This window comes from Candidatus Symbiopectobacterium sp. NZEC135 (assembly GCF_025962695.1).
Genome location: NZ_JAGFPF010000015.1, coordinates 1 through 87,626, shown reverse-complemented (window position 1 = coordinate 87,626; position 87,626 = coordinate 1). Strand labels below are relative to the sequence as shown.

At 54.0% G+C, this 87,626-nt stretch carries 68 protein-coding genes and 1 other annotated feature; of the genes, 20 read left to right on the top strand and 48 right to left on the bottom strand.

What is annotated here, in order from left to right; translation table 11 throughout:
* Window positions 1-217: 217 nt before the first annotated feature.
* From J5224_RS10505 to rlmKL, 12 genes are all read right to left on the bottom strand, one after another.
* Window positions 218-1,174, bottom strand: a complete 957-nt coding sequence (locus tag J5224_RS10505; RefSeq protein ID WP_264625319.1) for an ABC transporter ATP-binding protein — start codon at window positions 1,172-1,174, stop codon at window positions 218-220.
* On the bottom strand, window positions 1,167-2,153 hold the full coding sequence (locus J5224_RS10500; protein ID WP_264625318.1) for an ABC transporter ATP-binding protein: 987 nt from the start codon (window positions 2,151-2,153) through the stop codon (window positions 1,167-1,169). The genes J5224_RS10505 and J5224_RS10500 overlap by 8 nt, the downstream gene beginning before the upstream one ends.
* Entirely contained in the window at window positions 2,153-3,049 is an 897-nt protein-coding gene (gene ddpC / locus J5224_RS10495; RefSeq protein WP_264625317.1) for a D,D-dipeptide ABC transporter permease, read from the bottom strand. The genes J5224_RS10500 and ddpC overlap by 1 nt, the downstream gene beginning before the upstream one ends.
* Entirely contained in the window at window positions 3,049-4,068 is a 1,020-nt protein-coding gene (locus J5224_RS10490; protein WP_264625316.1) for an ABC transporter permease, read from the bottom strand. The genes ddpC and J5224_RS10490 overlap by 1 nt, the downstream gene beginning before the upstream one ends.
* Window positions 4,069-4,167: 99 nt before the next feature.
* Window positions 4,168-5,721, bottom strand: coding sequence for an ABC transporter substrate-binding protein (locus J5224_RS10485; protein WP_413544665.1), 1,554 nt, complete (start codon window positions 5,719-5,721; stop codon window positions 4,168-4,170).
* A gap of 47 nt (window positions 5,722-5,768) precedes the next feature.
* Window positions 5,769-6,347: a D-alanyl-D-alanine dipeptidase gene (ddpX, locus tag J5224_RS10480; protein ID WP_264625315.1), complete on the bottom strand. Its 579-nt coding sequence runs from the start codon at window positions 6,345-6,347 to the stop codon at window positions 5,769-5,771.
* 12 nt (window positions 6,348-6,359) lie between these two features.
* The gene (locus tag J5224_RS10475; RefSeq protein WP_264625314.1) at window positions 6,360-7,262 is read right to left on the bottom strand and encodes a MurR/RpiR family transcriptional regulator; all 903 of its coding nucleotides are present in this window, start codon (window positions 7,260-7,262) and stop codon (window positions 6,360-6,362) included.
* Between the two features lie 235 nt (window positions 7,263-7,497).
* Window positions 7,498-8,061 carry a membrane integrity-associated transporter subunit PqiC gene (gene pqiC, locus J5224_RS10470; RefSeq protein WP_264625313.1) on the bottom strand — a complete coding sequence of 188 codons (564 nt, stop codon included), beginning with the start codon at window positions 8,059-8,061 and terminating at the stop codon, window positions 7,498-7,500.
* Window positions 8,058-9,707: an intermembrane transport protein PqiB gene (gene pqiB / locus J5224_RS10465; RefSeq protein ID WP_264625312.1), complete on the bottom strand. Its 1,650-nt coding sequence runs from the start codon at window positions 9,705-9,707 to the stop codon at window positions 8,058-8,060. The genes pqiC and pqiB overlap by 4 nt, the downstream gene beginning before the upstream one ends.
* The gene (pqiA, locus tag J5224_RS10460; RefSeq protein ID WP_413544664.1) at window positions 9,694-10,932 is read right to left on the bottom strand and encodes a membrane integrity-associated transporter subunit PqiA; all 1,239 of its coding nucleotides are present in this window, start codon (window positions 10,930-10,932) and stop codon (window positions 9,694-9,696) included. Before pqiA ends, pqiB begins: the two co-directional genes overlap by 14 nt.
* Window positions 10,933-11,114: 182 nt before the next feature.
* A complete protein-coding gene (locus J5224_RS10455; protein ID WP_264625310.1) occupies window positions 11,115-13,034 on the bottom strand; it encodes an ABC transporter ATP-binding protein in 1,920 nt (639 codons plus the stop codon).
* 3 nt (window positions 13,035-13,037) lie between these two features.
* Window positions 13,038-15,182 carry a bifunctional 23S rRNA (guanine(2069)-N(7))-methyltransferase RlmK/23S rRNA (guanine(2445)-N(2))-methyltransferase RlmL gene (gene rlmKL / locus J5224_RS10450; protein WP_264625309.1) on the bottom strand — a complete coding sequence of 715 codons (2,145 nt, stop codon included), beginning with the start codon at window positions 15,180-15,182 and terminating at the stop codon, window positions 13,038-13,040.
* A 212-nt stretch (window positions 15,183-15,394) separates the two neighbouring features.
* Between rlmKL and J5224_RS10445 the strand changes: the two genes are divergently transcribed.
* On the top strand, window positions 15,395-16,498 hold the full coding sequence (locus J5224_RS10445) for a YcbX family protein (RefSeq protein WP_264625308.1): 1,104 nt from the start codon (window positions 15,395-15,397) through the stop codon (window positions 16,496-16,498).
* Window positions 16,499-16,512: 14 nt separating this feature from the next.
* On the opposite strand, the gene J5224_RS10440 is transcribed toward J5224_RS10445, so the two are convergent.
* From J5224_RS10440 to pepN, 3 genes are all read right to left on the bottom strand, one after another.
* Window positions 16,513-17,079: a cell division protein ZapC gene (locus J5224_RS10440; protein ID WP_264625307.1), complete on the bottom strand. Its 567-nt coding sequence runs from the start codon at window positions 17,077-17,079 to the stop codon at window positions 16,513-16,515.
* 226 nt (window positions 17,080-17,305) lie between these two features.
* Entirely contained in the window at window positions 17,306-18,316 is a 1,011-nt protein-coding gene (gene pyrD / locus J5224_RS10435) for a quinone-dependent dihydroorotate dehydrogenase (RefSeq protein ID WP_264625306.1), read from the bottom strand.
* A 159-nt stretch (window positions 18,317-18,475) separates the two neighbouring features.
* Window positions 18,476-21,091, bottom strand: coding sequence for an aminopeptidase N (gene pepN, locus J5224_RS10430; RefSeq protein WP_264625305.1), 2,616 nt, complete (start codon window positions 21,089-21,091; stop codon window positions 18,476-18,478).
* A gap of 242 nt (window positions 21,092-21,333) precedes the next feature.
* Between pepN and pncB the strand changes: the two genes are divergently transcribed.
* The 4 genes from pncB (at window position 21,334) to J5224_RS10410 (ending at window position 26,940) form a co-directional block, all read left to right on the top strand.
* Window positions 21,334-22,539, top strand: a complete 1,206-nt coding sequence (pncB, locus tag J5224_RS10425) for a nicotinate phosphoribosyltransferase (protein ID WP_264625304.1) — start codon at window positions 21,334-21,336, stop codon at window positions 22,537-22,539.
* 161 nt (window positions 22,540-22,700) lie between these two features.
* The gene (gene asnS / locus J5224_RS10420; protein WP_264625303.1) at window positions 22,701-24,101 is read left to right on the top strand and encodes an asparagine--tRNA ligase; all 1,401 of its coding nucleotides are present in this window, start codon (window positions 22,701-22,703) and stop codon (window positions 24,099-24,101) included.
* Between the two features lie 314 nt (window positions 24,102-24,415).
* A complete protein-coding gene (locus J5224_RS10415; protein WP_319802429.1) occupies window positions 24,416-25,519 on the top strand; it encodes a porin in 1,104 nt (367 codons plus the stop codon).
* A gap of 230 nt (window positions 25,520-25,749) precedes the next feature.
* Window positions 25,750-26,940 carry an amino acid aminotransferase gene (locus J5224_RS10410; protein WP_264625302.1) on the top strand — a complete coding sequence of 397 codons (1,191 nt, stop codon included), beginning with the start codon at window positions 25,750-25,752 and terminating at the stop codon, window positions 26,938-26,940.
* Between the two features lie 43 nt (window positions 26,941-26,983).
* On the opposite strand, the gene J5224_RS10405 is transcribed toward J5224_RS10410, so the two are convergent.
* The 7 genes from J5224_RS10405 to cmoM form a co-directional block, all read right to left on the bottom strand.
* Window positions 26,984-27,616: an MBL fold metallo-hydrolase gene (locus J5224_RS10405; protein WP_264625329.1), complete on the bottom strand. Its 633-nt coding sequence runs from the start codon at window positions 27,614-27,616 to the stop codon at window positions 26,984-26,986.
* 82 nt (window positions 27,617-27,698) lie between these two features.
* Window positions 27,699-28,247 (bottom strand): YcbK family protein, encoded by a 549-nt coding sequence (locus J5224_RS10400; protein WP_264625301.1) that lies wholly within the window; start codon window positions 28,245-28,247, stop codon window positions 27,699-27,701.
* Window positions 28,248-28,427: 180 nt separating this feature from the next.
* Window positions 28,428-30,152 carry a L,D-transpeptidase gene (gene ldtD, locus J5224_RS10395; RefSeq protein WP_264625300.1) on the bottom strand — a complete coding sequence of 575 codons (1,725 nt, stop codon included), beginning with the start codon at window positions 30,150-30,152 and terminating at the stop codon, window positions 28,428-28,430.
* 330 nt (window positions 30,153-30,482) lie between these two features.
* Complete coding sequence (gene mukB, locus J5224_RS10390; protein ID WP_264625299.1) at window positions 30,483-34,922, bottom strand: chromosome partition protein MukB; 4,440 nt, start codon at window positions 34,920-34,922, stop codon at window positions 30,483-30,485.
* 2 nt (window positions 34,923-34,924) lie between these two features.
* Window positions 34,925-35,647, bottom strand: coding sequence for a chromosome partition protein MukE (gene mukE, locus J5224_RS10385; RefSeq protein WP_264625298.1), 723 nt, complete (start codon window positions 35,645-35,647; stop codon window positions 34,925-34,927).
* A complete protein-coding gene (gene mukF, locus J5224_RS10380) occupies window positions 35,628-36,950 on the bottom strand; it encodes a chromosome partition protein MukF (protein ID WP_264625297.1) in 1,323 nt (440 codons plus the stop codon). Before mukF ends, mukE begins: the two co-directional genes overlap by 20 nt.
* Window positions 36,947-37,732, bottom strand: coding sequence for a tRNA uridine 5-oxyacetic acid(34) methyltransferase CmoM (cmoM, locus tag J5224_RS10375; protein ID WP_264625328.1), 786 nt, complete (start codon window positions 37,730-37,732; stop codon window positions 36,947-36,949). The genes mukF and cmoM overlap by 4 nt, the downstream gene beginning before the upstream one ends.
* 187 nt (window positions 37,733-37,919) lie before the next feature.
* Here cmoM and elyC point away from each other — a divergent pair, with 187 nt between their 5' ends.
* On the top strand, window positions 37,920-38,708 hold the full coding sequence (gene elyC / locus J5224_RS10370) for an envelope biogenesis factor ElyC (protein WP_264625296.1): 789 nt from the start codon (window positions 37,920-37,922) through the stop codon (window positions 38,706-38,708).
* A 5-nt stretch (window positions 38,709-38,713) separates the two neighbouring features.
* Here the strand turns inward: elyC and J5224_RS10365 are convergent, their stop codons facing one another.
* The 11 genes from J5224_RS10365 to J5224_RS10315 all read right to left on the bottom strand — a co-directional run bounded on the left by J5224_RS10365 (window position 38,714) and on the right by J5224_RS10315 (window position 50,398).
* Window positions 38,714-39,607 carry a YcbJ family phosphotransferase gene (locus tag J5224_RS10365; RefSeq protein WP_264625327.1) on the bottom strand — a complete coding sequence of 298 codons (894 nt, stop codon included), beginning with the start codon at window positions 39,605-39,607 and terminating at the stop codon, window positions 38,714-38,716.
* Between the two features lie 352 nt (window positions 39,608-39,959).
* Window positions 39,960-40,706, bottom strand: coding sequence for a 3-deoxy-manno-octulosonate cytidylyltransferase (gene kdsB / locus J5224_RS10360; RefSeq protein WP_264625295.1), 747 nt, complete (start codon window positions 40,704-40,706; stop codon window positions 39,960-39,962).
* Window positions 40,703-40,885, bottom strand: coding sequence for a Trm112 family protein (locus J5224_RS10355; RefSeq protein WP_222157225.1), 183 nt, complete (start codon window positions 40,883-40,885; stop codon window positions 40,703-40,705). Before J5224_RS10355 ends, kdsB begins: the two co-directional genes overlap by 4 nt.
* Before the next feature lie 44 nt (window positions 40,886-40,929).
* Window positions 40,930-41,922: a tetraacyldisaccharide 4'-kinase gene (lpxK, locus tag J5224_RS10350; RefSeq protein ID WP_264625294.1), complete on the bottom strand. Its 993-nt coding sequence runs from the start codon at window positions 41,920-41,922 to the stop codon at window positions 40,930-40,932.
* Window positions 41,919-43,667 (bottom strand): lipid A ABC transporter ATP-binding protein/permease MsbA, encoded by a 1,749-nt coding sequence (gene msbA / locus J5224_RS10345; RefSeq protein ID WP_264625293.1) that lies wholly within the window; start codon window positions 43,665-43,667, stop codon window positions 41,919-41,921. The genes lpxK and msbA overlap by 4 nt, the downstream gene beginning before the upstream one ends.
* Window positions 43,668-43,704: 37 nt before the next feature.
* Window positions 43,705-45,984: a ComEC family protein gene (locus J5224_RS10340; RefSeq protein WP_264625292.1), complete on the bottom strand. Its 2,280-nt coding sequence runs from the start codon at window positions 45,982-45,984 to the stop codon at window positions 43,705-43,707.
* Between the two features lie 248 nt (window positions 45,985-46,232).
* Window positions 46,233-46,574 carry a PTS system regulator TmaR gene (tmaR, locus tag J5224_RS10335; protein WP_264625291.1) on the bottom strand — a complete coding sequence of 114 codons (342 nt, stop codon included), beginning with the start codon at window positions 46,572-46,574 and terminating at the stop codon, window positions 46,233-46,235.
* A 152-nt stretch (window positions 46,575-46,726) separates the two neighbouring features.
* Window positions 46,727-47,485 (bottom strand): ABC transporter ATP-binding protein, encoded by a 759-nt coding sequence (locus J5224_RS10330; RefSeq protein ID WP_264625290.1) that lies wholly within the window; start codon window positions 47,483-47,485, stop codon window positions 46,727-46,729.
* Window positions 47,482-48,486 (bottom strand): iron chelate uptake ABC transporter family permease subunit, encoded by a 1,005-nt coding sequence (locus tag J5224_RS10325; RefSeq protein WP_264625289.1) that lies wholly within the window; start codon window positions 48,484-48,486, stop codon window positions 47,482-47,484. Before J5224_RS10325 ends, J5224_RS10330 begins: the two co-directional genes overlap by 4 nt.
* On the bottom strand, window positions 48,476-49,435 hold the full coding sequence (locus J5224_RS10320; RefSeq protein ID WP_264625288.1) for an ABC transporter permease: 960 nt from the start codon (window positions 49,433-49,435) through the stop codon (window positions 48,476-48,478). Before J5224_RS10320 ends, J5224_RS10325 begins: the two co-directional genes overlap by 11 nt.
* A 21-nt stretch (window positions 49,436-49,456) precedes the next feature.
* Window positions 49,457-50,398, bottom strand: a complete 942-nt coding sequence (locus J5224_RS10315) for a siderophore ABC transporter substrate-binding protein (protein WP_264625326.1) — start codon at window positions 50,396-50,398, stop codon at window positions 49,457-49,459.
* A gap of 233 nt (window positions 50,399-50,631) precedes the next feature.
* Here J5224_RS10315 and sbcB point away from each other — a divergent pair, with 233 nt between their 5' ends.
* Complete coding sequence (sbcB, locus tag J5224_RS10310) at window positions 50,632-52,059, top strand: exodeoxyribonuclease I (RefSeq protein ID WP_264625325.1); 1,428 nt, start codon at window positions 50,632-50,634, stop codon at window positions 52,057-52,059.
* 86 nt (window positions 52,060-52,145) lie between these two features.
* On the opposite strand, the gene J5224_RS10305 is transcribed toward sbcB, so the two are convergent.
* From J5224_RS10305 to J5224_RS10295, 3 genes are all read right to left on the bottom strand, one after another.
* Window positions 52,146-53,510: an APC family permease gene (locus tag J5224_RS10305; RefSeq protein ID WP_264625287.1), complete on the bottom strand. Its 1,365-nt coding sequence runs from the start codon at window positions 53,508-53,510 to the stop codon at window positions 52,146-52,148.
* Window positions 53,511-53,858: 348 nt separating this feature from the next.
* Window positions 53,859-54,617 carry a flagellar brake protein gene (locus J5224_RS10300; RefSeq protein ID WP_413544666.1) on the bottom strand — a complete coding sequence of 253 codons (759 nt, stop codon included), beginning with the start codon at window positions 54,615-54,617 and terminating at the stop codon, window positions 53,859-53,861.
* Between the two features lie 194 nt (window positions 54,618-54,811).
* Window positions 54,812-54,907 carry a hypothetical protein gene (locus J5224_RS10295; RefSeq protein WP_264625323.1) on the bottom strand — a complete coding sequence of 32 codons (96 nt, stop codon included), beginning with the start codon at window positions 54,905-54,907 and terminating at the stop codon, window positions 54,812-54,814.
* 234 nt (window positions 54,908-55,141) lie between these two features.
* Between J5224_RS10295 and J5224_RS10290 the strand changes: the two genes are divergently transcribed.
* Window positions 55,142-57,073 carry a methyl-accepting chemotaxis protein gene (locus J5224_RS10290; RefSeq protein ID WP_264625286.1) on the top strand — a complete coding sequence of 644 codons (1,932 nt, stop codon included), beginning with the start codon at window positions 55,142-55,144 and terminating at the stop codon, window positions 57,071-57,073.
* Window positions 57,074-57,133: 60 nt separating this feature from the next.
* Here the strand turns inward: J5224_RS10290 and J5224_RS10285 are convergent, their stop codons facing one another.
* Window positions 57,134-57,955, bottom strand: coding sequence for an SDR family oxidoreductase (locus J5224_RS10285; RefSeq protein ID WP_264625285.1), 822 nt, complete (start codon window positions 57,953-57,955; stop codon window positions 57,134-57,136).
* A 383-nt stretch (window positions 57,956-58,338) separates the two neighbouring features.
* Window positions 58,339-58,460, top strand: a sequence feature (His leader region).
* A gap of 65 nt (window positions 58,461-58,525) precedes the next feature.
* On the opposite strand from J5224_RS10285, the gene hisG reads away from it, so the two are divergent.
* Genes hisG through hisIE form a run of 8 tightly spaced genes read left to right on the top strand, consistent with a single transcriptional unit; the run spans window position 58,526 to window position 65,599 of the window.
* A complete protein-coding gene (hisG, locus tag J5224_RS10280) occupies window positions 58,526-59,425 on the top strand; it encodes an ATP phosphoribosyltransferase (protein ID WP_264625284.1) in 900 nt (299 codons plus the stop codon).
* Window positions 59,426-59,430: 5 nt separating this feature from the next.
* Window positions 59,431-60,750 (top strand): histidinol dehydrogenase, encoded by a 1,320-nt coding sequence (gene hisD / locus J5224_RS10275; protein ID WP_264625283.1) that lies wholly within the window; start codon window positions 59,431-59,433, stop codon window positions 60,748-60,750.
* The gene (gene hisC, locus J5224_RS10270) at window positions 60,747-61,817 is read left to right on the top strand and encodes a histidinol-phosphate transaminase (protein WP_264625282.1); all 1,071 of its coding nucleotides are present in this window, start codon (window positions 60,747-60,749) and stop codon (window positions 61,815-61,817) included. Before hisD ends, hisC begins: the two co-directional genes overlap by 4 nt.
* 15 nt (window positions 61,818-61,832) lie before the next feature.
* Window positions 61,833-62,900 carry a bifunctional histidinol-phosphatase/imidazoleglycerol-phosphate dehydratase HisB gene (gene hisB / locus J5224_RS10265; protein WP_264625281.1) on the top strand — a complete coding sequence of 356 codons (1,068 nt, stop codon included), beginning with the start codon at window positions 61,833-61,835 and terminating at the stop codon, window positions 62,898-62,900.
* Complete coding sequence (hisH, locus tag J5224_RS10260) at window positions 62,900-63,490, top strand: imidazole glycerol phosphate synthase subunit HisH (protein WP_264625280.1); 591 nt, start codon at window positions 62,900-62,902, stop codon at window positions 63,488-63,490. The genes hisB and hisH overlap by 1 nt, the downstream gene beginning before the upstream one ends.
* Window positions 63,491-63,495: 5 nt before the next feature.
* Window positions 63,496-64,233 carry a 1-(5-phosphoribosyl)-5-[(5-phosphoribosylamino)methylideneamino]imidazole-4-carboxamide isomerase gene (gene hisA, locus J5224_RS10255; protein WP_264625279.1) on the top strand — a complete coding sequence of 246 codons (738 nt, stop codon included), beginning with the start codon at window positions 63,496-63,498 and terminating at the stop codon, window positions 64,231-64,233.
* Complete coding sequence (hisF, locus tag J5224_RS10250) at window positions 64,215-64,991, top strand: imidazole glycerol phosphate synthase subunit HisF (protein WP_264625278.1); 777 nt, start codon at window positions 64,215-64,217, stop codon at window positions 64,989-64,991. Before hisA ends, hisF begins: the two co-directional genes overlap by 19 nt.
* Complete coding sequence (hisIE, locus tag J5224_RS10245; protein WP_264625277.1) at window positions 64,985-65,599, top strand: bifunctional phosphoribosyl-AMP cyclohydrolase/phosphoribosyl-ATP diphosphatase HisIE; 615 nt, start codon at window positions 64,985-64,987, stop codon at window positions 65,597-65,599. The genes hisF and hisIE overlap by 7 nt, the downstream gene beginning before the upstream one ends.
* Window positions 65,600-65,663: 64 nt before the next feature.
* Here the strand turns inward: hisIE and J5224_RS10240 are convergent, their stop codons facing one another.
* The 6 genes from J5224_RS10240 to serC form a co-directional block, all read right to left on the bottom strand.
* The gene (locus J5224_RS10240; protein WP_264625276.1) at window positions 65,664-67,283 is read right to left on the bottom strand and encodes a methyl-accepting chemotaxis protein; all 1,620 of its coding nucleotides are present in this window, start codon (window positions 67,281-67,283) and stop codon (window positions 65,664-65,666) included.
* A gap of 238 nt (window positions 67,284-67,521) precedes the next feature.
* Entirely contained in the window at window positions 67,522-67,806 is a 285-nt protein-coding gene (gene ihfB / locus J5224_RS10235) for an integration host factor subunit beta (RefSeq protein WP_195312909.1), read from the bottom strand.
* A 100-nt stretch (window positions 67,807-67,906) separates the two neighbouring features.
* The gene (gene rpsA, locus J5224_RS10230; protein WP_264625275.1) at window positions 67,907-69,580 is read right to left on the bottom strand and encodes a 30S ribosomal protein S1; all 1,674 of its coding nucleotides are present in this window, start codon (window positions 69,578-69,580) and stop codon (window positions 67,907-67,909) included.
* Window positions 69,581-69,703: 123 nt separating this feature from the next.
* A complete protein-coding gene (gene cmk / locus J5224_RS10225; RefSeq protein ID WP_264625274.1) occupies window positions 69,704-70,393 on the bottom strand; it encodes a (d)CMP kinase in 690 nt (229 codons plus the stop codon).
* Window positions 70,394-70,577: 184 nt separating this feature from the next.
* Window positions 70,578-71,864: a 3-phosphoshikimate 1-carboxyvinyltransferase gene (gene aroA / locus J5224_RS10220; protein ID WP_264625322.1), complete on the bottom strand. Its 1,287-nt coding sequence runs from the start codon at window positions 71,862-71,864 to the stop codon at window positions 70,578-70,580.
* A gap of 153 nt (window positions 71,865-72,017) precedes the next feature.
* Entirely contained in the window at window positions 72,018-73,103 is a 1,086-nt protein-coding gene (gene serC, locus J5224_RS10215; protein WP_264625273.1) for a 3-phosphoserine/phosphohydroxythreonine transaminase, read from the bottom strand.
* A 269-nt stretch (window positions 73,104-73,372) separates the two neighbouring features.
* Here serC and ycaO point away from each other — a divergent pair, with 269 nt between their 5' ends.
* The 4 genes from ycaO to pflA all read left to right on the top strand — a co-directional run bounded on the left by ycaO (window position 73,373) and on the right by pflA (window position 79,804).
* Entirely contained in the window at window positions 73,373-75,130 is a 1,758-nt protein-coding gene (ycaO, locus tag J5224_RS10210) for a 30S ribosomal protein S12 methylthiotransferase accessory factor YcaO (protein ID WP_264625272.1), read from the top strand.
* 477 nt (window positions 75,131-75,607) lie between these two features.
* A complete protein-coding gene (focA, locus tag J5224_RS10205; RefSeq protein ID WP_264625321.1) occupies window positions 75,608-76,465 on the top strand; it encodes a formate transporter FocA in 858 nt (285 codons plus the stop codon).
* 54 nt (window positions 76,466-76,519) lie between these two features.
* Window positions 76,520-78,802, top strand: a complete 2,283-nt coding sequence (gene pflB / locus J5224_RS10200; RefSeq protein ID WP_264625271.1) for a formate C-acetyltransferase — start codon at window positions 76,520-76,522, stop codon at window positions 78,800-78,802.
* A gap of 261 nt (window positions 78,803-79,063) precedes the next feature.
* Window positions 79,064-79,804: a pyruvate formate lyase 1-activating protein gene (gene pflA / locus J5224_RS10195; RefSeq protein ID WP_264625270.1), complete on the top strand. Its 741-nt coding sequence runs from the start codon at window positions 79,064-79,066 to the stop codon at window positions 79,802-79,804.
* Window positions 79,805-79,847: 43 nt separating this feature from the next.
* Here pflA and J5224_RS10190 read toward each other — a convergent pair whose 3' ends face one another.
* From J5224_RS10190 to J5224_RS10170, 5 genes are all read right to left on the bottom strand, one after another.
* Window positions 79,848-80,996 carry an MFS transporter gene (locus J5224_RS10190; protein ID WP_264625269.1) on the bottom strand — a complete coding sequence of 383 codons (1,149 nt, stop codon included), beginning with the start codon at window positions 80,994-80,996 and terminating at the stop codon, window positions 79,848-79,850.
* Window positions 80,997-81,161: 165 nt separating this feature from the next.
* On the bottom strand, window positions 81,162-82,457 hold the full coding sequence (serS, locus tag J5224_RS10185) for a serine--tRNA ligase (protein WP_264625268.1): 1,296 nt from the start codon (window positions 82,455-82,457) through the stop codon (window positions 81,162-81,164).
* Between the two features lie 97 nt (window positions 82,458-82,554).
* On the bottom strand, window positions 82,555-83,898 hold the full coding sequence (locus tag J5224_RS10180; RefSeq protein WP_264625267.1) for a replication-associated recombination protein A: 1,344 nt from the start codon (window positions 83,896-83,898) through the stop codon (window positions 82,555-82,557).
* A 7-nt stretch (window positions 83,899-83,905) separates the two neighbouring features.
* Window positions 83,906-84,517 (bottom strand): outer membrane lipoprotein chaperone LolA, encoded by a 612-nt coding sequence (lolA, locus tag J5224_RS10175; protein ID WP_222157312.1) that lies wholly within the window; start codon window positions 84,515-84,517, stop codon window positions 83,906-83,908.
* Between the two features lie 157 nt (window positions 84,518-84,674).
* Window positions 84,675-87,626, bottom strand: a 2,952-nt coding sequence (locus tag J5224_RS10170; protein WP_319802428.1) for a DNA translocase FtsK, incomplete at its 5' end; no start/stop codon positions are given.

The following is an 87,626-nucleotide window of genomic DNA, read 5'->3' as shown; positions in this document are numbered from 1 at the left end:
TTTCGAGCACCCACAAGGTATCAATAGCGATTCTGGGCACGAAGGTCAAGGCTAAAAATTCACTATCCTGTCACATTAATGCTATAAGCTTCGCAGCGAACGTTGTCTCCTGTAGGCATAACGGTTGATCTTCGGGAAGCTTTTACCCAGGTTTTTACCTCATAGAAAAAAAGGGCTTGCTATTCTTTTCTTGGAAGCCACAAAAATAGGAATATTCTTACAAACCTCCGACCGCACGCCAACAGCGCACACCATCGGTTTCATTCAGTGGCGTCAATAATTGGTGCTGCCCACACTCAGCGCTCGCATAAGGGCAACGTTCTCGAAAAAAACAGCCCTGCGGTAAGCGTCGATTGCTGGGTAATTCGCCTGTTTTTATCGTTTCTCCCGCCTGTTGCAACAACGGTTTGTCAATCCGAGGAACGGAATCCAGCAACAAACGGGTATAGGGATGGCGCGGTTGATTCAGAACATTGTGCGCCGTGCCTAATTCAACGATTTGCCCTAAATACATCACAGCAACGCGATCGCTCATGTGACGAATAACAGAAATATTATGCGATATCAGCACGTAGGTAAGCTTACGCTGTCGCTGTAGCATCACCAGTAAATTCAAGATTTGCGCCTGAACAGAAATATCCAATGCTGACGTGGGTTCGTCCAATAAAATGATATCCGGCTGTGCTGAAAGTGCACGCGCAATGGCAATACGCTGGCGTTGACCGCCGGAAAACGCATGGGGCAAACGGTCAAGATATTCATGGCGAATACCGACCAAGGTCGCCAACTCGTATGCCAGTGCCCTGCGTTCCGTTTCACTGCCATGTCCCTGCAACCAGACCGGTTCGGTGATGGTGCGCCACACAGGCAGTCGAGGATCGAGCGATGACAACGGGTCCTGAAACACCATTTGCATCCCGTTTGCCAGCCACGAGCCCGGTGACCGCGCACGCACGCACTCGCCCTGCGAAGGTGCTAACATCCCCATCAATACCTGTGACAAGGTGCTTTTCCCACAGCCAGACTCACCGACAACGCCTAAGGTTTCACCATCGTTAATCGTCAGATCGAGGCCGTTAAGCGCATGGACATGCTCAACCGCTTTGCCATGCCAGTTACGCTTTGCCGGAAAGCGAACGTGTACATCACGCAGCGTCAACAAGGCGTCATTCATTTTCCACCTCCCTCTGAGGATTCCAGCAGGCAACCTGCTGGGATGACGTTGCCAGCGTATGCAATTCAGGACGTTGATAGCAGCGTTCCGTCGCCGCCGTACAGCGTGGACGAAACGCACAGCCTTCGGGCAACTGCGACAAATTAGGTACCGTGCCGGGGATAGCTGGCAGCACGGCGCGCGGTACGGCATCATCCGGTGCGCAGCGTAGAAGCCCTTGAGAATAGGGGTGGGCGGGACGTTGGATCACCGCCTGTGTGGCTCCGCTCTCAATGACAGTACCGGCATACATGACATACAGCCGATCGCACAGTTGTGATACGACAGCCATGTCATGACTGATAAACAGCACCGCGGTACCACGTTCCTGCGCCTTTTGTTTTAACAGGCGCAGCACTTGACGCTGCACCGTGACATCCAGCGCGGTGGTGGGCTCATCGGCAATGATCAGTTCAGGGTTGCAGGAAAAGGCCAGCGCGATCATCACACGCTGTCGCATGCCTCCTGAGAGTTCAAATGGGTAACGTTTCATCACCTGCTCTGCATCAGAAATTTGCATTTCTGAGAGCAATACCAGCGCATGGGCGTGCGCTTCGCGTTTATTCAACGGTTGATGCTGTTGGATAACTTCGCGCATCAAATCACCGACGCGACGCGTTGGGTTCAGTGCCGTCATCGGTTCTTGAAAGATCATGGCAACCTTGGCACCGCGCATCTGGCGCAGGGTGCGTTCCGACGCAGTGAGCATATCCTGACCCAGCAGGGTAACACTGCCGCTGTTGATGTTATAGCTACCCGGTCGGAGTAACCGCATCACCAGCATCGAGGTGACCGACTTACCGGAACCGGATTCCCCGACAACGCCCACAATTTCACCGCGCTTTACGCTTAACGAGACCTGATTCAGCGCATGCACTTCACCGCGATAAATCGGAAAGCTGAGCGCCAGACTATCAATCGTCAACAGGGTATCGTCCATCAGAGCCCTCCTGAGGTTTTCGGATCCAGCAGGTCACGCACGCCGTCACCGAACAGATTGAAGCCGACCGCCGTGATCAAAATCGCCATACCGGGAAAGGCACAGTACCACCACTGATCGAGCACGTAGCTGCGTCCATTAGCGACCATCGCGCCCCACTCCGCCGTCGGTTGCTGCGCACCCAACCCGATAAAACCGAGCGTGGCCGCCATTAAAATCGCAGCACCAATATCCAGTGATGCTTGCACCACCAACGGCGGCAGCGCGTTACGCAAAATATGCCAGGTAATCAGATGCCAGCGATTGGCACCGAAGGTTTTTGCGGCTTGAACATAGGCAAACTGACGCACCACCAACGCTTGTCCTCGCGCCAACCGGACATAAAACGGGATGCGCACAATAGCGATCGCCAGCATGGCGTTAAACAAGCTGGGACCTAAGGCCGCTGCCAGCGCCATGGTAAGCACCAAAGAGGGGATCGACAGCATAATGTCCATAACCCGCATGATCACAGCATCACCAAAGCCGCCTAACACCCCTGAAAAACAGCCAAGCAGCGAGCCGATAACGGCCGCAATGGCTACAACGGCAAGCCCGGCAGCGACAGATTGTTGACTTCCCATCACCACCCGACTGAACAGATCGCGCCCTACTTCATCGGTGCCAAACCAATGGATGGACGACGGCGGCTGCAAGCGCGCAGAAAAATCGATAGCGTTAGGATCGTAAGGGGCCAGCCAAGGGGCAAATACCATCATCAGCACAATCACCGCTATAATCGCGCCCCCCAGCAGCGTTAACGGGCTACGCTTGACCAGCCACCACTGCTTTTGCCAATAGGCAATACGCGAAGACACTGTGCGTATCGGGGCAGTTTGTTGTTGCGTTATATGCATCACGCCTCTCCTCGTCCAATTCGCGGATCCAGCCACAGATAGAGCAGATCCACCAGCAGGTTAACCCCCACATAGGCCATGGACACCACCACGGCAAAGCCCATCACCGCCGGGAAGTCCAGCGCTTGAATCGATGCCACAACGTAAGCCCCCATACCCGGCCAAGAGAAAACCGTTTCCGTTAACACCGCACCATAGAGCAGATCGCCCAGTGCCAGCCCCAACACGGTCACTGACGGGATCAAGGCATTGGGCAGCGCGTGGCACATGACAATGCGCCACGGGGTTAAGCCACTCGCCCGCGCGGTGCGGATGTAGTCCTCACTCAATTGCTCTAGCATGGCGGATCGAATCTGACGCGCTACAATACCGAGATGAACGAAGGAGAGCGTGAGCGACGGCAATATCAGATGCTGCAAGGCGTTCCAGAAGGCCTCATGGTCACCTGCCAATAGGCTATCGATCAGGTAGAATCCGGTGACATGCGCAGGCGGCTCCAGCCAGTCATCCAACCGACCGCCGCCGGGCAGCAGATCAAGATGCCCGTAAAACAGCACGATAACCCCCAAACCAAGCCAAAACGCGGGCGTGGATATGCCGCCGATCGCCAGTAACCGCACGCCATGATCCAACCAGCGATCGCGATAGACGGCGGAGAGCACGCCAAGGGGAATACCGGCTACCAGCGCCAGTAACAGAGCGCAAAATGCCAGTTCTAACGTTGCCGGAAAAAAGGTCTGAATATCATCCAGCACCGGGCGTCCGGTACGAATCGAGGTGCCTAAGTCACCAGAAAAAAGGGCCGTAACATAGCGCCAAAACTGCACATAGAGCGGCTGATCCAACCCCAACTGCTGGCGAATATGGCGTACGATGTCATCACTGGCGCGATCGCCTGCCAATAAGCGCGCAGGATCGCCAGGGATCAGGTGCGAAATGATGAAGGTGATGACACAAACCCCCATCACTACCAGCACCAATCCCCAGCAACGTTGCCGCAAAATACTCCAGAACGTCATAGTGTTACTCCACGCGATGCGGCACCAAATCGGTTGTCGCATCGGGCTGATTTTTGTGCGGCGATCCCCAGAGCCTCGCCGCCTGCTGCGCGAGTGAACTTATTTCGACATCGTGCCTATGTTAAACACCTGTTCCAGCATCGGGTTAAACACAAAACCTGTGACCGCATTGTTCATCGCCACCTGATAGTTTTTCTGGAACAGATAAACGTAGGCGGCTTCATCAATCACAATGCGCTGCGCCTGCTGGTAATCCGCGGTGCGCACAGCCTGATCAGTGGTCGCCATCGCTTTTTTCAGCAACCCATCAACCGCCGGGTTTTCATAGTAGGAACGATTGCCCGGCAACCCTTTCTTATTGGATTCAAACCAGTAATTCATGAACATGTACGGGTCGGCGAAATCCGGGCTCCAGTTACCAATGGCGATATCAAAGTCCCCCTTGCCAACCCGTTCGCGCAGGGTGGCGTTAGCCAGTTTTTCCAGACTGACATTAACCCCCAGCGATTTCAGCGTTGCCTGCGTGGAGATGGCAATAGGTTCCCAGGAAGGATCGTTATCCGAATAGAGGAAGGTGAGTTGCTGCGGCTTTTGCGCTACCTTGCTCATTGCCGCCTGCGCTTTGTCGTTGTCCAAGCTGTACTGCATGGCATCTTTGTCATAGCCCCACATGCCTTCCGGGATCGGGCCACGCATCTGCTTGCCGTTACCGCCCAGAATCCCCTTCACCATGCCCTGATAGTCCGTGGCCCAGGAGACAGCGCGACGCAGATCAACTTGGCTCAACGGCCCCTTTCCATTGTTAAGATAGAGATAGGTCACGCGCAGCGACGGGTGTTCCTGCACTGACACGCTGTTTTTTGCCTTCAATGTGGCAAGCTGATCGACCGGCAACGACTCGGCAATATCAATATCACCGCGCTCCAGTTGCAGGCGGCGCGTGGCACTTTCACCAATGATTTTGACTGAAACGCGTTTAAATGCAGGCGTGCTGCCGCTGTAATGGGGGTTTGGTACCAGCACCACCTGCTGGCCCTTCTGCCAACGCTGCACCTGATAAGGCCCAGAGCCGGCGGTATTTTCCGCTAACCAGCCCTTACCTTCATCAGCGCTATTTTTGCTCAATATCGCCGGGTTAATGATAGAGGCACCGTCATTAGCCAAGGTATACAGGAACGGCGCAAAGGGGGCGCTCAGGGTAAAACGCACGGTATGCGCATCAACTGCTTCAACCTTTAAATCGCTGGGATAGGCTTCAGCAGGACCCTGACCGATCTTGAGCAGACGCTCAAACGACAGTTTGACCGCTTCGGCGGTGACAGCACTGCCATCGGCAAATTTTGCTTTGGGATCGAGCGTGAAGGTCCAGGTTTTTTGGTCTGGAGACGCTTCCCAACTCAAGGCCAAATCCCCCGTCACATCGGTAGCGCCTTTGCCATTTTCCGTTTTGTACTGCACCAAACGTTGATAGCAGGGATAGGTGATGGTCCAGTCGTTATTATCGATAGTGACCGCAGGATCTAACGTTTGTGGATCGGCGGCTTTGCCGATCACCAGCATATCTTTCGGCACCGCAGCCCAGGCAGGCAATACGGCAGCCATCGCGGTAGCTAACAGCAGAGGTCGTAACAATGCAGTGTGATGCGTCTTCATGATTCAGCTCCTGGTGATAGTCAAACGGTTCGCGCAGCGCGCAACAATCAAACAGCCGTCCTACAGTGAGGCAAGGTACAACCAAACCGATCGGGCAATAGCGGGTAACGGTCAGCATCCGGCAGTTCAAAATGCCACCATTCCGTTTCAATCCCGACGAACCCCCCCGCTGCCATCACGGCATAGAGTTGCAGTCGGTTACGTTGCACGGCGACGGGCAACGCCGCACACCACGCATAGGATTTCTCATTCATTTCGTCAAAGCCGGTGCCCATGTCCAGCGTTTTGCCCTGTTCATCCAGCAGCGTAACATCCACCGCCACGCCGCGACTGTGGTGCGAACCCACCGCCAATGAGGCGACAAAGCGCGGATCGGGGCAGGCATCCCAAAGATGTATTTGCGCCGCGTGGGGACGATAGGCATCGTACAGTTGCAGCCGATAGCCACTCTGTTCGGCAACGGCGACACTGCGCGCCAGTCCCCGTGCCGCATCCGGGTGCAGCAGGCAAAGCGCTTCGGCGTAAATGGGGTGACCGGTCAGGTTATCTGCCGTGGCATATTTCATATCGATAATCAGTTGGGGTAGCGTCTGCGCCAGATCCACCAAGTCGATAACATCCTTCATGTGTTGTCCTGTTTACGGTTCAAATTGACCAAATTCCGTTTGCAACGCGCGATTGAGCGCCAGTCTCGCCGACAGTTTGTCGCCCAACTGTTCCACCACCGCAGAGAGCAGTAGGTTAAACAAGCAGGTGATAGGTGCCAGCGAATCCCAGAAATGGCCGGTATCGGTTTTGACTTGCAGCAAATCCATCGGGTAATCACGCGCCCAGGGGCACCAGAGATCGGTAATCAGCGCCAACGGGATCTGCCGGTCGCTGGCGGCGCGACAATACTGTCGGGCCACCGTGGAATAGGCGCGCGTGTCGGTCACCACCACATAAGGGCGTTGGTATTCTGAATTGAGCGACTCCACCCAGGTGCCAGACAGTCCATCGACATAGCTCACACGCGGGCGCAAATACTCAAGATGGCTAAAAAACGCGTTGGCAATACCGCGCGTGGACTGGATACCGAGAATAAATACCGCCTCTGCCTCAGCCAGTTGCTGACTGATACGCGCAAAAGTCTCCGTTTGCGCCAGACGATAGACGTCTTGAATGGCATCAAGCTCCAACCGCAGAGAGGGGCTGAGGCGATCCGAGAGAGTACGTTGCTGCTGCCAGGCATCCAGTCGGTCAGTCACGCCCCAGGGACGATAAGGGGCCAGCGCATCGGCGCGCAGGCTTGCTTTGACATCCTCCAGATTGCGATAGCCCAGCTTGCGCAGATAACGCCCTACTGTGATCCCCGTCGTGCCGGTATAGCCAGCGATGCTGTCCGCCGATTCAAACGGTATCTGTGCCAGATTGTTCAGCAGCCAGCCGGCGATACGTTTACCGCTGGGGGTCTGCTGACTGAATGACGCTTCAATGCGTACGATGAGATCAATGCGCACGTTGGCGTCGGGGATAGCGGAAGAGGCGTCATCTTGCTGCATGTTAGTGCCCTGTCATTCGCAGTCATAATGTTATGCGATTAACATTGCAGTATCTGTGCCAAAAAATAACCGATTGATATTTATAGAGAAGATAGTGATGGGGGATTTTTCAGAAAGGTGCAGTGCGCCATCATGGCGCACTGCAAGCACGCAAATGCATAAAAACAGTGCTATACAACAAACGATAAATCGTTAAATTACATAGTGTTAAATAAGTATATCCTATTACTAAAAACTATTCGCTGCGTTGAATCTGTGCGGCAATGGATTGAGCAACCTGCTGCCAACCTTGCGCCAGCGTTGCCACCAACGCATCATAACCATCGTCGCTGACCGGCAGTACCAGATTAAACGGCTGGCGCAGCAACCGATCGCCGCGCTGCAAGGTCCACACCCCTTGCACCACCGCTTTTCCATCGTAGCGACCGTGGAAGGCTTTGACGGTAACAGCCAGTTCTGAGGGAGCGGCCCCCAACGGCTGCGAACTTACCGTCCAGCCCGGTAGCCCGGCATTCAGACTGCTTTGCAGTGTCTGTTGCAACTGTTGCTCCAATGGGCTGGCCCACAGGTTATTGCTGGCAATGACATAACGCACATCATTGGTCTGGTAAACCAGGCCCGACGTACTGAGATAATCCGCCAACGAAACGTGGGAAAGCCACAGCGTGCGGGCCGCGGTGAGATCCGTTTTTCCCGCAGCCGCCACGGACGGCTGCGGCAGTTGGTAATAGGTTTTTGGCGTTGTACTGCTGCATGCACTCAACAACAACGCCATTGCCACCAGCAATCCTTTCCTCATGGTTTCGCCCTCTTCGGTTGCGGATCTTCGCTCTCAGGTGCCTGGAAGATCAGTGCGTTGCTTTTATCATTCAGCGTGCGTAATACCGGCTGCAACTCCCTTAATACCTGATCCAGGCGCTGCATATTCGCCACCAATCGGTTATAGGCCGGTGAGCCAGGCTGCAAGCCTTGCATACTGCGGTTCAGTTCCTGAAGCGTTTGCTGCATATCCTGCGGCAACGATTGCATCGCTTTGCTGGAGGTTATCTGGTTTAACGAGGCAAGCGTTTTCTTCAACTCCCGCAACGTTGACTGGCTCTCCGCCAGCGTTTTGGTCGCTTCACTCACCATTGGCGTTAATGGCAGGTCGTTGACCTTATCCAACACCGCCATCAGTTTTTGCTGGATTTGCGACAAACCGCCACCCACGGTTGGCAACACCGGATACCCATCAACCACTCGCAGCGGTCCTGTACTGTTGTCGCGCGCTTTCGGGTAAAAGTCGAGATCGATAAACAAGGCGCCGGTCAACAGGTTGGCCGTTTTCAATGAGGCACGCAGCCCCATGGACTGTGCGTCAGCGAGCTGTTTCTGATAATCAAACTGCTTGCCGATGATCTTTTCAAAACGTGCAGGTTCAACGCGGATCAGCACCGGAATGCGATAATCCATGTTTATATCCTGCTTGAAATTGGTCGTCACCAACGGTGCTTGTGCTACGGTTCCCAAACGAATACCACGGAATTCTACCGGTGCCCCTACCTGCAACCCGCGAATAGACTCATCAAAGAACATTACATATTCTTTGTACTCGGTGTAGAGCGAGTCCTGAATACTGCGCTCATTATCAAACAGCTGATAGTGCGCACGATCTTGCACACGTTCACCCAGATCCCAACCGGTCGGCACGTCAAAGCTAACACCGCCGCTAAACAAGGTGGTTAACGATCCCATTTCCACCCGCATCCCCTGCGCTGACATATCCAGCGTCACGCCACTGTCTTTCCAGAAACGGACATTGCTGGTCACCAGGCTGTCGTAAGGCGCGGTAATAAACAGCTGATAGCGCATTTGGCGCGCCTTGGTATCGAACTCGCTGGTTTCAACTGAACCGACGCGATAACCACGAAACAGCACCGGATCGCCAGCGTTCAACTGCCCCGAACGCTCGCTGTCGAGCAAAATACGGATCCCTTTGGCGTGCGGGGGTGCCAGCGGCGGTGAATCCAGCAACGCAAATTCACTGCGTGTTTCACCGCTCACTCCCGGCTGAAGCTCGATGAACGCACCGGACAGCAGCGTGCCTAATCCAGAAACCCCCTCGCGGCCAATCTGAGGTTTTACTACCCAGAACACGGAATCATGACGCAGTAATTTGCCCATACCAGAATGCAAGCGGGCCACAATCTCCACCTGGCGCAGGTCTTCACTCAACACCACGCTTTCCACCACGCCCACATCCACACTGCGGCTTTTGATGGTGGTTTTGCCAGCCACAATCCCTTCGGCACTCTGCGTCGTTAGCGTGATCTGCGGCCCCAGATGACTGAAATGATAGAATAAAATCCAGGCTCCGATCAGCACCGTTACAATGGGCACAATCCACACGGGCGACCAGCGTTTAATCGCTTCTACGTTCGCGACAGAATAGTTATTTTTCGCCAATGGCTGATCCCTCTTGGTCATTATCACGCTGGCGATCCCACAACAAACGGGGATCAAACGTCATGGCGGCAAACATGGTCAAAATGACCACCAGCGCAAACAGCACCGCGCCGATTGCCGGATAAACACTCATTAACTGGCCGATGCGTACCATGGCAGACAGCACCGCAATGACAAAGACGTCGATCATCGACCAGCGACCGACAAATTCCACCATCTCATACACCACGTGCAGCCGCTCGTTATCCTGACGTCCGTTGCCTGCCGCACTCCAGCACAACCACGCCAGTGCCAGCATTTTCAACGACGGCACCATAATACTGGCAATGAAGATCACCAGTGCCACGGGGTAGGACCCCATACCCCACAGCAAAATGACCCCCGACATAATGGTGGAGGTTTCACTACTCCCCAACGCCTCGGTGATCATGATAGGCAGCAGGTTAGACGGAACATACAACAATACGGAGGTTAACAGCAGCGCTAGCGTCCATTGCAGGCTGTTTTTGCGTCGCGCATGGCCGTGGCGATGACAACGCAAGCATTCCCACTGTTCGGCAGGCAATATCGCCGTACAACAGGTGCAGGAACGCAGCCCTTGTGCCAACCCCGAGCGTCCGGTCTGCGGTGCAAAGGGGAGTTGCGGCGCAGGCGCTACGTCATTCCACACGCTGCGCCGATCCAGACTTTGATAGGCCAGCAGTTGCAGCAAACAAAACAGTACATAGGGAACAAAACCGGTGCCGACACCAATGTCGCCATAAGACATCAGCTTCACGAAACTCACCAGTACGCCAGCGAGAAAAATTTCGGCCATTCCCCAGCTCTTTAACCAGAAGAGCCAGATAGCCATCAGCCGTTTCATCCGTGATGGCATTGCAGAACGCAGCGACAGCAAAATAACCATCACCATAGAAAGCGCCGGGATCACCTGAACAAACAGCATAAACAGAAAGGCGACGCTGGCATAATCATCCGACACCATGACCTGTGGGATCTCAAACAGTGATATCTCACTGGTGATGCCCGCCACGCGCATATAAACAAAAGGAAAAGCGTTCGCCAATGCCAGCATCAGCAAGGCGCTGAAGGCAAAACCGATGGAGCGCTGGCGCGCCTGATTCTGGCGGTTGGCCAAGGTTGATTTACAGCGCGGACACACCGCCTTTTGCCCATGCTTTAGGGGAGGCAATTCCACCAGCATGTCGCACTGGGGGCATAACATGTAGTCGTCATGCCTCGCATTATGATTGCACACGCTCCGCCTCCATTATATTTCGCCGTGCGGCACTCCGGTCAGGAGCGCCGCCGCCGTTACCTGTAGAAGGCTCGTGTTTCCCACGGCACGGTATATCATGCGTAGGGTTACCGTCAGAAGGCATCTACCCGTGGGTAGTATACGCAACGTTAGCCGTTTTTCTGCGTTTCCAACGCCTCCCAGCGCGCAAAACTCGCTTCCAGCTCCTGCTCCGCTTCCGCCAAGGCGTTCAATACCTTTTGCGTTTCATCACGCGGACGCGTAAAGAAATCAGCATCGCTCATTTGTGCCTGTAACGACGCTATGGACTGCTCCAACTGTTCGAGTTTCTGAGGTAGTTGCTCCAGTTCGCGCTGCTGGTTATAACTGAGTTTACCGGTTTGACGTTTAGCGCTGGATGCGCTTTGAACGGTCTCTTTACTCTCTGCGGATTTTTCCGTCGCCGCAGGCTGAGATTTACGCAGCGGCACGGCTTCAGCACGCTGTTGCTGCGCATCATAATAACCGCCAACATAGCGGTTAATACGTCCATCCCCTTCGAAAATCCAGCACTCGGTGACTGAGTTATCGACAAACTGACGGTCGTGACTCACCAACAGCACGGTACCTTGATAGCTGTCGATCAGTTCTTCGAGCAACTCCAGCGTTTCCACATCAAGATCGTTGGTCGGTTCGTCAAGGATCAGCAGGTTGCTGGGTTTGAGGAACAAACGCGCCAGCAGCAGTCGGTTACGTTCACCGCCTGACAGGGCTTTTACCGGCGTCATTGCCCGTTTGGGATGGAACAGGAAATCTTGCAGGTAGCCCAGCACATGGCGAGAACGGCCATTCACCATCACTTCCTGTTTGCCTTCGGCCAGGTTATCCATCACGGTACGCTCAGGATCAAGCTCCGCGCGGTGTTGATCGAAATAGGCAACTTCCAACTTGGTGCCGCAATGAACACGACCGTGCGACGCTTGCAAATCGCCCAACAGCAGTTTCAACAGCGTGGTTTTACCACAGCCATTTGGCCCAACCAACGCTATCTTGTCGCTGCGCAACACTTGAGCAGTAAGCCCCTGCACCAGGTTTTTATCCCCGATACGATAATCGACGTTTTCCAGTTCAAACACGATTTTGCCAGAGCGGGCCGCTTCTTCCACCTGCATTTTGGCAGAGCCCATCACTTCGCGGCGCTGTGAGCGCTCTTTACGCAGCTCTTTCAGCGCACGCACCCGGCCTTCATTGCGCGTACGGCGCGCCTTGATACCTTGACGGATCCACACCTCTTCCTGCGCCAGTTTGCGATCGAATTCGGCATTTTGCAGTTCTTCCACGCGCAACGCTTCTTCTTTACCCAGCAGGTACTTATCGTAATCGCCAGGCCAGGAAACCAGTTTGCCGCGATCGAGATCGACAATACGCGTCGCCATGTTGCGAATAAAGGAGCGGTCATGGGAGATGAAAACGATGCTGCCCTGAAACGTTTTGAGGAAACCTTCCAGCCAGTCGATGGTTTCAATATCCAGATGGTTGGTGGGTTCATCAAGCAGCAACACTTTCGGGCCGCTGACCAACGCACGGCCCAGCGCGGCCTTGCGCAGCCAGCCGCCAGAGAGCGAGGACAAAGGCGCATCCGCCGTGAGCCCCAATTGGTCTAACACATCGTGGATGCGATTTTCTAACTGCCACAGTCCTTGTGTCTCCAACGTTTCCTGAAGTACTGCCAACTGGTTGAGGTTCTTATCGCTGGGATCCTGTTCCACCAGACGCAAGGCTTCATGATAGCGTTTCAGGTAGTCGGCCTGCTCGGCCACCCCTTCCGCCACAAAATCAAATACGCTACCCGCTACGTCACGCGGTGGATCCTGCTGCAAGCGGGAGACGATCAGATCTTGTTCATAAACAATACGCCCATCATCCAACCGCACTTCGCGCGCCAGAATTTTCAGCAGGGTCGATTTCCCCGCTCCGTTACGCCCCACCAGGCAGACGCGTTCATTTTCTTCAATATGCAGTTCGGTGTTGTCGAGCAAAGGGGCATCGCTGAACGACAGCCAGGCACCCGAGACGCTAATTAATGACATGACTTACTTTTCCTCGCCCGCGTGTCGCAGCAGCCAGCAGTTGTGAATCTGTCGATTGCGGGCAAAATCTAATGAAAGGGTTTTCTCGCTGATTTCCGTAGCGCTAAGCCCAAGGGCAGCAATGCCCGCCATATCCATCTGGAAACCGCGTTTGTTATTGGAAAATAGAATGGTACCGCCTCGACGCAGCATACGCTGCAAATCTTTCATCAACGCTAGGTGGTCGCGCTGTACGTCAAAGGCATCGGCCATGCGTTTCGAGTTTGAGAACGTGGGCGGATCGATAAAAATCAGGTCAAACTGCTCACGCGTTTCCTGCATCCAGGTCAGGCAATCCGCCTGAATAAGCCGATGCTGGCGACCTGCCAGACCATTGCTGCTGAGGTTTTTCTCCGCCCATTCCAGATAGGTACGTGACATATCCACCGTGGTAGTACTACGCGCTCCGCCCAGCCCCGCGTGGACGCTGGCCGTGCCGGTATAAGCAAACAGGTTCAGGAAGTCTTTTCCTTTACTCATTTCGCCCAGCATCTTGCGCGCGATACGGTGATCGAGAAACAGTCCGGTATCCAGATAATCGGTCAGATTCACCCACAGCTTGGCGTTATACTCCTGCATCAGCAGGAAATCGCCCTTCTGCGCCAGTTTTTCATACTGGCTTTTGCCCTTTTGCCGCTCGCGAGTTTTTAACACCAGACGATTGGCAGGCAATTCCAACACATGCAACGTCGCGTTGATGATATCAAACACGCGCTGGCGCGCCTTTTGTGGATCGATGGTTTTCGGCGGCGCGTACTCCTGCACCACCACCCAACTGCCGTAACGATCGATAGCCACATTGTATTCCGGAAGATCGGCGTCATACAGGCGATAACATTCTATACCCTGCTGACGGGCCCATTTTTCCAGTTTACGGCAATTTTTACGCAGCCGGTTGGCAAAATCCGGCGCAACTTCAGCGCTCACGCGCGGCGTACTGGTTTCATCCGCAGGGGACTCAGGTGCAGCGCTGATACGGTAGTTTTTCTGTACGCAATCCAGCGGCCCGTTTTTGGCCTTAAACTGGCGTTCAGCGCGCAACGGCAAGCTGGTTAACAGCTCCGGTGACGCACTGAACAGCGACAACGTCCAGCCACCAAACTCACTTTTCAGTTTGCGGCCCAACATATTGTGCAAGGCAATCAGCGCGGGTTCACTCTCCAGACGCTCACCGTAAGGCGGGTTACTGAGTACCGTTCCTGTCGGGCCTTGCGGCAGCGGATTGCGCAGTTGCACCGCATCCTGTACCGAGAGGGTTATCAACTCGCTGACACCGGCACGGCGCGCATTAGCACGTGCCAATTCAATCACCCGGCTATCGTTGTCCGAACCGTAAAAACGGGAGGTGGTGGTTTGCAGGCCTTGCTTGGCCCTCACCTGCGCCTCGGCCACCACCTCGCGCCACAGATCGGCGTTATGGTTCAGCCAGGCGCTGAATCCCCAATGATTACGGCGCAGGCCCGGTGCGCGATCGGCGGCCATCATCGCGGCTTCAATCAGCAGCGTACCGGAACCGCACAGCGGATCGATCAGTGGCGTACCCAACTGCCACCCTGAGCGCAGCACGATGGCCGCAGCCAGGTTTTCTTTCAACGGCGCAGCGCCAGTGCCTTCACGATAACCGCGCTGATGCAAACCTTCGCCGCTGAGATCCAGCGCAATGCTGGCCGTCTCGCGTTGCAGAAACACATTGATGCGAATGTCCGGTTGCTGTTTAGCCACGTTAGGGCGCTGACCCGTTTTACGCACAAAGCTGTCAACAATGGCGTCTTTCACTTTCTGCGCGCCGTACTGAGAATTACGGATTTCGTCGTTAGTGCCGGTAAAATGCACCACAAAAGCGCTGTCAACCGAGAACACGGAGGTCCAGTCAATGGCCTGAACGCCGAGGTAGAGATCGAGATCGCTGTAGACCTTGCATTCACCGAGCGGCAGTAAGATGCGTGATGCCAGGCGACTCCACAGCAAGCTGTGATACATCAAACGGTCGTCACCCTGAAAATGCACGCCGCCTTGAACCAGGCTGCATTCCTGCGCACCTAACGCTTCAAGTTCACTTTTAAGCAGTTCTTCCAGACCACGCGCCGTGCTGGCAAACAGAGAATTCATAATACGACGACCACCAAGGTAAAAGGGTAGACCCAGACGACTTCAGGTTGCAGGAAAGCGATAAGTGGTTCGAGTAACCCCACACAGTCAGCGCACGTGCAATTTGAAGTATCACGGGTGTAACACATAAAATTGAGGCGCATTATAGCTAATCCCAGCGACTTGTCATAAAGTTGCCGCGTTAAATACCTTTGAACAGATAGGCACTCTTGATGATTGGTGTTTCCCAACTGTACGTTCACCCGGTCAAATCCCTACGCGGTTTGCAACTTTCCCATGCCTTGGCAACGCCCAGCGGTCTGGCTTATGACCGTTCATTTATGGTGACAGAACCGGATGGGACCTTTATCACGGCGCGCCAGTTTCCTGAAATGGTGCTGTTTACACCGGCGTTGCTGCCTGACGGCCTGTTTCTCACCGCACCTGACGGCGCTCAGGCGTTAGTATGCTATTCGGATTTCGCCCCTACGCCACAGTCCACTGAAGTCTGGGGCACGCATTTTTCCGCCTGTATCGCACCTGATAACATTAACCAGTGGCTGAGCGGGTATTTTAAACGTCCGGTACAGTTGCGCTGGGTTGGCGACATGCCCTCTCGTCGCGTGAAGCGGTTTCCCGACATCCCGCTGGGGTTCGCCGACGGTTACCCTTATCTGTTGGTCAATGAGGCCTCTTTTCAGGCACTGCGCCAGCGGTGTAGCGCGGGCATCAAGCTGATTCAGTTCCGTCCTAACATTGTGGTGACCGGCGCCGAGGCTTTCGCGGAGGACAGTTGGCAGACGCTGCGTGTTGGCGAGGTGACTTTTGACGTTGTCAAACCGTGCAGCCGCTGCGTGTTGACCACCGTGAGCACAGAGCGCGGGCGCAAACATCCCTCGGGAGAGCCGCTCGCCACGTTGCAAGCCTTCCGCACGGCGGAAAACGGTGACGTGGATTTTGGTCAGAATATGGTGGCACGTCAAAGCGGTATTATTCGGGTGGGCGATAGCGTCGAGGTGCTGGCAACCAAGCCACCGCGTTGCTATGGTGCAGGCACCCCTGCCGCCACGCTGGAAGCGCCGGTTCAGGCGGAACAAGGCCTTTCTCTGCACTATCAGGGAAAAACGCTGCCGGGCAATAATCAGCAGATTCTGTTAGAGCAACTCGAGCAGCACGGCGTGCGCGTGCCCTATTCTTGCCGGGCGGGTGTGTGCGGTTGTTGCAAAATGACGCTGGTCAGCGGAGAGGTTTCGCCCTTAAAGCAGGGTGCCGTGCGCGAGGATGGCACGATTCTGGCGTGCAGTTGCGTGCCGCAGGGAGATGTGGTGCTCGCCTGACAAGGCCCTTTCCCCTACACCACCTTGGCATAGGGGAAAGATGCCGATGGCATCGCCCCTGCCAACGTGCTCTGCTGAGGCAACAGGCGGTCATGCATGATTTTAATCGCTTCGCCTAACTGCATGGTTTTGCCGTTGAGCATCAGCGCTTCTTGCGCCAGCACGCACAAGCTGGCTTTTTCACCGCGATCCACCACCATAAAACAGGCAATCTCCTGGCTTTCAGCCAGCATGACCCAAACCGCATCGCCCATGTGCGGTGCCTGTTGTTCATGGGGTTGTTGCGCAAAATACCAGCTCTTTGGCATCAGAGGTTTTAAATAACGGTGAGCCACCAGCGCATTTAATACCAGCTCTGCCTGCAATTCATGCTGCAATGAAATAGGCTGACATTTTTCCTGAAAGGTGAAAAACAATGCGGCGTCATCAACACAAAATGAGACGGGGGAAAACGCATCTGGCGTAAGCATTTTGGCCGCAAAACGAGAACGAAATACTATGCCGTTAGCTAAATCCAGCATCATACGATCGTGTTCCGCATCAAAATACCAGCGCCAATTATCGTCAGGTTTTAACTTCATATTATTCACCTTCCCCCTGGGCCATTCTCATCGACGCCATTGCGCTTGCATACCACATACCATTGCCATCCTTGACAAGTAAAACGGTTTATATCCTTCATACCGTTTGTAAGGGTATGTCAGTCGCGTTTTTGGTAAAAAAGAAGATTAATTGCACAAACGAGTAAAATATAGACTAGCTGGGGGAATAAATAAACCCCCAACCAGAAATGAGGTGATGAAAAGATTAAATATGGGTAATGATATCTTTAATCAGGCGCGGTCCATGGAAAATGAAGCCGGAATATATCTGTACCAGGGATGCACCCGCGGCCATTTTTTCCCGTGCCGCCATCAGTGAATCGACACCGCCAACGCCAATAATCGGCAAACGGCCATTCAATTCTTGTGCCAGACGACGAATAACCTCGGTGCTGCTTTGCTGTAACGGACGCCCGCTTAATCCACCGGTTTGCCCGCAATGATTTAACCCCTGAATCAAGTCACGATTCAATGTGGTATTGGTGGCAATCACCCCATCAATGTTATGGCGCACCAAACTGTCAGCAATTTGGATCAATTCTTCCTCAGAAAGATCCGGCGCGATCTTCACGGCGATCGGCACATATTTCTGATGCTGTTGCTGCAAGGCTTCTTGTTTATTTTTAATCGCCTGCAATAGATCGTCCAGCGCGTCACCGTATTGCAGTGAACGTAATCCCGGCGTATTCGGTGAAGAGATATTGATCGCAATATATCCGGCATGGGCATAGACCTTGTCCATGCAGATCAAATAGTCATCTTTACCCTGCTCAACCGGCGTATCTTTATTCTTGCCGATATTAATTCCCAGCACGCCGCCAAAACGGGATTTTTTTACGTTCTCGATCAGGTTATCCACGCCATGGTTATTAAATCCCATGCGGTTAATTAACCCTTCTGCTTCCACAACGCGAAACAGACGCGGTTTATCATTACCGGGCTGCGGACGCGGTGTTACCGTACCGACTTCAATATGACCAAAACCCATTGCGCCCAGCGCATCAATGCAATCGCCATCTTTATCCAAGCCGGCGGCTAAACCGAGTGGATTTTTAAATGAGAGTCCCATGCAGGTAACAGGTTTGGTGGGAACGGATTGGCGAATAAGAAATTCAAAGGGGGTATTCGATAAACGACGTAACTGCTGGAAGGTAAATTCGTGAGCCCGTTCTGGATCGAGCTGAAAGAGTGCCTTCTTGATTACGGGATAGAACATAGTGTCTCCTGAGATCCCAAAAGTCATGCATGCAAAAACAAGAATAACGCGGGTGACTTCCTGACGCACGGCGGGGAATGGTAATGAGATCGCGAGGGAAAGTAAAACACTTATCACAGAAAACAGGTTCCCGCTTAACGCGGGAACCTTGAGGACCGATTAGCGTTGCAACGCCTTACCAATTTTCTCAAACAGATCGCCAGAGAGGTTATCCAGCGTTTTCAATTGCTCCAGTGACTGACGCATCAACGCCTGACGCGATTCATCGTAGCGTTTCAGTCGGATCAGTGGCTCGATTAACCGAGCCGCGACCTGCGGATTGCGGGTATTGAGATCGCTGAGGATCTCGGTCAGGAAGCGGTAGCCTTCACCGTCCGCAGCATGAAACGCAGCCGGGTTGGCACTGGCAAACGCGCCGACCAACGCACGCAGGCGATTGGGGTTATTCAGGCTGAATGAACGGTGGTTCAGCAACGCTCGCACCCGAGACAACACATCACTGGCCGGACTGGTGGCTTGCAAGGTAAACCATTTATCCATCACCAGACCATCGGTGTGCCAGCGATCGTCAAACTGCGCCATCAACGTATCGCGCACTGGCAGTTGCGCACTGACCGCACTCGAGAGTGCCGCCAACGCATCCGTCATGTTGTCCGCCTGCTGATACTGTGCGCTGACCAGCGCATCAGCCTGCGCCACGTCGCCAAATGCCAGATAATAGAGGCAGGTGTTGCGCAGGGCACGTTTACCAATATCAGCATGTTCGATGCGGTACTCTGCGGTGGCGTTAACGCGATACACCGCGAGCCACTCATCGGACAGCTCCATCGCTAGCGTACGCACCATCGCGTCACGCACTGCTGCAATGGCTAGCGGATCGATAATGTCAAACAGCTCCGCCATCTCGTTTTCACTGGGCAACGTTAGAATTTGTGCCGCCAACATCGGATCCAGCGCAGGATCCAACAACACCCCACGGAACGCATCAGCCAGATGCAGCGGCAACGAGAGCGGTTGGTGTTGCTGATAGCGCGCCACGTTGAGGCGAATATGGTTCGCCAACAGGCTTTGTGCCGCATCCCAGCGCGAGAAATCATTGCGGGCGTGACGCATCAGGAAGGTCAGTTGCGCATCGCTCCAGGCATAGTTGAGCTTAACCGGCGCAGAAAACTCCCTTAATAAAGAAGGGATCGGCTGACTCGGCACATTATCAAACACAAACGTCTGCTCTGCTTCGGTCAGGTTTAGCACCGAATCGATGGTCTGACCGGCATATTGCAACGGAATCACGTTGCCCTGCTGATCGTACAGTTCAATATCCAGCGGAATATGCAGCGGGCGTTTTTCCTGACCGTCCGCACCCACCGGCGTTTTTTGGCTGACCGACAGCAGATATTGCTGCGTTGCGGCATTGTAATCATCGCGCACCGTCACCACCGGCGTACCCGACTGGCTATACCAACGGCGGAACTGCGTCAGATCCACACCCGAGGCATCTTCCATCGCCTGTACAAAATCATCACAGGTCGCTGCACTGCCGTCGTGACGCTCGACATAAAGCCGCATGCCTGCCTGAAAGTTATCCTCACCCAGCAGCGTGTGCATCATGCGGATCACTTCTGAACCTTTCTCGTAAACCGTCAGGGTATAGAAGTTATTCATTTCGATCACCTGATCCGGACGGATCGGGTGCGACATCGGGCTGGCGTCTTCGGCAAACTGTGCACCGCGCATCACACGCACGTTATCAATGCGGTTTACCGGGCGCGACCCCAGATCGGAGCTGAACTCTTGATCGCGGAACACCGTCAGCCCTTCTTTTAGGCTGAGCTGGAACCAGTCACGGCAGGTAATACGGTTACCGGTCCAGTTGTGAAAATATTCATGGCCAATTACCGCTTCAATATTGAGATAATCTTTATCGGTAGCGGTTTCTGCCTTGGCAAGCACGTATTTGGAATTGAAGACGTTGAGCCCTTTATTCTCCATCGCGCCCATATTAAAGAAGTCCACTGCGACGATCATATAGATGTCGAGGTCATACTCCAGACCGAAACGGGTTTCGTCCCACTTCATGGCATTTTGCAGTGAGGTCATCGCCCAGCCTGCACGATCGAGGTTACCGCGATCGACATACAGCTCAAGGGCCACTTCACGTCCGGAACGGGTGGTAAAACTGTCGCTGAGCACATCGAAGTCCCCCGCCACCAGTGCAAACAGATAGCACGGTTTCGGGAACGGATCCTGCCACTCGACCCAGTGTCGACCATCGTCCAGCGTACCCTGTGCGATGCGATTTCCGTTGGAGAGTAAATACGGGTAGCGAACCGGATCGGCGGTGATGCGCGTGGTAAAGCGCGCCAGCACATCGGGTCGGTCCAGATAATAGGTAATGTGGCGGAAACCTTCCGCTTCACACTGGGTACAAAGCGCAGCACCGGATTGGTATAACCCCTCCAGCGCGCTGTTAGCCGCGGGGTTAATCTCTGTGACGATGCTGAGCGTGAACGCGGCGGGCAGGTGCGTTAGCAGCAAGCCATCATCCTCAACCTGATAGTGCGGCCAGGCTTGGCCATCCACCGTCAGGCTTAACAGCGTCAGTCCTTCACCGTCCAGTTTTAACGGCGCCCCCGCCTCTCCCTGCCGAACCACCTGGCTCACTGCCGTGACGTGCGTTTTCTGTGCATCCAGAACAAAATCAAGCGCGATATCGCTGATGGTATAGTCCGGTGCACGGTAATCATGACGGTATTTTACTTGCGGCTGTTGATTCATAGGATGTTTACACCTCACTCTTTGCTTTGACAGTTCAGTTTATGCCTGTTACAACGATGTTGCCATGACTATGTGAATGAGAACAATAACCATGCAGAGCACGAATGGACCTCTCTTTTCTGGCAGAATTATGATGTTATCTGGCGATAGCGACAATGCAGCGTGAATCAAGGTATACTCACCGAACGTTGCTGATGATTTTGATAGTGGAAACGCGTCTGACGAGGATGCTGTAACGCATTATGACTTTACACCCTTCCCCGATTTTGAACTCATTGCTGGATACGGATGCGTATAAGCTTCATATGCAGCAAGCGGTGTTTCATCATTATTATGATGTGGACGTTACAGCGGAATTCCGCTGCCGCGGCGATGAGCTGTTAGGGAGTTATGCAGAGACTATCACCGCGCAGATTGCGCTGATGAGCCAACTGTCACTCAGCGACGACGAGTTCGCTTACCTCTCTACGCTGCCTTTTTTTGCCGCAGATTATTTACAGTGGCTGCGCCATTTCCGCTTTAACCCGCAGCAGGTTACCGTAAGCAACCATCACGGCAAGCTGGATATTCGCATTCGCGGCCCCTGGCGCGAAGTGATTTTGTGGGAAGTTCCCTTGCTGGCGGTGATCAGTGAAGTGGTGCACCGCTCGCGCACGCCGGACGTTAGCGCCGTGCACGCCGTGGCGCAGTTGCGCCGCACGCTGGCGCAGTTCCGTGAACGCAGTCAGGGGATCGACCTGAGCCATTTCAAACTGATGGATTTCGGCACCCGGCGTCGTTTTTCCCGCGATGTGCAACACGAGATCGTGAGCGTGTTACAGCAAGAGTTCCCCTATTTGATTGGCACCAGCAACTACGATCTGGCGCGTCGCTTGGGGCTGACGCCGGTGGGAACGCAGGCGCATGAATGGTTCCAGGCGCATCAACAGCTCGGCGCGACATTGGCGAACAGCCAACGTGCCGCCCTGCACGCCTGGCTGGTGGAATACCCCGATCAGCTCGGTATTGCACTGACAGACTGCATCACCATGGATGCGTTCCTGCGTGATTTCGACCTCGATTTCGCTAACGCCTATCAGGGATTGCGTCATGATTCCGGGGATCCGATCGATTGGGGCGAAAAGGCCATCGCGCATTATCAGCGCTTAGGCATTGATCCCATGAGTAAAACGCTGGTGTTCTCCGATAATCTGCATCTGGAAAAAGCGCTTACACTCTATCGCCATTTTTCTCAGCGCATTAATCTGGTGTTTGGCATCGGTACGCGTTTGACCTGCGATATTCCAGGCGTGACACCGCTAAATATTGTTATCAAGCTGGTAGAGTGCAACGGTCGTCCGGTGGCGAAACTCTCCGACAGTCCCGGCAAAACTATTTGCCATGACGCCGCATTTATTTCCGCACTGCGCAAAGCCTTCGATCTGCCGCGCATCAGAAAAGCCAGTTAGTCTGTTCGACTGCTCAGTATTTAACCCAACGTTGCCGGAATGCGCAAAACTTGACGCATTCCGGTGATTTCTGCTTGTGTCCTGCCAGACGGCAAGTAACATAGCAAATCACCCTTAGGGGTTGACCCGTTAAATATCATTCATTGAGAAGAGAGAATTTTATGAGCGTAGTGCCTGTAGTCGACGTACTGCAAGGCCGTGTCGCCGTTGACAGTGAAGTCACCGTGCGCGGCTGGGTACGTACCCGGAGAGATTCTAAAGCCGGTATCTCCTTTATCGCCGTCTATGACGGTTCCTGCTTTAATCCGTTACAGGCGGTCGTAAATAATAATCTTCCCAATTACCAGAATGACGTTCTGAAATTGACCACCGGCTGCTCCGTTATCATCACGGGTACCGTGGTTGCGTCACCGGGTGAAGGCCAGTCTTTCGAAATTCAAGCGACTGCCGTTGAAGTGGTAGGCTGGGTGGATGACCCGGACACCTATCCGATGGCGGCAAAGCGTCATAGCATTGAGTACCTGCGTGAAGTCGCGCACCTGCGCCCGCGCACTAACCTGATCGGTGCCGTAGCGCGCGTACGCCACACGCTGGCCCAAGCCATTCACCGCTTCTTCCATGAAAACGGTTATTTTTGGGTCTCAACGCCGCTTATCACCGCGTCGGATACCGAAGGTGCTGGTGAAATGTTCCGCGTTTCCACGCTGGATCTGGAAAACCTGCCGCGCACCGATGCGGGCAAAGTAGATTTCAGTGAAGATTTCTTCGGCAAAGAGGCCTTCCTGACCGTTTCAGGCCAATTGAACGGTGAAACCTACGCCTGTGCGCTTTCCAACGTGTACACCTTTGGACCTACGTTCCGTGCCGAAAACTCCAACACCAGCCGCCATCTGGCTGAATTCTGGATGATCGAACCGGAAGTGGCCTTTGCGACGCTGGACGATGCCGCCGCGCTGGCAGAAAGTCTGTTGAAATACGTGTTCAAAGCCGTGCTCGACGAGCGCGCCGATGACATGGCGTTTTTTGCTGAGCGCGTCGATAAAGAAGCGATCAGTCGTCTGGAAAACTTCGTCAGTGCCGATTTCGCCCAGGTGGATTACACCGATGCAATTGAGATCCTGCTCAATTGCGGACACACCTTCGAAAACCCGGTGTTCTGGGGCGTCGATCTTGCCTCCGAGCATGAGCGTTATTTGGCAGAGCAGCACTTCAAAGCGCCGGTGGTGGTAAAAAACTACCCGAAAGACATCAAAGCTTTCTATATGCGTATGAATGAAGACGGCAAAACCGTCGCCGCCATGGACGTATTGGCACCGGGTATCGGCGAGATTATCGGTGGTTCTCAGCGTGAAGAGCGTCTGGCGCAGTTGGACAGTCGTCTGGAAGAAATGGGGCTTAATAAAGAAGATTACTGGTGGTATCGCGATCTGCGTCGCTACGGTACCATTCCACACTCTGGTTTTGGGCTCGGATTTGAACGTCTGATTGCCTATGTTACTGGTGTACAAAATGTGCGCGATGTCATCCCTTTCCCACGCACTCCGCGCAACGCCAGTTTCTAAATACGCATTAAACATAAGTAAAACAAATAACTAGAAAAAAGACCGCGAATTTTTCGCGGTCTTTTTTTTTCTTTCAGATAAGGCTCACAAAGTTCCCTGAAATTTACAATTTGAAACACAATCTTTCTTTTTGTTACCTGATTACGAACTTAGTATCATTTTTAGGGTAGATTAACGGGCGAGTGAATGGAACACTGCGTTCAGACACAGGAGGACACCAAACTTCCAGTGATAGTTCCGTAAGAGTTTTATTACTTTTTTCGAGAATTGTTAATGGCAGCGGCGGGTGTCTTAAAACACCAATGAGGGTAATAATGATGAAACGCAATATTCTTGCAGTAGTAATCCCGGCTTTGTTAGCTGCTGGCGCAGTAAACGCAGCAGAAGTGTACAACAAAGACGGCAACAAAGTGGACCTGTACGGTAAAGTTACCGCTAAACACCGTTTCTCTGACAACAACGGTCAGGATGGTGACAAATCTTATGCACGTCTGGGTGTTAAAGGCGAAACTCAGATCAACAGCGATGTAACAGGCTATGGTCGTTACGAAGTTGAATTCGCTGGCAACAAAAGTGAAGACGGCAGTGATAACAGAGATGTTAAAACCCGCTACGCTTTCGCTGGTTTGAAAATCGCTGATTTCGGTACTATCGACTACGGTCGTAACCTAGGTATCGCTTACGATTCTCTGGCATACACCGACGTGCTGCCTGAATGGGGCGGCGATCAGTCCAACTCTGACAACTTCCTGACTGGCCGTTCTACTGGCGTTCTGACCTACCGTAACAAAGATTTCTTTGGTCTGGTTGATGGCCTGAACTTTGGTCTGCAATACCAAGGTAAAAACAGTAAAGATACTTTGAACGAACGTGATGATCGTGACACATCGAACGGTGACGGTTGGGGTACTTCTCTGGAATACGTATCTCCGGTTGGTGTAGGTATCATAGCCAACTATGCGGCAGTTAGCCGCACTGTCGAACAAAATGCCGATTTGACTGCTTCTGGTCGTGGCAAGAAAGCAGAAGCTTGGGGTACCGGCCTGAAGTATGATGCTAACAACATCTATGTTGCGGCCATTTACTCTGAACTGCGTAACGCTTCTTACATCAACAAAACTGTTGGTGGTGTGCATACCGATTTCGCAGACAAAACCAAAATCTTCGAAGCTGTTGCTCAGTACAACTTCGACTTCGGTTTGACTCCGTCTCTGGGTTACGTTTCTGGCAAAGCTAAAGACGACACCAACAACCGTAACGCTTACATCACCAAATACGTGAGCCTGGGTGCAACTTACGCATTCAACAAAAACTTCTCCGTATACAGTGAATACGACATCAACCTGATCAAAGACACTAACGCTTACGGCATCAACGATGATGACAAAGTTGCTGTTGGTGTAACTTATCAGTTCTAATTTCGTTTTATCACCACTGCATTACGCAGTCTGATAACGAAAGAGACAGGGCCTTGTGCCCTGTCTTTTTGTTTTCTGCTTTCTGATTATTAGCGCCATTTATGGCTATCGTGCCTGCTACAATATTTCCTGTTATTTCACCTGCATTTTGATCGCAAACGGTTGGCAAAGCGTATGGCTAGCGGTAACCTGAAGGTTCTTGCCTAACCTCTGTCATGGAATAGCCATCAATGTTTGAACATATTACTGCCGCTGCCGCTGACCCAATTCTTGGCTTGGCCGATCTGTTTCGCGCCGACTCTCGTCCACAAAAAATCAATCTGGGTATCGGTGTATACAAAGATGAAACCGGAAAGACACCGGTGCTGGCCAGCGTAAAAAAAGCAGAACAATTTTTGCTGGAAAATGAAGCCACCAAAAACTATCTCGGGATCGATGGCCTGCCCGAGTTCGCCCTGCGCACGCAGGAGCTACTGTTCGGCAAGCAAAGCGCGATCATCAGTGAAAAGCGTGCGCGCAGCGCACAGACGCCGGGTGGCACCGGTGGCCTGCGTATTGCCGCAGAGTTTATCGCCAGCCAGACCTCCGCTAAGCGTATTTGGGTAAGCAATCCAAGCTGGCCCAACCATAAAAACGTGTTCCAGGCTGCCGGACTGGAAGTGTGTGATTATCACTATTACGATGCCGCTAACCACGCGCTGGACTTTGATGGCATGGTAAAAAGCCTTGAAGCGGTTCAGGCGGGCGACGTGGTGCTATTCCACGGCTGTTGCCATAACCCGACCGGTATCGATCCTACGGCGCAGCAGTGGCAAGCGCTGGCTGACTTGTCCGCTTCGAAGGGTTGGCTGCCGCTGTTCGATTTTGCCTATCAGGGCTTCGCTCGCGGGCTGGAAGAGGATGCCGAGGGCCTGCGTATTTTTGCGGCTTCCCACCCGGAATTGCTGGTTTCCAGCTCTTATTCGAAGAACTTTGGCTTGTATAACGAACGTGTCGGTGCCTGCACCCTGGTCGCGGCCAATGCCGATGTGGCAGACAAAGCGTTCAGCCAGGTGAAATCCATCATCCGCGCCAACTACTCCAACCCACCGGCACACGGTGCGGCAGTGGTGGCGACCATCCTCGGCAACGAGGCGTTGCGTACCCTGTGGGAACAGGAACTGACAGCAATGCGCGAGCGCATTCAACGCATGCGTCATCTGTTCGTCAATACCTTACAGGAAAAAGGCGCGACGCAGGATTTCTCGTTTATCATTCAGCAGAACGGCATGTTTTCCTTCAGCGGCCTGACCAAAGATCAAGTATTACGTCTGCGCGATGAGTTTGCGGTTTATGCGGTGAATTCTGGACGGGTTAACGTGGCAGGGATGACGCCGGAAAACATGGCTCCGCTGTGCGAAGCCATTGTGGCCGTGCTGTAATAGGTTGTCAGGCATCCCCTGCTAGTCGGGGGATGCCAGTGCATTAATCATGCACAAAAGGATTGGTCTTACGCTCCTGTCCCAGCGTCGAGATTGGGCCGTGTCCAGGAATAAAGGTGATATCATCCCCAAGTGGGAACAATTTGGTGCGAATGGAGGTAATCAACGCCTGATGGTCACCCTGCGGGAAATCACTGCGCCCTACACCGCCGTTAAAGATCACATCCCCCACCTGCGCCAGACGCGATACCTTGTCGATAAACACCACATGACCCGGTGTATGTCCCGGACAGTGCAACACAGACAGCTCGGTGTTACCCACCGTCACCGAATCCCCTTCTTGCAGCCAGCGCGTCGGTGTTAACGGCGCACACTCTGTCAGGCCAAACATACGGCTCTGTGCGGGCAAACCATCGAGCCAGAAGGCATCTGCGGGATGTGGGCCGATAATCGGCACCTGATAGTGTTCAGCCAGTTGCGAAGCCGCCCCGACGTGATCGAGATGTCCATGGGTCAACAGGATTTGAGTGACCTTGATGTCGCACTGCGCGACGGCACGTTTGATTTTTTCCGCTTCGCCGCCGGGGTCAACAATCGCTGCGTCGCGGGTTTCTTCACACCATAACAACGTACAGTTTTGGCTGAACGCCGTTACGGGAACAATCTGGTATTTCATAGCACTCCACTTCACGAAAAAGCACCCTTACGTGACCGTCATCATGACACGGTCCGACCGTGGGGTCTATTAGCGTTAAGGGTTACCAGCTCCGCGTCGGCCCGGTATCAATGTGCACGAAATTACTTTTCGGATAGTAGCCTACGCCACCGGCCTTCAACTTCAGCGCCGCTTTGCGAATATTCGCCAGTTGCACACCTTCGATGTGAAAATCCATCGCCTGACCTTTGGTGTGATAGCTCTGTTTAGCCACGCCGCGCGAATGACTGCGCATTTCATTGTTGGTGTCCACCGAGCGATACCCCGAAATCAGCTGCACCGGTTTGTTGGTGCCCAACATCACCTGTAAGCGATAAAGTTGATCGAACAGCCCAGGATCGATAGTTTTGATTTTATTGGCGCGGTAATCACGGAAGAAGTGGTTCAGACGGGACAGTTCATCTTTATTGTAACGGCGGCCATCGAAGAATTCAGTTTTGAGATATTCGCCGGTATTAAGGTTTGCCAGCGTAAGAATGCGCGGTCGTGGGGTTGATAGCGTGGCGAACGCCTGCCCCGGCAGCATGGCAGCGCCCAACGCGGCTCCGCCCAGCGCCAGCCATCTGCGGCGATGATGATCGATGAATTCCATGAAGTGTGCCCCGACGTAAAAGGTGAACATAACGACGACAAAAAAACGCGCCGTTTGGCACCATAACCGTGCAGGGTATTCGAGTCAACCCGCTTAATGACAGGGTATGCGGAGGATCGCGTTGATCCTCCGCTGCAATATAAACCGTGTGACAGCGCTAACGTCCCAGAATATCAGCGGTTACTGGAGCAGTTGCCCTGCTTTGCCCAGGATGCCCGCACCCCGTTTTACCGTATCATCATAATTGTAAATATCTGTGCGGAACTGAGGTTTGCCGTCGTCGGCTACCCAGGCCGTCAAATAGTATAGATTGACCGGAATACGCTGTTTAACCGGCACATAGGTGGTATTCCCCTGCGCCAGCGTGGAAGAAATGCGCGCATCGTTCCATCCCGCATCCTGCAACAACATCCCGGCGAGTTCGGACGCTTTGTTCACGCGCACGCAGCCCGAGCTGAGCGCGCGAATATCACGCTGGAACAGCCCATGGTTCGGCGTATCATGCAAGTAAATCGCCTCGGAATTAGGCATATTGAATTTATACCGCCCCAGCGAGTTGTTGGCACCGGGAGCCTGACGAATGCGATACGGGAAACGATCCGCCGATACCACGGACCAATCGATCATCGTCGGATCGATAGTCTCCGCTTCGGAGTGCCAGCCCGAGAGCAGCGTATAATTATTGCGCTGCAAGTAGCTGGGATCTTTGATGATTTTGGGGACGATATCCTGACGAATCAGCGTGGTGGGCACGTTCCACGGTGGGTTAACTACCACGTTATACAATGAACTGCTCATCAGCGGCGTTTTGCGTTTCGGTTGTCCGACAATCACGCGCGAAGAGAGACGCTGCGTACCGTTTTGATAGTAGTTCAACGAATAATCTGGGATGTTCACCATGATACCGGTGCTGACATTATCCGGCACCAGACGCAGGCGCTGAATATTGAGCGCCAGCAGCGCGGCACGGGTTTGCGGCGAAACGTTCAGCCAATCTCGCGTCCGTTTGCCAATGACGCCATCGGCTTCCAAGCCTTGCCACTGTTGGAAGCGCTTAACCCCCTCGACCAGATCGCCCGTATAGGTATCCGGTGACGGCGCAGTCGCGTCGACAACAGCAGGTTGTTCATTAAACAGGGTGATGTTCTCTGATGTGGCAAGCATACCGGTGCGTTGCAGTATTTCACGCAGTACCGTCAGTTCCTGACTTTGCTGTTCAGGACGCAAAGTATCCGACATCGTCAACACCGGCCAGGGACGCGTATCCAGCAACAGCGTTTTCAATGCCTGATGCATCTTGGCATATTGTGAATGGCGCGGTGCAAGCGATGAGACAAATCCAACGCTGTTGCCCGCGACCAGCGCCTGCCGCCATTGCTCCACGCGCGCAGGCGCTGGCGATTGCAAACGGTAGGGGACGCTGCTGTAGAGCCAGTCAGTGCCGTTGCGCTCCACGCCGTCAACAAACTGTAGATAGCCCAGCATGGCATCTGACAACAGCACGTCGCGTTCCATCCCTTTGATGCTGGCATCGGTCAACCACGTCACCCATTGCGTAAACTGCGGCTGAACCCCTGACAGCGCCACTTCGGCTAACTGCTGCTGGAACTGCACGACGGCGTGCTCATCCGCCCACAACCGTTGTGCCGGATGCAGTGCGTAGAGTGCGGTGATGTCTGAGAGATAATGCGGTTTAACGCCTTTCGCCGCCAGTGCCTGTAACGCCGCCGCGCTGGTTTCATGAGAGGCGTTGCCTGCGGTGTGCGAAGAGACACTCGGCACAGCGTGGGAAATCACCGCTGCCTGCCCGGTAGCCGACAACGCACACAAAGAAAACAGACTCAAGGTCCACAACGTGCCAACGCGGCACAGCGTGCTCTGCGCTTTTTGCTCACATAACAACATCCATTTATCCCCTGTATTCACTAAACGCGATATCAGCCACGTTATTTTTATCGGCAATGAAAGCTACGAGGTCCAATGGATATGACTCCCTAATTCACGTTATGCAGAAACTGATTGTCATAAAACAGCGCAAAACGTTGAGATGGCCTGCTACTTTAATTATTCGCTCATCATTACCGTTAGTATATAAAGAGACAATATTTTTTGCGCCACTTCCCACTGGATTATTTCACTGGTCCGTCATGTTGGAGGTATCTATCAGGGAAATTAAGGGACAAAAAAAAGAGGCCGTTTAACACGGCCTCTTCGCTTTACGTCACAGAATTATCGCTACGATGCCTGCACCTGCGGTGCTTCATTCTCGCTGCCAAAACCACGCAGCCCGACCACGTGTACATGCTCCTGATTCTGGAACACTTTACGCACCAGCTTGTAGGTGGTGCCTTTTTCCGGGCTGATATTTTCCGGCGCAGCAATCACCAACTGCATTTCCAACCGCTCACACAGTTCGAATAGCGTGGCGATGGATTTTGCATCCAGACGCGCCGCTTCATCGAGGAACAGTAAACGACAAGGGATAATGTCCTTGCCGCGCAGGCGTTTGGATTCATCTTCCCAGCTCTGCACCACCATCACCAGAATCGACATCCCGGTCCCGATCGCTTCACCGGTGGAAAGCGCACCGCTCTCTGCACGCAACCAGCCATCAGCACCGCGATTAACCTCCACTTCCATCTCAAGGTAGTTGCGGTAATCGAGCAGTTCCTCACCGATGGTTTGCGGCGTGCGTTGTCCCATATCCACTTCAGGATTGAGGCGCTGGTAAAGCTTCGCCAGCGCTTCCGAGAAGGTCAACCGGTTGCTGCTGAACAGATCCTGATGCATCTCTTGTTGTTCCGAGAGCACATTGAGCAGCGTGGTGTGCGTTTCACGCACGTTGACGTTCAAGCGCACGCTTTTCACCTGCCCAAACGCAACCGTCTGCAAGCCCTGATTCAGCATGCGGATACGATTTTGCTCACGCTGAATGGTTTTACGGATAATGTTCGCCACGCTCTTGGAACTGATCGCCAGCATTTTTTCACGTGCGGTCAGCTCTTCCGTCAGACGGTTAAGTTCAATTTCCATCTGCTCGATGGCTTCAACCGGGTCATCGGTGCGAATAATATCCTGACGAATACGCTCACGCAGATGCTGATAGACCGCAATATAGAACTGCACTTTGCGTTCAGGCCGTTTCGGATCTTCCGATGCGCGCAGCACGTCGCGCAGATGTTCGTTATCCGCAACCGCCAGTCGCAATGCCCCCAACGCTTTATCCGACATGGAACGCAATTCGTCAGCGTCCATGTAGGCCAGCTCACGTCGGTGCAAACGGCGCTCTACGCCATTGTCTTTCACCAGGCGCATCACAGCACACCAGCCCGCTTTCGCCGTCACCACCTGTTCGCGCATCTGGTGATAATCACGTTCCACCTTGCGCAATTTCTTCTGCAAGCTGTCCATTTCCGCTTCACAGAAGGTAATCTGCTTCTCCAACTGATTACGGCGCGTGCGGTTGGCACTCAAGGCAGCATGCAATTCATCACGGCGCGTGCGAGCGCGCGCTTCCGCGTCCGCATCCGCACGCACGCCGATCTCCTGCAATTCCTGAATAAGCTCTTTGTGCATTTCGTTTTTGGCATCATGCGCACTGCGCAACGACGCCTGCACCTGACTGTACTGCGTTAACTGCGCCTGCTGCTGACGTAACTGTTCACGCGAGCGGGTGCGTTCGGTTTCAGCCTGCTCCAACCGTTGGCGCAACTTGTCATTCAAATCGGCATTTTCCCCCAGCATGTCCGCTGAGTCGCTATAGCTGAAATGAGAACGACGTTGCACCACTTCCGTTAAAGCAAACGCCTGCTGTTTCGCCTGACGCTGTGCACTTTGTGCTTGGGTGTACTGTGCCCGCAGTTGTTCATGCTGCTGTGGATCGCTTTGCAGTACCGCCACCAGCGGCTCCAGTTTCACCAACGACGCACCGTGCTGCGTAATAAAATGCGCGGACTCCTCTGCAGCATCCAGCTCATCGCGAATCTCTTCGAGTCGATCGTGCAAGGTATCATCACACAGCAGGCTGACGCGCGGGATCAGGCGGTTGAGCAATGAAACACACTCTTTGGCCTGATCGTATTGCTGACGCTGCTGCTGGTTTTCTGCGTCAAAATTGTTGATGGCACGGTCCAGCTCGCTGCGACGTGAACTCAAGGGGCGCAGCGCCGCCTCTGGATCGTCATCGAACGCAATCGCCAGATGAGAACCGATAAAACGGCTGAATGCCTGATGCAAACGTTGGGTCTTCTGTACGTCAAACGACAGCGTGGCGTACTGCTCCGCCAGCGCTTCACGCTCCTCGCGCAAACTCTCCAAGCGATTTTCACGCGCGGCGCGGCCAAACAATGGCACCTCAGGGAAACGGGAATAGCGCCACTGGCGATCGGCGATTTTAACCACCACCGCTTTCTCCAGTTCTTCTACCGCGAAGACGCTGTCATCGAACGATTGCGGATCCCCTTCTATCAGATAGAGATCTTCCGGGCAGTCATCCAGCCCTTCAAGCTGTTCACGCACCAGCGACAAATCGGCAACGACAATACCGTGGCGTGAGGGGCCATACAGCGCCGAGTAGTACGGCGCATCGTCCAGCGTCACATCATCGTAGATTTCGGACAGCAACACGCCGCCAAAGCGTTCTGCCAGCGCTGTCATACGCGGATCTTCCGCACCACCAGGCTGACTCAAACGTTCGATTTGATCGTCAATGTGACGCTTACGCGCCGCCACATCATCACGTTCTACCGTGATTTCACGCTCGCGCTCCAGCAGTTGTTGCAAATGCTCGGTCACGGCCTGACCATCAGCAAAGGTGGCGCCGCTCTGTTCACTCAGTTGCGTCAGGGCTTCCTGTGCCGCCAGCCACACCGGTGCCCGCGCGGTTAATGTCTGAATTTGTTGCTGGATTTGCTCCAGTTCCTGACGCAGCGCCAAACGGCGCTCCCCGGCTTCTGCGACCAGCGCAGAGAGGGTTTCAATCTTCAGTTCCAGTTCCTGCTGCAAGCTGTCCAAGTCTTCCGGCTCACAGGGCTGACCATAGCGTTTACCAAACTCTTGCAGCAGGCGTTCCGCTTCCTGCTGTTCGCGCAGGCGCTGTTCCAGTTCGGCCAAACGACCACGCAGGGGATGCACGCGTTCAGCCTGATAACGCTGAGAGGTACTGTCGCGCAGCACATCGCGCGCCGCTTGCCACGCGTCGCCACGCGCCACGTTACCCACAATCTTGCAGACGAGCTGATAGGCTTGTTCAAATTGGTTATAAGCCGCATCGGAGACGCTCAGGGTTTGTTCCAGTTGCAGCAACAGTTCGGTCGCTTCCTGCTCGCGCGCGTGGAAGGTTTCCAGCCACTCATCGGCGTTGTCCGCCGTTAAGTCTGGCAACTGGCACAGCGTGCGGGCACGCTCTAATGCCTGTTGCGCCTGTTGATACTGGATCGCTCGGGTCTGCTGCACATCCAACGCTTGCTGGTAGTCAGCAAGCTGGCTTTTCAGCTCATCCACTTCCTGCTCGGCAGCTTGCGCGCGCGCGTCATTCTCTTCAAGCTGCTCGCGCGCTTCTTCTACTACGATGTCCTGCTCTTCCAGACGCGAGCGCAGCTCTTCCAGATCGGCGTCGTAACGCTCGATCTTTTCCTGCTGACGTAGCGCCGTTTGTACCAGATTGAGGTGGTCACTGGCGGCCTGGTGATCGGTTTCCAAATCGCTTTCGGCGTCCGTTTGTTCCGCCAGTTCGCGTGCCATTTCTACATGGCGATACTGTTCATGCACCAACTGCTTACGGCTACCAAACAGGTCATGACGCAGCGCCAGCGCACCGTCCAGATGCACCCGTCGCTCATTGGCATGGCGCATATAGTCAGCGGCTACGTAGGAGGTGGCTTCCGAAATCAGGTGTTTAAACAGATCGCGATCCGATTGCGTCACCCGGATGGCTTCCAGCGTCATCCGGTTTTCACGCAGAGCCGCTTCCATATCCTGGAACGCTTTGCGCACCCCGCTGTTTTCCGGCAACAGGTAATCACGTAGCGATCGGGTAATGGCGCTGGAGATCCCGCCGTAAAGGGACGCTTCAATCAGACGATAGAATTTACTGCGATCGGACGCAGAGCGTAACCGACGAGGTACTACACCCAAATCAAACATCAACGCATGGTAATCGGTAATGGAGTTGAACTGTTTGAACAGCACGCCCTCCATTTCTTCCACACGCTCTTTCAGTTCTTGCAACGTCAACACCCGGACCTGGCGCTCGCCCAATGACTGGGTCAGCACCTGCGTCGGTTGCAACGTGGTGGGCAACCCTTGAATGGCGAAGGGTTTGATATCGACCTTTTTGTCACGTCCGGCCACCTGTTGCAGACGCACCCCAACCAACACGCGCTGATGGCGAGAGTTAACGACGTCCAACGTGGCATAACACACGCCGGCGCGCAGTTTACCGTGCAGCCCTTTATCGCGTGAGCCGCTGGTGGCCCCCGCCTCGGTGGTGTTACGGAAATGCAGCAGCGTCAAATCGGGGATCAGTGCGGTGATAAAGGCCGCCATCGTCGTCGATTTTCCCGCACCGTTACCCCCGGACAGCGTGGTGACCAGTTCGTCCAAATCAAACGTTCGGGCAAAAAAGCCGTTCCAGTTGACCAGCGTCAGTGAGCGAAATTTACCGCGTTCAATCATTGTTATTCTTCCTCTCGACTCTCTGCCGCATTGTCTTGCGCACTTTCGCCCTCGTCGACCTCATCGTTCAGCGACAGCCCACTGTCTAACGGCAGCGCTTCACCATCTCGGATCATGCGCAACTGTGCTTCACGCGCGTCATCACCGCTGCGCACGTCAGCACCGAAACGGAACGCCGCTTCGGTGATACGGAATTTGCTGCTGTCGTTGCCCATGAAGTAAACCATGCCCAAGCGCCGCAGGCGATTCAACGAGGTTCTGACCTTCTCCTGCAATTTCTGCCGATCCAGATCCGAGCCGGTTGAACGCTGGTTGACCAACTTCAGCAACTTGTTTTCATCGGCCAGACTCAGCAGCTCTTCGTAAAGCTCCTGCTGCGTGAAAATGCCCTCTTGCGCCAGCCGCTCCGGGCTGAGATAGAGGTAGCAGAGAATTTTTCCCACCATCATGTCTAACTCGGACAGCACCGAACGCGGGATCAGCGTGGTCGAGCGCGGGCGCAGATAGAAGAAACCTTCTGGCGCGCGGATCAGTTCCACGTTGTAGCGTGCGTAGAACTCCTCCAACACGTCCTGAAAATCCATCAGGTAAGCATGGTTTTCCAACTCTTCCACGCCGATATGACGCCCTGAACGCAGTTGGCTGTCGAGCGCGGGGAACAGGGTATTGGCTAACGCCGTTGCCAGTTTAGCTGGCATGATTTTATCAATAGTTGTCGATGACATGGGCCTGTACCTTGGCTCCGTAATCATTGATTGACTGCCATAGCGCAGGCAATCCGGTGAAATCCGCTTCGGCCACACCCAGGCGCACCGCCTGGTCGACCACGATTCGTGCCACATCAAAATGCTGTGCCCGGGGATAGTGGCCGAGGTAATCGCGCACCACGTCCGCCAGGTTGAGCGGGATGCGCTCGGTTTTGTATTTTTGCAGCGCCGCTTCTATCAGCGCGGCGATCTGTTCGCGCATTTCGCTGAATTCTTCATACTCCAGCTCCGGCGGCAACTCTCCCGTCACTTCATCGCTGCGCAGCGCCAGCTCTTCATCACGCATATCCAGCAGGCGATCGGCATTGGCGAAGGTCAACGCCCAAGGTTGATCGAAGTAATTTTGCACCGACTGGCGCAGGCGCTGAGCGAATACCCGGTTTTTATCCATATCAATGGCGGTACGGATAAATTTGTGGACGTGCCTGTCATAGCCAATCCACAGATCGATGGTTTGCTGTCCCCAACTGATGATGCGGTCAAGCTTGGCTTGCAGATCGAACACCAGCTTATCGACAAACTCAAGCTCAGGGTGCTGCATCGTCGCCTCCTGAATCTGCAACAGACTGGTTTGCAGCTTATCGCCCGCCGCTTCCAACGTGTCCTGCAATTCACGCAGGATGCCGGAGGTTTCAGTCAGCAGATGCTCACAGCTGGAGATGGCGGCGCGCCAATCTTGCGTCAGCAGTGCTGCGATATCCTCTTTCACGCCCTGCTGCTGCTCGTCCATCACGCGCTGCGAAAGATCGATACTGTCAAAAATTTCCGCCACCGAATATTTAAGCGGCGCAAAAACATTACGGTGCCAGTGGAACTCATCGCCCCCCTCTTCTGCGGCTTCCGCCGCGCGCAACAATTCCTGCGCCACAATAGAGAGTTGCATAGACAGGCGCAGCGTCGAAAATTCGCGCTGGCGGATATAATAGTCGGTGATGCCAATGCCGAGCGGCGTCAGTCGATAGATGGCATTGCCATCCGCTATTTCACTGACAAAGCGATTCACCAAACGCTGGCGCACCAGATCGTTGATAGCGTTATTGGCGCGCATTGCCACCGTTTCATGGGTTTGTTCAAATCCCTTGCTGACGTGACGAAAGGCATCCACCAGTTCCCCTTCGCTCATTTCGCCATCCATTCGCTCGCCGTTCAGCGTGGCGATAGCCAGCAGAAACGCCAAGCGTTCGGTGGGGAGTGACAGGGAAAAATCATTTTTTCGCGCCCAGGCAACCAGTTCCGGCACTGTCTGGGAAAAATCACTCATAGTGCATCCTTTATAGGGCGTTTACGCGCCATGACATGAATATAGCGTCCCAGGCTGACAAAGGGCTCCTGGCGACAATAGCGCTGTTCCAACGCTAACAATTCCTCGAAATTATCGATTTGTTGCTGCTTGTTCTGCAAGTAGTCATGAAACACCCGTACACCGGTCTTTCCTTCAATGGTCATCCCCAACGCATCGAGCCAGCCATAAACCTGCTGGGGATCGAGGGGATGATCCGGCGACAGCGAACGTCGTTTGCGCTTTGGCATACCGGCTTGCACATAGGCAAAATTACCCAGCACCACATTGCGCAGCAAAAGTGCCTGATGGTTATAAAACATCAGCGAAAAAGCACCGTCTGGTGCCAGACAATCCGTTAGCGTCCGCAAGATTGCCTGCGGTTCGGCTACCCATTCCAGCACCGCGTGGAACAAGATTAAATCCGCCGGATGCGTCATATGATCCGCGATATCCTGCGCGGCGCAGTGAACAAAACGCATGTTATCGGCGACGCCCTGTTCCTGAGCGATGCTGCTGGCGCGGTGAATCATCTCATCTGAAACATCGCACAACAAGACCTGATGTCCTAAAGCCGCCAAACGACAGGCCATGTGCCCTTCACCACCGCCCGCGTCGAGAATCCGCAAAGGCCGGTCAGGCAAGGTTTTCAGCAACGCATCCAGATCCTGCCACAGCACCGCCTGACGCACCTGGCCTTTGGTGGTGCCATAGATATTACGGGCAAATTTTTCAGCGATATCGTTAAAATTGCGATCTTGCATTGCGTTGCGTTCCACGTCATCGTTAAGGCGATCGTGCGGCACGGTGTGCCTTCTATACCCGGTGTTCGGGTATAACGCCATATTTCCTTCAACCCGTTATTCTGGCACAGGCGGAACGAGAATAAACCGCCTGACCGCACGATATTTTGCCGGATGCCGTTTTTTCACCCAAAGGGAACCTGATTTCATGCTGTTTACCCTAAAAAAAGTCGTTGGCGGGCTGCTGCAACCGCTCCCGTTACTGCTGGTGCTGATGGGCATTGGTCTGGCACTGCTGTGGTTCTCGCGCTGGCAACGAGGGGGAAAAGCCGTTATTTCCTGTGCCTGGCTGGCGTTATTGCTGCTGAGTGTACAACCGATCGCCGATAAGCTGCTGCTGCCGTTGGAAAGTCACTACGCAACCTGGCAGGCAAGCGCAGCACCGGTTCCGTATATTGTGGTGTTGGGCGGCGGCTATACCTACAACCCGGCGTGGGCACCGAGCGCCAATTTAATCGGCAACAGCCTGTCACGGGTGACAGAAGGTGTGCGTCTTTATCATGCCAACCCCGGCGCAAAAATGATCTTCACTGGTGCGGCCGCGCAGGGAAATCCAATGACCAGCGCACAAACCGCTGCATTGGTTGCGGAGAGTCTGGGAGTTCCTCGTGAGGATATCATCACCTTGGACACTCCGCGCGACACGGAAGAAGAGGCCGCAGGCACGGCGACCCTTATCGGTGAACAAGCCTTTCTGTTAGTGACATCAGCCAGTCATTTGCCGCGTGCCATGGTGTTCTTCCAGGCGCAGGGGCTGCACCCCATACCGGCCCCGGCCAACCAGTTAGCCATTACCAGCCCGCTCAACCCGTGGGAGAAAATATTCCCTTCGGCGTTTTATCTGTCTCACAGCGAACGCGCCTGGTATGAGACACTGGGCTTACTGTGGCAACGGCTAAAAGGCAGTGAAGCGCCGCCAGAAGCGGCATCACACTGAGAGGGCTATTCCAGCCAGGGGGTCAATTCGCGCGTGGCGCGCTCGAACAGCGCGCGATCCAATTGCCCGGTGTGAAGGTAGCGGGAAACCGCTTCCCAAATGACGTAAAGCCAGCGGCGATAGACAAAATTTTCCGCCAACGGTGCTTTTTGCAGGTAGCGATAGAGTAGCGCTTCTGACATGCCCGACTCGCACAGGCGGAACATGTCGTACTCCCTGGGAGCCCACAGCATCATGCCGGGGTTGATCATCGCCAATAACTGATCGCTGCGTGGGTCTTTGAGCATACTGCGCAGCGATAAATTGCCGTGCACCAACACACACCCGTCATCGAAATCATCAAACAAGGCATCAAGACACTGGCGCGAGCGGTACAACACACTGCGATCTTCTTGCGTCAGTAACGGTGCACCGACATTCAATAACGTTGACCAAAGGACTTCCAGCCGCTGTCCGTACCAACTGAGCCAGTCGTTATCTTGCGTACTGTCCACACTGCCCACACAACCGTGACTGTCGATGCGGTGCCAGAGCAACACGCTTTCAACCACATGATCCATCAGCGAGGCCCAACGCTCGGGGGTACGCGTCGGCGCTTCGACCGATACACCGCGCAGGCGCTCAATCAACAGCAGTTCTTTATAGGGCGCTTCCTGGGTGATCACCACGCCATACACCGTCGGCAAGCGCACATCCCCCTCGCGCGCCAGCATGGAAAGTTTGTACGCTTCCTGCTGGGCAATGCCCTGACAGACATAGCTTTTCGCCAACAGCGGCATGGCGTTGCCGTTATTGTCATACAGCGCGTACAAGTGTGCATAGGGCTGCTCACTGATGCGTTCGAGCCGGCTTAATCTCTCCCCCAACACCGTGCTTAATTCAGCCTTCAAATGTTCCATATGTTGCTGTACCCTAAATAATTCGCGTTGCAGGAAGACGGCAAGTGAAGGAATCCCGATGAGCTTACTCACGTAAGTGATTCGGGTGAGTGAGCGCAGCCAACACACCTGCAACGTGAAGTATGACGAGTATGAACCTCGCTCCTGCTTCAGGATCCCGCGTGCCATCATGCGGTGGACCACCGTCAATTTCTTCAATATAGATCAAATAAAGTGGCATCGGCGGGTTGTAACCCGGTTTTGGCGCAAGGTGGGAGGTGATGTCACATGCGAGTGGCGGGATGAGATAAAAAAACCCCGTAAAAACGGGGTTTATCAGGGCAATCGCAGGTAAACAACGTCGTGGTGAACGTTACAGCATCGCCTCGCGCACGCGCTGTAAATCTTCTGGCGTATCCACGCCGACGCTGGGCACGGCCTGCGCTACTGCAACATGGATTTTCTCGCCATACCACAGCACGCGCAGTTGTTCGAGCAGTTCGATCTGCTCCAGGCTACTGGGTTGCCAGGTCACATAACGACGGATAAAACCTGCACGGTACGCGTAGATGCCAATGTGGCGTAAAAAATGGTCGCCAATCGTCTCCTTGCTTTGAGCAAAACGCTCACGATCCCAGGGAATGGTGGCGCGGGAAAAATAGAGCGCATAGCCTTGCGCATCCATCACCACTTTTACCGCATTGGGGTTAAACGCTTCTTCAGCGGTGGTGATCGGCACCGCAAGCGTTGCCATCCCGGCCTGACACACGGACAGATTATCCGCTACCTGACGAATAATCACCGGAGGGATCAAGGGTTCATCCCCTTGCACGTTAACGATGATTTCATCATCTGGAAATTGATAGCGCTCGATAACCTCTGCCAAACGTTCCGTGCCAGAATGGTGATCGGGACTGGTCAGACACACTTCCCCGCCAGCCAGTTCCACCGCACGTTGAACGTCAGGATGATCCGTCGCGACGATGACACGACTGGCACCGGATTCCAGGGCGCGTTCCATTACATGCACCACCATCGGTTTACCGTTGATATCCGCCAGTGGCTTTCCCGGTAAGCGCGTTGAGGCATAGCGCGCAGGTATGATCGCAGTAAAACTCATTGTGTTATCTCATCGGCAGGAATTTTGCGCGCTTCATTTTCCAGCAGAACCGGAATACCCTCACGCACCGGATAGGCCAACGCATCCGCTTTACAAATCAGTTCTAGCTTCTCTTTGTTGTAGTACAGCCGTCCGTTGCATACCGGACAGGCAACGATCTCGAGTAAACGGTGATCCATGCATCCTCCATTAAAGGTGCTTACAAACAAAATGGGTAGCCACGTTACGCGCGCGGTGAAGGCAACAGTGACGTTATCTTACCCAGCAATAGCGACGCTCCAGGCTCGGCAAGTTGCGCATCTACCGGCACATACCACCAGTTAGCCTGAGCGAAAGCGCGGCACTTCACCGCATCTTTTTCCGTCATCAGCAAAGGTTGCTGATTATCCTCGGTCAGCGCCTGAATGGCTTCTGGCAAATACGTTTGGTGATCGGCAAACGTGATTTCGCGCACAACGTTCACGCCTTGCGTACGTAGCGTGGCAAAAAATCGGGGCGGATGACCAATGCCAGCCATGGCGACGCTTCCCGTCAAGGTCGCCACCGGGCAGGTTTCACCCGTGAGCACATTAATCGCGTCGCCCGGCTGCAAATGCATGGCAATTTCGCCGGACTGGGGTTCACCGCCGTTAACCACAATGGCATCCACGCTGTGCAGGCGTTCGGCCCGTTCGCGCATCGGCCCGGCAGGCAGCCACCAGCCGTTACCGAAGCGGCGCTCACCGTCCACCACCACGATCTCGATATCTCTCGCCAGCGCGTAGTGCTGCAAACCGTCATCGGTGACAATCACATCGAGCGGCTGACGCGCCAGTAGTGCTTCAATGGCATCGCGCCGCACAGGGGATACTGCCACCGCAGCGCCGGTGCGCTGGTAAATCAACACCGGTTCATCGCCCGCTTGCGCCGTAGACACCGAGGCATCCACCACCAGCGGATAGCGCTCCGCCTTACCACCGTAGCCACGCGACACCACGCCAACTCGATACCCCTGGCGTTGCAATTGTTCCACCAGCCACACCACCAGCGGTGTTTTACCATTGCCACCGGCGGTCAGGTTACCCACAACCGCTACCGGTACGGGTGCGCGCCAGACTCGACGCCAGCCCGCGCGGTAGCTATAGCGGATAACCGCCGTTATCAGGCCGTACAACACCGCAACAGGGATCAACAACCAATAGAGCCGCGATGCGCCGGACCAGATGCGCGCTATCATTCGCCAAACTGCATTTTATGCAACTGTGCGTAAGCGCCATTTTTCGCCAGCAGCTCCGCGTGCGGCCCACGTTCAATAATCTGCCCGTCTTCGACCACCAGAATTTCATCAGCGCTCTCGATGGTAGACAAACGGTGCGCAATCACCAACGCAGTACGATCTTTTTGCAGTTCATCCAGTGCGGCCTGAATCGCGCGTTCTGACTCGGTATCCAGTGCTGACGTGGCTTCATCCAGCACCAAAATCGGACAATCACGCAGCAAGGCGCGTGCAATGGCGATACGCTGACGTTGCCCACCAGAGAGCAATACGCCATTTTCACCGATAATCGTATCCAGTCCGTTATCCATTTTGCTGATAAAGTCCATCGCATGGGCCATTTTAGCTGCGCGCTCGATGTCTTCGCGCGAGTAGCGATCGCCACAGGCATACGAGATATTATTCGCAATGGTATCGTTAAACAGGTGTACGTGTTGCGACACTAACGCGACCTGACGGCGCAGCGAGGAGAGCGTATAGTCGCGCAGATCGTGCCCATCCAGCAGGATCTCGCCGGATTGAATGTCGTAAAAACGAGTGATCAGGTTGGCAATAGTGGACTTACCGGAACCCGAACGTCCAACCAACGCCACCGTTTTACCCGGAGGAATGTGCAGGCTGACATTCTTCAGCGCTAACGTCTCTTTGGTCGGATAGGCAAAACTGACGTTGCGGAATTCCACATCGCCTTCCGCCCTTTCAAGCACACGCGTACCTTCGTCTTTCTCCTGCTCCATATCCAAAATAGCAAACAGCGTTTGGCAGGCCGCCATGCCGCGCTGGAACTGGGCATTGACGTTGGTTAACGATTTAAGCGGGCGCATCAGCGCGATCATTGAGGAGAACACCACGGTGATGGTCCCAGCCGTCAGCGTATCCATAACGCTCGGGAAGCTGGCGGCATAAAGCACAAAGGCCAGCGCCAGTGACGCAATCAACTGAATAATCGGGTCAGAAATCGCTGACGCCGACACCATTTTCATGCCCTGGGTACGAATACGGTTACTGACTTTATCGAAACGCGCCACTTCAACGTCCTGACCGCCGAAAATCAGCACTTCTTTATGGCCTTTCAGCATCTGCTCGGCGCTGGCCGTCACCTGCCCCATGGTGTTCTGAATATTTTTGCTGATATTACGAAAGCGTTTGGACACGACGCGAATCGCAATAGCCACGATGGGGGCGATAACAATCAGGATAATAGACAGTTGCCAACTGTAGTAAAACATCAGCACAAACAGGCCGATAATCGATGCACCTTCACGCACCAGCGTAATCAACGCGCTGGATGATGACGAAGCCACCTGCTCAGAATCATAGGTAATGCGCGAAAGCAGCGTTCCGGTTGATTGTTGATCGAAGAAGCCCACGGGCATACCCATGATGTGGCTGAACAAGCGACGGCGCATATTCATTACCACCTTGCCGGATACCCAAGAGACGCAGTAGGCGGACACATAACTGGTTACCCCGCGTACCAGCATCAGGCCCATCACCACCAGCGGCATCCACAGCAGAATGCTGCGATCGGTTTTCCCAAACCCTTCATCCAGCAAAGGCTTCAACAGCGAGAGCATCAGCGTGTCGCCTGCGGCATTGAGGATAAGCGCAATGGCCGCCGCGGCTAGACCCGCTTTGAAGGGAGAAATCATCGGCCACAGGCGACGGAAGGTCTGCCAGGTGGAGAGATCTTTATCATTCAGCATGCAATAAACCTGAATTATTTATAAATAGCCGCTTATTCTACTCACTATCGCGCTTTACGCCAAACCACTGATGATACCAAAACGGCGATAGCCGCTCACGATAGGGTAAAACCTGCCAGTGTTCGTTGAAAAAACGCACACTCACCTGTCCTGACTGCGCCGTATCCACCCAATGATGCCCCCCTTTACGATAACGCGCGACAACCGCAGCAGACGGCAAACGCCACGGATTATAGCGTCCGGTAGAGGCAAGCGCATACTGAGGATTCACCGCGCGTAAAAACGACGCACTGGATGAGGTCTTGCTGCCGTGATGAGGAATTTGTAACAAATCAGCAGCCAGTTCGTCCCGCGCGGTGCTCACAAGACCTCGTTCTGCTTTCATTTCGATATCTCCGGTCAATAACACACGGTGTTTACCGTCATCGATGCGCACCACGCAGGAATCATCGTTGCCTGCGTGCGCCACGGGTTTTGGCGGCCACAATACTGTAAACGTCAACCCCCGCCACTGCCAGCGTTCCCCCTGAATGCAGGCGCGATGCCCCGGCGCAGTAAACGGACTGTACACGGTGAGCGCCGGATACACCTGCAACAACGAGCCCAGACCACCAACGTGATCCTGATGACTGTGGCTGAGAATAACCGCCTCGGGCGTGATGCCACGCCAGCGTAAATAGGGCAGAATTTCGTACTGCGCCATGTCGCCACCCGGCCACTGGCTGCCTGTATCGAACAGGACAGCATGCCCCTCCCGTTCGATAATAACGGCTAATCCATGCCCCACATCCAGCATATCTACTCGCCATTGCGGTTGCGGGGCAGCCGTGCGTTGCAGCATCAGATAGAATACTAACGCCGCCACGCTGGCAGGATAGGCGCGCCACCAGCCAAAGCGCCAGATAATGACGCCGCACCACCCCATCAGGCTCCAGACAAGATAGCGTTCATCAATCGTTATCCAACCGCGTTGCAACGGCTTGAGCACCATGAACACCACATCCAACGATCGATCCGCCAGCCACCAGGTGCTGTAACTTAACGTAGGGAACGACGCCAGCGGCAGTGCCAACAACACCAGCGGCGTCGTAATAAAAGAAACCAGCGGTACGGCCCAGATATTAGCCGGTAGCGATGTCAGGCTGATGCCCTTGAATATGCCCCATTGCAACGGCAGCAGCAGTAAGGTAATGCCACATTGCAGATGCGCCACACGCAGCAGCGCCCAACGCCACCCGTGCTGCAACCCGTCAGGCAGCGGAGCCCATTGAAACCAGAAAATCAGCCCAGCGACGGCGACACAAGAGAGCCAAAAACTGTTGGACAGTACCATCATTGGCTCACTCAAAAACACCAAGGCGACACACCACAACCACACTTGCCAGGATGTACAGGTGACACCCCAGCAGCGAATCAGCGTCCAGACGCTATATGCCAGTGCGGCCCGGATCGCCGGTGGGTTCTCGCCTGCTAGCCACGCATAGCTCCACGCCAAGAGCACACCCGCCAGCAGGGGAAGCTGCGGCACAATCCAACGCAACGGTAACAGGCATTGCAAAGCACGCATCAGTCCCCAACCGAACAGGGCGGCCAAAACGATATGCAATCCAGAAATCACCATCAGGTGCATGGTGCCCGTTTGTTGCAGCACGGCGCTGTCTTGCGGCGTTAACGTTTTCATTACGCCAAACACCAGTGCCAGCAAAATGGCATGCCAACGCAGATCATTGGCATGCTGTTCAACCTGAGTTAACAGGCGCTGACGCGCACCGCACGCTAGGGTAATCGGCGTTGCACGCAGTACGCGCGCCGACGCCAGCTGCCGCTTGGCAATCCCCCAGCGTTGCCGGTCAAATCCACCTTGATTTAACCGACTATGCAACGGACGAAAACGGGCACGGATCGACCAGCGCTGTCCACCGCACCACGCCTCCATTGCACTCGGCACCGTGAGCGTGGCGTAAAACGCTGGAAAAATCCATCGTCCTTGCAGTTTCTCAACCTGAACCAGAATCTGTTGATCCTGATGACCGGAGATGCGCATCTCAACAATCTTCACCTCAGCGTTCAGCGTTTTGCTATCGATGTTGACCATCGTCGTCAGCATCGAACGGGCATCAAGCAGCGCGAACGCCAAACCGATAACGGAGAGGCTTAACACGCGCACTATTCTGGCACGGCAGGTTGCCAACAACAGCATCGCCACGATCAACACCGTGACGGAGACCCAGCGTGGCGGTATCTGCGGCAACCACAGCAGAGGCAGTGTTCCCGCAATAACGGCACATGACGCCAAGCTAAACGACACGCTCGCCATGGCTGCCTCCTTTCTTATTCAGCAGTAAGCAGCGTGACGCGTCGCGAAGAAGCCGTACAGCCTTGTGCTGCTAAGTTGCAGCAGGATTCGCACAAGATAAGGCCAATTTTCATGAAGGTACGAGAGGGGGGAAGCGCGATCGCAATCGTTAGTAGGCTTCGGGCGACGTGAGAACCATCAAGCTCGGGAAAGAAAAGGCTGAAATAAAAAAGGCCGCACTGGCGGCCTGATGAAAAAGAAAGTGGCGCTTACGCTTCTTTGTCCGGCACGGCGCACTTCATTTCGCCCATCTCTTTCAGTTTCTTCGAGAGATCGCGACGCTCTTTTGACAAATCGGCATTCTTGATGATGTATTCATCCACGCGATCTTCATAGTCACCGCGCATCGTGGCAATAATGCCCTGCACATCTTCAATACTCATGCCCGGTTTCAGGTATTCGCTCAGGTTATCCAGCAGCAATACGCGCTTCTGGTTATCACGGATTTTCTTCTCGTTATCGACAATTTCACGTTGCAACTTGTTCTTACGACGGAAAATTCGCACAAACTCGAGCACATCCTGGAAACAGGGCTTGGTCGCCTTATCCATTGTTATCCCCTCACGTGGATCAGTTAACTTTGAGATCAACGGTGTGTTGACCGTCACTCCGCTCACGATACAGGGGAGTGACTATGCTCGACAAGTTGGTTTTTCAGTTACGTCGCCTGTCGCGCCATCAGAGGCGAAAATCGATGGCAATATCAACGATAATAGACGGCAATGCGTTGATTACGTACCTGTTCGATCTCCACCTCGGTATCAAAGATGGATTCCAGCACCGAGGAAACCATCACTTCTTCCGGCTTGCCGTTGTACACAATCTGTCCTTTGCGCATCGCAATAATGTAATCCGAGTAGGCAGACGCAAAATTGATGTCATGAATGACCAGTACGATGGTTTTGCCCAGTTCATCCGCTGCGCGACGAATTTGTTTCATCATCGCCACCGCGTGTTTCATATCGAGATTGTTCAATGGCTCATCCAGCAGCACGTATTCGGTATCCTGACACAATACCATCGCCACATACGCACGCTGACGCTGACCACCGGACAGTTCGTCCAGAAAACGATCTTTAAACTCAGTGAGATTGAGGAAGGCTAGCGCATCGGCAATGCGTTTGCGATCGTCGGCGTTCAACCGCCCTTTGGTATAAGGGTAGCGGCCGAAACCGACCAACTCTTCAACGGTCAAGCGGCTGGTGAAGCGGTTTTCCTGACGCAGCACCGAGAGGCAGGTCGCCATCTGCTCACCGGACGTGGTGGCAATATCCATTCCATTGACGGTAACGCGACCGCTGTCCGCCACCAGTAAGCGACTTATCACCGACAGCAGGGTGGATTTCCCTGCCCCATTAGGCCCAATGATTGACGTTACGCCACCACGGGAAATCGTGGCGGTAATGTCATTCAGCACCACTTGATCGTCATAGGCCTTGGTTAGATGCTCGATCTCAATCACACGGCAACCTTTTTCAATAACAACAAGATGAACAGTGTTCCACCGATAAATTCAATCACGACGGACAACGCTCCCGCCATGTTCAGCAGGTGCTCCAGAATCAGTTGCCCGCCGACCAGGGATATCACCCCAAGCAGAAATGCCGTAGGCAACAAAATGCGATGCTGGCTGGAACCGGCCACCAGATAAGCCAGATTGGCCACCATAAAGCCAAGAAACGTGAGCGGGCCGACCAGCGCGGTAGAAACCGCTACCAGCACCGACACCAGCAGCAAAATCAGCGTGACGCTGCGGTTGAAGTTGATGCCCAGATTCACCGCACTGTTACGCCCCAACGCCAGCACATCCAGTTCAAAACGCCGCCGCCAGATAACGATGGCGACCATCACGACGATCAACGCAGTCAACGCGATCAGCTCCGGAACCGCACGGGTAAAGGTGGCAAACATGCGCCCTTGCAACACGGCAAACTCCGTGGGCGTCAGTAGACGCTGCATCAGGCTCGACGCGCTGCGAAACAGCGTGCCGCAGATAATGCCAACCAGCAGCACCAGATGCAGGTTGTCGCGCCGCCCCAAAAAAAGCCAGCGATAAAGCACCGCAGAAAACGTCACCAGCAGCAGTGCTTCACACAGAAACTTACCGCTGACGCCCGCCCAGGGAATGCCCTTGGCCCCAAACACAAAGATGATCAGCGTTTGGATCAGCACAAACAGGTTTTCGAAACCCATAATGGAGGGCGTGAGGATGCGGTTGTTGGTCACCGTTTGAAACAGCAGCGTGGAGGTGCTGGCGGCGAATGCCACCAGCAGCATAGTGGCTAACATCAGGCCACGATGCACCAGAATGTACTGCAAATTGCTGCCGAGCTTTATCGTCATAAAAATAACGATCGTCGTCAGCGCCAACGCGCCGAGTACCCACAAGCGTTTCTCGGGCGTAGCGATAACGGCCCTCAGCCCGGTATTGCTGCGGGAGAGTTTAACCTCGTTAACTGACATGGCGTTTTTGCCCCAATAACAGAATAAGGAACACCACCGCGCCAATGACGCCCAGAATGACACTCACTGGGATTTCAAACGGATAACGAATCACCCGCCCAATCACGTCGCACAGCAACACCAATCCGCCCCCCAGCAGACACACCCAGGGAATGGTTTTACGCACATTGTCACCGAGCAGCATACTGATCAAGTTAGGCACGATCAGACCAAGGAAAGGCAGCGTACCGACTACCACCATCACCACCCCACTGATGATGGCGATAATTGCCAGCCCGAGCAGCATCACTTGTCGATAGTTGAGACCAACGTTAACGGAAAACTCGCGCCCCATGCCCGCAACGGTGAAGCGATCTGCCGTCCAGCAGGCAATCAACGTAAGAATCCCCACCAGCCACAACAGTTCATAACGTCCGCGCAGCACACCGGAGAAATCGCCTGACTCCCAGCCGCTCAGCGACTGCAATAAATCAAAATGCATCGCCGCGAAGGTGGTTATCGCGCCGATCACCGCGCCCAGCATAATACCGACCAGCGGCACCACCAGCGCCGATTTCAGCACGATGCGCCGCAACAGCAGCATAAACAGCACGGTGCCTGCCATAGCAAACAGGCTGGCAACGGTCATTTTCACCAGCAGCGAGGCGGAGGGCATTAACACCATCACTACCAACAACCCCAGGCTGGCGGACTGTGTAGTACCCGCCAGCGATGGCTCGACAAAGCGATTCTGCGTCAACAACTGCATGATCAAACCCGCCACGCTCATGGCACTGCCCGCCAGCAGCAGCGCCAGCGTGCGCGGAACACGGCTGATCAAGAAAATATCGCGCATAATCGGATCGCGCCACACGGCATCCAGGGTCACCTGACCGGCACCGATAAACAGGCTGGCAACGATCATCCCCGTCAACAGGATAAATACGGCCAGCAAATAGACAGGTTTCATGGCAAACATCGTGCTGTCTGGTTACTTCTTGTCTAACGCTTTATTGACGTCATCAATCAGACGCGAATAGCTCTGCAAACCACCTGCGATATAGAGTGACGCGGAATCAAGATACACCACGTGCTGGTTTTGCCACGCCTTGGTTTTTGTCACCAGTGGGTTATCCAACACTTGCTGGGCTGGCAAGCCACCAGTGGTGCCGATCGCACTGTCACGGTCTAACACAAACAACCATTCAGGATTGATGCTCAGCAACAGTTCAGCGGTAACCACGTTGCCATGGCGACCCGGATCTGGAAATTCAGTAGCCGTGGCGAACCCCAGTTCGTCAAACACAAAGCCAAAGCGTGATTTCGGGCCATAGGCAGAAATCTTGCCGCCGTTGACCATCAGCACCATGGCGGTACCCGCCTGCCCTGCTTTTTCACGGGTTTGTGCGACGCGTTGTTTGAAATCATCGAGCTTGGCTTTGACGTCATCCTGCTTGCCAAAAATCTCGCCCAGTTGCTCAATGCGATGGATAAAGCTCGGCATAAATTGCTGCTCATCCACATCCAGAGAAATGGTCGGCGCAATGCCGCTCAGTTTGTCATAGGCATCACGTGCGCGACCACCCGCAATGATCAGGTCCGGTTTGGCACTGCTCAGCGCTTCATAATTAGGCTCAAACAGCGTGCCTGCATTCAGATATTCACTGCCGGAGTACTTGGCCAGGAAAGGGGGAAGATGCGCGCTGCTTTGCGGCACACCGGCGACTGGGATCTGCAATGCATCCAGCGTATCCAGAATGGCAGGATCAAACACGACAACTTTTTTCGGATGTAGCGGTACCGTTGTTACCCCTTGGGCATGTTCAACGCTAAGGGTTGAGCTGGCGCTAGAAGTCTTATCTGACTGATCGCACCCTGCCACTACCAGCAAAGAAGCTAACAGCGTCGTTTTAATCGCACTGGAAAACCGCATCATCGTCTCCTTGTTAATTGCCTTACGACACGGCACTGCGTGTCAGAAGGAATTTAATTATCATTCGCATTAAAGTGCGAAATTGTAACGAATGATGGTGTGAATGCATAGGGCTTCCTGCACCTTAGGAATTGATGCACATCAGGAAACCCGCACAGAATCTCATTTCAATGGTATTCTTGGCGCTTATCCGCACGAACGACACACTCAAGGACAGTCGAGCGACAGTGAATATGGCCGATACCACACAACCCACGTTTTTCATCCATGATTATGAAACCTTCGGCAAACATCCTGCCCGCGATCGCCCGGCGCAGTTTGCCGGTGTGCGTACCGATATGGACTTCAATATCATTGGTGAGCCGCTGGTGATTTACTGCCAGCCCACGGATGACTACCTGCCCGAACCGGAAGCGGTGCTTATCACTGGCATTACGCCGCAAATCGCGCAAGCCAAAGGGGTTTGCGAAGCGGAATTTGCGCGCCAGATTCATGCTGCCTTCAGCGTGCCGGACACCTGCATCATGGGTTACAACAATATTCGCTTCGACGATGAGGTGAGCCGCAACATTTTTTACCGCAATTTCTACGATCCCTACGCATACAGCTGGCAGCACGGCAATTCCCGCTGGGATTTGCTGGATGCGCTGCGCGCCTGCTACGCTTTGCGCCCGGACGGTATCGAGTGGCCGTTGAATGATGATGGTTTGCCCAGTTTTCGTCTGGAACACCTGACACAGGCCAATGGCGTAGCGCACGAACACGCCCACGATGCCATGTCCGATGTGTATGCCACCATTGCTATGGCGAAGTTGTTTAAGCACGCTCAGCCGAAACTGTTCCAGTATCTGTTTGCCTTACGCAATAAAAACAAGGTAAGCCAGCTTATCGATATTCCCCAAATGAAGCCGCTGGTGCATGTCAGCGGGATGTTTGGCGCGGCGCGCGGCAATACCAGTTGGGTTGTGCCGCTGGCCTGGCACCCGGAAAACCGCAATGCGGTCATCCTGTGCGACTTGGCCGGTGATATCACCCCGCTGCTTGAGCTGGATGCTGATGCGCTCCGTGAACGGCTCTATACCCCGCGTGAGCGTCTGGCTCCCGAGCAAAGCCCGGCCCCCGTTAAACTGGTGCATATCAATAAATGCCCGGTGCTGGCTCCCGCCAACACACTGCGCCCAGAAGATGCAGAACGACTGGGGATCGATCGCCAGCGCTGTCTTGATAATCTGGCGGTGTTACGTCAACGCAGCGATCTGCGAGAAAAAGTGGTTGCGCTCTATGCCGATGCGCCGCCCTTCACGCCGGACAGTGACGTAGATATGCGGTTATATGATGGCTTTTTTGGCGATGCCGACCGGGCTGCCATGAACATTATTCAGCAGACGGCAGCAAAGAACCTGCCTGCCTTGGATTTGTCCTTCAATGACAATCGCATCGCGCACTTATTATTCCGTTATCGCGCCAGAAACTTTCCCGGCACGTTGGATGACAGTGAGCAACAGCGGTGGTTACAGCACCGCAAAGCGGCATTCACCCCCGAGCATCTTCAAGACTATGTCTCACACCTGCAAGAGCTTTATGCTCAGCACGAAGACGACAAACGCAAAGCTGAACTGCTAAAAGCTCTGTTTGTCTATACGCAGACGTTGGTGGGTTGAAACCGATACGCTGCGTCAAAGCATAAAAAAACCGGTTCACAGCGTGAACCGGTTCAAGGTCAAACAGTGGATTACCCGCTATAGCATTACAGCAGCTCTTCGCTGCACTGCGGCACCGGCTCACGGAAAGTGCGTGTCACAAACGCCAGGTAGATCAGGCCAATAGACGCCCAGATCAACCCCAACGTCATGGAACTTTTCTCCAGATTAAGCCACAGCGCGCCCACCGCCAATGCGCCTAACAGCGGCAACACCAGATAGTGGAAGGTGTCTTTCAGCGTGCGGTTACGGCCTTCACGCAGATAGAACTGCGAAATCACCGACAGGTTAACAAAGGTGAATGCCACCAGCGCACCAAAGTTAATCAACGCCGTTGCCACTTCCAGATCGAAAGAGACCGCAGAGAGCGCCACCACACCGACCAGCAGTACGTTCAGTGATGGCGTGCGCCATTGTGGGTGGATATAGCCGAAGAAGCGTTCTGGGAACACACCGTCACGCCCCATAACATACATCAGGCGCGATACCCCCGCATGCGCGGCCATACCGGAAGCCAGCACGGTAACGCAGGAGAACACCAGAATAATCGATTGGAAGAATTTCCCCGCCACGTACAGCATGATTTCCGGCTGCGAGGATTCTGGCGAATTGAATCGAGCAACGTCTGGGAAATAGAGTTGCAGGAAGTATGACACCACGATAAAGATCACGCCGCCAATCAGTGCGGTCAGGAATATTGCTTTCGGGATCACGCGTCCGGCATCCGGGGTCTCTTCTGACAACGAACTGATGCCGTCAAAGCCCAGGAAAGAGAAGCACAGTATGGTCGCGCCAGTGATCATCGGCACAACGTGCGCATTTTCGGACCAGAACGGTCGCGTGCTCACCAACGTACCCGCGCCTTCACCTTGTGAAACACCGTGAATCAGCAAGCCCAGGAACACCGCCATGATCGCCACCTGCACCACCACGATAATCGAGTTCAGATTGGCAACAATGTTGATACCGCGCAGGTTAAACATTGTCATCAGTGCAACCAGCCCTGCCACGAAAATCCAGGCCGGCACCCCGGGGAAAATCGCTTCCAGATAGGTTCTCGCCAGCAAGATATTGATCATCGGCATAAACAGATAATCGAGCAACGAAGACCAGCCAACCATAAAGCCGACGTGCGGGCTGATCGCCTTTTGTGCGTATGTGTAGGCCGAGCCTGCGGAAGGAAAACGGCGCACCAGTTTGCCGTAGCTGACAGCAGTAAACAGGATACCAATCAGTGCAAAGCCATAGGCGGTGGCGACATGGCCATCCGTCAAATTAGTCACGATGCCGAAAGTATCATAAATGGTCATTGGCTGCATGTACGCCAGCCCCATCATAACCACCTGCCACAGTGTCAGGGTTTTTCTTAACTGAGCACGTTGCGAAGCCGGAGCGGCAGTGTTAACAGACATGATAAGCCTCTCCTATTCCCACAACAGACAACGCTGGACCGACAAACGCCGGTGCCCTATTGAGAAATTGCCCCATTTTCCTTTCCTCATCGTGGCCGTTTGGCACACAGAATACTGATTATCTATCCGGATCGATGTCCGGCCTCTTGGTTGAAAACACAGATATTGCGTCATGTATTGATGCAAAAAAATAACCGACGCTAGTGAAGCGTCGGCTATTTACAGGGCGCGTATAATGCCCTAATCGGGGTGTCCTGACAAGCTATAGTGTTATTCTTAATGACATTAGGTAAGATTCTCGCCGACCTAAATGTAAAAAGATATTATTCTATCGGGCACCGCCCAGAATCAATCCTGAAAACGCTTTCTTTTTTGGATTTGCAAGCGCTCCAATTCATAAATCACCTGCTGCAAATCGCGTTCCTGAGAAGCCGAAAGCGCCGGGAATTTAAAGCTCAGCCGTTTCATGACTTTCACTTCGCCTTTGCTGTCAACGACTTTGCTGTCAGCCTGCCCGACCAATTGCATATCGACGCAGAAGAAACCGTATTCATCCAGATCCATCTCGACATTTTCCAGAATGTCGCCTGGAGACATCACATCACTCATATCACGTTCGGTAAACAGCCCCAAACCACCGAGAGAAATATCTTTGATTTCAAACTGAAACGGCGTTTTATCCACCAGTTCACCGCGGCACAGCAGCGGTGGCCACACGGGCGTAGTAATGCGGAAATAGTTTCTGCGCTGTATATAGAAGAGTTCCGGTGGAACCTGGGCCGTGAATGCCGGTAAACCTTGAAAATTAACCGTGCGGGCAATACTGGATTTGAATTCTACTTTTGCGCCCGCCGGCTCAGCCACGAAAGAAAGGTCGCCCGCATACAACGCGCGACTGTTTTCGGTTTCCACGCCACCGAGGTCGAAAATAAACAGGTTATCATCTGGCAACACATCCAGAATCTTACTGATAAATTGCCCGCGCGCATGGTTGACCATCACAGTGATATCATTTTTTTGCAAGTCGCGTAACGTCGCGCAGATAGCCAGTTTATTACGCTTAACAAACTGTTCTTTGGAATTCTGTTCCACCACACCTATCCCCATCATGAAATGAATGGTCAATGCACATCGGCAGCCAATCGCATGAAAAAAACATCACAATAATATCGGCAACGGATCGTTAAACTTTAGCTCAGCCGTAACGGCCCTATCATTGCAGTGCGTGCGGGACATGATGCTGAACCACTTAACGTTACGGTGTGGAGAGGCCTGGCGTCAAGCCAATACGAGTCAGGTATTCAGACCAACAGAGTATTCAGCATCAGCAGCGCCAGAGACACGCTCAATACACCGCCAACACGGGTAGCGATTTGTGCGAACGGCAGTAATGCCAGCCGTTTATTTTATTAAAGCAGCTATCCCCTCTCAATAAATGAGTACATTGGCAACTGTGCATGTGCCCAGCAAAATATGGGCACTCCGCTGGAAACATCAACACCTATCACAGATTTATCACCTGCTCAGGCTACATGCTAAATTCGTGCCCCGCCGCTACCGATAACCGAAAAAATGACAATAAAAGACCGGCTACATCGGTCAATCAACACCGTCACGCAAGGGGCATCTCCATGGGGTTATTCAACAACGCAGTGAAAAACATTAAAATTTCGCACAAGCTCTCTTTAGGCTTCGGCGTGGTATTGCTGTTAGTGGTGTTGGCTTCTTCGCTGAGCGCCATGCGCTTTCATGACATTCGCGTCATCTATGAAAAAACCAATCTGATATACAACATCAATATCGAAGTCTTTCAGGCAAAAATCAACCGACTCAAGTATTTTTATACCCCCGATGATGCCACCCAGACCGTGCTGAGCAATTTCATCAAACATGCTAGCGAACTGGCACAAAGTGCGTATTCACTGCCTTGGCGCCCTGAAGAACAGAACGATCTGCAAGCGCTGGAAGGTATCCTGGCCGATTTCCAACAGGCAATAAAAGCGATGGCCCAAGCGTCTTCGCAAACCGTGGCGCTAAAAAAACAGATTGCTGAACTGGATGGGCAGGACGCCATTGCGCGTTTTCGCGACGGCATCGCCGCACAGCCATTAGGGCTGTCAGAGTACCAACGGGCGGATGATATTGCTTACCTGAGCGCGGCACTCAAGCAGTTAGCCAGTGTGCTGTATCAAAGCGACACCGACGATGCAGCAAAAGCACTGGATGCCCGTTATCAGGCCGCACAGCACGCTTATCAGGCGGTGCTGCCGACACTTCCCGTAGAGACACAGGGACTGCTCGATGTGCTTTGGCGCTATACGCAGCGCTACGTCGCGCTGCATCAGGAACATCACAACGCAATGGCCGTGTTGAAGAAGACAGAAAATGCGGTAAAAGTGGGTGGCGACAAAAGCAGTGCGGTGATTAAATCGCTGATTGCCTCTATCAAAGATCAAAACGACCGACTGGCCTACGGTTCTGCCTACATCACGCTGGTGATAGGTGCCATTGCCGTGTTGATCGGTATGTTAATCACCGTTTATATCGTGCGCCAGATTTCACGCCCGGTGCAACGCAATCTGGCACTGGCGGAACGGATCGCTAGCGGGGATTTGACCGCCACCATCCAGTCCGATAGCAATGATGAACTGGGCAGACTCACGGCAGCCATGGCGCAAATGAACGATCGGTTACATCATGTCATTGCCGATGTGCGCGACAGCGTTGGCCGGGTGTCATCGTCTGCGGCAGAAATTGCCGCAGGCAATAGCGATCTGGCCTCGCGCACCGAGCAACAATCGGCCGCCGTGGTCGAAACTGCTGCCAGTATGGAACAACTAACCTCAACGGTAAAAAACAACACCGATAACGCACGGCACGCCAGCCAAATAGCGTCTGAAGCCGCGCAAAATGCACAGAAAGGCGGAGAGGTGGTGCGCAACGTCGTCACTACCATGGATGATATCGCCGCCAGCGCCAGGAAGATTGCCGATATCACGACAGTGATCAACGGCATCGCGTTCCAGACCAATATTCTGGCGCTCAACGCCGCAGTCGAAGCGGCTCGCGCCGGTGAGCAAGGACGCGGTTTTGCCGTCGTGGCGGGTGAAGTACGAGCGCTCTCGCAGCGCAGTTCTCAGGCTGCCAAGGATATCGCCGCGTTAATCAATGAATCGGTGGAACGTACCGGCGTGGGCAGTAAGTTAGTGGCGGAGGCCGGGCAATCCATGGAAAGCATCGTCAACTCGGTCGCCCGGGTAAACGACATTATGGAAGAGATTTCGTCAGCCTCGGAAGAGCAGAGCCGTGGCATTGAACAGATCTCTCGCGCCATTACGGAGCTGGACAGCACCACGCAGCAAAATGCCACGCTGGTTAGCGCCTCGTCCTCCAGTGCTAACACGCTGGAAGAGCAAGCTATTGTGCTGGCACAACTGATGGCTACCTTCCGGCTTGGCAATACAGAAACGGCGCCACCGTCGCGGTTGGCGCGTCCTGCGACCCAGGCTCTGCCAGCAAAAGCGCCGGTTGCAGGCAATGAGCAGGATTGGACACACTTCTAACGCTGACTTGGCTGCTGCGGGTAAACGCCGCCGCAGCCAACAACGGCATGATTGAATCGCTTACCAAGGCATGGCCATGGGATCGGGGTATTGGTACTCAAACCCCAGTTCACGGCAGATACGCTGCCCGTCAATAATCCGTCCGCCCTGTTCACTTTCGGCGTTGAATTGCGGAGGTACAACGCCGAGCCGATGTGCCTGCTCAGTGTAAAACGCTCGCTTACTGGGATGCTGTGGCGCACAGAGATTATAGCGGTGCCCCCCCGCCGGCAGCTGTAACAACAGCTCAATCGCGGCAACCACATCATCGCGATGCACCAGATTAACACCGACATCCCCATCGGGAAGGTGCGTTTTCCCCGCCAAGAATCGCCCAGGATGCCGATTGGGTCCCACCAGCCCAGCCAGCCGCAGAATATCCACAGAGGTATTGGGCAAAGCATGCAACCATTGCTCTAACTGCACCAAAACGTACCCCGCTGACGTATCAGGATGCAGCGCAGAGGACTCACGCATGGTCCCTGTGCCTTTTCCATACACGGAGGTCGAACTGGTGAACAGGATGCGTGGGACACCGTGTGCCAACGCGCTGTTCACCAATTGTTGAACGGCCAGCAGGTAGTTCTCGCCCCCCTGCGCCGTTCGGCTGGCAGGCAGCGTGATCACTAAAGCATCGACATTCAGTATGCTGTCGAGATCGTCGGCATCACACACCAGTTCCGGCGTTAAGTGCAACGCATAGCAGGCAATCCCACTCATGCGCGCCGCTTCCACACCGTCAGCCGTGGTTTTCGTCCCCGTTACTTGGTAGCCGCGCGCATTGAGCGCCAACGCTAACGGCATGCCTAACCACCCTAACCCTACGATTGACACCTTTTTCATCGACATCACTCCCGGCTGTCTGAAGTTACCTTCTATTCTACTCTCGAATCGCCGCCTCGTATCCGACAAGACGATTTTTCGCTTTCTGTACCCACAGCGCGACCCGGAAAAATGCAGCGTTGCGTAAAACCCTAGCATCGTTCTAACCCACACCATTCGCTGGCAGATTATCCTATTTAATCCATTAACTACCGCCGATAATGTGACTATTTATCATTGCAGTTACAAAATTCGCTTGTGCATTTTCCGTAAATAAGCGGGGCAACGCCGTGCAAAACAAAAAAAGGTTGCACAACGACAGTGAGATGGTTTAGGTTTATTGGCAATGCAATTAGTGCTGTTTATTTAAGAGAATTTTTTATGTTACGCGTTCTGTCAAACCACCATCATCACCATCATCCTGACTAGTCTTTCAGGCAGTTGGTGCTGGAAGACGTTCGGATCTTCCAGTGGCGCAGAACCTAAAGAGAGCCCTCGGAAGATCATCTTCCGAGGGTTTTTTTATGGCCCAATGATGAACAAAAGTGGTGGTCAGCAGCGCATCCATTTTGACAGGTAAAAGAGGTTTCCATGCTGGATAAAACACGTTTACGCATTGCAATGCAAAAATCAGGCAGACTGAGCGATGATTCCCGGGAATTGCTGGCGCGCTGCGGTATTAAAATTAATTTACAGCAGCAGCGTTTAATCGCGTTTGCAGAAAATATGCCTATCGATATCCTGCGGGTGCGTGATGACGATATCCCCGGTTTGGTGATGGATGGCGTGGTCGACCTGGGCATCATCGGCGAAAACGTGCTGGAAGAAGAACTGCTCAACCGCCGGGCGCAAGGGGAAGACCCGCGTTATTTTATGCTGCGTCGCCTCGATTTTGGCGCGTGCCGCCTGTCACTGGCTATGCCGCTGGATGAAGAATACACCGGCCCACAGTGTCTTGATAACAAACGCATCGCTACCTCTTACCCGCACCTGCTCAAAAAGTACTTCGATAAGCAAGGGATCAATTTTAAATCCTGCCTGTTAAACGGTTCGGTGGAAGTCGCGCCGCGCGCCGGATTGGCCGATGCCATTTGCGATCTGGTGTCTACCGGTGCCACGCTGGAAGCAAACGGCCTGCGCGAAGTCGACGTTATCTACCGTTCCAAAGCTTGCCTGATTCAACGTGACGGCGAGATGCCTGCCGAGAAACAGCAGTTGATCGATAAACTGCTGACCCGTATGCAAGGCGTCATTCAGGCACGTGAATCGAAATACATCATGCTGCACGCGCCCAGCGAACGTCTTGATGAAGTGATTGCCTTACTGCCTGGTGCTGAGCGCCCGACTATCCTGCCGCTGGCGGGCGATCAAAGCCGCGTAGCCATGCATATGGTCAGTAGCGAAACCTTGTTCTGGGAAACCATGGAACGACTCAAGACGCTGGGCGCCAGTTCCATTCTGGTGCTGCCTATCGAGAAGATGATGGAGTAACCGCCATGACCAGCCGCAATTTCGATACGCTTATCGCGTGGGAACAGTGCACTGAACAAGAGCGCCAGCAGTTGCTGACCCGCCCGGCTATTTCAGCCTCCGATCGCATCACCCGCAGCGTGAACGAGATTCTCGATCGGGTAAAAGCCGAAGGCGACAGCGCACTGCGCGCTTTCAGTGCCCAGTTTGACAAGGTCGACGTGGAGAGCATTCGCGTTACGCCGGAGCAAATTTCTGCCGCTGCCGCACGCCTGGGCGATGAGATTAAACAGGCGATGGCGGTTGCTGTCGGTAATATCGAGACCTTCCACAACGCGCAGCGTTTACCGCCCGTTGATGTGGAAACCCAGCCGGGCGTGCGCTGCCAGCAAGTGGTGCGTTCTATCGACAGCGTCGGCCTGTATATTCCCGGTGGTTCCGCACCGCTGTTCTCTACGGTGCTGATGCTGGCAACCCCGGCACGTATCGCCGGATGCCGCCGTGTGATTCTCTGCTCTCCTCCGCCGATTGCCGATGAAATTCTGTATGCCGCCCAGTTGTGTGGCGTACAAGAAGTGTTTCAACTGGGTGGCGCGCAGGCCATCGCCGCGATGGCATTTGGCACCGAGAGCGTCCCCCGCGTTGCCAAGATTTTTGGCCCCGGCAATGCTTATGTGACCGAAGCTAAACGGCAAGTGAGTCAACGTCTGGATGGCGCAGCCATCGATATGCCTGCCGGGCCTTCCGAGGTGTTGGTGATCGCTGACAGCGGCGCAACCCCGGCGTTTGTGGCCTCCGACCTGTTATCGCAGGCAGAACACGGTCCGGACTCCCAAGTAATTCTGGTCACACCGGACGCCGAGTTGGCCCGAGCTGTGGCGCAAGCGGTACAGCAGCAGCTTGCCCAATTACCGCGTGCAGAGATCGCGCGTCAGGCGCTGGACAGCAGCCGAGCCATAGTGGCGCGCGATTTGGCGCAGTGCATTGACATCAGTAATCGGTACGGCCCAGAGCACTTGATCATTCAAACCCGCGAACCCGAAGCACTGGTTGCACAAATCACCAGCGCCGGCTCCGTGTTCCTTGGTGACTGGTCACCGGAATCCGCTGGGGATTACGCCTCTGGCACCAACCACGTGCTGCCGACCTATGGCTATACCGCCACCTACTCCAGTCTGGGGCTGGCTGATTTCCAGAAACGGATGACCGTTCAACAGTTAACGCCGCAAGGTTTTCTGCGTCTGGCGCCCACCATTGAGGTGTTGGCTCAGGCAGAGCAACTGGTTGCCCACAAGAATGCCGTCACGCTGCGCGTCGCTGCCCTGAAAGAGAAGGAGTCCCAATGAGCATTGAACAACTGGCCCGTGCCAATGTGCGCACGCTTACGCCGTACCAATCGGCACGCCGTCTGGGCGGCAAAGGTGATGTGTGGCTCAATGCCAATGAATATTTCCAGGCACCGGAATTTCAGCTTACCGCGCAAACATTGAACCGTTATCCTGAATGTCAGCCACCTGTCGTCATTGCGCGTTATGCCGCCTATGCAGGGGTGAAGCCGGAACAGGTGCTGGTCAGTCGCGGTGCAGACGAAGGGATCGAACTGCTGATCCGTGCCTTTTGCGAACCGGGGCAAGATGCCGTGCTGTATTGCCCTCCTACCTACGGCATGTATGGCGTCAGTGCGGAGACGTTAGGCGTTGAACGCCGCACGGTACCCAGCAAAGCGGATTGGCAGTTAGACTTGCCCGCTATTGCAGACAATCTCAATAACGTAAAACTGATTTACGTGTGCAGCCCCAATAACCCAACCGGTAATGTCCTTGACGCAGACGATCTGCGTAAGCTGTTGGCGCTGGCGGCGGGCAAAGCGCTGGTGGTGGTGGATGAAGCCTATATCGAATTCAACCCCGGTTCCACGGTCTCAGGCTGGCTGGCAGACTATCCGCATCTGGTAGTGCTGCGCACCCTGTCCAAAGCGTTTGCGCTGGCAGGGTTACGTTGCGGTTTTACGCTGGCGAATGAACCCGTGATCGCGCTGCTGTTAAAAGTCATCGCACCTTATCCATTGTCAACGCCGGTGGCGGATATCGCCGCGCAAGCGCTGGATGACGCCGGGATCGGCACAATGCGTGAACGCGTCGCAGAGATTGCTGAGAACCGCGCCTGGCTGATGGCCGCGCTGGCACCGTTGCCGTGTGTGGAACGGGTGTTCGACAGCGCCAGCAACTACGTATTGGTACGTTTTTCCGCCGCCAGTAATGTCTTCAAAACGCTGTGGGATCAGGGCATTATTTTACGCGATCAGAACAAACAGCCCGGCCTTTCCGGATGCCTGCGCATCACGATCGGCAGCCGTGGCGAATGCCAGCAGGTGGTTGCTGCGCTGCGCGCCTTATCCGGCACTAACGAGTAATCTTCAGGAGCAGACATGGGACAGAAATTTCTTTTTATTGACCGCGACGGCACGCTGATTGCCGAGCCGCCGCAAGACTTCCAGGTTGACCGTTTAGATAAACTGGCGCTGGAGCCTGACGTCATCCCTTCCCTGCTGAGCTTGCAGAAAGCCGGTTTCAAGCTGGTGATGATCACCAATCAAGACGGACTTGGCACGCCCAGTTTCCCGCAAGAAACCTTTGATCCGCCGCACCAGTTGATGATGCAGATTCTTACCTCACAGGGCATCGAATTTGACGAGGTGCTGATTTGTCCGCACCTTCCGGCGGATAACTGTGCGTGTCGCAAACCTAAAACCGCGCTGGTGGATGCCTTTTTGCAACAGAACCCGATGGACAGCGCTAACAGTTACGTGATTGGCGATCGCGAAACGGACGTGCAGTTGGCGCAAAACATGGGGATCACTGGGTTACGCTATCAGCGTGATGGACTTAACTGGCAGAGCATCACCGACAAGCTCACCCAACGCAACCGCCATGCGCTGGTCAATCGCGTGACGCGGGAAACCGCCATTAATGTCGAAGTGTGGCTGGATCAGGAAGGCAGCAGCAAGATCCACACCGGCGTCGGTTTCTTCGATCATATGCTTGACCAGATTGCCACTCACGGCGGGTTCCGTATGAACATCGACGTGAAAGGCGATCTTTACATCGACGATCACCACACGGTGGAAGACACCGGTCTCGCGTTGGGCGAAGCGCTTAACAAAGCGCTGGGCGACAAGCGAGGTATCGGTCGCTTTGGTTTTGTGTTGCCAATGGATGAGTGTCTGGCACGCTGCGCGCTGGATATTTCCGGGCGTCCGCATTTGGAATATAAAGCCGAATTTAACTACCAGCGCGTGGGCGATTTAAGCACGGAAATGGTTGAGCACTTCTTCCGCTCTCTCTCCTATGCCATGGGGTGCACGCTGCATTTGAGAACCAAAGGCCGTAACGATCACCATCGTGTAGAAAGCCTATTCAAAGTGTTTGGCCGCACGCTGCGCCAAGCCATTCGCGTGGAGGGTGACACGCTGCCCAGTTCGAAAGGGGTGTTGTGATGAACGTGGTGATTCTCGATACCGGTTGCGCCAATCTCGCCTCCGTCACCTACGCGGTGCGCCGCCTAGGCTATGACCCGGTGGTGAGCCGCGACGCTGAGGTCGTGCTGCGCGCCGACAAACTGTTTCTGCCCGGCGTCGGCACCGCACAGGCTGCTATGAACCAGCTTACCGCCCGTGACTTGATTCCGCTGATCAAAGCCTGCACCCAACCGGTGCTTGGTATCTGCCTCGGCATGCAACTGCTCGGCACTGCCAGCGATGAGAACGGCGGCATTGATACGTTGAATATCATTCCGGCTGCGGTAAAAAAAATGCAGGATCGCGGCCTGCCGCTACCGCACATGGGCTGGAATCAGGTCACGCCGCAGGCAGGGCACCGTCTGTTCCAAGGCATTGATGACGGCGCCTACTTCTACTTTGTGCACGGCTATGCCATGCCGGTATGCGCCAACACCATCGCACAAGCAGAGTATGGTGAGGCATTTACCGCCGCAGTACAGAAGGACAACTTCTACGGCGTGCAATTTCACCCAGAACGCTCTGGAGCCGCTGGCGCTCAGTTGCTGAAAAATTTTCTGGAGATGTAATCAGCATGATTATCCCCGCACTCGATCTTATCGACGGACAGGTGGTTCGTCTTCATCAGGGTGACTACGGTCAGCAACGCCAGTATGGCAGCGATCCCCTGCCCCGTTTGCAAGCCTATCAGCAACAGGGCGCTGAGGTGTTGCATCTGGTGGATTTAACCGGCGCAAAAGATCCGGCAGCACGCCAGATCCCGTTACTGAAAACCCTGTTAGCAGGCGTCAATGTGCCGGTACAGGTGGGTGGCGGTATCCGTACCGAGCAAGATGTCGTTGCGCTGTTAGAAGCCGGAGCGACCCGCGTCGTGATTGGCTCTACCGCCGTTAAACAGCCTGAGTTGGTACAGGCGTGGTTTACCCGTTACGGTGCTGATGCTTTGGTGCTGGCGCTCGACGTGCGTATCGATAACGCAGGCGCCAAACAGGTTGCCATCAGTGGCTGGCAGGAAAATTCCGGTGTCACGCTGGAACAGGTTATCGAACAATATCAGCCCGTTGGTCTGAAACACGTACTGTGTACCGACATTTCCCGAGACGGTACGCTGAGCGGTTCCAACGTGGAACTCTATCGCGCGGTGTGCCAACGTTATCCGCAGATTGCGTTCCAGGCTTCTGGCGGCATTGGCGGATTGCAGGATATTGCTAATCTGCGCGGCAGCGGTGTGCAAGGCGTAATCGTCGGACGAGCGTTGCTCGAAGGCAAATTCAATGTAACGGAGGCTATCGCATGCTGGCAAAACGGATAATTCCCTGTCTCGACGTGCGTGACGGTCAGGTGGTAAAAGGGGTGCAGTTTCGCAACCACGAAATCATCGGCGATATCGTTCCGTTAGCACAGCGTTATGCGCAGGAAGGCGCAGACGAATTGGTCTTTTACGATATCACTGCGTCGTCTGACGGGCGTGTGGTCGATAAAAGCTGGGTATCCCGCGTGGCAGAAGTGATCGATATCCCCTTCTGCGTAGCCGGTGGTATCAAAAGCGTCGAAGATGCCGGACAAATCCTCTCATTTGGTGCCGATAAAATTTCAATCAATTCCCCGGCGTTGGCCGATCCTACCTTGATCACCCGCCTTGCCGACCGTTATGGCGTGCAGTGCATCGTGGTGGGTATCGATACCTGGTATGACAGCGCTACCGGGCGTTATCATGTGAATCAGTATACCGGTGATGAAACTCGCACCCGAGTTACCCAGTGGGAAACGCTGGATTGGGTGCAGGAAGTGCAACAGCGCGGTGCCGGCGAAATTGTGCTGAACATGATGAATCAGGATGGCGTGCGCAACGGTTACGATCTGGAACAGCTGAAATTGGTGCGCGAACGCTGCCATGTTCCTTTGATCGCCTCTGGCGGGGCCGGTACGCCGGAGCACTTTTTACACGCCTTTGAGCAGGCTCAGGTAGACGGTGCGCTGGCTGCTTCAGTATTCCATAAGCAAATCATCAATATTGGCGAATTAAAGCAATACCTTAAGCAACAAGGTGTGGAGATCAGAGCGTGTTAAGCCAACAACAGAGAGCCCAACTTGATTGGGAAAAAACCGACGGGATGATCCCCGCCATTGTGCAACATGCGGTATCCGGCGAAGTATTGATGCTGGGGTACATGAATCAGGCGGCGCTGGAAACGACTGAGCAGAGCGGCAAGGTCACCTTTTATTCCCGCACGAAACAACGGCTGTGGACCAAGGGAGAATCTTCCGGCCACTTCCTTAACGTAGTGAGCATTACGCCAGACTGTGACAATGACAGCCTGCTGGTGCTGGCGAATCCCATCGGTCCGACCTGCCACCAAGGCACCAGCAGCTGTTTTGCCCCGGCGCAGCACGAGTGGTTGTTTCTGCATCAGCTTGAGCAATTGTTAGCAAGCCGCAAACAGGCCGACCCTGCCAGCTCATATACGGCAAAACTGTATGCCAGCGGCACCAAACGCATTGCGCAGAAAGTCGGCGAAGAAGGGCTGGAGACCGCACTGGCAGCCACCGTACACGATACCGAAGAGTTGACTAACGAAGCCGCTGATTTGATGTATCACCTGCTGGTGTTATTGCAGGATCAGGAACTGGATCTGGCAACCATTATTGGTCGCCTGAAAGCGCGTCATACCAAATAGTACCATCCCCGCAAGGGAAGTTCCGGCCTGGCCCGGAATTTCCCTTTTGCCACTCAGTAGCACTCTATAGCGACGCGTGTGTCAGCAGCGCCGATGATGACAATGTGGTTCCCGGCAACGGTTGTATACGCCGCACTTTAAAGGTATCCATCGCCAAAATCAGTTGCCTTGACTGATCCTCCAGCGAGCGGGTTGCCATCGTCGCTTCCTCTACCAACGATGCATTTTGCTGCGCAACCACTTCCATCTGCGTCACCGCGATATTAACCTGATCGATACCGTGGCTCTGTTCCTGGGATGCCTGCGCGATTTCCTTCATCAGCGCATTAACGTTAATAATCTGCGTTGAAATGGCGGACATGGTTTCACTGGCCTGTGCCGTCAGGTTGGATCCTTCGTTGACGCGCGTATTGGAAGCCACGATCAGCGCATGAATCTCTTTTGACGCTTGCGCACTGCGCTGCGCCAGCGTTCTTACTTCGTTTGCCACTACCGCAAAACCACGCCCTTGTTCACCCGCACGCGCGGCTTCCACGGCGGCGTTCAACGCCAGTATGTTGGTTTGGAACGCAATGCCGTCAATCACACCGAGAATATTGCCAATGCTGTTGGCGCTGGTTGCAATCTCCTGCATTTTCGCCATTACTTCCTGTACTACTTTGTTGCCCTGCTGCGCCGTTTGCGCCACATCTTCCGCTAACGCATGCCCCTGGCGCGCGTTGTCCGCATTGTTACGCACCGTAGCCGTCAGTTGCTCCATGCTGGCCGCAGTTTCCTGTAACGACGCAGCGGACTCCTCGGTACGGCGTGATAAATCTTCATTGCCCTGCGCCAGTTCACGGCTGCCTACGTCTATTTGCTCGCTGGCTTCCCGTACTCGTACCACTGAGTCTGATAATGACTGTTGCATATCGTGCAAGGCGCTGTTTAATCGACCCAGTTCATTCTTCGCCGACGCGGGCAACGTTTGGGTTAAATCCCCCGCCGCGACAAATTCCAGGTGGTTGATGGCGCTGGTGAGCGGTTTGAGCAGCAGCGCACGCAACATCAACCATGACAGCACAATCAACACTACGACAGCGGCGCAACACGCACTAATAAGCCACAGCATACGCACCCGACCTTCTGAAGCCTGCGTAAGCTGATTAACGCCAGCCTGTTGGGCATAGTCGAAATAGGTTTTGTTGGCTTTATCAAATACCGTCCCGAGCTGTTTTAGCTGAGTGACCTGATACTGGTAATAGCGCTCAATATCTCGATTTTTTAACGCATCAAGCATCGGTAAAATGCCATTTTCATAATAATTTTTATAGGCTTGTGCAATATCCTTAGCCAAGATTTCTCCCTGCCCGGTGCCCTGGGTTGCAGCAAAAAAACGGTCTAAATCCTCTTTCGCGGCAATGGCATATTGTCCAGAACGGCCCGCCGCCGCCATGGCATCATCCCACTGCTGCGTTTCCAACGCGCGAATAGCAAAAGACGCCGCTACGCGCACACGCTGCATATTGGTGTTACTGCTCGCCAGATTGCCCAACTCCACACCCTGAATACGATTTAGCACCACGAGCGCATCGTAACTTTTATTGATGGCAATGATTCCCGTGGCGCTTACCAGCAGCAACAGTGCGGCCATCACCCCAAGCAACGCTAATAACCCTGTACGAATCGATATATTTTTCAACATGATATTCCCTTACAAAGTAAACCATAGACTTAATAAGGTTATCGGTTGGCGTAACAAATGGGTTTATCAGCGCGTTACGCTTTTGGCGGAAACCTCGCAATATTGACAACGATTGCAAGATAGTTGAATTTACGGGCAATAAAAAAGGCATCCTTTAACGGATGCCTTTCGAAAAAACCAGACATTACAGTCTGTTGCAAGTAATACCACGGTGTTCCGTACAGATTATCTCGGCGTATCAGCCATAAATATTTGCACGATCGCGCAGTTCTTTACCTGGTTTGAAGTGGGGAACGTATTTACCTTCCAGTTCCACCTTTTCACCGGTTTTCGGATTGCGTCCAACGCGTGGTGCACGGTAGTGAAGTGAAAAACTGCCGAACCCTCGGATCTCAATGCGATCACCATCAGCCAGCGTTGCCGCCATCTGCTCGAGCATCTCTTTCACTGCATCCTCAACCACCTTGGCCGGGATATGAGATTGCTGTCCAGCAAGTCTTTCGATCAGTTCAGACTTGGTCATAATTCCTCCAAGTGCGTGGTTATATCAATATTGGATAGCCACGATTGACTTACTACCGTAACAGAATGAGCCGACCGCATGACCGACTCACTCCACCCTATTACTCGCCTTTAGCGGCTTTGAACGCTTCAGCCATTGCGCTGGAGAAGTTACCTTCTTCCTGTTTGTTATTTACGGTAGCGATAGCGTCTTTTTCATCCGCTTCGTCTTTCGCACGTACAGACAGGCTTACAACACGGTTTTTACGATCAACACCGGTGTATTTGGCTTCAACTTCATCGCCTACGTTCAGAACCAGCGTAGCGTCTTCTACACGGTCACGAGAGGCTTCAGAAGCGCGCAGGTAACCTTCAACGCCATCGGCTAATTCAACTGTAGCACCTTTTGCGTCAACAGCAGTGACTTTACCCGTTACGATCGCACCTTTTTTGTTCAGTGACAGATAGTTATTGAACGGGTCTTCCGCCAGTTGCTTAACGCCCAGGGAGATACGCTCGCGCTCTGCGTCAACTTGCAGAACAACAGCGGCGATTTCGTCACCTTTCTTGTATTCGCGAACGGCTTCTTCGCCAGCCACGTTCCAAGAGATGTCAGACAGGTGTACCAGACCATCGATACCGCCATCCAGACCGATGAAGATACCAAAGTCAGTGATAGACTTGATCTTACCTTCTACGCGGTCACCCTTGTTGTGGGTTTCAGCGAACAGCTGCCACGGGTTGGATTTGCATTGTTTCAGGCCCAGAGAGATACGACGACGTTCTTCGTCGATATCCAGAACCATAACTTCAACCACGTCGCCCACGTTAACCACTTTGGACGGATGGATGTTTTTGTTGGTCCAATCCATTTCGGATACGTGTACCAGACCTTCAACGCCTTCTTCGATTTCTACGAAGCAGCCGTAATCAGTCAGGTTGGTCACACGGCCGGTCAGACGGGTGTTTTCCGGGTAGCGCTTAGCGATAGCAACCCACGGATCCTCGCCCAGCTGTTTCAGGCCCAGGGACACACGAGTACGTTCGCGGTCGAATTTCAGCACTTTTACAGTGATCTCATCGCCAACATTGACGATTTCGCTCGGATGCTTAACGCGTTTCCACGCCATATCAGTGATATGCAGCAGACCATCAACGCCACCCAGGTCAACGAATGCACCGTAGTCAGTGAGGTTCTTAACGATACCTTTAACTTCCATGCCTTCTTGCAGGTTTTCCAGCAGTTGATCGCGCTCAGCGCTGTTCTCGGATTCGATAACGGCACGGCGGGAAACGACAACGTTGTTGCGTTTCTGATCCAGCTTGATCACTTTAAACTCAAGCTCTTTGCCTTCCAGGTGCAGCGTATCGCGAACCGGGCGAACGTCAACCAGAGAACCCGGCAGGAACGCACGGATGCCGTTCAGTTCAACCGTGAAGCCACCTTTCACTTTACCGTTGATAACACCGGTAACGGTCGCAGCTTCTTCGTAGGCTTTTTCCAGCATCAGCCAGGCTTCGTGGCGTTTCGCTTTCTCACGAGACAGCAGGGTCTCGCCGAAACCGTCTTCTACCGCGTCCAGGGCAACGTCAATTTCGTCACCCACCTGGATTTCGAGTTCGCCTTGTGCGTTTTTGAATTGCTCTACCGGAATGGCAGATTCAGATTTCAGACCGGCGTCAACCAGTACGATATCTTTATCAATAGCAACGACAACGCCGCGAACGATGGAACCCGGACGAGTTTCGATTTCTTTCAGCGATTCTTCAAAGAGTTGAGCAAAAGATTCAGTCATGTTGTTAATCTTAAGGGTTTCAATTTAACGTCCATCTGGCATCCTGCTTGATGGGGTTGTTTCACATGCCCTGCTGTTATCCTTACAACAAGGTTAAAAAAACAATACTATACCGCGCCTCAATCAACGCTGTGATTGAGCAAGGATTTCACGCGCATAAGTGAGCGATTTCGCAATAACGTCATCGATAGACATATCGGTAGAATCCAACACCAGCGCGTCTGCGGCGGGGATTAACGGTGCTACCGGACGATTCCGATCGCGCGCATCCCGTTCTTTTATCTCGGACAAAAGACGTTCAAAGTTAACACTAAAGCCTTTTTCCTGCAACTGTAGCATGCGTCGTTGTGCGCGTTCTTCCGCGCTGGCATCCAAAAAAATCTTCACAGGCGCATCGGGGAACACCACGGTTCCCATATCGCGACCGTCCGCCACCAGCCCCGGCGCATCTCGAAACGCGCGCTGACGGCGCAATAAGGCTTCTCTCACGCGCGGAAACGCAGCCGCCTGCGAGGCGGTGTTACCGACCGTTTCATTACGAATTTCGTTACTGACGTCCTCGCCTTCCAAAATCACTTTCAGTTGCCCGTCTTGCGCAACGAAACGCACGTCAAGGTGCGATGCCAACGGCACTAACGCTTCTTCTGAACCGATATCAACCTGATGATGTAAGGCAGCCAAGGCGAGCACGCGATAAATCGCGCCCGAGTCCAACAAATTCCACTGCAATGTTTCTGCCAACGCCTTGCACAGCGTTCCCTTGCCTGCGCCACTCGGCCCATCAACCGTTATTACCGGTGCCGTTACTGCCATCTCTTTCTCCTATTACTCAGGTCAACCGCGGGTCTGTTAGGACTTACGGTGCCTCATTATACGCGCCAACGAGCAAAACCGTTAACCTAACACCCGGAGAAAGATAAAATTTCAGAAGATGCCTTGCAAAACTGAGGGCGGGCCTATGCCCGCCCTACAGGAAAAGGGCAACCCCGCCCGGTTATTAACCGTGGCTCAGACGCGCCAACTGTTGAAAATAGTCCGGGAAAGTTTTTGCCGTACATTTGGGATCGAGAATGGTCACTGGCGTATCGGATAATGCCACCAGCGAGAAGCACATTGCCATACGGTGATCGTTGTAGGTGCCTATCTCGGCAAAACGTAACTGAGGGGCAGGCGTAATGCGAATATAATCGTTCCCCTCTTCCACCGTTGCACCGACTTTGCGCAGCTCAGTCGCCATGGCCGCGAGACGGTCAGTCTCTTTTACGCGCCAATTGTAGATATTGCGCAGCGTCGTGGTGCCGCCCTCGGCAAACAGCGCTGTCGTGGCGATGGTCATGGCCGCATCGGGGATATGGTTCATGTCCATATCGATGGCATGCAGCTCACCGCGCTGACATTCGATATAGTCATCGCCCCAACGGATAATGGCACCCATTTTTTCCAGCACGTCCGCAAAACGGATATCGCCCTGCACGCTGTTGCGCCCCACGCCCGTAACACGGACCGTTCCGCCTTTAATGGCTGCCGCCGCCAGGAAATAGGAGGCGGAGGAGGCATCGCCTTCCACCAGATACTCACCCGGTGCGCGATATTGCTGGTTGCCCTGTACGCTGAAGTGCTGGTAATTCTCGTTGTGCACGTCGACGCCAAAATCTTTCATCATGCGCAGCGTGATATCGATATAGGGCTTGGACACCAGATCGCCTTTGATACTGATGCGGGTGTCTTTGCTCGCCACCGGCGCTGTCATCAGCAACGCGGTCAGGAACTGGCTGGAGACGCTACCATCCACGGCGATCTCACCGCCCTGGAAACCGCCGTGCAGGCGCAATGGCGGATAGTTAGTCTGCTCAAGGTAGTCGATGGTCGCACCGCCTTGGCGCAGCGCATCCACCAGGTGACCGATCGGTCGCTCTTTCATACGCGGCTCGCCGGTCAAAACAATATCACCCTGCGTCAAGCACAAGGCGGCAGCCAGCGGACGCATTGCTGTGCCCGCGTTGCCGAGAAACAGTTCTAACGGTTGCGACGCGGTGAATGGTCCACCAATACCGGTGACATCGCACTCAGTGCGGCTGGGTGAAAGCTGATATTGCACGCCTAACAGTTGCAACGCGTCCAGCATGTGGCGAACGTCATCGCTATCGAGCAGGTTTTTCAAACGCGTCGTCCCCGTTGCCAATGCGGCCAGCAGCAAGGCACGGTTAGAGACGCTTTTCGAACCGGGAAGGTTAATCACACCATCGATCAGGGAAATAGGCTGTAGGGTAAGGGATTCCTGCATGTAACTCTTAACTCCGGTCATCAACATAACAAACCCCGGCGCAAACCGGGGTTTACTGAAAACAGGTTGCCGCTTTACGCGCTGCGGCAACGATACCACCAAGGGTACGACCTGCAACGTCGCGGTCAAACCACGGCGTTGCAGGCGACGTTATTAGCCGTGGCGGCGTTCAAAATCCGCCATAAAAGCGGTCAACGCCTGCACACCGGCCAGCGGCATCGCGTTGTACAGAGACGCTCGCATCCCTCCCACTACACGGTGGCCTTTCAGCGCATGCAACCCAGCCGCTTTGGACTCTTCCAGGAACAGTTTATCCAGCGCGTCGTCACCGAGCAGGAACGGCACGTTCATGCGTGAGCGGTTGGCGGCCAGCACGTCATTGCGGTAGAAATCGCTGCTGTCGATAGCGCCATACAGGTGATCGGCTTTCTCGCGATTGCGTTTTTCCATTTCCACCAGGCCACCCTGCTCTTTCAGCCATTTAAATACCATGCCAGAAAGGTACCAGGCGAAGGTCGGCGGCGTGTTGTACATGGAGTCGTTGTCGGCCAGCGTTTTGTAATCCAGCACCGACGGCAGCACGCTGTTGGATTTACCCAGCAGGTCATCGCGTACAATCACCAAGGTTAACCCGGCAGGGCCAATGTTTTTCTGCGCGCCAGCATAAATCACGCCGAAACGGCTGACATCGATCGGACAGGACAGGATGCTGGAGGAGAAGTCAGCGACCACAATCTTATCACCAAAGTCAGGGGTTTCTTCAATGGCCAAACCATCAATGGTTTCATTCGGGCAGTAGTGCACAAAGGCTGCGTCGTCAGACAGCGCCCATTCACGCATCGGTTTGGCAGCGCGCAGGCCGTCAATGCGGGTTTTCACGTCGATAACGTTCGGTTTGCAGTATTTTTCCGCTTCGTTAATCGCACTGTGCGCCCAATAGCCGCCGTCGATATAGTCAGCTTTGGTGCTGTCACCCAGCAGGTTAAGCGGCACAGCAGCAAACTGTGCGCGTGCGCCCCCTTGGCAGAACAGCACTTTGTAGTTGGAGGGGATCTTTAACAGATCGCGCAGATCCTGCTCGGCTTCCGCCGCCACCTGCATAAATTCTTTACTGCGGTGGCTGATTTCCATTACGGATGTTCCCAGCCCACGCCAGTTACACAACTCTTGCTCAGCACGACGCAGCACTTCAACCGGCAGCATGGCTGGACCGGCGCTAAAATTGAAAACTTGTGTCATTTCCCCTCACCACGTGTTTAGTACGACTATTTTTAACGTTTTGTCTGTTTTACAGCGACTATTATGATTTTTTGCAACAACCATATTGGCTATTTGCAGCAGCCATCATGGTTTTTTGCAGCAACCGTCATCATTTGTTTTTATCACTGGCTCCTTCCCGCTGCAATCCTTATTACGCTTTCCCGTATAAAACCCGCACGGCGACGGCGTGGAGTTGTCCGTGAAAAGTCCGTATGATGCACGTCCCATAAAAGAGAAAAGTGACAATCATGAGCCAAACGTTCATCCCAGGCAAAGACGCCGCCCTGGAAGACTCCATCGCCCGTTTTCAACAACAACTCCGTGACCTGGGGTTCAACATCGAAGAAGCCTCCTGGCTGAACCCGGTGCCTAACGTCTGGTCCGTGCATATTCGCGACAAAGACTGCCCGCTATGTTTTACCAACGGCAAAGGCGCCAGCAAGAAAGCCGCTCTGGCCTCAGCCTTGGGTGAATATTTCGAGCGTCTTTCCACCAACTACTTCTTTGCCGATTTCTATCTGGGCAAATCAATTGCTAACGGTGATTTCGTACACTATCCGAACGAGCAGTGGTTCCCGCTGCCGGACGATGACAGCTTGCCGCCCGGAATTCTGGATGATCACCTGCGCGCCTTTTACGATCCTGAGAACGAATTAAGCGCCAGCATGCTGGTGGATCTGCAATCTGGCAACGACGAACGTGGCATCTGCGCCCTGCCGTTTACCCGTCAATCCGATGACACCACCGTCTATATCCCGATGAATATCATTGGTAACCTCTACGTTTCCAACGGGATGTCCGCAGGTAACACCGCCAATGAAGCGCGTGTGCAGGGTTTGTCTGAGGTGTTCGAACGCCACATCAAGAACCGTATTATTGCTGAAGCCATCAGCCTGCCAACCATCCCAGACAGCGTGTTGCAACGTTATCCGGGCGTGGTGGAGGCCATCGCCACGCTGGAAAAAGAAGGGTTCCCGATCCTTGCCTATGACGCCTCGCTGGGCGGTAATTATCCGGTGATCTGCGTGGTGCTGTTTAACCCCAGCAACGGCACCTGCTTCGCCTCTTTCGGTGCGCACCCGGATTTCGGCGTCGCGCTGGAGCGTACCGTCACCGAACTGCTGCAAGGACGCGGGTTGAAAGATCTCGATGTGTTTACCCCGCCGAGCTTCGACAATGATGATGTGGCGGATCATGCCAATCTGGAAACCCACTTTATCGATTCCAGCGGTTTGATCTCGTGGGACTTGTTTAAAACTGACGCGGATTATCCCTTTGTCGACTGGAGCTTTAAAGGCAGCACCGAGCAGGAGTTTGCTACCTTGATGGCGATTTTCCACAAAGAGCACAAAGAGGTGTACATCGCCGATTACGAGCACCTGTCTGTTTACGCGTGCCGCATTATCGTGCCGGGCATGTCCGACATTTATCCGGCAGACGATTTGCTGTTGGCAAACAACAATATGGGTGTGCATTTACGCGAGACTATTCTCTCCCTGCCCGGCAGCAAGTGGGAAAAACAGGCGTATCTCGATCTGATTACCCAGTTGGATGATGAAGGTTTCGATGACTTCACCCGCGTGCGCGAATTGTTGGGGCTGGCAACCGGCAAGGATAACGGCTGGCTCACGCTGCGCATCGGTGAATTAAAAGCGATGCTGGCACTGGCAGGCGGCGATCTGGAGCAGGCATTAATCTGGTCTGAATGGACGCAGGATTTCAACGGCTCCGTCTTCAGCCCATCGCGCAGCAACTACTACCGCTGTTTGCAGACGCTGTTGACGCTGGCATTGGACGAAGAGCGCGAGCCCTCACAGTATTACGATGCGTTTGTGAAAATGTACGGCAGCGACACCGTCGACGCCGCGAGCGCAGCGATTGCCGGTGAGCAGTGTTTCTACGGGCTGTTTGACGTCGATGACACCTTCTCCACATTGCCCGCACATCAATCGCTGCTGGCGGCTTACGAGAAACTGCAAGCGGCGAAGCGTCGTTTCTGGGGCTAATGCCGTCTCGCCCGTCCTCCCCGGTTAACGCCGGGGAGCATTCACACAGTAGTGATCTCTAGCGATAACCTTGCTTTTTTCGATCAATTTTCCAGCAACACACCAAATTTCATCATCCAATTATCTTATCGCTGCATAATTCGAATAATTCGGCATTTCGTAGAAAATGAAGAATATTGCACTTATTGTTATTAAATGGTGAATTTTTAATTAATTTGCAGCAACCCATAACACCGAAATGATACAAAAACGCATATCATTTAACTCTTTTTCACGGTATTCTACCCCCTACATTCAACTCTTTTTATAATTTTTAAAATATTTTTTCTTTAATAATTTCAATTACTTAATTAAACTTTGGTGTAGATCGCTGAGGGGTTTCACCCCACTAAATTTTCACGATATGATCCAAGTCAAATTTTGCTTTATACTGCTTTGTTAGTATTCCCTCGCGGATAAATCTTGGAGAACGTTAGTGTGAAAGCTGACAACCCCTTTACACTTTTACTACCAGCAGCCATGGCGAAAGTCGCTGAAGATGCTGGTGTCTATAAAGCTACGAAACAACCCCTGACTACGTTTTTTTTGGCGATTACTGCTGGTGTTTTTATTTCTATCGCCTTCGTTTTTTATATCACAGCCACAACCGGTTCCGCGTCTATGCCTTACGGCATGGCTAAACTGATTGGTGGGATTTGCTTCTCACTCGGCCTGATGCTGGTGGTTGTCTGCGGCGCTGACCTGTTTACCTCAACGGTATTAACAGTGATTGCCAAGGCAAGCGGCCGCATCACCTGGAAGCAACTGGCCTGCAACTGGTGTAACGTCTATGTGGGCAACCTGTTCGGCGCACTGTTTTTTGTCGCCCTGATCTGGTTTGCCGGTGAGCACATGGTCGCCAACGGTGCATGGGGCCTGAATGTCCTGCAAACCGCAGAGCACAAAGTGGAACACACTTTTGTTGAAGCGTTTTGCCTCGGGGTGCTGGCTAACCTGATGGTTTGTCTGGCGGTATGGATGAGCTACTCAGGCCGGACGCTGACAGACAAAATGTTCGCAATGATCCTGCCGGTGGGTATGTTCGTTGCCAGCGGCTTTGAGCACAGTATTGCTAATATGTTTATGATCCCCATGGGGATCGTTATCAAGAATTTCGCGGCGCCCGAATTTTGGGAAGCCATTGGCAAAGCGCCGTCCCACTTTGAGCACCTTACCCTCCACAACTTTATCGTGGACAACCTGATTCCTGTCACGCTTGGCAACATCGTCGGCGGCGGTTTTCTGGTAGGGTTAACATATTGGGTTATTTATTTGCGCGGTGGCGACAAACATTAATCTGTCGCCGACTGCAAATCGGGTTATGAATTCCAAACCAAAGGTAGGTGTAATATGACCGAACTGAATGAAAAATTGGCTAACGCGTGGGAAGGTTTTAGCGCGGGTGAATGGCAGAATGGCGTCAACGTACGTGACTTCATTCAGAAGAACTACGCACCGTATGAAGGTGACGAGTCCTTCCTGGCTGGCGCTACTCCGGCAACCACCAAGCTGTGGGATGCTGTTATGGAAGGTATCAAACAAGAAAACCGCACTCACGCGCCGGTTGACTTCGATACCAACGTTGCAGCCACCATCACCTCTCATGACGCCGGTTATATCGACCAGAGCCTGGAACAAATCGTTGGTCTGCAAACTGACGCGCCGTTGAAACGTGCGCTGATTCCGTTTGGCGGCATCAAAATGGTTGAAGGTTCCTGTAAGGTTTATGGCCGTGAACTGGATCCGCAACTGAAAAAAATCTTCACCGAATACCGCAAAACCCATAACCAGGGCGTATTCGATGTTTACACTCCGGATATCTTGCGCTGCCGTAAATCTGGCGTGCTGACCGGTCTGCCGGATGCTTATGGCCGTGGCCGTATCATCGGTGACTACCGTCGCGTTGCGCTGTACGGTATCGACTACCTGATGAAAGACAAATTCGCTCAGTTTACTTCTCTGCAATCCAAACTGGAAAACGGTGAAGACCTGGAAGCGACAATTCGTCTGCGTGAAGAGATTGCTGACCAGCATCATGCGCTGTCTCAGATCAAAGAAATGGCTGCCAAATACGGCTGCGATATCTCTGGTCCAGCGACCAATGCAAAAGAAGCCGTTCAATGGACTTACTTCGGCTACCTGGCTGCGGTTAAATCTCAGAACGGTGCTGCCATGTCCTTCGGTCGTGTATCCAGCTTCCTGGATATCTTCATCGAACGTGACCTGAAAGCCGGTAAAATCACTGAGCAAGATGCACAGGAACTGATCGACCACCTGGTGATGAAACTGCGTATGGTGCGCTTCCTGCGTACGCCTGAATACGATGAACTGTTCTCCGGTGACCCGATCTGGGCAACTGAATCCCTGGCCGGTATGGGCCTGGACGGTCGTACTCTGGTTACCAAAAACAGCTTCCGTTTCCTGAACACCCTGTACACCATGGGGCCGTCTCCGGAACCGAACATCACTATCCTGTGGTCTGAAAAACTGCCGCTGAACTTCAAAAAGTATGCAGCGAAAGTGTCCATCGATACCTCTTCTCTGCAATACGAGAACGACGATCTGATGCGTCCTGACTTCAACAGCGATGATTATGCTATCGCTTGTTGCGTTAGCCCGATGGTTATCGGTAAGCAAATGCAGTTCTTCGGTGCGCGTGCCAACCTGGCGAAAACCATGCTGTATGCTATTAACGGCGGCGTGGACGAAAAACTGAAGATGCAGGTTGGTCCGAAATCTGAACCGATCAAAGGCGATGTGCTGGACTTTGACGTGGTAATGGACCGTATGGACCATTTCATGGATTGGCTGGCCAAGCAGTATGTCACTGCATTGAACATCATCCACTACATGCACGACAAATACAGCTACGAAGCATCGCTGATGGCGCTGCACGATCGTGACGTGTTCCGTACCATGGCATGTGGTATCGCCGGTCTGTCCGTTGCTGCTGACTCCCTGTCTGCCATCAAATACGCGAAAGTTAAACCGATTCGTGATGCAGATGGCCTGGCCATCGACTTCGACATCGAAGGCGAATACCCGCAGTTCGGTAACAACGATCCGCGCGTTGATGACCTGGCGTGTGACCTGGTAGAACGTTTCATGAAGAAAATTCAGAAACTGACCACCTACCGTGGTGCTACCCCGACGCAGTCTGTTCTGACCATCACCTCTAACGTGGTATATGGTAAGAAAACCGGTAACACACCGGATGGCCGTCGCGCTGGTGCACCGTTCGGACCGGGTGCTAACCCGATGCACGGTCGTGACCAGAAAGGTGCCGTTGCCTCTCTGACTTCCGTTGCTAAACTGCCGTTCGCCTACGCGAAAGACGGTATTTCTTACACCTTCTCCATCGTACCTAACGCATTGGGTAAAGATGATGACGTGCGTAAGACCAACCTGGCGGGTCTGATGGACGGTTACTTCCACCACGAATCCAGCATCGAAGGTGGTCAACACCTGAACGTGAACGTGATGAACCGTGAAATGCTGTTGGATGCGATGGAACACCCGGAAAAATATCCGCAGTTGACCATCCGTGTTTCTGGTTATGCCGTGCGTTTCAACTCGCTGACCAAAGAACAGCAGCAAGACGTGATTACCCGTACTTTCACTCAGTCAATGTAATTTCCCTGACTGACTGAAAAGGCGTAAAATAAAGGCTCCACCCCGGTGGGGCCTTTTTCTCACCCCCGCACTGATAACCTGTTTTGCCAGCCCGCTCCTTACACCGTGGCGAGCTGGCAAAACAGATTCAACACGATATCGGCGAGACGGTTTTCCGTTCGTTTATTACACGTCCTACATGACGTCGGCATACCGTTGCATTTCCCCGTTCGTGTTAACACCGGCTGCTATTGAACGGCCACATTTGGAGAAATACTTGCAATGTCACTGATCGGTCGCATTCACTCCTATGAATCCTGCGGAACCGTAGATGGTCCCGGTATTCGTTTCATCGTTTTCTTTCAGGGATGCCTGATGCGCTGCCTGTATTGCCATAACCGCGATACCTGGGATACCCACGGCGGCAAGGAGATCGTGGTTGAGGATCTGATGAAAGAGGTGGTGACCTATCGCCACTTTATGAATGCCTCGGGCGGTGGTGTTACCGCATCGGGCGGCGAAGCCATTCTTCAGGCTGAATTCGTGCGCGACTGGTTCCGCGCCTGTCAGGCAGAAGGCATCAATACCTGCCTCGACACCAATGGTTTCGTGCGCCGCTACGATCCGGTGATTGATGAACTGTTGGATGTGACCGATCTGGTGATGCTCGATTTAAAACAGATGGATGACAGTATTCACCAGAATCTGGTGGGGGTTTCCAATCACCGTACGCTGGAATTCGCCCGCTATTTAGCCAAGCGCAATCAGCGCACCTGGATTCGCTACGTCGTCGTCCCCGGTTGGTCGGATGATGATGCCTCAGCGCACCTGCTGGGTGAATTCACCAAAGACATGACCAACATCGAGAAAATCGAATTACTGCCTTACCACGAGTTGGGCAAGCATAAATGGGTCGCTATGGGGGAAGAGTATAAGCTGGATGGTGTTAAACCGCCGAAAGCCGATACCATGAACCGCGTTCAGTCCATACTGCAAAGCTACGGGCATAAAGTGATTTACTGATGTCCTCCCCACGCGACCCATTTGGGAAGCGTGGGGCTCTATATTACGCCGCCAACGGTTTGGGGTGGCGATCGCTTTTCTTCAGCAGCATGACCAGATAAACCAACGATACCGCTGCAATCAGCACAAACAGCACGCGGTCAGAATAGGTTTGCATCAGCGCGGCAGCCATACTGGGCCCCACCAGACTGCCGACGGTGTAACTGAGCAACAATGACTGGTTCATCGCCACCAGTTCGTCATGACGCACCTTTTCGCACGCCCAGGACATGGCTACCGGATACAGTGTAAATCCCGCGCCGCCCAGTAAAAACAGCGCAGGCGCCATGACCAGATGTCCAACGCTCAGTAGTGCAACGCAGGCGACAATAACGGCAAACACCAACACGCGCAGCACCAGTAAGCGCCCATAGCGATCTGCCATGCGCCCCACTGGCCATTGACCGACAATACCGGCACCAATCAACAGCGCCATCCAATACCCCACGTCGGCATCGCTGGTGCCACTGTGGGAGAGATAAAGCGGCATCAACCCATACAGCGACCCCAGGATTACGCCGGAAATCACACAACCGTGGATGCCCAGACGCGCACTGCGTTTACGCAGCATTTTCCCCACATGAACCGGATGATCCGGCTGCACCAGACGCGGTAAACGGGTACACAGCAGCGGCAATACGGCAAGCACAATCAGCATGACCATCCAGGGAATAACACTCGCGACAGCGGTTGGCAGCAGGCCGACATAGATCTGGCCAACGACGCTACCCAGATAATAGGCCACCATATAAGCTGCCAGCAGTTGACCTCGGTGCGTGGATGAGCCGCTGCACAACAGCGCACTTTCCACCACAACCCATATCAGCGCACAACCTATGCCTGCGACAAAACGCCATACCAACCAGCTGATTACGTCCGTAGAAAACAGTAGCCCCAGCGTGGCCAAACCAAACAGTAAAGCGGCCAGATAGTAGCTGCGGTTAAACCCGTGACGGAGGATCAAGCGTCCTGCCAGCAATGTCCCCAGCAAGTTACCCGCAAAATAGGCTGACCCCACGACGCCCACCTGCCACACGGAGGCATGCTGATAGTTAAGCCATAACGGAACCAGCGTATTCAGTACAGCGATACAAACCGTAAGCAGCATAAGGCCGCAGAGCAATAACAGCACTGGGCGAGAAAAAGCAGACATAGTGGGCGTGGGTAACCAATACAACAAGGAAGTGTGTGCGCATCATGCCACTGCGCGTTTAAAAGTCAACGAGGGCAATCCCGGGCCGCACGTTTTGTGATACTGGGGTACCATAATACAAAAAGCGCCCCGGAAGGCGCTTTTGAAGACGGCAGAGCGACGGGTTTAACCGATGTACTCCAACCCGCTCATATAAGGACGCAGCACATCAGGAATGGCAATACGCCCGTCCGCCTGCTGATAGTTTTCCAGCACGGCAACCAGTGTACGCCCAACCGCCAGACCGGAACCGTTCAGCGTATGCACCAGACGCGTTTTCTTGTCGCTTTTGTTGCGGCAGCGCGCTTGCATGCGTCGAGCCTGGAAATCCCCCATGTTGGAGCAAGAAGAGATTTCACGGTAGGTGTTCTGCGCTGGCAGCCACACTTCCAGATCGTAGGTTTTGGTTGAGCCAAAGCCCATGTCACCAGTGCACAGCAGTACCTTGCGATAAGGCAGTTGCAGCAGTTGCAACACGGTTTCCGCATGGGTCGTCAATGTTTCCAGTGCATCCATGGAGTCTTCCGGGCGCACAATCTGCACCAACTCCACTTTGTCAAACTGGTGCATACGGATCAGACCACGGGTATCACGACCGTAGGAACCCGCTTCAGAACGGAAGCATGGGGTGTGCGCCGTCATTTTGATCGGCAGGGCATCTTCATCCAGAATTTCATCACGCACCAGATTGGTCAACGGCACTTCTGCCGTCGGGATCAGGGCATAATTGCTGCTTTCTGCTTCTTCATCCAACGGCTTGGTGTGAAACAGGTCTTCACCAAACTTTGGCAACTGGCCAGTACCGTACAGCGTGGCGTGGTTAACCAGATAAGGCACGTAGGCTTCCTGATAACCGTGCTGTTCGGTATGCAGATCCAGCATAAATTGTGACAGTGCGCGGTGCAGGCGAGCAATCTGCCCTTTCATGACAACGAAACGCGCACCGGTCAATTTAACACCAGCGGCAAAATCGACACCTTTCGCCAGTTCGCCTAAATCAACGTGATCGCGCACCGGGAAATCAAACTGACGCGGTTCACCCCAGCGGCTGATTTCCTGATTATCATGCTCATCTTTGCCCAACGGCACAGCGTCATCCGGCATATTCGGAATGGTCAACGCCAGTTCACGAATGGCATTTTGCAATGCATCCAGCTCGGCTTTGGCCGTATCCAGCTTTTCACCCAGGGTATTCACTTCGCGGCGCAACGGTTCGATATCTTCACCACGAGCTTTAGCCGCACCGATCTCTTTCGATCGGGAGTTACGCTCTGCTTGCAGACTTTCCGTTTCTACTTGTAGCACTTTGCGGCGTTCTTCTTGTTGACGCAGCGTGTCTACATCCAGTTTAAAACCTCTGCGAGCCAGTAGCTTTTCGGCAACTGCGTCTAGCTCATTACGCAGTAAATTGGGATCGAGCATGCTAATCCTGTTTTAATGTTTTTTGGTGAAATTTTACGTTGCGCAACACCCGTCGCGCGGCAGAAAAGAACCCTATAACCTTACCGCAACGCCTAGTTCAGCGGTAGCGTTTTGTCGGGCTATTTTGATCCTGTGCAGTCAGCCAGGCCAGCTTTTCACCAATTTTGGCTTCCAGACCGCGTGAGGTTGGCTGATAGTAGCGCGTTTGCGCCATCGCTTGCGGGAAATAGTCTTCACCCGCCGCGTAAGCATTAGGTTCATCATGGGCATAGCGGTATTCCGCACCCAGTCCCATCTCTTTCATCAGTTTGGTGGGCGCATTGCGCAAATGCTCCGGCACGTCGTAATCCGGTTTTTCTCTGGCATCCTGCATCGCCGCTTTAAACGCGGTGTAGACCGCATTACTCTTGGGGGCGCAGGCCAAATACACAATCGCCTGGGCAATAGCGCGTTCCCCTTCTGCCGGCCCCACGCGGGTGAAACAATCCCAGGCGGCAATAGCCACCTGCATTCCCCGCGGATCGGCATTGCCCACATCTTCAGAGGCTATCGCCAACAGACGACGTGCAACATACAGCGGATCGCCACCGGCAGTAATGATACGCGCATACCAGTACAGTGCGGCATCCGGTGCGGAACCTCGCACCGATTTATGCAATGCAGAAATGAGGTCATAGTAGCGGTCGCCTTTGTTATCAAAGCGCGCACTACGTTCGCCCGACACTTCGTGCAGTAATTCAGGTGTCAGCACGCGGTTGCCCTGCGCATCCACCTCGGCCATATCCGCCATCATTTCCAGGCTGTTCAACGCGCGTCGCGCATCGCCATTCACCAGCTCCGCTAGCAACCGCTGCGTTTCTGGCGGCAATACGATGTTCTGCCCGCCAAACCCTCGTGCGGTATCGGTCATCGCCTGCTGTAACACCTGTTCGATATCTTCTGCGGTGAGTGCCTTCAATAAATAGACGCGCGCACGCGACAGCAGCGCCGAATTAAGCTCAAACGACGGGTTTTCGGTGGTCGCGCCAATGAAGGTGATGGTGCCGTCTTCGATGTGTGGCAGAAAAGCATCCTGCTGACTCTTGTTGAAGCGATGCACTTCATCCACGAACAGGATGGTACGTCGCCCGGCATCGCGGTTCTGCCGCGCACGCTCTATCGCTTCGCGAATCTCTTTGATGCCAGAGGTGACGGCAGAGATTCGCTCCACGTCGGCGTGTCCATAGCGACCGATCAGTTCTGCCAGCGTGGTTTTTCCGGTACCGGGCGGCCCCCATAGAATCATGGAGTGTAACTGCCCCGCCTCTATCGCTCGCGGCAAGGGCTTACCGGCGCCAAGCAGATGCTGTTGACCGATATATTGCGCCAACATAGCGGGCCGCATACGGGCGGCCAGAGGCTGAAAACTATTATCCGAAAAATCCAGCGACAGGTTACTCACGATGGCCTCACTGGCGTTGATCGTCCAGCGTCACGCCTTTCGGCGGCGTAAAGGTAAACTTGCTGCTATCCACAGCGCCGTTTTGCTGGTTTTGCAGGGTATAGCTGCTGCGCTGCCCATCCTGCTCCGTCGCGACAAAGCTCTTGATGGTGCCGCTGGCATTGACGTTAATCGCAAACTGTTTCAGGTTGCCCTTGGCGGCCTTCGGCGTTAACTCAAAGTCATCCCCTTGCTGACGCACGTTATACTGGCCCCATTCGCTGGCATCATTACGCGTGATAAGCATAAAGGGGGTATTACCCGTAGCTTCCTTCAGCCAGGTTGCTGTCACCTGTTCAACGAACGGGTTATAGAACCACAGCGTTTTACCATCGGAGATCAGCACGCTTTCATCCGGCGCGGTAGTCTTCCAGTTGAACAGATTCGGTCGCTTCAGCCAAAGCTCACCCTGACCTTCCTGCACCGCAGTCCCTTCAGCGCTAGTGACTTTCTGGGTGAACGTCGCGTGGAAGCTGTTCACTTTATTCAGTCGGCTCTGTAAATCGCTCGCCGCATCGGCATAAACCGCGCTGGACGTCATCCCGGCGATCAGCACGCCTGCCACTAAGCCTGTTCTCATTATTTACATCCTTTGCTGTCGATTCAAAAGACCGCCATCGCGGTCTGACTATCGTACTTTGCGTCTGTTGTACTGCACGCCATACTGCTCGCCGTGCTACCCATAACTATTGCCAGAGAATCACGCGATACGGTAGACGAATTGTCTGTAAATGGCATCAGTCCATGGGCGGCGGAGCCAACACATCTCGGTTGCCATTATGCCCCGGTGCGCTAACGATGCCTTGCATTTCCATCTGTTCCACAATGCGCGCGGCACGATTGTAGCCGATGCGGAATTGGCGTTGCACGCCAGAAATGGACGCTCGCCGTTTTTCCACAACAAAGGCCACGGCCTGATCGAACAGCGGATCCAATTCTTCATCACCGCCAAATTCCAGATTACCGCCTTCACCGTCATCGCTGGCACTGGTGATATTGTCAATGTACTGTGGACGCCCGCGTGCTTTCCAGTCCAGCACCACGGCATGCACTTCCTGGTCCCGAACGAACGCACCGTGCACGCGTACCGGAATCGAGGAGTTTGGCGCCATATACAACATATCCCCCATCCCCAGCAGCGATTCAGCGCCGCCCTGATCGAGAATGGTACGTGAATCAATCTTGCTCGACACGGTAAAGGCGATGCGCGTCGGGATATTGGCCTTGATAAGGCCGGTGATAACATCCACAGAAGGCCGCTGCGTCGCCAGCACCAGATGGATACCGGCTGCGCGCGCTTTCTGCGCCAGACGAGCAATCAGCTCTTCAACCTTTTTGCCAACCGCCATCATCAGATCGGCAAATTCATCCACCATCACCACGATAAAAGGTAATTTTTCCAGCACCGGCGGTGTGGTATCCATACTGTCGCTGGGTTTCCAGAACGGGTCAGGGATCGGACGCCCCATCGCTTCCGCCGCTTTCACCCGCTCGTTATAGCCTTCCAGATTACGCACGCCCAATGCCGACATCAGCTTATAGCGACGATCCATTTCACCAACGCACCAACGCAGCGCATTCGCCGCATCTTTCATGTCGGTGACCACTTCGGTCAGCAGATGCGGAATGCCTTCATAGACCGACAGCTCCAGCATTTTGGGGTCGATCATGATAAAGCGCACGTCTTGCGGCGTCGCCTTATACAGCATGCTGATGATCATGGTGTTCACGCCGACAGATTTACCCGATCCGGTCGTCCCTGCCACCAGCAAGTGCGGCATACGCGCCAGATCGGCCACCACCGGCTGACCCGCAATGTCTTTGCCCAGCACCACAGCCAGCGGTGACGGGTTATCACGGAACGCCTTGCAATCGAGCACTTCGCGCAGATAAACGGTGTGGCGGAGTTTATTCGGCAGTTCGAGACCGACATAAGGTTTACCGGGGATCACTTCCACCACGCGCACCGCGACAACCGACAGCGAGCGCGCCAGGTCACGAGAAAGATTGGAAATGCGCGCGGCTTTCACGCCGGGAGCCAAATCCAGCTCAAAACGGGTGATCACCGGCCCTGCATCGTAGCCCACTACGCTGGCGGTAACACGATAATCCGCCAGACGCGCTTCAATCAGACGCGCGGTCTGCTCAAGCTCGAAATGGTCTACCGGCACTTCACTTTCCGGCGGTGCCGTGAGCAGTTCCAACGTCGGCAACGGCGTGGTTGGCTTTTGCAGCGGCTGATCGTTACGCATCAGGAACGGGTGAATCAGGCTATCCATCAATGAGGGCGCAGCATCACTTTCTGGTTCATCATCATACGCAGAATCCTCGTCATGTTGAGGCTCCTCTACCGGATGTGCGTGCGTTACAGGGGTATCATTGTCATCCGTTGCCGCATGCCATGTGGGCGATGGAGGTGCAGAGGCAGGCTCCGGTTCAGCCACATCGGCTGGCGACAAGGTAAACATAGGCGCTTTGGGGGACTCATCCACCAAATCGTCAAACGGCGAGAAAGAAAAGGCAGGCTCATTCGCATCGGCATCCGTAGCAACACCGGCGATGAATGCCGCCGCGACACTGGCTGGGACCACTGCTTTTGTGCCTACGGGTTCGACGGCTGGCGTTGCGCTCGGGGTTTCTGGTTGCGCACTGATGTCATAACGCGCCTGTTGCTGCTGAGCAAACGCCTGCGCCAACTGCGCCTGCAACAACGCCTCTTCATCCTGCTCGCGTTCGGCATAGTCCTCGCCGTAGCGCTGCTCTTGTTGCTCCAGATAAGCCTGACGCAGGGCAGCCTCTTGTGCGGCGTCGTCAACGTCAGCATCGTCTGGGGCCCCCAGGTCGATCGTTTCAGGCTGGGACTGTGCCTGACGTTGCGCTTCTCGTTCTTGCTCTTCAGCCTGACGCTGTGACGGCAACTTGATACCATACGACGCCAGTTCACGCCGGGTAGGAATGCGCACCGGGTTTGGACGCGGTAATTCCGGGCCCATGCCTTGTTTCACCTGAGGGTTATCCTCCCCAGCGGCCGTAAAGGCCGGCATAAAGGGCACGGCATCGCTAGGCGTTGGCATGGTGGAGGCCACTGCAGGTGCTCCCAGAGCATGAATAGAACCCAACGGTGGCGTGCGATCGCGATCGGGTACCGTCGCCGGCGAAAAGACGGGTAACGCGGTATTTTCCTGCACAGCAGCCTGCGGCAACTCAAACGCGTAAAGCGGAGGCAGTGAACCCTGCTCGTTGCTGTCGTAACTGCCGGCCGTTGCTGACATAGCCGGATTGAATGCCCTGGGCGAAACCGCTGGGTTTGTGACCGTATCAACCGCAGCCGATTGCTGCACCGGTGCGAGAGGGGTCGTAGCGTCAGCAGCACGTAGCGTACTGTTTTGCGCTGTTTCATCAGCGGCGCGCTCACGTGCAGCAGGTGCTAGCAATATATCATCCGTATCCACGTCTTCGGCTATTGCCTCAGCGGACGCGGTTAGCGTATCAGGTTGTTCACCCTCGCGATCCATATCGTCGTGTAAATCGTCCTCTTCATCACGGTAGTTATCTTCTGCTCGTGAACGGTTGGAGAAGAACGTCAGACAACCTAATACCGCCCCGCCGATTTTTTCCGCAATGGTCAACCATGACCAACCGGTAAACAGCGTCAAGCCCGCCGCCCAGACGCAGAGCAGAATCAGCGT

Bases quoted from the DNA above. Each gene is read 5' to 3' on its own strand.
- J5224_RS10475 (WP_264625314.1), bottom strand. From the start codon at position 7,262: ATGCAGCAAGATGACGCCTCTTCCGCTATCCCCGACGCCAACGTGCGC.
- hisH (WP_264625280.1), top strand. From the start codon at position 62,900: ATGAACGTGGTGATTCTCGATACCGGTTGCGCCAATCTCGCCTCCGTC.
- rpsA (WP_264625275.1), bottom strand. From the start codon at position 69,580: ATGACTGAATCTTTTGCTCAACTCTTTGAAGAATCGCTGAAAGAAATC.
- hisG (WP_264625284.1), top strand. From the start codon at position 58,526: ATGCTGGATAAAACACGTTTACGCATTGCAATGCAAAAATCAGGCAGA.
- cmk (WP_264625274.1), bottom strand. From the start codon at position 70,393: ATGGCAGTAACGGCACCGGTAATAACGGTTGATGGGCCGAGTGGCGCA.
- mukE (WP_264625298.1), bottom strand. From the start codon at position 35,647: ATGTCATCGACAACTATTGATAAAATCATGCCAGCTAAACTGGCAACG.
- pyrD (WP_264625306.1), bottom strand. From the start codon at position 18,316: ATGTTCTATCCCGTAATCAAGAAGGCACTCTTTCAGCTCGATCCAGAA.
- mukB (WP_264625299.1), bottom strand. From the start codon at position 34,922: ATGATTGAACGCGGTAAATTTCGCTCACTGACGCTGGTCAACTGGAAC.
- J5224_RS10285 (WP_264625285.1), bottom strand. From the start codon at position 57,955: ATGAAAAAGGTGTCAATCGTAGGGTTAGGGTGGTTAGGCATGCCGTTA.
- J5224_RS10415 (WP_319802429.1), top strand. From the start codon at position 24,416: ATGATGAAACGCAATATTCTTGCAGTAGTAATCCCGGCTTTGTTAGCT.
- hisD (WP_264625283.1), top strand. From the start codon at position 59,431: ATGACCAGCCGCAATTTCGATACGCTTATCGCGTGGGAACAGTGCACT.
- J5224_RS10305 (WP_264625287.1), bottom strand. From the start codon at position 53,510: ATGTCTGTTAACACTGCCGCTCCGGCTTCGCAACGTGCTCAGTTAAGA.
- J5224_RS10440 (WP_264625307.1), bottom strand. From the start codon at position 17,079: ATGAAGTTAAAACCTGACGATAATTGGCGCTGGTATTTTGATGCGGAA.
- J5224_RS10240 (WP_264625276.1), bottom strand. From the start codon at position 67,283: ATGTTGAAAAATATATCGATTCGTACAGGGTTATTAGCGTTGCTTGGG.
- ihfB (WP_195312909.1), bottom strand. From the start codon at position 67,806: ATGACCAAGTCTGAACTGATCGAAAGACTTGCTGGACAGCAATCTCAT.
- J5224_RS10445 (WP_264625308.1), top strand. From the start codon at position 15,395: ATGATTGGTGTTTCCCAACTGTACGTTCACCCGGTCAAATCCCTACGC.
- J5224_RS10190 (WP_264625269.1), bottom strand. From the start codon at position 80,996: ATGTCTGCTTTTTCTCGCCCAGTGCTGTTATTGCTCTGCGGCCTTATG.
- ddpC (WP_264625317.1), bottom strand. From the start codon at position 3,049: ATGCATATAACGCAACAACAAACTGCCCCGATACGCACAGTGTCTTCG.
- lolA (WP_222157312.1), bottom strand. From the start codon at position 84,517: ATGAGAACAGGCTTAGTGGCAGGCGTGCTGATCGCCGGGATGACGTCC.
- ddpX (WP_264625315.1), bottom strand. From the start codon at position 6,347: ATGAAGGATGTTATCGACTTGGTGGATCTGGCGCAGACGCTACCCCAA.
- J5224_RS10505 (WP_264625319.1), bottom strand. From the start codon at position 1,174: ATGAATGACGCCTTGTTGACGCTGCGTGATGTACACGTTCGCTTTCCG.
- aroA (WP_264625322.1), bottom strand. From the start codon at position 71,864: ATGCAGGAATCCCTTACCCTACAGCCTATTTCCCTGATCGATGGTGTG.
- J5224_RS10315 (WP_264625326.1), bottom strand. From the start codon at position 50,398: ATGCGGTTTTCCAGTGCGATTAAAACGACGCTGTTAGCTTCTTTGCTG.
- asnS (WP_264625303.1), top strand. From the start codon at position 22,701: ATGAGCGTAGTGCCTGTAGTCGACGTACTGCAAGGCCGTGTCGCCGTT.
- lpxK (WP_264625294.1), bottom strand. From the start codon at position 41,922: ATGATAGCGCGCATCTGGTCCGGCGCATCGCGGCTCTATTGGTTGTTG.
- J5224_RS10355 (WP_222157225.1), bottom strand. From the start codon at position 40,885: ATGGATCACCGTTTACTCGAGATCGTTGCCTGTCCGGTATGCAACGGA.
- elyC (WP_264625296.1), top strand. From the start codon at position 37,920: ATGCTGTTTACCCTAAAAAAAGTCGTTGGCGGGCTGCTGCAACCGCTC.
- J5224_RS10405 (WP_264625329.1), bottom strand. From the start codon at position 27,616: ATGAAATACCAGATTGTTCCCGTAACGGCGTTCAGCCAAAACTGTACG.
- pqiA (WP_413544664.1), bottom strand. From the start codon at position 10,932: ATGTTATGCCCCCAGTGCGACATGCTGGTGGAATTGCCTCCCCTAAAG.
- J5224_RS10410 (WP_264625302.1), top strand. From the start codon at position 25,750: ATGTTTGAACATATTACTGCCGCTGCCGCTGACCCAATTCTTGGCTTG.
- J5224_RS10325 (WP_264625289.1), bottom strand. From the start codon at position 48,486: ATGTCAGTTAACGAGGTTAAACTCTCCCGCAGCAATACCGGGCTGAGG.
- J5224_RS10490 (WP_264625316.1), bottom strand. From the start codon at position 4,068: ATGACGTTCTGGAGTATTTTGCGGCAACGTTGCTGGGGATTGGTGCTG.
- hisC (WP_264625282.1), top strand. From the start codon at position 60,747: ATGAGCATTGAACAACTGGCCCGTGCCAATGTGCGCACGCTTACGCCG.
- msbA (WP_264625293.1), bottom strand. From the start codon at position 43,667: ATGCTGAATGATAAAGATCTCTCCACCTGGCAGACCTTCCGTCGCCTG.
- pqiC (WP_264625313.1), bottom strand. From the start codon at position 8,061: ATGAGGAAAGGATTGCTGGTGGCAATGGCGTTGTTGTTGAGTGCATGC.
- pflA (WP_264625270.1), top strand. From the start codon at position 79,064: ATGTCACTGATCGGTCGCATTCACTCCTATGAATCCTGCGGAACCGTA.
- ldtD (WP_264625300.1), bottom strand. From the start codon at position 30,152: ATGTTGTTATGTGAGCAAAAAGCGCAGAGCACGCTGTGCCGCGTTGGC.
- J5224_RS10455 (WP_264625310.1), bottom strand. From the start codon at position 13,034: ATGTCATTAATTAGCGTCTCGGGTGCCTGGCTGTCGTTCAGCGATGCC.
- pncB (WP_264625304.1), top strand. From the start codon at position 21,334: ATGACTTTACACCCTTCCCCGATTTTGAACTCATTGCTGGATACGGAT.
- cmoM (WP_264625328.1), bottom strand. From the start codon at position 37,732: ATGCAAGATCGCAATTTTAACGATATCGCTGAAAAATTTGCCCGTAAT.
- J5224_RS10485 (WP_413544665.1), bottom strand. From the start codon at position 5,721: ATGAAGACGCATCACACTGCATTGTTACGACCTCTGCTGTTAGCTACC.
- kdsB (WP_264625295.1), bottom strand. From the start codon at position 40,706: ATGAGTTTTACTGCGATCATACCTGCGCGCTATGCCTCAACGCGCTTA.
- rlmKL (WP_264625309.1), bottom strand. From the start codon at position 15,182: ATGAATTCTCTGTTTGCCAGCACGGCGCGTGGTCTGGAAGAACTGCTT.
- serC (WP_264625273.1), bottom strand. From the start codon at position 73,103: ATGACACAAGTTTTCAATTTTAGCGCCGGTCCAGCCATGCTGCCGGTT.
- J5224_RS10300 (WP_413544666.1), bottom strand. From the start codon at position 54,617: ATGGGGATAGGTGTGGTGGAACAGAATTCCAAAGAACAGTTTGTTAAG.
- tmaR (WP_264625291.1), bottom strand. From the start codon at position 46,574: ATGGATAAGGCGACCAAGCCCTGTTTCCAGGATGTGCTCGAGTTTGTG.
- pepN (WP_264625305.1), bottom strand. From the start codon at position 21,091: ATGAATCAACAGCCGCAAGTAAAATACCGTCATGATTACCGTGCACCG.
- ycaO (WP_264625272.1), top strand. From the start codon at position 73,373: ATGAGCCAAACGTTCATCCCAGGCAAAGACGCCGCCCTGGAAGACTCC.
- J5224_RS10320 (WP_264625288.1), bottom strand. From the start codon at position 49,435: ATGAAACCTGTCTATTTGCTGGCCGTATTTATCCTGTTGACGGGGATG.
- J5224_RS10365 (WP_264625327.1), bottom strand. From the start codon at position 39,607: ATGGAACATTTGAAGGCTGAATTAAGCACGGTGTTGGGGGAGAGATTA.
- J5224_RS10340 (WP_264625292.1), bottom strand. From the start codon at position 45,984: ATGGCGAGCGTGTCGTTTAGCTTGGCGTCATGTGCCGTTATTGCGGGA.
- J5224_RS10500 (WP_264625318.1), bottom strand. From the start codon at position 2,153: ATGGACGATACCCTGTTGACGATTGATAGTCTGGCGCTCAGCTTTCCG.
- hisA (WP_264625279.1), top strand. From the start codon at position 63,496: ATGATTATCCCCGCACTCGATCTTATCGACGGACAGGTGGTTCGTCTT.
- serS (WP_264625268.1), bottom strand. From the start codon at position 82,457: ATGCTCGATCCCAATTTACTGCGTAATGAGCTAGACGCAGTTGCCGAA.
- pflB (WP_264625271.1), top strand. From the start codon at position 76,520: ATGACCGAACTGAATGAAAAATTGGCTAACGCGTGGGAAGGTTTTAGC.
- hisF (WP_264625278.1), top strand. From the start codon at position 64,215: ATGCTGGCAAAACGGATAATTCCCTGTCTCGACGTGCGTGACGGTCAG.
- J5224_RS10290 (WP_264625286.1), top strand. From the start codon at position 55,142: ATGGGGTTATTCAACAACGCAGTGAAAAACATTAAAATTTCGCACAAG.
- mukF (WP_264625297.1), bottom strand. From the start codon at position 36,950: ATGAGTGATTTTTCCCAGACAGTGCCGGAACTGGTTGCCTGGGCGCGA.
- sbcB (WP_264625325.1), top strand. From the start codon at position 50,632: ATGGCCGATACCACACAACCCACGTTTTTCATCCATGATTATGAAACC.
- J5224_RS10400 (WP_264625301.1), bottom strand. From the start codon at position 28,247: ATGGAATTCATCGATCATCATCGCCGCAGATGGCTGGCGCTGGGCGGA.
- hisB (WP_264625281.1), top strand. From the start codon at position 61,833: ATGGGACAGAAATTTCTTTTTATTGACCGCGACGGCACGCTGATTGCC.